Consider the following 113,265-nt stretch of genomic DNA (forward strand, 5'->3'; position numbering starts at 1 on the left):
CGCCATGGCGATAATCCTTACGTTATGCCTTCATCATTGACGAAGGCATCAGTTCACAATTTTTAAACCGTGGCCTTATTTGCCACGAGCTTCAATAACGGCCTGAGCGACGTTGTTCGGCGCATCATCGTACTTCAGGAACTCCATGGAGTAAGAAGCACGGCCTTTGGTCAGAGAACGCAACTGGGTCGCGTATCCGAACATTTCAGACAGCGGAACTTCAGCGTGAATCTGAACGCCAGTAGCGTTAGATTCCTGACCTTTGAGCATACCACGACGACGGCTCAGGTCACCGATGACGTCACCGGTGTTCTCTTCCGGCGTTTCTACTTCTACCTTCATGATAGGCTCAAGCAGAACGGGCTGCGCTTTCTTAAAGCCATCTTTGAAGGCGATAGAAGCGGCCAGTTTAAACGCCAGCTCAGAGGAGTCAACGTCATGGTAAGAACCGAAGTGCAGACGCACGCCCAGATCAACTACCGGGTAACCCGCCAGCGGACCAGATTTCAGCTGCTCCTGGATGCCTTTGTCAACCGCAGGGATGTATTCGCCAGGAATCACACCACCTTTGATATCGTTGACAAATTCGTAGCCTTTCGGGTTTGAACCCGGCTCCAGCGGGTACATGTCGATAACAACATGACCATACTGACCGCGACCACCAGACTGCTTAGCGTGTTTACCTTCGATATCGGTAACTTTAGAGCGAATCGCTTCGCGGTAAGCAACCTGAGGTTTACCCACGTTCGCTTCAACGTTGAATTCACGCTTCATGCGGTCAACGATGATGTCGAGGTGCAGCTCACCCATACCGGCGATGATGGTCTGGTTAGACTCTTCGTCAGTCCATACGCGGAATGACGGGTCTTCTTTCGCCAGACGACCCAGAGCCAGACCCATTTTTTCCTGGTCAGCTTTGGTTTTCGGCTCAACGGCGATAGAAATTACCGGCTCCGGGAACTCCATGCGCTCAAGGATGATGACGTTATCCGGGTCACACAGGGTGTCACCGGTGGTCACATCTTTCAGGCCAATCGCCGCTGCGATGTCGCCCGCACGAACTTCTTTAATCTCTTCACGCTTGTTAGCGTGCATCTGAACGATACGGCCCAGACGCTCACGGTTTGACTTAACCGGGTTAAATACAGTGTCACCCGTGTTAACCACGCCAGAATAAACGCGGAAGAAGGTCAGGTTGCCCACGAACGGGTCGTTGGCAATTTTGAATGCCAGCGCCGCAAACGGTTCTTTATCGTCAGAATGACGCACAGCCGGCGTGTCTTTACCGTCGTCCAGCATACCGTTGATCGCGGTAACGTCAGTCGGTGCTGGCAGGTATTCAACTACCGCATCCAGCATCGCCTGCACACCTTTGTTCTTGAATGCAGAACCACAGGTTACCAGGATGATTTCGTTGCGCAGTACGCGCTGACGCAGAGCGGTTTTGATCTCTTCTTCGCTCAGCTCTTCGCCGCTGAAGAATTTCTCCATCAGCTCTTCAGAAGCTTCTGCTGCTGCTTCGATCAGCTTGCCGCGCCACTCTTCAGCCAGTTCCTGCATGTCGGCCGGGATATCTTCGTAAACGAAGGTCACGCCCTGGTCGGCATCGTTCCAGTTGATGGCTTTCATTTTCACCAAATCAACAACACCGGTGAATTTTTCTTCAGCGCCAATAGCCAGCTGAAGCGGAACCGGGTTTGCACCCAGACGCGCTTCCATCTGACCAACAACTTTCAGGAAGTTAGCACCCATGCGGTCCATTTTGTTAACGAACGCAATGCGTGGAACTTTATATTTATTAGCCTGGCGCCATACGGTCTCAGACTGTGGCTGAACACCACCAACTGCACAGTAAACCATTACTGCACCATCAAGCACACGCATTGAACGCTCAACTTCGATGGTGAAGTCAACGTGTCCAGGGGTGTCGATGATATTGATGTGGTGTGGCTCAAACTGCTTAGCCATACCTGACCAGAAACAGGTGGTCGCTGCAGACGTGATGGTAATACCACGTTCCTGCTCTTGCTCCATCCAGTCCATGGTTGCGGCGCCGTCGTGCACTTCACCGATTTTGTGGTTTACACCGGTGTAGAACAGAACGCGTTCGGTAGTAGTAGTCTTACCGGCGTCGATGTGAGCACTGATACCGATGTTACGATAGCGCTCAATGGGTGTTTTACGAGCCATTTGATTCCTCTGATTCTCGGACGTTCAAAGTTAGTCGACCCCAGCGGGTTGGCTTTTTGAGCGCCCGCTGGTTTAACAACAACTACGTGGTGATTACCAGCGGTAGTGTGCGAACGCCTTGTTGGCTTCAGCCATACGGTGAACGTCTTCACGTTTCTTAACTGCAGTACCTTTGTTTTCTGCAGCGTCAGAAAGTTCGTTCGCCAGGCGGAGAGCCATAGATTTATCACCGCGTTTACGAGCAGCTTCTACGATCCAACGCATTGCCAGAGCATTACGACGAACCGGACGGACTTCTACTGGTACCTGATAGGTAGAACCACCAACGCGACGTGACTTAACTTCGACAGTCGGACGTACGTTTTCGAGGGCTACTTCAAAGGCTTCCAGCTCGTTTTTACCAGAACGCTGAGCCAGGGTCTCAAGCGCAGTATAAACGATTGATTCAGCAGTAGATTTTTTACCATCTACCATCAGGATATTTACAAATTTGGCCAGCAGCTCTGATCCGAACTTAGGATCCGGCAGGATTTTACGCTGACCAATGACGCGACGACGTGGCATGGAAATACTCCGTTGTTAATTCAGGATTGTCCAAAACTCTACGAGTTTAGTTTGACATTTAAGTTAAAACGTTTGGCCTTACTTAACGGAGAACCATTAAGCCTTTGGCTTCTTCACGCCGTACTTGGAGCGAGCCTGCTTACGGTCTTTAACACCTGAGCAGTCCAGCGCGCCACGAACGGTGTGGTAACGCACACCTGGCAGGTCTTTAACACGACCGCCACGGATCAGGATCACGGAGTGTTCCTGCAGGTTATGACCTTCACCGCCGATATAGGAGGTAACTTCAAAACCGTTAGTCAGACGAACACGGCAAACTTTACGCAGTGCGGAGTTCGGTTTTTTCGGAGTGGTGGTGTACACACGGGTACAAACGCCACGTTTTTGCGGGCAAGCTTCCAGCGCAGGCACGTTGCTCTTTGCAACTTTGCGTACGCGTGGTTTGCGAACCAGCTGGTTAACTGTTGCCATTAAATAGCTCCTGGATTTGCTTTTGCTTCGTAAACACGTAATAAATCGCCCCGTATAACTACGAGGAGGCAGAATTTTAGGGCTGAGCCCATAGGGTGTCAAGAAATAACCAGGCTTTACGCATTACCAGGTCATTTGCTGCCGATGTTTTTCAGTGAGCGTGACGAAACCAGTATAGTCCACCGGTCTTATTTTGGCTGAAATTTGACCAGAAAGACCGCGGGCGATCACGTCCTCCGTCAGCACCCAGAGCGTTGCGGACGATGTCAGCAAGCGGCTTAACGCGCTGCTGCCTTCCAGCGCGCCCAGCACGCCATCCTGCAGCAGCAGCAAATCATCCTCCGCCGTCAGCAGGAGCAGCAGCGTGTCGAGGTCGCTGTACCAGGGTGAATGCATCAGGGTGTGTAACATAGCGCGCTCTTAAAAAGTGATGATGCGATCGTAGGTCGCCAGCTGCCGCCGCAGCGCCGCCGCATCCAGAATGCCGACATCCATAACGCGCGCGTCCTCTTCCGCCAGGCCGCGTTCGCGCAGCGCTTCACGGCTGATATAGCACTGCTCGATATCATACAGCGCCAGCACGCCAAACGTGGCGGCATGATTGCGCGCGAGGATCTTCTCTGGCTGCTGGTCAGGCATAAGCTGCAGAACGCCGTCGCCGATAAAGAACAGCCCTATCGACTCGCTCAGCGCGCCGGTGGCGAGCGCGGCGTCGAGTCCCTCGCGGCCCGCGCTGCTGCCGTGCGGCGCGCGGGTAAAGACAAAAGCGACGCGGTTCATTAAAACTGCACCAGACGATCGCAGCCGAGCGCGGCTTCCGCCAGCGCGCCCAGGCCGCTAAGTTCAAATCCTGGCTGCAGATTGCTGCCCACCAGCTGCAGCCGCTCCGCCTCCTGCGCGTCGGTGATGCCGCGGCGTAGCGCGGCGGCCACGCAGATATTCAGCGCCACGCCCTGCTCCTGATGCAGGGCTAGCCAGGCGCGCACAATATCCGCTTCATCGCTGGCCGGCGCGGTAAGCTCATTGGCGTTCAGCACGCCCTCGCGATAGAAGAAGACGCTCTGCAGCTGATGACCCGCGGCCAGCAGCGCGCGGGCGAACAGCAAAGCGCTGCTCGCCTGCTGTGTACCGTAGGCCGGGCCGGTCACCAACAGGGTATAGCGCATTAGCGCTCCTGCCCCTGGAAATCGCCGTTCTTGAACTGGCGAATATAGAGATAGACGGTGTGCTTAGAGATATTGAGGCGATCCGCGACCTGGTTGATCGCGTCTTTGATATCGAAGATGCCCTTCTCATAGAGATTCAGCACGATCTGACGATTCTTGGCGTTATTAGAGACATTGCGATCGGCGCTCACCTCTTCGATGGTGAACTCCAGCGTTTGCGTCACCAGATCTTCCACCGAGCTGGCGAAGTTCACGTTCGAATCGACCTGATGCATCTCCGGCGGCATAAAGGTCGACATAATCTGCGAGAAGGGCACATCAAGGTTCATGTTAATGCACAACAGCCCAATGACGCGCTGCTGTCGGTTACGTATCGCGATGGTGACCGACTTCATCAGCACGCCGCTTTTGGCGCGGGTGAAATAGGCGCGCGAAACGTTGCTGTCCGCACCATGCATGTCGTGCAGCATGCGCAGCGCCAGATCGGTAATCGGCGAGCCCACTTTACGGCCGGTATGCTCGCCGTTGGCGATGCGTACCGCCGAACATTTCAGATCTTCCAGCGAATGCAGCACGATTTCGCAGTGCGAACCAATCAGCATGGCCAGGCCGTCGACCACCGCCTCATAGGACCGGAGGATATCGTAGTCCGTCTGCTCGAAGGGACGCTGCTCCAGTAAATCGAAGTCGCTCAGTTCGCCGGGATTGAATGGATTTGACATCGAAGACATTACCCTAAATGGCTGGAGCCTGTCTCAGCGCAGCGGGCAGACTCTTTTTATTGGGAAAGTTATGCAGAGGATAGTCTGGCAAATGTCGCACGCTTATGCCAGAGCTTTGTCACAGGCGGGAAATTAAACCGCCGCCCGAAGGCGGCGGCAGACAGATTATTGAGATTTTTTCGCGTCGGCGGCTGGCGCCTGCGCTTTCTCATCTGCTTTAGGTGCTGGCTTGATGTCGAGCAGTTCAACATCGAACACCAGCGTCGAGTTGGCCGGAATGCCCGGCACGCCGTTTTTGCCGTAGGCGAGCTGTGGCGGGATCACCAGCTTGATTTTGCCGCCTTTCTTCACGTGCTTCAGGCCTTCGGTCCAGCCCGGAATCACGCCGTCGAGACGGAAAGAGAGCGGCTCGCCGCGCGTATAGGAGTTATCAAACTCGGTGCCGTCAATCAGGGTGCCTTTGTAGTTCACGACCACGGTATCGCTGTCTTTCGGCACGTCACCGCTGCCTTCTTTCTCTACTTTATAGAGCAGGCCAGATTCGGTTTTCTTCACGCCGCTCTCTTTGGCAAATTTGTCGGCAAAAGCGGTGCCTTTATCGGCGTTCTCTTTCGCATCTTTTTCCATCTTCGCCTGCGCAGCGCCTTTCACGCGGCCTTCAAAAGCCTGCAGGGTCTGCTCAATCTCTTGATCGGAGAGTTTGCTCTTGCCACCAAACGCATCCTGAACGCCAGCGATCAGCTGATCTTTATCCAGCTTGATGCCCAGTTTCTCCTGTTCCTTCAGGGAGTTGTCCATGTAGCGACCCAGCGAGGCGCCCAGAGCATAGGCTGATTGCTGGTCTTCATTTTTGAAGGCCGCATTTTTCGGTGCCTGCGGTGCCGCATCGCTCGCAGCAGGCGCTGCGGTCGCTTCGGCTGCCATGGCCAGCGGCGCGTTCAGCGCGATGGCCATGGTGGTGGCTAACATTGTGACTTTAAACAGTGATTTCATCCTTTCTCCAAAACCGAAGCGTCTCACCTCGGGAATTATTGCGGACTAAAGCTCCACACTATAACTGTACGCGGCAGCGGCGAACACTCCCGCAGCGTAATTACCCGGTTCTCCTCCGACCTTTTTTGCATCAGGAAGTTTCATCAGAGATGATGCTGCTAAGGCGTTATTCAACCCTTTACAGGCGAGGCGGCAAAGAAATCGGGTGATTCTTACGGGGGAAGCCGTAGAATCAGCGCCTGATGCGAGATTTGCAGCGTCGGACTATAAGGAGAGCTCATGCAACAATCAGAGTGGGAACAACGGCTTGAAGCGCTGGAAAGCAAACTGGCCTTTCAGGAGCTGACCATCGATCAGCTTAATCAGACGGTGGTGCAGCATGAGCTGGAAATGGCGAAAATGCGCGAGCAGCAGCGTCTGCTGCTGGATAAGCTGAAAGCGGCCGCACCCTCGATGGTGGCTTCGCAGTCAGAAGAGACGCCGCCTCCGCATTATTGATCTGTCCGGAATGGGTGAGCAGCGATGCCGCTTGCTCACCCATTCTTCGATCGCAAAGGCAAAAAAAAGCCACCTGCGAAGGTGGCCTTTGAAATCGGGGTGGCTTAGTGGCTGCAGCCGCAACCGCCGTGGCTGCCGCAGCCGCCGTTGCCGTGATCGTGACCATGGCCATGATCGTGGTCATGGTCGTGACCGTGCTCGCCGTGAACGTGGCCGTGCGCCAGCTCTTCCGGGGTCGCTTCGCGGATCGCGACGACTTCCACGTTGAAGTTCAGGTTCTGACCCGCCAGCATGTGGTTGCCATCAACCACGACGTGCTCATCTTCCACTTCGGTGATTTCGACCGGAACCGGACCCTGATCGGTTTCCGCCAGGAAGCGCATGCCAACCTGCAGTTCGTCAACGCCCATAAAGACGTCTTTCGGTACGCGCTGCACCAGATTATCGTCATACTGGCCGTATGCATCGTTAGCCGGAATATGCACGTCAAACTTGTCGCCGACATCGTGATTTTCCAGCGCTTTTTCCAGACCAGAAATCAGGGAACCATGACCGTGCAGATAGTCTAACGGCGCACTTACCGGCGACTCGTCAACCAACACACCATCTTCTGTACGTACCTGATAGGCCAGGCTCACCACCAGGTCTTTTGCTACTTTCATGATATCTCCTAACCGTTGAGAACTAAGATCCCGTCTCATTGGTCTATTCTTACGTGCAATAACACCAACCAGAAAGGTTCGGGGCTGAGATCGCCTCTTACGCGACGCGATTAACCTCAGCGTTAGTGGCGCCGATTGTATCGGAATTCAATCCCGCTGTAAGTTTAAGCGTAAAAAAAGCTGCGCCATTTCGCTACTCGGGATGGAAAATACCGATCACTTGCTCCTGGCTGCGAACCTGATCGCGAACCTGCTTATCCGCCTCGCGCATCTGGTGTCCGCACTTTACGCACTCCACGACGTCAACGTTGTTTTCTCGCCACATCGCCAGCGTGTCTTTTTCCTGACAGTGCGGGCAAACCGCACCGGCAATAAATCGTTTACGCATAATCGTTAACCTGTTTGCTGTTACTGATCTTCATCCCAGTCGTCAATCTGTCGTCTCTCATGCTGCATCTCGCGCTGGAAAATATCCTCCAGCTCGCGCCGCGCCTCGCGCACGCGGGAGATCTGGGCGTTATCGGTGTGATTCGGCATCAGCTCGCGCAGCATACGCATATCGAGACGGCGGAAGTGCAGCTGCGCGCGCTGTGCCTGGTGCGGATGCATACCGACCGAAATCAGCGCTTTGCGTCCCAGCTCCAGCGCGCTGGAGAAGGTTTCACGCGAGAACTGCGTAACGCCCGCCTGCAGCAGCTCGTGCGCCTCGACGCGTCCGCGCGCTCGTGCCACGATCTCCAGCTGCGGAAAGTGCTGCTGACAGAGATGCACGATGGCCATGGTATCTTCCGGCTCGTTGCAGGTGATGACGATCGACTGCGCGCTGGCCGCACCGGCGGCGCGCAGCAGCTCCAGCTCGGTGGCATCGCCATAGTAAACCTTGTAGCCATATTTGCGCATCAGGCTGACCGCGCTGATGTCGCGCTCCAGCACCGTAATCCTTTTATTATTGGCCATCAGCAGGCGGCCCACCACCTGCCCCATTCGGCCGAAGCCCACCACGATCACCTGCGGCTGGTCATCCTCCACGAACGGCTTTTCGCCATCTTCGTCCACTTCATTAAAGCGCCGCGCCAGCAGCTTATCGATCGCCTGCATCAGCAGCGGTGTGGTCATCATCGACAGCGTGACCGTCACCAGCAGTAATGGCAGCTGATCGCCAGCGAACAGGCGCGCCGACGAGGCGGCGGAAAAGAGCACAAAGGCGAATTCGCCGCCCTGGCTCAGCACGCCGGCGAACTGCTGACGCTCCGAGCTGCGCAGGCCGTAGACCCGCGCCAGCACATAGAGCACCAGCGTCTTCACCGTGACCAGAATCAGTACGCCGAGCAGGATCGCCAGAATATGGGTATAGAGCACGCCAAGGTTAAGCGCCATGCCGACGGAGATAAAGAACAGCCCAAGCAGCAGCCCTTTAAAGGGATCGATGGCGACTTCCAGTTCGTGGCGGTACTCGCTTTCCGCCAGCAGGATGCCGGCGATAAAGGTACCCAGCGCCATCGACAGTCCGAGTGCATCCATGAACAACGCCGAGCCCAGCACCAGCAGCAGCGCGGCGGCGGTAAAGACCTCACGCACGCCGGAGGCGGCGATAAAGCGGAAAATCGGCCGCAGCAGGTAGCGTCCACCCACCAGCATGCCAGCGAAGGCCAGCACCTTCATGCCAATCTTCATCCAGTCGATATTGCCACTGTCGCTGCCCGCCAGCAGCGGCACCAGCGCCAGCGCCGGGATCACCGCCAGGTCCTGGAACAGCAGCACCGAAAAGCCGAGCTGCCCAGCTTCGCTGCGGTTCATGCCTTTGTCTCGCATCAGCTGCAGCGCCATCGCAGTCGAGGACATCGCGAGGCCGATACCGCCAATCACCGCGGCCTGCCAGCTAAAGTCGCTCAGCCACAGCAGCACGCCGAGGATGCCCGCGGAGATCAGCACCTGCGCCGCGCCGACGCCGAAAATCGAACGCCGTAACGCCCAGAGCTTCGAGGGATTCAGCTCCAGCCCGATAATAAACATCAGGAACACTACGCCCAGCTCCGAGAAGTGCAGGATCTCCTCGACGTCGCTGATAAAGCCCAGTCCCCAGGGGCCGATAGCGATACCGGCCACCAGATAGCCCAGCACTGCGCCAATGCCGAGACGCGCGGCAATCGGCACGATCAGCACCGCCGCCACCAGATAGATCACGCCTGCGGTCAGCAGCGTTTGTCCTTCCATCAGAGACCTCCGTTGGGCAGCGGCGCGGCGAGCCATTCGCCATAGGCGCGGGCAAAGTGGCTCATCACCTCTTTCGGCTGTCGCCGCGCCCAGTAAAGGATCATCGGCGTCATCCAGTGCATGCGGCACATCTGCGCGGTAAGTTCGAACGGACGCATAATGTCTGACATGGAATAGCGGTTAAGGCCGCTCTGCTGATAGGCCGCCTCTGGCTCGCCGGTGGTGATGACGCTGCGCCAGTATTTGCCTTCCAGCGCATTGCCGTCGACACCGTTAGCGAAGCCGCGCGACAGCACGCGATCCAGCCACTCTTTCAGCAGCGCGGGGCAGCTATAGGTATAAAGCGGATGCTGGAAAACGATCACCTGATGTTCGCGCAGTAGCTGCTGTTCATAGTGAATATCGATAAAAAAATCAGGATAGTGGGCGTACAGATCGTGTACGGTGACGTTCTCCTGTTTCTGGGCCGACTGCAGCAGGACCCGATTCGCTATCGACTCCTGCGTTTCCGGATGGGCATAAAGCAGCAAAACTTTTGCTGGCTGCGACATAGTTATCCTCTTCCAAAGCGTCGTCATAGCGGCGCTTTTCCGCTACCATGCACGACGCGACACCCTCTAATTATGTGGTGGGTAAATTAACATATTCTGACGATACGGCGCTTATGATTGTCTTTTCTTCTCTGCAAATCCGCCGCGGCGTCCGCGTGCTGCTCGATAACGCTTCCGCTACCATCAATCCCGGCCAGAAAGTCGGCCTGGTGGGTAAAAACGGCTGTGGCAAATCGACCCTGCTGGCGCTGTTGAAAGGCGAGATCGCCAGCGACGCGGGCGGCGTGACCTTTCCCGGCAACTGGGCGCTGGCCTGGGTTAACCAGGAGACCCCGGCGCTGAGCAAACCGGCGCTGGAATACGTTATCGACGGCGATCGCGAATATCGCGAGCTTGAGGCGCAGCTGGCGGAGGCCAACCAGCGCAACGACGGCAACGCCATCGCGCTGCTGCACGGCAAGCTGGACGCCATTCAGGCGTGGAGCATTCACGCCCGCGCCTCAAGCCTGCTGCACGGCCTCGGCTTTAGCCAGGAGCAGCTGAACCGTCCGGTGAGCGACTTCTCCGGCGGCTGGCGTATGCGCCTTAACCTTGCGCAGGCGCTGGTCTGCCGTTCAGATCTGCTGCTGCTCGACGAACCCACTAACCACCTCGATCTCGACGCGGTGATCTGGCTGGAGCGCTGGCTAAAAAGCTACGAAGGCACGCTGATCCTGATCTCGCACGACCGCGACTTCCTCGATCCGGTGGTGGATAAAATCATCCATATCGAGCAGGAAAGTCTCTACGAATACACCGGCAACTACAGCTCGTTTGAACGTCAGCGCGTCGCCAAACTGGCGCAGCAGCAGGCGCTGTTTGAAAGCCAGCAGGAGAAAGTGGCGCATCTGCAAAGCTATATCGACCGCTTCCGCGCCAAGGCCTCAAAAGCGAAGCAGGCGCAGAGCCGCATCAAGATGCTGGAACGCATGGAGATGATTGCGCCGGCGCACGTCGACAACCCTTTCAGCTTCAGCTTCCGCGCGCCGGAAAGTTTGCCGAACCCGTTGCTGAAGATGGAGAAAGTCACCGCAGGCTACGGCGAGCGCATTATTCTCGACGCTATCAAGCTCAATCTTGTGCCGGGCTCGCGCATCGGCCTGCTGGGCCGCAACGGCGCAGGCAAATCGACGCTGATTAAGCTGCTGGCGGGTGAACTGACCCCGCTCGACGGCGAGGTCGGGCTGGCGAAAGGCATTAAGCTGGGCTACTTCGCGCAGCATCAGCTGGAGTATTTGCGCAGCGACGAGTCACCGCTGCAGCATCTGGCGCGCATTGCGCCGAAGGTGCTGGAGCAGCAGCTGCGCGACTATCTCGGCGGCTTCGGCTTCCAGGGCGACAAGGTCAGCGAAGTGACAGCGCGCTTCTCCGGCGGCGAAAAGGCGCGGCTGGTGCTGGCGCTGATCGTCTGGCAGCGCCCTAACCTGCTGCTGCTCGACGAGCCAACCAACCACCTCGATCTCGATATGCGCCAGGCGCTGACCGAAGCCTTGATCGATTTCGAAGGCGCGCTGGTGGTGGTCTCGCACGATCGTCATCTGCTGCGCGCCACCACCGACGATCTTTACCTGGTGCATGACGGCAAGGTCGATATCTTCCCGGGCGATCTGGAGGATTACCAGCAATGGCTGAGCGACCTGCAGAAGCAGCAGGCGCAGGCGGACGCCGCGCCGAAGCAGGACAACGGCAACAGCGCGCATGCGCGTAAAGATCAGAAGCGTCGTGAGGCTGAGCTGCGCGCGCAGACGCAGCCGCTGCGCAAAGCGATCGAGAAGCTGGAGAAGCAGATGGCGAAATGGCAGACCCAGCTCACCGAAGCGGAAGCTCAGCTTGCTGACGGCGACATCTACGATCCATCCCGCAAGGCGGATCTCACCGCGGCGCTGCAGCGTCAGGCAGAGAGCAAAGCGGCGCTGGAAGAGGTCGAGATGGCGTGGCTGGATGCTCAGGAGCAGCTGGAGGCGATGCTCGCCTCCTGATTTTTCGCTTTTCGCTTTTCACGGACTTAAAACGATCGTACCGGAGCGAGACAAGGCGCCAGCCGCGCCATAAGCGGAGCATACTGACGTATGTGAGCATTATGGCGCGGCGCAGCAACGCGGTCGCAGCCCGGTACGGACGTTTTAATGTAAGAGCGCGGCGCGGCGCGGCAACACGGTCGCAGCCCGGTACGGACGTTTTAATGTAAGCAGTACGGACGTTTTAAAAGGGCTGATCCCCCAGCACCGTCGCCCGGTGCATAACGCGCCTTGCCGGATAATAATCCGCATTCGCATAGTGCTGCGTCACACGGTTATCCCAGATCGCCACGTCGTTCGGCTGCCAGCGCCAGCGCACCTGAAACTCCGGCTTCGTCGCATGCGCATAGAGCAGCGCCAGCACAGCCTGGCTCTCTTTCTCGCTCAGCTCGACAATCCGCGTGGTAAATCCCTCATTCACAAACAGCGCCTTGCGCTCGCTCACCGGATGGGTGCGCACCACCGGATGCTGCACCGGCGGATGTTTCGCTACCGCCTCCTGCCAGCGCTGATGCTCCTCTTCGGTTCGACGATATTTATACTCCTGGAACGATTTTCTGAAGTCATGCTCCGCATGCAGCCCCTCCAGCAGCGTCTTAATCGGGGCGGAAAGGGCTTCATAGGCTGCGATGCCGCTTGCCCACAGGGTATCGCCGCCTGACTCAGGCAGCAGCTTCGACGCCAGAATCGCCACCGCCGGCGGCGTGCTGATAAAGGTCACGTCGGTGTGCCAGTTGTCATTGTCCGGCGGATTATCCCGATGGGTATCCAGCACGATAATCTCCTCTACCCCGTCGGCGTGCGGATAAACCGGATGGATATGCAGGTCGCCGAAGCGCGCCGCCAGCGCGCGCTGCTGGTGCGGCGTAACCGGCTGGTCGCGCAGAAACAGCACCTGATGGCGCAGCAGCGCATGATAGAGCTGTTCAAACTGGGCGTCGCTGAGCGGCCGGGTTAAATCGAGATTCGCCACCTGTGCGCCGATGTAGGGGCCGAGCGCGGTGATAGTCAGCTTTTCGTTCATGAATGTTCTCCATTCCAGGGCGTCAGATGACGCTGCAGGGCGCGCAGCCCGAGTTCTAAGGTAAAGGCAATCAGCGCGATAACCGCGATGCCCGCCAGCACGACGTCGGTCGCCAGAAATTCGCCAGCGGACTGCACCATAAAGCCGAGCCCGCGCGTTGCGGCGATCAGCTCCGCCGCCACCAGCGTCGACCAGCCGACGCCGAGGCCGATGCGCAGGCCGGTCAGGATCTCCGGCAGCGCGCCAGGCAGGATCACCCAGCGCAGTAGCTGCCAGCGGCTGGCGCCCAGTGACTGGGCGGCGCGGATGCGCACCTGCTGGGTATTGCGCACCCCCGCCAGGGTTGAGAGCGTCACCGGCGCAAAAATTGCCAGATAGATCAACAGGATTTTGGAGGTTTCGCCGATACCGAACCAGATCACAATCAGCGGCAGACAGGCAAGCGGCGGCACGGGGCGGTAGAGCTCAATCAGCGGATCAAGCAGGCCGCGCACCACCGGACTCAGACCCATTGCGATGCCGACCGGAATGCCGATGGCCGCCGCGGCGAACAGGGCGACCAGCATGCGCGTCAGGCTGGCGGCGAGGTGCTGCCACAGCGTGGCGTCCATAAAGCCCTGCGGGCTGGCGATCAGCAGCAGCTTGCTCAATACCTGCTGCGGCGCAGGCAGGAACAGCGGACTAATCAGCCCCAGCGCCGTGATGCTCCACCAGATCAGCAGCAGCAGCGCCAGGCTCAGCAGGCTCAGGCTGAACGAGCGGGAAAAAGGCCAGCGCAGACGGCGACGCGCCGCCGTCGTTTTGTCGTTGATCACCGCGCTCATGCAAAGGCCTCCCGCTGCTCGAACACCCGACTCAGCACATATTCGCGCTGCGCAATAAAAGCGGGATCGGATTTGATGGCGCGGCAGGGTTCGCCAGCGGCGAAACGCTGGCCAAAGTTAAGCTTCAGGCGCTCCACGATGCGGCCCGGCCCTGGCGAAAGCAGCAGCAGTTCGCTGGCGAGAAACACCGCCTCTTCAATATCGTGCGTGATAAGAAAAATTTGCTTGCCGCTGTCGCGCCACAGCGTCAGCAGCAGGGTCTGCATCTGTTCGCGGGTAAAGGCGTCCAGTGCGCCGAAAGGCTCGTCGAGCAGCAGCAGCTGGGGATCCGCCGCCAGCGCGCGGGCGATGCCGACGCGCTGACGCTGACCGCCGGAGAGCTGCCAGATGGGACGGTTCTCCGCCCCTTCCAGTCCGACCTGCTTAATCAGCCGCCGCGCGATGGCGTTGCGCTCGCCGCGCGCCATGCCCGCAAGCTGCAAGCCGAATGCGACATTGTCCAGCACGTTGCGCCACGGCAGCAGCCCTTCGTGCTGAAACACCACGCCGCGCTCCGCGCCTGGCCCGCTGATGGCTTTCCCCTCCAGCGTGATGCTGCCGGACTCGACCGGTAAAAAGCCGGCGATCAGGTTCAGCAGCGTGGTTTTGCCGCAGCCCGACGGGCCAAGCGCCACCAGCAGTTCGCCTTTATCCAGCTGCAGGTTGATATCCTGCAGCGCGGGTCGTCCGTCATAACGCGCGTTGAGGTGAGCGATGCGCAGCATGGGGTTCTCCTTACTGTTTTGCCAGCGGCTCGACAAAGCGGGTGGTGACGAAATCGCTGTAGTCGGCGCTCGCCTGCGGCACTTTGCCCTGATCCTTCAGGAATTTCGCCGTATCGACGATCGCCTGATTAACCGGTTTGCCCAGCTGTTCCACCTGCTGCTGCGCCGTGAGGTAGGTGTTGCCTTTCACCAGATCCGCTACCTGCGCTTCCGGCACGCCGCTCAGGCGCGACAGCTTGCTCAGGTTATCCGGCTGCTTCAGCCATCTATCCGGGTTGTCGATGTAAGGTTTCTGCGCCTCAAGGGCGCTGCGGGCAAAGGCGGTCACGACCTCAGGATGCGCCTTCGCGAAATCTTTGCGCACCACCCAGACGTCGAGCGTCGGCGACCCCCACTGCCCCACCTGGGAAGAGTCGGTCAGCACCTTGCCATCCTTCTCCAGCTGGTTGACGGCGGGTGCCCAGACGTAGGCGCCGTCGATGTCGCCGCGCTGCCAGGCGGCGATAATCGCGGGCGGCTGAAGGTTCACCAGCTTTACCTCGGTCGGCTTGATGCCCCAGTGTTTCAGCGCCGCCAGCAGGCTGTAGTGGGTGGTGGAAATAAAGGGCACGGCGATGCGCTTGCCAATAAGATCTTTCGGGCCGCTGATGCTTTTTTTCACCACCAGCGCTTCGGAGTTGCCGAGCTGGGACGCCAGTAAAAAGGCCTCGATCGGCAGCTGCTGGGTGGCGGCCACCGCCAATGGGCTGGAGCCGATATTGCCGATCTGCACATCGCCCGACGCCAGCGCGCGCAGCACGCCCGCTCCGCTGTCGAACTTACGCCAGTCGACGGTCGCGCCGCTCTCTTTGGCGAAGGTGTTATCCGCCTGCGCGACTTTTGCCGGTTCGGCGGAGGTCTGATACGCCACCGTCACGTTGACGGCCTGCGCCTGAAAGACCAGCAGCGAAAGCGCTGCGGCCAGAATCGTTAAGGGTTTTTTTACTGCCATGGGGTCGCACTCCGCCGGGATTTGATGATGGGCGCAGTGTCGCCAGCGGCGATGATTTCATAAAGGAATTAAAAATTATTCTTAATAAACAGATGTTCTTAGGTCATGATCGGTAAAGCTGATGCAAAATCTGACAATAGATGCGCCATTATTCAGACAAAATGGCAGGCGCTCACATTGCCGCTGTGCTATTGATAGGGCTCTACGGTAAACCGATAAAAAAAGGGTTGCGGCAACATATCCATCGAGAAGGTCGCGCTGCTGGCGGGCGTATCAAAAGCAACGGTATCCCGCGTGCTTAACGCGCATCCAGGGGTAAAAGCGGATACGCGCGATCGGGTGCTGGCGGCGATCTCCGCCAGCGACTATCAGCCCAATTTGCTGGCGCGCCAGCTGCGCACCGCCCAGAGCCATATGCTGCTGGTGCTGATCTCCGATATTACCAATCCTTTCTGCTCGCGCGTGGTGCAGGGTATCGAAGCGGAAGCGGAGGCGCAGGGCTACCATATTCTGCTCTGCAACTCCGCCTCACAGCTGCGGCGCGAATCTGCCTGGCTCGGCCTGCTAAGCGGCAAAGTGGTGGATGGCGTCATCACCATGGATGCGGCATCCGGGTTGCAGGATATTGCCGCCCTTATCGGCGACGCGCCCTGGGTGCAGTGCGCAGAATACGATCCCGCTATACCGGCCTCATCCGTCGCTATCGACAACCGCCATGCGGCGCAGGAGACGGTACGCTATCTGGCAGGCAAAGGCCGCCGCCGTATCGGGCTGGTAAACAGCGATATGCGTTACCTCTATTCACACCAGCGGGAGGCGGGCTATCGTGCAGGTCTGGATCAGCTGGCGCTGCCGTGGCGCGGCGTCGCTTATGCAAAGGAAATTTCATGCGAGGCGGGCAGCCAGGCGCTGCGTCAGCTTTTGCAGCAGCCCGAACCGCCGGATGCGGTGCTGGCGGTATCGGACGTGCTGGCGGTAGGCGTGGTGCACGCCGCGCGGGAGGCGGGTCTGCGCGTGCCGGAAGATCTCGCCGTCGTCGGCTTTGACGGCATCCCCTTCACCAGCAGCCTCAACCCGCCGCTGACCACCGTCGAACAGCCGATGTATCAGTTAGGCGCGCGCAGCGTGCAGCTTTTGCTGCAGCGCATTCGTCGTCCGGCGTCGCCCGTCGTGCGCGAAGTGCTGCCCTGGACGCGCGTTGAGCGCGCCTCCAGCTAGCTCAGCGCCAGATCAGCAACACGCAGGCGGCGGTCAGCAGGCCCATTGCCAGGTTAAAAAGGGTCCAGGCGCGGCGGCTGCGCAGGATGCGGCCGATCATCGCGCCGAAGCCGATCCAGATAATGCCCGCCACCAGGTTAACCAGGAACATACCAAAGCTGATGGCCGTCACCGAGTGCAGATAGGCGGAGCCGGCAAGGCTGAAGCTGGCGATCGCCCCCAGCGCCATCAGCCAGGCTTTTGGATTGATCAGCTGCAGCAGGCCGCCCTGCCAGAACGGCATCGGTTTTGGCGGTGCGTCGCCGGTTTCCAGCTCTTCATAGGCGGCGGTGGCGATTTTCCACGCCAGCCAGAGCAGATAAAGACTACCGGCAATCTTCAGGATAAGGTGTAGCGCGGGATAGAGCAGGATCAGGCTGCCGACGCCGAACGCCACCATTAGCAGCATCAGCTGCATGCCGATCATAATGCCGATCATGAGCGGCACCGTGCGCCAGAAGCCGAAATTGGCGCCTGACGCGGTGAGTAACATATTATTAGGCCCTGGCGTGATAGCAGCGACCCAGAGAAAACCCAACATTGAGAAAAACAGGCTCAGTTCCATGAACGGGCGCTCCTTACCCCCAGATTCGCAACAAGCCTAACGAAGCTAACAGTGTGATATGAATCAGACAAGTGCTGGCGATATGAATTTTCCTCCTGAGGCAGCGGCGAGCTTTATGCCGCCGCGCGCCCTGCGCAATCCGCATCTGCAGACGGTGCTGCCGCGTCTGGTGCGCCGTCGCCTGCTGCTACGTCCGCACTGGCAGCGCCTCGACCTGCCGGACGGCGACTTCGTCGATCTCGCCTGGAGCGAAGAGCCGCAGCAGGCGAGCCATAAGCCGCGCGTGGTGCTGTTTCACGGCCTTGAAGGCAACTTCCATAGTCCTTACGCTCACGGGCTGATGCACGCCTGCCAGCGTCAGGGCTGGCTCGGCGTGGTGATGCACTTTCGCGGCTGCAGCGGCGAGCCGAATCGCCTGCATCGCATCTATCACTCCGGCGAAACCGAAGACGCCGCCTTTTTTCTGCGCTGGCTGAAAACGCGCTGGGGCGATGTGCCAACCGCTGCGGTGGGCGTCTCGCTCGGCGGCAATATGCTGGGCTGCCTGCTCGGCAGGCTGGGCGACGCCGCGCCGCTCGACGCCGGGGTCATCGTCTCGGCGCCGCTGCTGCTGGAGCCGTGCAGCCTGAAGCTGGAACAGGGCTTTTCACGCTTTTATCAGCGCTATCTGCTCGATCAGCTGAAAAAGAACGCCGAGCGCAAGCTGCGCGCCTGGCCGGGCACGCTGCCGGTGGATCTGCCGCAGCTCAGGGCGCTGCGTCGCCTGCGCGACTTTGACGACGCCATTACCGCCCGCGCCCACGGCTTTCTTGACGCGGGCGACTACTACCGTCGCGCTAGCGCTATGCCGCTGCTGAAAAATGTGCGCAAACCCTTGCTGATCATCCACGCGAAAGACGATCCTTTTATGACTGACGAGGTGATCCCACAGCCGGATCGGCTCTCAGCCAGTACGACCTATCAACTCACGCCCTATGGCGGACACGTTGGCTTTGTCGGCGGCACGCTGCGTCAACCGCAGATGTGGCTTGAGCAGCGTGTGCCGCAGTGGCTTACACAGTGGCTCTCATCATGATTATTCCCTGGCAACAGCTCGATCCCGATACCCTGACCAACCTGATTGAAGCCTTTGTGCTGCGCGAAGGCACCGACTATGGCGAGCAGGAGCGCAGCCTGGCGCAAAAGGTGGCGGACGTGCGCCGCCAGCTGGAGCGCGGCGACGTGGTGCTGGTCTGGTCGGAACTGCATGAAACCATCAACATCATGCCGCGCAGCGAATTCCGCGGCTGATGCGCCAACGCGCTTTTCGTGTTAACAATGCTCATCGCCCGACTTCACAGGGAGTTTTTCCATGTCAGCACGACACCCGATTATTGCGGTAACCGGCTCCAGCGGTGCCGGCACCACCACCACCAGCCTGGCGTTTCGTAAAATTTTCCAGCAGCTCAATCTGCACGCCGCCGAGCTGGAGGGCGACAGCTTCCACCGCTATACGCGGCCGGAAATGGATATGGCTATCCGCAAGGCGCGTGATTTAGGACGTCACGTTAGCTATTTCGGCCCGGAAGCCAACGACTTTGGCCTGCTTGAACAGACCTTTATCGACTACGGCAATACGGGCAAAGGCCAGTCGCGCAAATATCTGCACACCTACGACGAAGCGGTGCCCTGGAATCAGGTGCCGGGCACGTTTACGCCGTGGCAGCCGCTGCCGGACAATACCGACGTGCTGTTTTACGAAGGGCTACACGGCGGCGTGGTGACGCAGCAGCATAATGTGGCGGAAAAGGTCGATCTGCTGGTGGGTGTGGTGCCGATCGTCAACCTGGAGTGGATCCAGAAGCTGGTGCGCGACACCAGCGAGCGCGGCCACTCGCGCGAGGCGGTGATGGACTCGGTGGTGCGCTCAATGGAGGATTACATTAACTTCATTACGCCGCAGTTTTCGCGCACCCATCTTAACTTCCAGCGCGTCCCGACCGTGGATACCTCCAATCCGTTCGCCGCGCGCGAAATCCCGTCGCTGGACGAGAGCTTCGTGGTCATTCACTTTCGCGGGCTGGAGAATATCGACTTCCCTTACCTGCTGGCGATGCTGCAGGGCTCGTTTATTTCGCATATCAATACGCTGGTGGTGCCGGGCGGCAAGATGGGGCTGGCGATGGAGCTGATTATGGCGCCGCTGGTGCAGCGGCTGATGGAAGGCAAACAGATCGCCTGACCAAACAATGAGTAGACGGCTCATAAGCGTAAAACGCGGGCGAGATGGGCAGAAGAGCAAAGCGTCCCGCGACAGGGATGTCGCGGGCCGAGCGAGCATGGATGCCTTGAGCGACGTTGCGATCGGCCCCTCTCACCCGCGTGAGCACCTTGCCAAAAAGTTTACGTTTTACAGCGCGACCACTTCGTAGCTGTGGGTCATCTCTACGCCCTTGCCCAGCATTAACGCCACCGAACAGTACTTCTCCGCCGAGAGATCCACCGCGCGCGCCACCGCTTTATCGCTCAGCGCCTTGCCGGTCACCACGAAATGCAGATTGATATGGGTAAACAGGCGCGGCGCCTCTTCACGACGCTCCGAGGTCAGTTTCACCTCGCAGTCCACCACATCGTTACGGCCTTTTTGCAAAATAGAGACCACGTCGATGGCGCTGCAGCCGCCCGCGGCCATCAGCACCATCTCCATCGGACTGGGCGCTTTATCGCCCGAGTTGCCGTCCATCAGGATCTGATGCCCTGACGACGACTCACCGAGAAAGGTTAATCCTTCGACCCACTTCACTCTTGCCTGCATGTTTCCACCTCAAGAATAGCCCGTTTGCCGCCAGAGTACGCGTTCGCCTGACAAACAGCAATCCAGAGTAATCCCCCCTCTGCTGAAGCGAGACAACAGAAGACAGTCGGCAAAAGCTGTGCTACAAACAGTGCTGAAAATAGTTCGTTCTGTTAAGGACGAAGACGGGACACATCAAGCGCCTGGCGCAAAATAAGGCCCGAATAATCTCCTTCAGGAGAAACGCTTGAAGCTTTCATCGCCTGGCAGGGATTAATCCCCCCGCGTTTTGGGCACGATTACAATAGAGGATAATAGCGAATGGTTCTCGGCAAACCGCAAACAGACCCTACACTCGAATGGTTCCTGTCCCATTGCCATATTCACAAATATCCATCCAAAAGTACGCTGATTCATCAGGGTGAGAAGGCTGAAACCCTCTACTACATCGTGAAAGGTTCCGTTGCGGTGCTGATCAAAGATGAAGAGGGCAAAGAGATGATCCTCTCTTACCTGAATCAGGGTGATTTTATCGGTGAACTTGGCCTGTTTGAAGAAGGTCAGGAGCGCAGCGCCTGGGTACGTGCGAAAACCGCGTGCGAAGTAGCGGAAATTTCCTACAAGAAATTCCGCCAGCTTATCCAGGTGAATCCGGATATTTTAATGCGTCTCTCTTCGCAGATGGCTCGCCGTCTGCAGGTTACATCGGAAAAAGTGGGCAATTTAGCTTTCCTCGACGTGACCGGACGTATTGCACAAACCCTGCTTAACCTGGCGAAGCAGCCAGACGCCATGACGCATCCCGACGGCATGCAAATCAAAATTACTCGTCAGGAAATTGGCCAAATCGTTGGTTGCTCGCGCGAAACCGTGGGCCGCATTTTGAAAATGTTGGAAGACCAGAATCTGATTTCCGCACACGGCAAAACCATTGTCGTTTACGGCACCCGCTGATTTCCTCTCATACACGGCGTGATGTCACCGTTACGCCGCTACTGCTTTTAGTGAAGTGATGTGGCGCCGAATCATCTATCACCCCGAAGTTAACTATGCCCTGCGGCAGACGCTGGTGCTCTGCATTCCGGTGGCGCTCGGCTGGTTATTCGGCGATCTGCAAAAAGGGCTGCTCTTCTCTCTGGTTCCCGCCTGCTGCAACGTCGCGGGCCTGGATACGCCCCATAAACGCTTCTTCAAACGTCTCATCGTCGGCGGCTCGCTGTTCGCGCTCGGCAGCTTTCTGATCCAGCTTTTAACCCTGAAAGGGGTGCCGCTGCCTGCGGTGCTCTTTGCCCTGCCGCTGCTGCTGGGCGTCACCGGCGAAATCAGCCCGCTGCACGGCCGTCTACTCTCCGGCACGCTGGTGGCGGCCATCTTTACCCTGAGCCTGATTGGCCGCATGCCAATCTATGTGCCACCGCTGCTCTATATCGGCGGCACGCTCTGGTACGGACTCTTTAACTGGTTCTGGTTCTGGCTCTGGAAAGAGCAGCCGATGCGCGAAACCCTGAGCCTGATCTACCGCGAGCTGGCGGACTACTGCGACGCGAAATATACCCTGCTGACCCAGCTTACCGACCCGGAAAAGGCGCTGCCGCCGCTGCTGGCGCGCCAGCAGAAAGCGGTCGATCTGATCAATACCTGTTATCAGCAGATGCATATGCTCTCCGCCAGCCGCGACAATAGCCACAAGCGGCTGACGCGCGCGTTTCAGGTGGCGCTCGACCTGCAGGAGCATATCTCCGTCAGCCTGCATCAGCCGGAAGAGGTGCAGAAGCTGGTGGAGCGCAGCCATGCGGAAGCGGTGATCCGCTGGAACGCCAAAATCATCTCGGCGCGGCTGCGCGCGCTGGCCGACGCCATTCTTTATCATCAGTTGCCGAGTCGTTTCGATATGGAGAAGCCGCTCGGCGCGCTGGAGAAGATCGCCCGTCAGCATCCCGACAATCCCGTGGGCCACTTCTGCTACTACCACTTCAGCCGCATCGCGCGCGTGCTGCGCACGCAAAAACCGCTCTATCAGCGTGACCTGATGACCGATCGCCAGCGCCGCCTGCCGCTGCTGCCCGCGCTGCGCAGCTATCTTTCGCTGAAGTCCGCCGCGCTGCGCACCGCGGCGCGCTTCGCCGTGATGCTGATGTTCGGCAGCGCGCTGGCGCTGCTGTTCGATATTCCCAAACCCTACTGGATCCTGATGACCATTATGTTCGTCAGCCAGAACGGCTACAGCGCCACGCGGGTGCGCATCCAGCACCGGGCGCTGGGTACCTTTGCCGGCCTGGCGATCGCCGCCGCCTCGCTGCGTTTCGCGGTGCCGGAATCGCTGGTGCTGCTGTTTATGCTGATAGTGACGCTGGTGAGTTATCTGGTGACGCGTAAATATTACGGCTGGTCGATGATCGGCTTTACCGTGACGGCGGTTTATTCGCTGCAGCTATTGTCGCTGAACGGCGCGCAGTTCTTGCTGCCGCGTCTGATGGACACGCTAATGGGCTGCCTGATCGCCTTCGGCGGTATGCTGTGGCTGTGGCCGCAGTGGCAGAGCGGGCTGCTGCGTCAAAACGCCCACGACGCGCTGGAAACCTATCAGGATGCGCTGCGGCTGCTGCTGGGGCCGGAGCAGGAGGCGAAGAAGCTGGCCTGGCAGCGCATGCAGGTCAATCAGGCGCATAACGCGCTCTTCAACTCGCTCAACCAAGCGATGCAGGAGCCGGGCTTCAACGCCCAGTACCTGAAAGATATGCGCCTGTGGGTGACGCACAGCCAGTTTATCGTCGAGCATATCAACGCCATGACCATCCTCGCCCGCGAGCACACCATGCTGACGCCGGACCTGGCGCAGCGCTATCTGCAGTCGTGTGAAGTGGCGCTGCAGCGCTGCCAGCAGCGGCTGGAGTATGACGGACCGGGATCGCAAACTAACGTGATGGCGGGCGTAGAGAACCTGGATGAAGGGCCGACGACGATTCTGGAGCAGCATGTGAAGCGCATTCTGGAGCATCTTAACGTGATGCATACCATCTCGTCGCTGGCGTGGAGCCAGCGGCCGCACCATGGCCGCTGGCTCATCAGACATTTGCGGAAAGGATAGTCAGGCGGTCAGCGCGCGTTCTACCGCACGGGCGAAGCGCGCCATGCCCTCTTCGATATCGGTGGGCTCAATCACCAGCGACGGCGCGAAACGGATCACGTCGGTGCCCGCCACCAGCACCATCACGCCTTCCGCCGCGGCGGCGTTAAGGATGTCGCGCGCCTTACCGGCGTGCTGCGGCTTTAGCGCCGCGCCGATCAGCAGCCCTTTGCCGCGAATCTCCGAAAAGAGATCCCGCTTCGCGTCGAGCGCCTTTAGCGCGGCGACGAACTGCTCGCGACGCGCCTGAACGCCTTCCAGCACCTCCGGCGTATTGATCACGTCCAGCGCCGCTTCCGCAACCGCGCAGGCGAGTGGATTGCCGCCATAGGTGGTGCCGTGTACGCCCGGCGACATGGTTGAGGCGATCTCGTGAGTGGTCAGCATGGCGCTGACCGGGAAACCGCCGCCCAGCGCTTTGGCGGTGGTAAGAATATCCGGCGTCACGCCGTAGTGCTCACAGGCGAAGAGCTTGCCGCTGCGCCCCATGCCGCTCTGCACCTCGTCCAGCACCAGCAGCGCCTGATGCTTATCGCACAGCGCGCGCAGCCCCTGCATAAACTCTGGCGTCGCGGGCATTACGCCGCCCTCGCCCTGAATCGGCTCGACCACGATGGCGCAGGTATGATCGTCAATAACCGCTTTTACCGCCTCAAGATCGTTGAAAGGAACGTGCACGATATCCGCCGGTTTTGGCCCAAAGCCGTCAGAATATTTCGGCTGTCCGCCGACGGAAACGGTAAACAGCGTGCGGCCGTGAAACGCGTTGTGGAAAGCGATGATTTTACTTTTGAACGGGCTGTGGCGCTGGCAGGCGTAGTAGCGCGCCAGCTTGAAAGCGGCCTCGTTCGCTTCCGCGCCGGAGTTGGCGAAGAAGACGCGATCGGCGAAGGTAGCGGCGATGAGCTTGCTGGCAAGGCGCAGCGCTGGCTCGTTGGTAAAGACGTTGCTCAGATGCCACAGGGTTTCGCCCTGGGTTTTCAGCGCCTCGACCAGCGCCGGATGACAGTGGCCCAGCGCCGTGACGGCGATGCCGCCGGAGAAGTCGATATACTCTTTGCCCTGCTGATCCCAGACGCGGCTGCCCTTGCCTTTGACCGGCACGAACTGCGCAGGTGCATAAACAGGCAAAATGACGTTATCGAACGTTTCCCGCGTTACCGCAATTTTCTCCGCTGCCATCGACGACCACCTTTGATTATTTATTGAGCCACAGTGAAATAATAATCATAAAATATGCATAATAAATCATCTGAAGGCAAACATAACTTCAGGATTCAAGAAAATTACGCAGCAGCTGGTGCCCCTGCTCGCTCAGAATGCTTTCCGGATGAAACTGCACCCCTTCCAGCGCCATTTCACGGTGGCGAAAGCCCATAATCTCATCCGGTTCGCCCTCTCTCAGGCTCCAGGCGGTGATCTCGAACGCGTCAGGCAGTGAGTCCCACGCCACGATCAGAGAGTGGTAGCGCGTCACGGTCAGGGGATGGTTAAGGTTGCGGAACACACCGCGCTGGTTGTGGGCAATCGCAGAGGTTTTGCCGTGCATCGCCTGGCGGGCGCGCACGATGCTTGCGCCATAGGCCTGGGCGATCGCCTGATGGCCCAGGCAGACGCCGAGCACCGGAATGCGCCCGGCAAAGTGGCGGATCGCCGCCATCGAAATGCCTGACTCGTCGGGCGTACAGGGCCCTGGCGAAATCACCAGATGCGACAGCGGCAGCGCCGCCATCTCTTCCAGCGTGATGGCGTCGTTGCGTACTACGCGCACCTGCGCGCCAAGCTCGCAGAAGTATTGATAAAGATTCCAGGTAAAGGAATCATAGTTGTCGATAAGCAGCAGCATAGTCCGTCCTGACTGAGAAAACCGCTGCTATTCTACGCGTTTTACAGGCTGGCGCGACTCACGACGCGGGCAAAGAGCGCCTCCAGCGGCGCCAGATCGCCGTCTGCACCCGCCTGACTGGCCTGGTGCCACTCTGCTGGCTCAACCTTCTGCCAGTCGAGAAAATAGCCGGCGTGCAGCGCCAGCTGCTCGAAGAAGATGCGCTGGGTACGGCCGTTGCCTGCGCGGAACGGATGCAGCATCGCGATTTCGCAGTAGTAGTGCGCGATACGCGCCGCAAAATCCGCCTCTTCCAGATTGCGCAGTCCCTCTTCCTCTTCCAGCGCGTCCATCAGCGCATTGCCCTCTTTTTCGATGTACTCGAAGTGGCAAAACGGCGTGTCGTCGCGCCAGATATCAATAGTGCGCAGCTCGCCCGCCCAGGCGTAGACATCCTGGAACAGCGTGCGGTGAATATGGCGCAGGAAAGGCAGGCCGATGGTGGCCGGTCCTAGTTCAAGCGTGGCGAGGCGCGCGGCGCTGAACGCCAGCTCCGCCTTGCGCAGTTGCGCGGCGTCGTGAATATCCAGACGGTTTTTTAGCACATCGTCGTTCTGCCACAGATAGGGATCGCGGGCAACGCTGCTATTCGGCACCATACTGCCTCCTCAGCGAATCGAGTCGCGCTTCGGCCGCGTTAGCCTGTTCGTAAGCGCTGGCAGGCTCCGCCAGGGTTAAGCCATCCAGCCGACAGCTGGCCTGATAGCTGGCGATGCGTCGCTGCTGCCAGAGCGTATTTTTCTGTTTATCGGTGAGTTTGTTTGCCATGCCGCCTCCTGCTCAGGGTTGTCCACACTCTCGAAGCTGAGTATAGGAGCAAATTTTCCCTTTGCCGGAGACGGGCAAGGCGAGGCCGCCAGGGGATGGCGGCGCTAAAGGTCAGGGCAAGACTTTGGCGGAAAGGATAACTACAGGTTTTACCGGCACATTTTGATAAGGGCCGACATCTTTAGTCGGGACCTGGGCGATTTTATCCGCCACGTCCATTCCTTTCACAATTTTACCAAAAACCGCATAGCCGAAGTCGCGTTGGCCGTGGTCAAGGAAAGCGTTATCGGCGACATTCAGAAAGAACTGGCTGGTAGCGCTGTCTTTATCGGCGGTGCGCGCCATAGAGATGGTGCCGCGCAGGTTGCGCAGGCCGTTATCCGCTTCGTTTTTGATTGGCGCATTGGTCTGTTTCTGCTGCATATCAGCGGTAAAGCCGCCGCCCTGCACCATAAAGCCCGGTATTACGCGGTGAAAAATCGTATTGTTGTAAAAACCGCTGTTGACGTAGTCGACGAAGTTTTTCACCGAAACCGGCGCTTTTTGATTATTGAGTTCGAGTTCGATATTACCGGCGGACGTGGTGAACAGGACGTGCGTATCGCCCTTAGCAGCCAGCGCCGAGGCGGAAACGGATGAGAGCGCAAACAGGGCGACCGCCGCTGTAAGAGTACGTTTAAGCATGAATGAGTCCTTACCTTGGAGAGCAGCTTTTAACGACACTGATTGTAAAGAGCATAAAATACAAGAGCTAGCCTTTTACCGTTATTTACGCACGGGTTGCTCAAGCTGGCACTCTCGCCTGCGCAAACGTTTACGTGACGCAAATCACATTATGAATGAAATATGAAAACTGATTTTCAGTCTTTATTTATTAAGATCACAGTTCCGTTTACACTTTCTGACAGTTTTACGCCGCCCTCTCTGTTTTCCACAGGTTCAAAACATGACAAATCGTAATCGTATCGGGCTTACCTGGATAAGCTTTTTCTCGTACGTGCTGACCGGCGCGCTGGTGATCGTCACCGGCATGGTCATGGGCGACATCGCGAAGGATTTTCAGCTGCCGATTGAGAGCATGGGAAATACCTTTACCTTCCTTAACGCTGGCATTCTGGTCTCGGTCTTTCTGAACGCCTGGCTGATGGTTATCGTGCCGCTGAAGCGCCAGCTGATTTTCGGCTTTATTCTGATGGTGCTGGCGGTGCTGGGCCTGATGACCAGCCGCGATCTCTCTGTCTTCTCGCTCTGCATGTTTGTGCTGGGCGTCGTCAGCGGCATCACCATGTCGATCGGCACCTTCCTGATCACCCATCTGTATGAAGGCCGTCAGCGCGGTTCGCGTCTACTGTTCACCGACTCCTTCTTCAGCATGGCCGGCACGCTCTTTCCAGTGCTGGCTGGCATCCTGCTGGCGCGCGCGCTGCCATGGTATTGGGTCTATGTCTGCATCGGGATTATCTACGTCGCCATTTTCATTCTGACGCTGTGCGTCGAGTTCCCGGTGCTGCGCAAACCGGAAAACAGCCCGACGGTGGAGAAAGAGAAATGGGGCGTCGGCGTGCTGTTTCTCGCCGTGGCCGCGCTCTGCTACATCCTGGGCCAGCTCGGTTTTATCTCCTGGGTGCCGGAGTACGCCACCAAAACCATGGGCATGGATATCGCCAGCGCGGGCCAGCTGGTCGGCAACTTCTGGACCGCCTATATGGTCGGCATGTGGGTCTTTAGCTTCCTGCTGCGCTTCTTCGATCTGCAACGCATCCTGATGGTGCTGGCCGGTCTGGCGACGCTGCTGATGTACTGGTTCGTCAGCACCACAGACGCCAGCATGCTGCGCTGGGTGATCATGATCCTGGGCTTCAGCTCCAGCGCCATCTACACAACCATTATTACGCTCGGCTCGCTGCAGACCAGAGTCTCCTCGCCGAAGCTGGTGAACTTTATTCTCACCTGCGGCACGGTCGGCACCATGTTGACCTTCGTGGTGACCAGCCCGATTGTGAAGCAAGGCGGCGTCCATGCCGCGCTGCTGACGGCGAACGGTCTCTACGCCGTGGTGTTCGTGATGTGCGTGCTGCTGGGCTTTGTCACCCGACATCGCCAGCATGGCCACATGATGCACTGATGAAGAGGGCGGCGCAGGCCGCCCTTTTTTTAGTAAATCGAATAACTTACAAAAAATGCTTCATAAACAGCAACACACCTCAAAATAGGTATACGGAAAGGCGCTTGATGTATATCAATATGGGCTAAAAACGGCGCGCTATTGTAGCCTCAATTCCCGCAATTTTGAGGCAAGCATGAGCAAGCACAATGTCGTCGTTATCGGTAACGGCATGGTTGGGCATCGCTTTATTGAGGAGCTAATCGACAAAGCCGGCCCCGGCCAGTTTGCATTAACCGTCTTCTGTGAAGAGCCCCGCGTCGCCTATGACCGCGTTCACCTTTCCGCCTACTTCTCTCACCATACCGCCGAAGAACTCTCTCTGGTTCGCGAAGGCTACTATGAAAAACATCAGGTCAACCTGCTGCTGGGCGAGCGCGCCATCACCATCAACCGCGAAGAGAAGCTGATCCACTCCAATACCGGCCGCGCGGTGAGCTACGACACGCTGATTTTCGCCACGGGATCCTACCCCTGGATCCCGCCGATCAAAGGCGCGGAAGGCGCCGACTGCTTCGTCTATCGCACCATCGAAGATCTCAACGCTATTGAAGCCTGTGCGCGCCGCAGCAAACGCGGCGCGGTAATCGGCGGCGGCCTGCTCGGCCTGGAAGCCGCTGGCGCGCTGAAAAATCTTGGCGTGGAAACCCACGTGATCGAGTTCGCGCCGGTGCTGATGGCGGAGCAGCTTGACGTCCAGGGTGGCGAGCAGCTGCGTCGTAAAATCGAAGAGATGGGCGTGCAGGTGCACACCAGCAAAAATACCCGTCAGATCGTGCACCACGCCGCGGGCGGCAAAACGCTGGCGTTCGCCGACGACACCGCGCTCGACGTGGACTTTATCGTCTTCTCCACCGGCATTCGTCCGCAGGACAAGCTGGCGAAGCAGTGCGGTCTGGCGCTCGGCCAGCGCGGCGGCATCGCCGTGGACGACCGCTGCCGCACCAGCGATCCGGCGATCTACGCCATCGGCGAATGCGCCGCCTGGCAGGACCGCGTCTTCGGCCTGGTGGCGCCCGGCTATAAAATGGCGCAGGTGGCGAGCGACGCCTTAACCGGCCGCGACAGCGCCTTCCAGGGCGCCGACATGAGCGCCAAACTCAAGCTGCTCGGCGTGGACGTCGGCGGCATCGGCGACGCGCGTGGCCGTACGCCGGGCGCGCGCAGCTACGTCTGGCTGGATGAGAGCCGTTCCATCTACAAACGCCTGATCGTCAGCAAAGATAACAAAACCCTGCTTGGCGCGGTGCTGGTAGGCGATACCAGCGATTACGGCAATCTGCTGCAGCTGGTGCTCAATGCCATCCCGCTGCCCGAAAATCCAGAAGGTCTGATCCTGCCTGCGGGCTGCGGCGAAAAACCCGTAATGGGGGTCGATTCGCTGCCGGATAGCGCGCAGATCTGCTCCTGCTTCGACGTCAGCAAAGGCGACATCATCAAAGCGGTCCAGGGCGGCTGCCATACCGTCGCCGCGCTGAAGAGCGAAACCCGCGCCGGTACCGGCTGCGGCGGCTGCATTCCGCTAGTGACGCAGGTGCTGAACGCCGAGCTGAGCCGTCAGGGCATCGAGGTTAACAATCATCTCTGCGCTCACTTCCCCTACTCGCGTCAGGAGCTCTATCACCTGATCCGCGTCGAGGAGATTAAAACCTTCGACGCGCTGCTGGCGAAATACGGCACCGGCTACGGCTGCGAAGTCTGCAAACCCACGGTGGCGTCGCTGTTGGCGTCGTGCTGGAACGACTTCGTGCTGGCGCCGCAGCATACGCCGCTGCAGGACAGCAACGATCTCTTCCTCGGCAATATTCAGAAAGACGGCACCTACTCCGTGATCCCGCGTTCGCCCGGCGGCGAAATCACGCCGCAGGGTCTGAAGGTGATTGGCGAGATCGCCGAACGCTACAACCTCTATACCAAGATCACCGGTTCGCAGCGCATCGGCCTGTTCGGCGCGCAGAAAGACGATCTGCCCGCTATCTGGTCGCAGCTTATCGCCGCGGGCTTTGAAACCGGCCAGGCCTATGCCAAAGCGCTGCGCATGGCGAAAACCTGCGTCGGCAGCGCCTGGTGCCGCTACGGTGTTGGCGACAGCCTCGGCTTCGGCATCGCGCTGGAGAATCGCTACAAAGGCATCCGCACGCCGCACAAAATGAAGTTCGGCGTCTCGGGCTGCACGCGCGAATGCGCCGAGGCGCAGGGCAAAGATGTCGGCATTATCGCCACGGAAAAAGGCTGGAACCTTTACGTCTGCGGCAACGGCGGCATGAAGCCGCGCCACGCCGATCTGCTGGCGGCCGACCTCGATAGCGATACGCTGATCGCCTACCTTGACCGCTTTATGATGTTCTACATCCGCACCGGCGATCGGCTGCAGCGCACCTCGCTGTGGCTGGAGAGCATGGAGGGCGGTATCGGCTATCTGCGCAGCGTGATCGTTGACGACAAGCTGGGCATCAACAGCAAGCTGGAGACGGAACTGAGCGAATTGCGCGCCCAGGCGCGGTGTGAATGGAAAGAAGCGGTAGGCGATCCCGCACAGCAGGCGCGCTTCGCGCACTTTATCAACGCGCCGCTGCGCGACCCCAACGTGCAGATGGTGGCCGAACGCAGTCAGCATCGTCCGGCGCGGCCGGAAGAGCGCATCGCCGTCACCCTGATCGAGGAGAGCGAAGTATGAGCCAGTGGACGCCCGTCTGCGATCTGCAGCAAATTTTGCCCGCTACCGGCGTATGCGCGCTGGTAAATAACCAACAAATCGCCATTTTTCGGCCGCGCGACGATGGCGAGCTGTTCGCCATCAGCAATATCGATCCCTTTGCCCAGGCCAGCGTGCTGTCGCGTGGCATTATCGCCGAGCATGAGGACAGCCTCTGGGTGGCCAGTCCCCTGAAGAAACAGCGTTTTCGCCTCAGCGACGGCTGCTGTATGGAGGATGCGTCGCGCTCGGTCGCCGCTTATCCCGTTCGCGTCAACGCGGGCAAGGTCGAGGTTTGCGCCTGATCCTCTTCTCGCCCTGATGTATGCTACGCCGCCGACGCCCCGCGCGTCGGCGCCCTGCCCCTCTTCTCGCTTTCAGGATGCGCTATGGACTACTTTCCCCTTTTTTGTCGCCTGCAGGGCAAACGCTGTCTGCTGGTAGGCGGCGGCGACGTCGCCGAACGCAAAGCGCGGCTGCTGCTGGCCGCCGGCGCCGATCTGCATGTCGGCGCACTGCACTTTTCCCCAGCGTTCCAGCAGTGGGCCGAGCGCGGCGAGCTGATGCTGATGCCGGGGGCATTCAACGACGCCTGGCTGGATGCGTGCTGGCTGGTGGTCGCCGCTACCGATGATGACGCCGTGAATCAGCAGGTGGCGCAGGCTGCTGACGCGCGCCGTATTTTCTGTAATCTGGTGGACGCGCCGGAGCAGGCCAGCGCCATTATGCCGTCGATTATCGACCGTTCGCCGCTGATGGTGGCGGTCTCCTCCGGCGGCTGCGCACCGGTGCTGGCCCGCCTGCTGCGCGAAAAAATCGAGGCGATGCTGCCGCAGCACCTCGGCCAGCTGGCGTCGCTGGCGGGCACGCTGCGCGCGCGCGTTAAGCAGCGTTTCGCCTCGATGGCGCAGCGACGCTTTTTCTGGGAGCGCTTTTTCACCAGCGATCGGCTGGCGCAGACGCTGGCCAACGGCGAAGGCGCGCGCGCGGAGCAGCTGGTCGACGGGTTATTCAGCGAGGCGCTGCCCGCTCGGGGCGAGGTGACGCTGGTCGGTGCCGGGCCGGGCGACGCGGGGCTGCTGACGCTGAAAGGACTGCAGCGGATCCAGCAGGCGGACGTCATTGTCTACGACCGGCTGGTCTCCGAGGAGATCCTTAACCTGGTGCGCCGCGACGCGGAGCGCATTTTCGTCGGCAAGCGCGCCGGACACCACTGCGTGCCGCAGGCGCAGATTAATCAGCTGCTGCTGGAGCAGGCGCAGCGCGGCAGGCGCGTCGTGCGGCTAAAGGGCGGCGATCCCTTTATTTTCGGCCGCGGCGGCGAGGAGCTGGAGGCGCTGGCAGCGCATCATATTCCGTTCAGCGTGGTGCCAGGCATCACGGCGGCGTCAGGCTGCTCGGCCTACAGCGGCATTCCGCTGACGCATCGCGATCATGCCCAGAGCGTGCGGCTGGTGACCGGCCATCTGCAGCAGAAGAGTTCGCTGGAGTGGGAGAAGCTGGCCGCTGAGCAGCAGACGCTGGTGTTCTATATGGGGCTGTCACAGGCGCCGCATATTCAGCAGCAGCTGATGCGTCACGGCATGCGCGGGGATATGCCAGCGGCGCTGATTGAGAACGGCACCAGCACGCGACAGCGCGTGGTGACCGGCACGCTGGATCGGCTCAGCGAGCTGGCGCAGCAGGTCGAGAGTCCGTCGCTGATGATTATCGGCAGCGTGGTGTCGCTGCGCGATCGGCTGCGCTGGTTTTAGGCTGGCTGCGGAAAGCAGAAATAAAAACGGCGGGTTCAAACCCGCCGTTCATGTCAGTCCCCTTCGCTACCGTTTCAGGGCGCGGCAACAAAGCCGATCGCTTCATACACCTTCTTCAGCGTCTCCTGCGCACGCTCACGCGCTCTCTGCGCGCCGTCGCGCATCACCTGCTCGAGGAAGGCTTCGTCGTTGCGATAGCGGTTGTAGCGCTCCTGAAGCTCGGTGAGCATGCCCGATACCGCATCCGCCACCGCGCCTTTCAGGTGGCCATACATCTTGCCTTCGAACTCCGCTTCCAGCTCGGCGATGGTTTTGCCGGTAACGCCGGAAAGGATATCCAGCAGGTTCGAGACGCCCGCTTTCTCTTTGACGTCGTAACGCACCACCGGCGGCTCTTCGGAGTCGGTCACGGCGCGCTTGATCTTCTTCACCACCGACTTCGGATCTTCCAGCAGGCCGATAACGTTATTGCGGTTATCGTCCGACTTAGACATCTTGCGCGTCGGCTCCAGCAGCGACATCACGCGCGCGCCCGATTTTGGAATAAACGGCTCAGGCACGCGGAAAATATCGCCGTAGAGCGCGTTAAAGCGCTGCGCGATATCGCGGCTTAGCTCAAGGTGCTGCTTCTGATCTTCGCCTACCGGCACCTGATTGGTCTGGTAGAGCAGAATATCTGCTGCCATCAGCACCGGATAATCGAACAGGCCTGCGTTAATATTCTCTTCATAGCGCGCCGACTTATCTTTGAACTGCGTCATGCGGCTCAGCTCGCCGAAATAGGCGTAACAGTTCAGCACCCAGCTCAGCTGAGCATGTTCCGGCACGTGCGACTGCACGAAGATCGTGCTCTTGCTGGGATCGATGCCGCAGGCGAGATAGAGCGCCAGCGTATCCAGCGTCGCCTTGCGCAGCGCCGCCGGATCCTGACGAACGGTGATAGCGTGCAGATCGACGATGCAGTAAATGCAGTGGAAATCGTCCTGCATCTGCACCCACTGACGCAGCGCACCCATATAGTTGCCAATGGTAAGTTCGCCGGACGGCTGTGCGCCGCTGAAAACAATGGGTTTGCTCATACTTGTGTCCTGATTAGTGCAGCCCGAGGAGGGGCAAAAGTTCATCAAAAGAGTCGAGGGTCAGGTCAGGCTTGCTGTCGGCGATCGGTTCGCCGTAGTTGTAGCCGTAGGTCATGGCGACATTGGGTACGCCAGCGGCCTGCGCCGCCTGAATATCATTGCGTGAATCGCCGACGAACAGCAGCTGATTCGGCAGCACGCCGAAGCGGCCCAGCACCAGAAAAATCGCGGCCGGATGCGGTTTCTTCACGATAACGTCATCGCCGCCGACAACCAGCGTAAACGCCTCGGCGATGCCGAGCGATTCCAGCAGCGGCGCGACGAACGGCGTCGGTTTGTTGGTGACGATCGCCAGCGGCAGCCCTTTGGCATGCAGCGCCAGCAGCGTCTCTTTTACCTGCGGAAACAGCGTGCTGCCCGCCTCTACCGTCGCGGCGTAGTGTTTGTCGAACAGGGCGCGCGCGTCGCGCTGTTGATCGGGCTGCGGCTCCCGACCCAGCGCCCAGGTCAGCGCGCGCGACATCATCACGTCTGCGCCGTTGCCAATCCAGGTCGAGGCACGCTCCACGCCTGCCGGCGGCAGCTGCAAATCAGCCAGCGCAAGGTCAATCGCCTGCGACAGGCCGGGCGCGCTGTGCACCAGGGTTCCGTCGAGATCGAACGCCAGCGCGCGTATATCAGTGAAATGAGCCATTAACCTTCTCCAGTTCGTGACGCATTTCATCAATCACTTTCTTGTAGTCGGGATGGCCGAAAATCGCCGAACCGGCGACGAACATATCGGCACCGGCGGCGGCAATCTGCGCGATGTTGTCAATTTTGACGCCGCCGTCCACTTCCAGACGAATGTTGTAGCCGCCGTGATCGATGCGCCTGCGCGCTTCGCGCAGCTTATCGAGCGTGCCGGGAATAAAGGACTGGCCGCCGAAGCCCGGATTGACCGACATAATCAAAATCACGTCGAGCTTATCCATCACATAATCGAGATAGCTCAGCGGCGTTGCCGGATTGAATACCAGGCCCGCTTTGCAGCCGTGCTCTTTGATCAGCTGCAGCGTGCGGTCAACGTGCTCGCTCGCTTCGGGATGAAAGGTGATATAGCTGGCGCCGGCTTTGGCGAAGTCCGGGATCAGCGCATCGACCGGCTTAACCATCAGATGCACATCAATCGGCGCGGTAATGCCGTAGTCGCGCAGCGCTTTCAACACCATCGGCCCCATTGTCAGATTGGGAACGTAGTGATTGTCCATCACGTCGAAATGCACCACGTCGCCGCCGGCGGCTAACGCTTTTGCGGTATCTTCACCCAGGCGGGCAAAATCCGCCGACAGGATTGAAGGGGCCAGCAAATATTGTTTCATCCGATTCTCCCAATGTTGTGCGCCAGCCTTGCGGCTGACGTAATGCCTGGTCGCGGACGAAACAGACTAGCAGTAAAGTGCCAGCAGTTCGTCAACCTGTGTGCGACCCGTTATGCTTCGGCTGATAGAACGCCGCGCTTTCACCACGTGTAATACTGCATCCTGATACCAGAGACGCGTCAGAGCGGTATCGTGATTAGAGATCAGAACCGGTATGCGGCTCTCAACCGCCAGTCGTGACGCCAGCTCCGCCAGATGCTGCTGCTCGCGCATACTAAAGCTGTTGGTATGATAAGCCGTAAAATTGGCCGTTGCCGACAGCGGCGCGTAGGGCGGATCGCAATAGACCACCGAACCCGCCTGCGCATTGGTCAGGGTAACATCGTACGATTCGCAGACAAAGGTCGCCTTTTGCGCGCGCTCGGCGAACCACAGCAGTTCCGCTTCTGGAAAATAAGGTTTGCGATAGCGGCCGAAAGGCACATTGAACTCGCCGCGCAGATTATAGCGACATAAGCCGTTGTAGCCGTGACGGTTGAGATAGAGAAACAGCAACGCGCGCTCGTAGGGGTCGCGGCTGGCGTTAAAGGCGATGCGGCGCTGGTAGTAGCACTCCGACGTATTGCCTTCCGGCGAAAAAAGTCGACGCGCATCCTCAATAAAGGCCGCGCTGCGGTGCTTAACAATGTTGTAGAGATTGATCAGGTCGCTGTTGATATCCGCCAGATGGTAGCGCTCATAGTCGGTGTTAAGAAACACCGAACCCGCGCCGACAAAAGGCTCAATCAGACAGTCGCCTTGCGGCAGATGGCGACGGATATCCTCCATCAGAGGATATTTGCCTCCTGCCCATTTCAGGAAAGCGCGATTTTTCTTCATGCTGTCGTGGTTATACATCTTATTGTGGAGCTGTGGCGGACCGACAGCAGAACGGCGCTTATCAACGGGGCCGGCTTAACCGGCCCCACATAGTTTACTGGCTGGCTTCTTTCTTAACCTGACTTACGGGCTTCACCCAGGGGTTCTGCGCGCGAACTTCTGCGGGCAGCGAGGCAACGGCGCGTCGGGCATCCGCCGAGGTGGCGTAAGAGCCGCTCACCAGCACGTACCACGGCTGGCCGTTGCGAGTGGTTTTATAGACGTGATAGCCGCTGAGATTCTGTTTCTTTGCCCAGGCGTTCAGGCTCTCCGCGCGCGAGGCGCCGCTCAGCTGCAGCGTGTAGTTGCCGCCTGGCACCGATTTCGCTGTCGCGCCGTTGCCGGTCGTGCTGCCGCCGCCTGTCGCACCGTTAAAAGCAGGACGCGCTGGCGTGGTATGGGTGCGGCTTTCGCTGGCCGTCGGACGGCTGGCGGTCGACGATTTATGTGCCGGTTCGCGCGACGTGTGCGTCGCGGGACGCTGCGTGGTCGGGCGCGTCGCCGCAGGCGCGCTAATGCTGCCGTTGCCGGCGCTGCCGCTGACGGTTGCAGGCGCGGTCGGCAGCGAACTGCCGCCTTGTGCGGCGCTGTCGACCTGCTGCTGCTGATTGGTCAGCGCGCTGTTGAGATCGCCAGGCAGGGTGACGCGCTGCTGACTGGCGGGCGCTTCTACCGGCGCCGCCTGGGTCGGTGTAGAGGAGACTGGGGGCATAGAGACGTCGCGCGATGTCGTGCTATCGGTCGGCGCGCTGTTTGCGGTCGCGCCTTCAGCCGGCGCCGTCTGGCCGCCGCTCATTGGCGTCGAGCCGGAAAGATCGATGCTTTTTTCGCCGCTGCTACCGCCGGATGCCGGCGCGTTAGCCGCCTCTTTGCCTGCCGCCGGTTTGCTCTCGTCCGGGCCTTTCAGTGCCGATCCAATGCCGAGCACCAACAGCAGCAGCACCAGAATGCCGATACCCATCATCATATGCTGGCGCGAAACCGGCACTTTAGGGGCGGAAGCCGTCTTACGCGGGCGCGAGGGACGGCGGTCGCTGGCGTCAGGTTTTAACTCGTCTTCCGGTTTAAACTCATCCATTTTGCCTCCTCCGTAAAGCGGCATTCGGCCATGCGCACCCCGCGCGCCGCGTCACCACTTAACTGCTTATGTTCAGGGTTTCTGACAGTCGTTAATCGCAGCCAGCACCATATCATGCGCCACGCCGCCACGCACTTCGGAGCGGCCTAACGCCAGCGGCAGCACCAGCCGCAGCTCGCCTGCCAGCACCTTTTTGTCGCGCAGCATATGCGGCAGATACGCTTCCGCCGTCATGCTTTCCGGGCCGTGCACCGGCAGACCCGCGCGCTGCAGCAGTGTGATAATCCGCTGCGTGTCGGCCTCGCTGAACTGGCCCAGACGCTGCGCCGTGCGCGCCGCCATGACCATGCCCGCCGCGACCGCTTCGCCGTGCAGCCAGTTGCCGTAGCCCATATGCGCTTCGATAGCGTGGCCGAAGGTATGCCCCAAGTTCAGCAGCGCGCGCTGACCATGTTCGTGCTCGTCGGCCGCGACAACCTCCGCTTTAAGCTCGCAGCAGCGGCGAATGCACCAGGCAGTCGCCTGTTCATCCAGCGCCAGCAGCGCATCGAGATTTTGCTCCAGCCAGCTAAAGAACTCGCCGTCCAGAATGATGCCGTATTTGATCACTTCCGCCAGACCTGAAGCAAGCTCGCGCGGCGGCAGCGTGCGCAGACAGTCGGTATCGATCACCACCGAAGCAGGCTGGTAGAAGGCGCCGATCATGTTTTTGCCTAACGGATGGTTGACGGCCGTTTTGCCGCCAACCGAAGAATCGACCTGCGACAGCAGCGTGGTGGGCACCTGAATAAAGCGCACGCCGCGCTGATAGCTGGCGGCCGCAAAGCCGGTAAGATCGCCGATCACGCCGCCACCCAGCGCGATAAGCGTGGTGTCGCGACCGTGCGGCTTTTGTAGCAACGCGGTAAAGACATCATCCATCACGGCCAGCGTTTTGTACTGCTCGCCGTCGGGTAGAATCACCTGGTCCACTTTAACGCCTGCGGCCGTTAGCCGCGCCGAAAGCCGATCAAGATAGAGCGGCTCCAGCGTCTGGTTGGTGACCAGCATTGCATTATCGCCCGCTTTTAGCGGCCAAAAAGAAGCCGGATCCTTGAACAGTCCGGCGGCAATGGTGATGGGATAGCTACGCTCTCCCAGTGAGACGGTGATCTTCTCCATGATGCTCGATACCTGTTACTGAGCCTTTCGGCGTTAGATCAGTTTTTTTCCAACATGTGGATAATCTGGTTGGCCACCACTTTCGCACTTTGATCGTCAGTACGAATGGTGATATCCGCGATCTCTTCATAGAGCGGGTTGCGCTCGCCCGCCAGCGCTTCAAGCACTTCACGCGGCGGCGAATCAACCTGCAGCAGCGGACGCTTTTTATCGCGTTGCGTGCGTGCCAGCTGTTTCTCGATGGTGGTTTCAAGATAGACCACGACGCCGCGGGCGGAGAGACGATTGCGTGTTTCTCGAGATTTGACGGAACCGCCGCCGGTCGCCAGGACAATGCCCTGCTTTTCGGTCAGCTCGTTAATGATTTTTTCTTCGCGGTCACGAAATCCAGCTTCGCCCTCGACGTCAAATACCCAGCCCACATCCGCTCCGGTACGTCGCTCAATTTCCTGATCGGAATCGAAAAATTCCATATTGAGTTGCTGAGCTAACTGACGACCAATAGTGCTTTTGCCGGCACCCATCGGCCCAACCAGAAAGATATTGCGTTTCTCTGCCATTTTGTCGGTATTACTAAGAATTCGTTGATGATACCCCGCGTTCAGCGATATCGCTGGCGGGACAGGAACTGAGACCTCATGAGCGTTAGCAAGAGTCAGACGAAAAATTATCTCAACACTCAAGGGCGTTTGGCAACCGAATAAATCGCCCTCCGGCATTCCCCTCGCGGGGCCGGTGTGCGATATGCGAAACGATGCGCATTAGCGCTGCGCTTTTTACGCGCCGCCTACAGAAGAGATATCTGACCCTGACGGATACGCGCCGTCGGGACGGTTACAGCGTTCTAAAAATCGCTAAACCTTGTAAGCTAATTCCTGTCCTGCGTCAACGCAGTTGGCACTGGGGAGCGCATTTTCCGGTTTATCCGGCGGAAAGCGCTGCTTCCCTGACCAATCGCGGCGTAATGAAGATGACCAGCTCGCGTTTTTTATTTTCCGCGGTCTGATGGCGAAACAGCGCGCCCAGCAGCGGGATTTGACCCAGCACCGGCACGCGACTTTCGCCCTGGCTGCGCTGCTGCTGAAAAATGCCGCCCAGCGCCAGCGTTTCGCCATCTTTCAGCGTGACCTGGGTTTCCATCTCCTGCTTATCAATAGAGAGGACGCTGCTGTCGCCGCTCTGCACCACGCGGCCCGGCACGTTCTGGCTGATGCGGATTTTTAACTGGATACGCCCGTTGCCCAGCACATTGGGCGTGACCTCCATGCCCAGCACCGCCTCTTTAAATTCGATCGTGGTTGCGCCACTGTTACCCGCCGACACCTCATAGGGAATTTCGCTGCCCTGTTTGATCATCGCTTTTTGCTGGTGCGAGGTGAAGAGACGCGGGCTGGCGATAATCTCGACCTGGTTCTCCTGCTCCAGCGCGCTGAGTTCCAGATCGAGCAGCCGACCGCCGACCCGCGCCAGCGTCACGCCTGCGGTGATCCCCGGCGAACTGACCGCCAGCGGAATCGCCAGCCGGGGATTGCGCAGCGCGTCGGTTACGGCGTCCGCTCCTGCTGGCAGGTTCCAGTTCACGCCGAGCTCCCGCAGCGTCTCTTCGCTGATGGTGACGATATGCGCCGCCAGCTCTACCTGTTCGAGCGGCACATCCAGCGCCCGCAGCCAGCGTTCGGCATCGCTGAGCGCCGCTGGCGTATCGCGCAGCAGCAGCGCGTTGGCGCGCGCGTCGAGGGTGACGCTGCCGCGCGGCGTCATCAGCGCCTGCCGCTCGCCCTGAAAGCTGCGGTAAACCTCCGTCGCACTGGCGTAGCGCAGCGTGACGGCGCGCAGCGCCAGCGGCTCCTGCTGCGCGCTGACCGCCTGCGCCTGCTGCTCTTTTAGCTGGCGCCAGCTGTCAGGGTAAACCAGCAGCACATTCTCCTCTTCCACCACGGTAAGCTCTGCCAGCCGCGTCACCAGCGACAGCGCCTGCCGCCAGGGCAGGTCGTCGAGGCGCAGCGACAGCCGGCCCTCCACGCCTGGCGCGATTAACAGATTCACATGCTGATAATCCGCCAGCGCCTGCAGAATACGCTCGACCGGCGCGTCGTCGAAGTTGAGGCTGAGCCGCTGGCCCTCTCTATCGTCGTTGAGATTGTCAGTGGCCTGGACGGGCGCGAGCCAAAGGCTCGCCAGCAGTAAGAGTGTCATCCTGAGCATGGGCGCTTCCTATAAGAGAAAGAGTGACGAACTGCGGCGCACAGCCGCTGCCTGCGGTGAGCGTCAGGCTGCGAGGCGCCATCGCGCTTAGTCGCCAGCCTGGCAGCGGAAGGCGCTCCGCTGCCGCGATTTTGATGATCTCCCCCTGTGGGGAGGTCAGCCAGGCACGCAGGCGCGGCGCACGCCCCAGCACCCCCTGCAGCCGCCAGCCGGTTAGCGCGGCTGGCGGCTCACACCGGATCTCCGGCGGCGGCTGAAACGGATCGCGCGGCGCGGCATAAAGCGTGGCCGCCGCCAGCCAGAGCAGCAGCCACTTAGCGCGCATCGTCGCTCTCCAGCCAGAGCGTTGCCTGCACCTTTCCCTGCCGCGCCTCCAGCAGAAAACGTGTCGGAAACGAGACGGTGGTGCGCGCCAGCTCGGCAAACAGCGGCAGGAACTGCTCCCACGCCAGCAGCAGCGTCAGGGTGCGCGGCTCTGTTTCGGGCTGCCATGCCAGCAGCTGGCTGCCGCGCGCCGCCAGAACGGCGTCAAGCGGCACGGCGCGGAAGGACGTCTCAGACTGACGCGCGCTATCGGCCAGCTGCGCGCGCAGCAACGCCTCATCAGGCAGCGCATTAAGCTGCGCCTGCTGCTGCTGATACTTCTGCTCAAGCCGGGCAATATCGGCGCGCAGCGCCTGTTGCGCTAACTGCTGCGGCCGCAAAAGCAGTAGCCAGAGCGCCAGCGTCGCTGCGGCAAAGCACGCCGCTACTATGCCGATCTGTTGGCGCAGCGGCAGATGCAGCCAGCGCTCCAGCGCGCTATTCATCCGCCATCTCCTCAAGATGCGCGTACAGCGTAAAGCGATAGACGCCGTTCGGCTGGCGCTCAACGTTGCCCTGCCGCACCCTGGCGACGAGCGCCGCCTCGTCAAGACGCCGCCGCAGTTCGCCTATCGCCCGCACCTCCTGCGCGCGCCCCTCAATGCGCAGCTGCGTCGGCATTTTCTCTACGCGCTCCAGCCAGACCGGCTGCGGCAAAAGCAGCGGCAGCGCCTGCCAGAACCGGTGCCAGCGCATCAGGTCGTCGACGTGACGCTGCGCGCGCCGCCACGTTGCCTGCTGCACCGCCAGCTGCTGCTGCAGTTCGCGCCGCTGGCTAATCCGCTGCGCCATCGCCGTCAGCGCGTGATGCGTCTCGCTCTGGGCGCTGAGCAGATGCTGGCTGACGCGCTCAAGACGCCATCGCGCGAATGCCGCCGTCAGCGTCAGCGCCAGCAGCAGCGTCGCCGTCAGCGCCAGCACGGCGCGCCGCTGGCGGCGCAGACGCGCATACCGCCACGGCAGCATATTCACCGCGATCATCAGCTATCCTCTGGACGCAGCGCCAGCCCGGCGGCAATGCAAAACGCCGCTTCCTGCTGGGGCAGCGGCGGCTGGCGATAAGTGAACAGGCTAAACGGTGAAAAAGAGAAGAAGGCCTTGGGCAGCAGACAGGGCGACGGCGCGCAGCCGAACAGCGCGCTGGCCTGCGGGAAACAGCGCTGCCTCACCTCCTCGGGCGCGGTCTCTATACTGGCGCTGCCGACCACGTTCTCGCTGGCGCGGCTGTACCAGAGCCACTGCGCGTCGTGACCGATCAGCAGCGCGGCGTCATCATTCAGGCCTGCGGCGCGCGCCGCGAGCGCCAGCGCATGGGTCGTGAGCTCAAAAACCGCTGGTCGCAGCGCGCTCTGCCGCAGCGGCGTCAGCCATCGGGTGATGACCTCTTGCCGGGCGGCGGTCACGTAAAGCTGGCGGTCCGCTTCGCTGGCGCGATAGTCGAGCGCCAGCGCTTCCGGCTCGACCGGAAAGAGCCGCTGCGCCGCCGCCGTTACGTAACGTCCCAGCGCAGGCTCCTGCAGATGCTGGCTCGGTAGCGCCAGCGGCCGCTGCAGCACCAGCTGCGCAGGCAGACCGACGCGCAGCGAATAGCGCTGCGGCAGCTGCTTTTGCAACGTGCGCAGCGCCACCTGTAATTCAGGCGAAGATTGCAGCACGCCGTTTCTTAACGTATCTTGCGGCAGCCCTTGCTGCCACCAGCGGCACAGCTGCCAGCCGCCGCGCCGGCGCTGTATAGCGAGAGCGCAGAGCTGCGTATTCTGAATATCCAGTCCGACTTGCCATGTCTGAAAAGCCATGCGCGCGATCTCCTTATCTACAGGGGTAAAAGGACATATCAAAGCGTCTGGCTTGCCTTTATACTACCGCGCGGTTGTTTATAAACTGCCCAAACGACAACAGATGGGAAACTCCAGGTGAAGTTCGTAAAGTATTTATTAATCCTTGCAGTGTGTTGCATCTTGCTGGGAGCTGGCTCGATTTATGGTTTGTACAAATATATAGAGCCGCAGCTCCCCGACGTTAACACGCTGAAAGATGTGCGCCTGCAGACGCCCATGCAGGTCTACAGCGCGGATGGTGAACTGATCGCCCAGTACGGCGAGAAGCGTCGTATTCCGCTGACGCTGCAGCAGATGCCACCCGAGCTGATCAAAGCCTTTATCGCTACGGAAGACAGTCGTTTCTATGAGCATCACGGCGTCGATCCGGTGGGCATTTTCCGCGCCGCCAGCATCGCGCTGATGTCCGGCCATGCTTCTCAGGGCGCGAGCACCATTACGCAGCAGCTGGCGCGTAACTTCTTCCTGAGCCCTGAGCGCACGCTGATGCGCAAGATCAAGGAGGCATTTCTCGCCATTCGCATTGAGCAGCTGCTGAATAAAGATGAGATCCTCGAGCTCTACCTGAACAAGATTTATCTCGGCTATCGCGCCTATGGCGTCGGCGCCGCCGCACAGGTTTACTTCGGCAAGCCGGTAGACCAGCTTTCGCTGAGCGAAACGGCGATGATCGCCGGTCTGCCGAAAGCCCCCTCTACCTTTAACCCGCTCTACTCCCACAGCCGCGCGCTGGCGCGTCGCAATGTCGTGCTGTCGCGCATGCTGGATCAGGGCTACATCACCCAGCAGCAGTACGATGAAGCGCGCAGCGCGCCGCTGGAAGCGAGCTATCACGGCCCGGAAATCGCCTTCTCGTCACCCTATCTGAGTGAAATGGTGCGCCAGGAGATGGTGAAGCGCTACGGCGACGGCGCCTACAACGACGGCTACAAGGTCTATACCACCGTGACGCGTCGTCTCCAGCAGGCGGCGCAGGAGGCGGTACGCAACAACGTGCTGGCCTACGATATGCGTCACGGCTACCGCGGGCCGACCAGCGTGCTGTGGAAAGTGGGCGAGCCCGCCTGGAGTCAGGAGCAGATCCTGAAAGCGCTGAAGCCGCTGCCGGTTTACGGGCCTTTGTTGCCTGCCGTTGTTACGCAGGCCAGCAGCGACGAGGCGACCGCGATGCTGAAAGATGGCACCAGCGTCTCGCTGGGCCTCGCTGGCGTACGCTGGGCGCGCGCGTTCAAGTCAGATACCGTACAGGGCCCAACGCCGAGAAGCGTGACGCAGGTAGTACAGACGGGTCAGCAGATTTGGGTGCGTAAAGTCGGTGACGGCTGGTGGCTGGCGCAGGTGCCGGACGTCAACTCCGCACTGGTGTCGCTCGATCCGCAGACCGGCGCGGTGCGCGCGCTGGTCGGCGGCTTCGACTTTAATCAGAGCATGTTCAACCGCGCCACCCAGGCGCTGCGTCAGGTCGGCTCGAACATCAAGCCGTTCCTCTACACCGCGGCGATGGACCGCGGTCTGACGCTGGCCTCGATCCTGAACGACGTGCCGATTTCGCGCTGGGATGCGGGCGCGGGCGCCGACTGGCGACCGAAAAACTCGCCGCCTACCTATGATGGTCCAATTCGTCTGCGTCAGGGATTAGGTCAGTCGAAAAACGTGGTGATGGTGCGCGCCATGCGTGCCATGGGCGTCGATTACGCGGCAGAATATCTGCAGCGCTTCGGCTTCCCGGCGCAGAATATCGTGCATACCGAATCGCTGGCGCTCGGCGCAGCGTCGTTTACGCCGATGCAGGTGGCGCGCGGCTACTCCGTGATGGCGAACGGCGGCTTTTTGGTCGACCCGTACTTCATCAGCAAGATCGAGAACGAGCAAGGCGGCGTTATTTTCGAAGCGAAACCGCGCATCGCCTGCCCACAGTGCAATCTGCCGGTGATTTACGGCGAAACCCGCAAGGCGCTGGCGCTGAACGAGGAGAGCGTAGAAAACGTCGCGACTTCCGATCAGAACCAGAACCAGCCAGCGCCGCAGCCCGCGCTGGAGCAGGTTCCTGCTCAGCCGCAGCCCGATGGACAGGAGTATGCGCCGCATGTGATCAACACGCCGCTGTCGTTCCTGATCAAGAGCGCGCTCAACTCCAATATCTTTGGCGAACCGGGCTGGATGGGCACCGGCTGGCGTGCGTCGCGCGATCTGAAGCGCAACGATATCGGCGGTAAAACCGGCACCACCAACAGTTCGAAGGACGCCTGGTTCTCCGGCTACGGTCCTGGCGTAGTGACCTCGGTGTGGATCGGCTTTGACGACGCGCGCCGCGATTTGGGCCGCAGCACGCTGTCGGGCGCGATTCCAGACCAGATTTCCGGTTATGAAGGCGGCGCGAAAAGCGCGCAGCCGGCATGGGATGACTATATGAAGAGCGCGCTGGACGGGGTGCCGGAGCAGCCGCTGACGCCGCCCGACGGCATCGTCACGGTGACCATCGACCGCAGCACCGGCAAGCTGGCCAACGGCGGCGGCAATACGCGCCAGGAGTACTTTATCAACGGCACGCAGCCGACGGAATACTCGGTGCACGACGTCGGCACTACCATTATGGATAACGGCGAGAGCCACGAGCTGTTTTAAGCCCTGCCGTAAGTACAAAAAAGGCCGACATCGCTGTCGGCCTTTTTATTTTGGAATGTGCTAACGCGGGTGAGATGGCCCGATCGCAAAGACGCAAAAAGCGGCATCCCTGCCAGCTCGTCCCGCGACATCCCTGTCGCGGGACGCTTTGCTCTTCGGTCCATCTCACCCGCTTGCGAGCTTTAGAGCTGTCTGTAAAAGTCAAAGCCCTGCCAGTTTCAGGCAATGTCGTACCCGTTAGTAACGCAGTCGCCCCTGCTGCACCAGCCACTCGCGCACCAGGAAGAGCGCGCTGACGTTGCGCGCCTCGCGGAAATCGGGCTCCTGCAGCAGCGCCAGCAGGTTCTCCAGCGGCCAGCGATGCTCGATAAGCGGCTCCGGCTCGTCGCCCTCCAGCCGTTCAGGATAAAGCCCTTCCGCCACCACGATATTCATCTTGCTGGAGAAGTAGGAAGGCGCCATGGTCAGCTTGCTGAGAAACTCCAGCTTCTCCGCGCCGAAGCCGACCTCTTCTTTTAGTTCACGGTTTGCCGCCTCGAAAACGGTCTCGCCGGGATCGATCAATCCTTTAGGAAAGCCCAGCTCATAGCTCTCCAGCCCAACCGCGTACTCCTGAATCAGCACAACCTCATTATCGATAATCGGAACAATCATCACCGCTTCGCGCTCAGAGGGCTTCATGCGCTCGTAAACGCGGTGCGCGCCGTTGCTAAAAGCGAGATCGACGGATTCAACGGTAAACAGCCGCGAGCGCGCCACGGTTTCCACTTTGAGGATGTCGGGTTTCTTTAACGGGTTCTTCATATCAGCCTCAGACGTTCAACGCCGCGCGGTGCGGTAAAAAATTTAGCTTACCTGACCACAGCCGTTTGTGCGACAGCGAGTTTAGCGCTGGCCGCGGACGCCGCGCCCAGTCAGGCCTTCTCAGATGCGGCTGCGCCAGTTAACGCTTTTGCAATAAGTCAACGCCACGCGGTAAAATTCAGAAAAGACCGATGTTTAATTCAGATTCTGCCGGTTAACATTCGGACAAGGCATGCTGCATTAACTTCTAATTTAATGATTTTGCGCGTTATTTCCTCTGGCATTTAGCTTGTCAGAACAGTTTATTCCCGCCAAAATTGTCTTAAATAACAGTTCTATCTGGGAGCATTAGTCCAAAGTGAAGGCAGGATTTTGGCTGCATTGAACAACGCATGAGCACAATCCTTATTGTACTGGTCATCGTGCTGGTCTGCTCAGGTCTGGCAGGTATCGGCTTTTGGTACGCTATGCGGCATCGTCCGCCATTGGCGAAACCGCTGCCCTTTATTAGCCCGCCCTGCCGCAAACTCACCGACGACGAACGTCGCGCGGTGGAAAAATACGTCGCCTCGCTTGCGAAGCAGTCGCGCCCTGCCGTACCCGGCGAAAAACATCCCTTTTTTGACAATCTGACGCTCACCGCGCAGAGCAACAACGTTTACCCCGTCACGCGCGCTATCACCCGCTACGGCCTGTCGACCGATGATGCCCACAAATGGCGCTACTACCTTGACGAAGTGGAAGTGCATCTGCCGCCACACTGGGAACAGTATATAACCGATGAGAATTACGTTGAGCTGATCCGTACCCAGACGATTCCGCTGGTGATCTCGCTTAACGGCCACTCGCTGGTCAACTATGGCACCGACCAGCCGTCGCTGCCGGCGCTGGTCCATCCCGGCTCGACCAACGCCTCGATACGCAAAGAAGAGAGCGAAAACGTCGAGCTGCTGCAGGTGCGCAAAGAGACGCTGGAAGAGTATCAGCTGACGCGGCCGGACGGCACGCGCGAGGCGGTGACCATCACCTTCGCCTTTCTGCTCTTTTTTATCTGCCTGCTGGTACCCGCCGCGCTGATGGGATGGCTGGCGCTGCTGGGCTGCGCCATGATCGGTGCCAGCGTCTGGTCACTGTTTCACATTCCCGCGCAAAAGCGCATGCGTGACATACACTGCCTGCGCGGCGCGCCCAAGCGCTGGGGCCTGTTCGGCGAGTCGAACCAGGAGCAGAGCAATATCACGCTGGGCATTATCGATCTCGCCTATCCGCCGCACTGGCTACCCTATGTGGCGCACGATCTCGGCCAGACCACCGATGTCGAAATCTACCTCAACCGCCAGGTGGTGCGTCAGGGCCGCTTTTTATCGCTGCAGGACGAAGTACGTAACTTTCCTATCCAGCGCTGGCGCAAAAACGTTGTGCTGTCCTGCGGCTCGCTGTTGGTGATGGCGCTGCTGATTAGCTGGATCCCGCTCAGCATGCCAATCAAGCTGAGCCTGGCCTGGATCAAGGGCACCGAGAGCCTTGAGGTGAACGAGGTAGACAAGCTGGCGGCGCAGCCGCTGCACGTCGGCGATATTTTGAAAGTGAACGGCACCGGCATGTGCGCCGTTCCCGATAACTACCAGAGCAACCGCAGCTACGCCTATATGCCGTTCGACTGTTCGGCCGTCTACTGGAACAACGCCTCGCCGCTGCCCCAGCCGCAGTCCGATATCATCGATAAAGCCTCGGCGCTGCTGGAGGCGACCACGCGCCAGCTGCATCCGGAAACCAATACCGATCCCAAGCTCAACCCGCAGCTCGCCTCGGCGATTCAAAAATCGGGCATGATCCTGCTGGACGATTTTGCCGACCTGGTGCTGAAAACGCTGGATCTCTGTAGCCAGCAGCAGGACTGCGTGCGGCTCAAAAACGCGCTGGTGAATCTCGGCAACGCCAAAGACTGGGATACGCTGGTGCGCCGCGCCGACTCCGGGCAGCTGAACGGCATGAACGTGCTGCTGCGGCCGGTCAGCGCCGAAGCGCTGGAAAACCTGGTCAATACCGCGACCTCCAGCTTCTTCTACCGCGAGACGCGCCGCGCCGCCGAAAACCTCAACAGCCCGCCGCCGGGCGGATTCCTTATCGTTAGCGACGAAGGGCGCCAGCTGGTGAATCAGCCGCAGCCGACGGTCTCGCTGTTCGATCTTGATGCGCCATCGCAATGGCGCGAACTACAGCGCCTCTCCGGCATGCTGCTGCACACGCCATTCAGCGCCAGCGGCATTATCACCGGCCTGTCGGTAGACGCCAACGGTACGCGCCATATCGCGCTGCACAACGAGCCGGATGCGATGGCGATGTGGCGCTACCTCGGCACCACCCTGCTACTGGCGGTGCTGCTGACCTGCGCGCTGGTAAACGCCTTACTTGCACTACGCCGTATCCATCGCAACCGTCAGCGCATGGCGAATATCCAGCAGTACTACGACAAGTGCTTCAACCATAATCTCAGCACCATGCAGAGCGTGCGCTCGATGTTCTGACGCCGCGACGCCGCCCGGCCCGTTCCGCCAGCGCCCTGCCCTCTCCCGCCTCTTTCTGTGCTACCCTGTCGCCCGCTTTTTATCGGAGAACCTGCCTGATGACGCTGAACTGGGCGCAAATCGATACCGTGCTGCTGGATATGGACGGCACGCTGCTGGACCTGGCGTTCGACCGCCATTTTTGGCTGGAGCATGTGCCGCTAACGCTGAGCGAAACGCGCGGCATTACACTGGCGGAGGCAGAGGCGCTGATCGCCGGAAAGTACCAGGCGGTGGCGCATACGCTAAACTGGTATTGTCTGGACTACTGGGCGGCGGAGCTGGCGCTGGATATTCGCGCCATGACCTATGCGAAGCGTAGCCTGGCGGCGATGCGCGAAGATACGGTGCCCTTTTTGCAGGCGCTGCGTCGGGCAGGAAAACGCACCATTCTGCTGACCAACGCCCATCCCTATAACCTGGATATCAAACTGGCGCAGACCGGCCTTGCGCCGCACCTTGATTTATTACTTTCCACCCATACCTTTGGGTATCCGAAAGAGGACCCGCGCTTGTGGCAGGCGGTGGAGCAGCATACCGGATTTGATCGTCCGCGAACGCTGTTTATTGATGACAACGAGACCATTCTCGACGCGGCGAAAAGCTGGGGCATCGGCTGGTGTTTAGGCGTCAGCAACCCCGACTCCGGGCGTCCCGATCAGGTCTTCCAGCGTCACGCGGCGGTCCGCGACTATCGCACCCTGTGCAGCGCGCTGGCGTAAACGGGAGCAGCAATGAAAGAGAAAAGCAGCGAAGGCGTGCGCCTCGACAAATGGCTCTGGGCGGCGCGCTTCTACAAAACGCGCTCGCTGGCGCGCGACATGATTGAAGGCGGCAAAGTGCACTACAACGGCCAGCGCAGCAAGCCGAGCAAGCTGGTCGAGATCGAGGCGGAGCTGACGCTGCGCCAGGGCAACGACGAGCGCACCGTGATCGTCACCGCGCTGAGCGATAAGCGCGGTCCGGCCGAGGTGGCGCAGCAGCTCTACAGCGAAACCGCCGCCAGTATTGAAAAACGGGAAAAGGTGGCGCTGGCGCGTAAAATGAACGCGCTCACCATGCCGCATCCCGATCGCCGCCCCGATAAAAAAGAGCGCCGCGATTTGATGAAATTTAAATTAACGGGCGACGACCAGGCCTAGCCCCAACGAGAGAAAATTTATGTCTGTACAAGATCAACTGCATCGTTACCTGTTTGAGAATGTGGCCGTGCGCGGCGAGCTGGTGAATGTCAGCCACACCTGGCAGGAAATCATCAAAAACCATGACTATCCGGCTCCGGTGCAGATGCTGCTCGGCGAGCTGCTGGTCGCGACCAGCCTGCTGACCGCCACGCTGAAATTCGACGGCGACATCACGGTGCAGCTGCAGGGCGACGGCCCGCTCTCGCTGGCGGTCATCAACGGCAATAACCGTCAGGAGCTGCGCGGCGTCGCGCGCGTGAAGGGCGAGATTCCAGCGGACGCCACCCTGAAAAGCATGGTCGGCACCGGCTATCTGGCGATCACCATTTCGCCAGAGAAAGGCGAGCGCTATCAGGGCGTGGTAGGCCTGGAAGGCGAAACGCTGGCCGCCTGCCTGGAAGACTATTTTATGCGCTCCGAGCAGCTGCCGACCCGCCTGTTTATTCGCACCAATGAAAAAGGCGCCGCGGGCATTCTGCTGCAGGTGCTGCCGGCGCAGGATACCCAGACCGAAGACTTCAACCACCTGGCAACGCTGACCGAAACCGTGAAGAGCGAGGAGCTGATCGACCTGCCGGCGACCGACGTCCTGTGGCGCCTCTATCATCAGGAAGAGGCGACGGTATTTGACCCGCAGCCGGTAAGCTTTAAGTGCACCTGCTCGCGCGAACGCTGCGGCGAAGTGCTGAAAACCCTGCCTCAGCACGAGGTCGACGAGATCATCGAAGAGGATGGCCAGGTCGATATGCACTGCGACTACTGCGGCACGCACTACGTCTACGACGCGGTCGATATTGCGGCGATCCGCAAAGGCGGCGCGGAAGGCGAAAACAGCGACAGCATCCACTGATTTATCTCCGGGCGGCCTCGCCGCCCTTTTCCCTCCCCGCGATATCCCCTTAATTTACAAAGTAAAATAACTCTTTTTCGCTAACTTTAGTTTCAAAAGCGGCACTTTTTACTGCTTAACGCGCTCTGGTTCGCATTTCTGACGGACAACGCTTTTTCCATCGGCTCAGAAGAGTACACTGCGCGCGATCGTGCATCCGCCCAGCAGCACGCAGACGGCTTGCGCGGCACCTATAACTATTCGCCTGTGCAGTACCAAAACGATTTAAGGAGCAGTCACATGCGCGTTACCGGCCTGACCTCGCAAGATCTTGCCGCTTTGGGCATCGAGGGCACCACCGAAGTGGTCCACAACCCCGATTTCGATACGCTGTTTACCGAAGAACTCCGTCCCGAGCTGGAAGGTTATGCGCGCGGCACCCTGACGCAAAGCGGCGCGGTGGCGGTCGATACCGGCATTTTTACCGGTCGCTCGCCCAAGGATAAATATATTGTCCGCGACGACACCACCCGCGACACGCTGTGGTGGAACGATCAAGGAACAGGCAAAAACGACAACCAGCCGCTCTCCCAGGAGACCTGGCAGCAGCTAAAAGCCTGCGTAACCGAGCAGCTTTCCGGCAAGCGCCTGTTTGTGGTCGACGCGTTCTGCGGCGCTAACGCCGATTCACGCCTCAGCGTGCGCTTCGTCACCGAAGTGGCCTGGCAGGCGCATTTCGTCAAAAACATGTTTATTCAGCCGAGCGAAAGCGAGCTGGCCGCCTTTAAGCCTGACTTTGTGGTGCTGAACGGGGCGAAATGCACCAACCCCAACTGGCAGGCGCAGGGGCTGCATTCGGAAAACTTTGTGGCGTTCAACCTGGCCGAAGGGATGCAGCTGATCGGCGGCACCTGGTACGGCGGCGAGATGAAGAAAGGGCTGTTCGCGGTGATGAACTACCTGCTGCCGCTGCGCGGCATCGCCTCGATGCACTGCTCGGCCAACGTTGGCAAAGCGGGCGACGTGGCGGTGTTCTTCGGTCTCTCCGGCACCGGCAAAACCACGCTTTCCACCGATCCGGAACGCCAGCTGATTGGCGACGACGAGCACGGCTGGGACGACGACGGCGTTTTCAACTTCGAAGGTGGCTGCTACGCCAAAACCATCAAACTCTCTGAGCAGGCCGAGCCGGAAATCTACCGCGCTATCCGTCGCAATGCGCTGCTGGAGAACGTCGTGGTGCGTGAAGACGGCAGCGTCGATTATGACGACGACAGCAAGACCGAAAACACCCGCGTCTCCTACCCGATCGATCATATCGACAATATCGTCCGTCCGGTGTCGAAAGCGGGCCACGCGAAGAAAGTGATTTTCCTGACCGCTGACGCCTTCGGCGTGCTGCCGCCGGTGTCGCGCCTGACGCCTGAGCAGACGCAGTATCACTTCCTCTCAGGCTTTACCGCCAAGCTGGCGGGCACCGAACGCGGCGTGACCGCGCCGACCCCGACCTTCTCTGCCTGCTTCGGCGCCGCGTTCCTGACGCTGCACCCGACGCAGTATGCCGAGGTGCTGGTGAAGCGCATGCAGGCCGCGGGCGCGCAGGCGTATCTGGTCAATACCGGCTGGAACGGCAGCGGCAAACGTATTTCGCTGAAGGATACGCGCGCCATTATCAATGCGATTCTGGCGGGTGAACTGGACGACGCCGAAACCGAGACGCTGCCGGTGTTTAACCTGCAGGTGCCGAAGGCGCTGGGGCAGCTCGACGCCGCCACGCTCGATCCGCGCAGCAGCTGGGAAAGCGACGAGAAGTGGCTGGGAGCGGCGCGCGATCTGGCGCAGCGCTTCATCACCAATTTCGAGAAGTATACCGACAACGCGGCGGGCGCCGCGCTGGTTAAAGCTGGTCCTGTACTGTAAGCCTTCGGGCGCGGCGATCGCCGCGCCCGCTTGCTGTTCAGCTCTGCGCCGCGCCGTTACTGCTCGGCGCACTCTGCTCTATAAGCGGCAGCCAGGCGCGAATGCGCAGTCCACCGCGCTCGCTCTCGCCAATCTCCAGCGAGCCCTGATGCGCATCGATAATGCGCTGCACAATCGCCAGCCCAAGGCCGGTGCCGCTGGTGCTGCGCGCGCTGTCGCCGCGTACAAAGGGCTGTAGCAGATGCGTCAGCTGTTCTGGCTTGATGCCCGGACCGTCATCCTCGACCTGAAACCACGCGCGATGCAGTTCGCGCCCGCTGCTCACTTTGATCCAGCCGTTGCCGTAGCGCGCCGCGTTCACCACCAGGTTCGCCACCGCACGCTTGATCGACAGCGGATTGATATCCAGCATCAGCTCTTCCGGCATGACGGCGTTCTCAATCTCGCGCTCGTAGCCGCTTTCGGCCGCCACCACTTCGCCCAGCACGCTATTGAGATCGGCGCGCTCGGTCTGCATCTCCTGGCCGGTGCGCAGATAGTCGATAAACTGCTCAATGATGGCGTTGCACTCTTCGATATCTTTATTGATCGACTCGGCAAGGTAGCCATCCTCTTCGCCCATCATCTCGGTGGCCAGACGAATGCGCGTCAGCGGCGTGCGCAGATCGTGGCTAACGCCCGCCATCAGCAGCGTGCGGTCGTCCGCCAGCTGCTTCACCCCAGCGGCCATCTGGTTAAAGGCGCGCGTCACCGAACGCACCTCCGAGGCGCCATACTCGCGCAGCGGCGGTGGAATGATGCCCTTGCCGACCTGCAGCGCCGCGTGCTCCAGATCCACCAGCGGCCGGTTCTGAATGCGGATAAACAGCCAGGCGCCGCCAATCGCCAGCAGCATAATCGCCAGCGTGTAGCGGAACAGCGGCGAGAAGTCGCCCTGATGAATTTCCGTCAGCGGCACGCGCACCCAGATATCAGGCGACAGCCAGGTTTTCAGCCAGACCACCGGCGAGTTTTTATTCACCTCGACGCGCACGTCGGTCGGCCCGCCAAGCTGCTGGCCCATCTGCTCGCTCAGGAACTCATAGTGCTGCGCCCAGCGCAACCCGCTCTCTTCGGCTGCCGCGTTGGTATAAAGCGAAATCCCCAGCTCGCGGTAGATCTCACGGCGAAACGCGGGCGGCACTTCCAGCTGCGTGCCATCTTCCAGCTGCAGCCGGTCGGTCATCAACATGCGCACTTCATACGCCAGCACCTTGTTGAACTGCTGCAGGCTGGGAAGAATGGCGAAGTTGAGCACCACCAGATAGGTCGTTACCAGACTGACGAACAGCAGGGTCACGATCAACAGCAGGGTGCGGGCAAACGAGCTGCGAGGCGAGAAGCGCAGTCGCCTCATGCTTTAGAACCGTCCGGCACGAATACGTAGCCCAGGCCCCAGACCGTCTGGATATAGCGTGGATGCGCCGGGTCCTCTTCCACCATGCGGCGCAGGCGCGAGATCTGCACGTCGATGGAGCGCTCCATTGCGCTGTATTCGCGTCCGCGCGCCAGGTTCATCAGCTTGTCGCGCGACAGCGGTTCGCGCGGGTGGCTGACCAGCGCCTTCAGCACGGCGAACTCGCCGCTGGTGAGCGGCATCGGCTCATCTTCGCGGAACATCTCGCGCGTGCCGAGGTTCAGCTTGAACTTGCCGAAGGCGATCACCGCCTCTTCCTGCGAAGGGGCGCCCGGCAGCTCGTTGGCCTGACGACGCAGCACGGCGCGAATGCGCGCCAAAAGCTCGCGTGGGTTGAACGGCTTAGGAATATAGTCGTCGGCGCCGATCTCCAGCCCAACGATACGATCGACCTCTTCGCCCTTCGCCGTCACCATAATGATCGGCATCGGATTGCTCTGGCTGCGCAGACGACGGCAAATCGACAGGCCGTCTTCGCCCGGAAGCATCAGATCCAGCACCATCAGGTGAAAGGATTCACGGGTCAGCAGACGATCCATCTGCTCGGCGTTGGCGACGCTGCGCACCTGAAAGCCCTGCTCGGTGAGATAGCGTTCCAGCAGCGCACGCAAACGCATATCGTCATCAACGACCAGAATTTTGTAGTTCTCTTGCATTTTCTACTCCCAAAGGCGCCATTGCCTGAGCCGATATTGTTAAAAAAAGTTGTCTGTCTGTGACAGTCATTAATGGTTTATATTCTAGCCGAAATTGTTACAAAGCATATTAAACAGGAGCTTATCTTTAATTTTATCGCTCTCTTCTGGGCAAAAGCACATTCTTAAGCGGTGTTTGATACCGTTACGGCAAATCTGAAAGTCAGACGTTTTTTCTTGTCACTGGCGGCCGCAAAATGACGGCCAGGATGAATCAAACTTGCAGATCAACCAGTTAACGCACAATTTGACTTTAGCGCCATTCGCCGCCTGACATAGCGGCCACAATTGCAGCCAGCCCAGCTGAGCGACAGCATAAAATATCCTCTTTTGCGCGCCGCGCCGCAGGCTTCTCTCGGATTTGCGCTATTTTTTTCTTCATTCAGGCCATTTAAAAATAAAGCCTCATAAATCAATCAGTAAAGCTACCTTTCCGCTTTATGTGAATTGCACCACACTGCTTTCACTCGCTTCACTACAGGGAAAGCAATAATGAAAAAAACGTTGTTAGTGCTGGGTGCGCTGGCCACCCTCGTTCTGAATCCGGCGTTTGCGGCGACCGCAACTGGCGAAGCTGCTGGCGCGCAGGCGTCGACCACCGCGCAGGGCAACTCTAACGCTATCGGCGTCGGCGCCGTGGCTGCGCTGCTGGGCGTAGCGCTGGCGACCGCTGGCGGCGGCGACAAAGGCACCTCCTCTTCCACCACCACCTCAACCGTGGCGGGAAAATAACGATTTAGGCCATTTTCTCTTTCTGTACCTGCCCCTTTCGCCACCGGGGAACGACACAAAGGGTTTTCACCGTTGAAAACCTGTTCCCCGACTCTTTTTTGCCGCGCCTGCTTTGCTTTACACTGCCTGCTTTTCCGCTTCTGAGTCGCTACGCATGAAAACCCGACTGATCACCCGTGAAGGCTTTGACAAGCTGAAGGCCGAGCTCGACTATCTCTGGCGCGAAGAGCGTCCTGAAGTGACGAAGAAAGTAACCTGGGCCGCCAGCCTCGGCGATCGCAGCGAAAACGCCGACTACCAGTACAACAAAAAACGCCTGCGCGAAATCGATCGCCGCGTACGTTATCTGACAAAAAGCCTCGAGTCGCTGCGCATCGTCGACTATTCGCCGCAGCAGGACGGCAAGGTCTTCTTCGGCGCCTGGGTAGAGGTAGAGAATGACGAGGGCGAGGTCAAACGCTTTCGCATAGTCGGCTACGACGAGATTTTCGGCCGCAAAGACTACATCTCCATCGACTCGCCGATGGCGCGCGCCCTGCTGAAAAAAGAGCCGGGCGACGCCGTGACGGTAGAGACGCCGCTGGGTCCCGCGCTCTGGTACGTCAATGAAATTTCCTATCCTGACGCCTGATTCAGAATATCGCTGAAAGCCGGCTCCATCGCTGGCAATTTCACTTTCCAGTCCGTATAACTGTCCCGTGATTTTTAACCCTGTAAGCAAGACAGAATCGATGATGAAAGATCTCAGCCACATTATTGCCAGTGAGCTGCAGGCGCGTGCGGAGCAAGTTGAAGCCGCCGTGCGTCTGCTGGACGAAGGGAACACCGTGCCGTTTATCGCACGCTATCGTAAAGAGGTGACCGGCGGTCTGGACGACACCCAACTGCGCCAGCTGGAGACGCGTCTCGGCTACCTGCGCGAACTGGAAGATCGCCGCCAGTCGATTCTGAAATCCATTAACGATCAAGGCAAACTCACCGACGAACTCGCCAGCGCCATTAATGCCACGCTGAGCAAAACCGAACTCGAAGACCTCTACCTGCCCTATAAAGTCAAGCGCCGCACCCGCGGCCAGATCGCCATTGAAGCCGGTCTGGAGCCGCTGGCCGATAGCCTGTGGCAGGATGCGTCGCAGGATCCCGAACAGCTGGCTGCGCAGTATGTCGATGCCGATAAAGGCGTCGCCGACGTGCGCGCCGCGCTGGACGGCGCGCGCTATATCCTGATGGAGCGCTTCGCCGAAGACGCCGCGCTGCTGGCGAAGGTGCGCGACTACCTGTGGAAAAACGCGCATCTGGTGTCGCGCGTGGTGGAAGGCAAAGAGCAGGAAGGGGCGAAATTCCGCGACTACTTCGATCACCACGAGGCGCTGCACAGCGTGCCGTCGCACCGTGCGCTGGCGATGCTGCGCGGCCGTAACGAGGGCGTGCTGCAGCTCTCCCTGAATGCCGATCCGCAGTTCGACGAGCCGCCGCGCGAAAGCTACGGCGAAACGCTGATCGCCGAGCATCTCAACCTGCGCCTCAACGGCGCACCGGCCGACGCCTGGCGCAAGGCGGTGGTGAGCTGGACCTGGCGCATCAAGGTGATGGTGCACCTGGAGACGGAGCTGATGGGCACGGTGCGCGAGCGCGCCGAAGACGAAGCGATCAACGTATTCGCCCGCAACCTGCACGATCTGCTGATGGCGGCGCCGGCGGGCATGCGCGCCACCATGGGCCTCGATCCCGGCCTGCGCACCGGCGTGAAGGTTGCGGTGGTGGACGCCACCGGCAAGCTGGTCGCGACCGATACCATCTATCCACATACCGGCCAGGCGGCGAAAGCCGCTACCGTGGTCGCCGCGCTCTGCGCAAAACACCAGGTCGAACTGGTGGCGATCGGCAACGGCACCGCCTCGCGCGAGACCGAACGCTTTTTCCTCGACGTGCAGAAACAGTATCCGCACGTGACAGCACAGAAAGTGATCGTCAGCGAAGCGGGCGCGTCGGTCTATTCCGCCTCGGAGCTGGCGGCGCTGGAGTTTCCGAACCTCGACGTCTCGCTGCGCGGCGCGGTCTCTATCGCACGACGCCTGCAGGATCCGCTGGCGGAGCTGGTGAAAATCGATCCGAAATCGATCGGCGTCGGCCAGTATCAGCACGACGTCAGTCAGAGCCAGCTGGCGAAGAAGCTGGACGCGGTGGTGGAAGACTGCGTAAACGCCGTCGGCGTCGATCTCAATACCGCCTCGGTGCCGCTGCTGACGCGCGTCGCCGGTCTGACGCGCATGATGGCGCAGAATATTGTGAGCTGGCGCGACGAAAACGGCCGCTTCCAGAATCGCCAGCAGCTGCTCAAGGTGAGCCGTCTCGGCCCCAAAGCCTTTGAACAGTGCGCGGGCTTCCTGCGCATTAACCACGGCGACAATCCGCTCGACGCCTCGACGGTACACCCGGAGGCCTACCCGGTGGTGGAGCGCATCCTGGCGGCGACCGAGCAGGCGTTACAGGAGCTCATGGGCAACCCTGCCAGCCTGCGCAACGTTAAGGCGGTCGACTTTACCGATGACCGCTTCGGCCTGCCGACCGTCACCGACATTATCAAAGAGCTGGAAAAACCGGGCCGCGACCCGCGTCCTGAGTTTAAAACCGCGCAGTTCGCCGAAGGGGTTGAAACCCTTAACGATCTGCTGCCGGGCATGGTGCTGGAGGGCGCGGTGACCAACGTCACCAACTTCGGCGCCTTTGTCGATATCGGCGTGCATCAGGATGGTCTGGTGCATATCTCCTCGCTGTCGGACAAGTTTGTCGAGGATCCGCATCAGGTGGTGAAGGCGGGCGATATCGTGAAGGTGAAAGTGCTGGAGGTCGACCTGCCGCGCAAACGTATCGCGCTCACCATGCGTCTGGATGAGCAGCCGGGCGAGGGCAACGCGCGCAGCAGCGCCCGCAGCGCCCGCAGCGCGCCGCGCGACGGTGCACGTCCGGCCAGCGGCGCGAAGCCGCGCGCGCGTCAGAACAGCCAGCCCGCAGGCAACAGCGCGATGGGCGATGCGCTGGCGGCGGCGTTCGGTAAAAAACGCTAAACCCTGCGCGCGCCCGACCGATTCCGGGTCGGGCGCGCGTAGCCTGCTCTGTAAAGTTGAAAATCCCTCTCTTAACGCTACGCTGAAAACACGCCTGCATAAAAAACAACCCGGGACGTGGCACCCAATTCGCGATGGAAACGATCACAGCGCTGCTCGATAAAATCTATGCCGATACCTTTCCTCAGGCGGCGCGTGCGCGTCTGCTGAGCCATATCGCCGCCGCGCGCGACGCGATTAAGCTGCCGCGCAAGGCGCACTGGGATGAACAGGACGTGGTGCTGATCACTTATGCCGATCAGTTTCGCGAAGCGGAGGTGCCGACGCTGCAAAGCTTCTCCCGCTTTTACCAGCAGCATCTGCAGTCCACCTTTCCGCTGGTGCATCTGCTGCCCTTTTTCCCCTACTCATCCGACGACGGCTTTTCCGTCATCGATTACCATCAGGTCAACCCGCTGTGCGGCGACTGGCCGGATGTCGCCAGGCTGCATCAGGAAACGCGCCTGATGTTCGACTTCGTCTGCAACCATATGTCGGCGCACAGCGCCTGGTTCAAGCACTATCTGGCATGCGATCCCGGCTGGGACGACTTCTTTATCAGCATGCCCCCCGCCACCGATCTCAGCGGCGTGACGCGGCCGCGCACCTCGCCGCTGCTGACGCCGTTCGAGATGGCGAACGGCGAAATGCGCTTTATCTGGACCACCTTCAGCGCCGATCAGATCGATCTTAACTTCGGCAACCCCGAGGTGCTGATCCGCATGGTAGAGGTGCTGCTCGACTACCTGCAAAAAGGGGCGGACTATGTGCGCCTCGACGCCGTCGGCTATATGTGGAAAACGCCCGGCACGCGCTGCATCCATCTGGAAAAAACCCATTTGCTGGTGAAGCTGTTCCGCGCCATTGCCGACCTGGTCGCGCCCGGCACGGTGATCATCACGGAAACCAACGTGCCGCATAAAGACAACGTCAGTTATTTCGGCGACGGGCATGACGAAGCGCAGATGGTCTATCAGTTTTCCCTGCCGCCACTGGTGCTGCACGCTATCCATTCCGGTTCCGGACGCGCGCTGCGCCAGTGGGCGGGCGCGCTGGAGCACGGCAACGGCACCACCACCTTCTTTAACTTTCTCGCGTCGCACGACGGCATCGGGCTCAATCCGGCGCGCGGCATTCTCTCCGAGGTGGAGATTATGGCGCTGGTGCGCGATCTGGCGCTGGAAGGCGCGCTGGTCTCCTATAAAAACAATCCCGACGGCACCACCAGCCCCTATGAGATCAACGTTACCTATCTCGACGCCCTCAATCATCAGAACGACGATGACGACACGCGCCTGCGCCGCTTTCTGCTGGCGCACGCAATCCTGCTCGCCTTCCCCGGCGTGCCCGCTATCTATATTCAGAGCATCCTCGGCTCGCGCAACGACTACGAAGGGGTAAAAGCCGCGGGCCACAACCGCGCCATCAACCGCCAGAAATTCGACCTGAAGATGATTGAGGCGGCGCTGGCAGACGGCGACAGCCTGCGCCATGCCATCTATACCCACCTCAGCAGGCTCATCCAGCTGCGCACGCGCCAGCCCGCTTTTCATCCCGATAACCCGATGAGGCTCTACGACAGCGACAACGCGCTACTGGTGATGAGGCGTCACGATGCGCAGCAGGAGGATGGCGGCCTGCTGTGCGTGTTTAATCTGAGCGCAAAAACGGTGGAGATGACGCTGCCGGAAGCGCGCCTTTTTCAGGATGTGATTACGGATAAGAAAATTGATGGCACCCAGCCACTTACGCTGGATGCCTGGCAGTTTGTCTGGCTGCGTAGCTGATTACTTATAAACTTCCGCGGTGGCGCTGAATTTGCCGTGTTCACGGCCCGCGATCACCAGGAAGTATTTGCCTCCTTTTTCATCAGCCTGCTTAGAAAGCTCGCGTTTGGCGTCCATCGGCGAGGTGGTTTCCGCCGTGGTATTCACCGTACCGATCTTCTGGAGATTCATTTTTTTCACTTCTTCTTTGGTCACTTCCTTGGCCGCAACCGCCGAAAACGACACTGGGCCCATTACCATTGAAGCGACAACCCATTTCATCACCTTCATTACAGTACCCCTCATTTATTTCCGTTATGTGAGATGTAAGCAGACGCTGGATGCGTCAGGCGAGATGGAACGGCATCATCCTCTCCCTGGACAATTCACATCATTAAGCGGCCATGCCTACCCGAAAAGTATTGTCGCTGATAAAAAAATTGCCAGCCTTGTGCCCGGTTTAGCGGCAAAACTTCTGTCTGAAATCAAGAATATGCTGGCAGAAGGCGTCCGGATGCGAAATAAAGGGCGCGTGCGCGGCTTTTTCCATCACTATGGAAGGCGAAGCGGGCAGCGCGGCGTCGAGCAACGAGGCGACACGACGCGGTACCAGACCGTCCAGCGCGCCATAGAGACGAAGAAAGGGTACCGCAAGCTGCGGCAGTCGATCGCGCAGGTCGACCTCGCGCAGGATCGCCAGCCCGCCGTCCAGCACCGCCACGGGCGGCATCGGCTGCGCCAGCACCACCTCTTTCAAGCGGCGCGCGTCCTGCCGCGCGCTGTCGGTGCCCAGCGTCTGCAGCGCCAGGAAGCGCTCGACGGTGCGCTGGAAATCGCTGTTAAGCTGCGCGCGAAAGGTTGCCAGGGTCTCTGGCTTGATGCCTGGCCACGCCTCGCCAGCGGTAAAACAGGGCGAAGAGGCGACGCTTATCACGCCTGCTATCCTCTGCGGCGCCAGCAGCGCCAGCTCGGTCGCCACCAGCCCGCCCAGCGACCAGCCCAGCAGCAGCGCGCGCGGCGGCAAATGCGGCAGCAGCCGCTGCGCCATCTCCGCCAGCGAAAGCGCGCCAAACCCCTGACTGCGTCCATAGCCCGGCAGATCGACCAGGTGCAGGCGAAAATGAGGGCTGAGTCGCGGCACGATGCTTTGCCACACTTCGGCGTTCAGGCCCCATCCGTGCAGCAGCACAAGCTCGACATTCCCTTCTCCGCAGGTGTGCCAGTAGAGCGAGGTCATCAGTTACTATCCCGTAAAAAATTAAGGAGGTGGCTATGCTACCAATGCCCGCCCTCTGTTGGCTATGCCATCTGCCGCTGCACATCGCGGTGCATGGATTATGCAGCGTCTGCCTGCGCGCGCTGCCGCCGCTGCCAGTGCTCTGTCCGCGCTGCGGCCTCCCGGCCGGATCGCCCCGCGTTGCCTGCGGCCGCTGTCAGCGCTCGCCGCCCGCCTGGCAGGCGCTGGTCTGCGTCAGCGGCTACCAGCCGCCGCTGCGCCGCTGGGTGCATCAGCTGAAGTTTTCCCGCATAACCGCACTCAGGGTGATGCTGGCGCGTCTGCTTTTGCTAAGCTGGCTGAACGCTCGCCGCACGCGCGGGCTGGTACGCCCCGATTTGCTGCTCTGCGTGCCGCTGCATAAAAGTCGTGCCTGCCGACGCGGCTACAACCAGGCGGCGCTGCTGGCGCAGCCGCTGGCGCACTGGCTGGGCTGCGAATTCCGCGACGGCATCCGCCGCAGGCGACGCGGCGCGCTGCAGCACCGGCTGCGCGCCTCGCAGCGTCGCAGCAACGTGCGTGGCGCCTTCCGCCTTGAAATGGCCGTGCGCGGGCGCCATATCGCACTCATAGACGATGTGGTGACAACGGGCCATACCGTGGGAGAGATCGGCCGCATTTTGCTGGCGCACGGCGCGGCCAGCGTACAAATCTGGTGCCTGTGCCGTACCTTGTAGAGCGTCGGTGATGGGCGTATTATAACCAACTAAATTAGTCAACTATTGAGCAATTGCCATGATCCGAATTACAGACTCTGCCCAGGAGCACTTCGCTAAACTGCTGTCAAAACAGGAAGATGGCACCCAGATTCGCGTATTCGTCATTAACCCGGGTACGCCAACCGCCGAGTGCGGCGTCTCTTACTGCCCGCCGGATGCGGTAGAAGCGACCGACACGGAGCTGAAGTTCGAGAAGCTTTCAGCCTACGTTGACGAACTGAGCGCCCCTTACCTCGAAGACGCCGAAATCGACTTCGTTACCGACAATCTCGGTTCGCAGCTGACGCTAAAAGCGCCGAACGCCAAAATGCGCAAAGTCTCCGATGATGCGCCACTGGCGGAGCGCGTTGAGTATCTGCTTCAGGCGCAGATCAACCCGCAGCTGGCCGGTCACGGCGGTCGCGTGTCGCTGATGGAGATTACCGACGACGGTTTCGCCATCCTGCAGTTCGGCGGCGGCTGTAACGGCTGCTCCATGATCGACGTCACCCTGAAGGACGGCATCGAGAAAGAGCTGCTGGCCGCTTTCCCGGAGCTGAAAGGCGTGCGCGATATCACCGAGCACCAGCGCGGCGAGCACTCCTACTATTAATCGCCCGGCGCGCGACAGTGAGCGACTGTCGCGCGCCGTTCGCTACTCCCCTTTACGCGTCTGACTCACCGCCTTCAATAGCTTTATCACCGCTTTATCCGTAAAGATCGCCTCCAGCGGCTGCGCCAGCTTGCGTCGCCAGTTAGGATATTGATCAACGGTGCCCGGCACGTTTACCGGTGTGGTCATGCCTGTCCAGTCTTCGGGCTGCAGCCCCAGTAGTGCGCTGCCGGTTGCCGCGAGAAATTTATGCATCGCCAGATTAAGCGCGGGCGTCATCGCCAGCTTGTCCGCCTGACGTGCGCTGCGCGCCGGCATTGCGCCCGCCTGATGCAGCGCATCCAGTAGCGCCTGTTTCTGTTTCGCGCGCTGCTCATGCAGCGATTTCAGCACCGCTTTGCTGGGATAGAGCTTGAGCTTTTCGCCTAACGCGAAGTCGCCTGCGTCCCAGAAGCCGGCCAGCGTCGGCAGATCGTGCGTGCTGGCGCTGGCGATTGACTGACGCGGATAGTCGCCGGGCAGGCGATAACTGCCGTCGCGCTGCTGCTCGAACCACATCACCTTCCATGAGAAAACGCCGCTGGCGCGCAGCAGGCCGACGATTTCCGGCGGCACCGTGCCGAGATCTTCGCCGATAACCATGCAGCGATGCCGCTGGCTCTCCAGCGCCAGAATGCCCAGCAGGTCATGCACCGGGTAGCTGACATAGGCGCCTTTATCGGCCGTCTCCCCTTTTGGCACCCACCATAGCCGCAGCAGCGCCATCACGTGGTCAATGCGCAGCGCGCCGCAGTCGCGCATATTGGCGCGCAGCATGTCGATAAAAGGCTGATAGCCGCGCGCGCGCATCACGTGCGGATCCATGGGCGGCAGGCCCCAGTTCTGTCCCAGCGGTCCGAGGCGATCCGGCGGCGCGCCAACCGACGCCTCCAGCCGGTAGAGCTCAGGATCGTGCCAGGTCTCCGCGCTACCTTCCGCCACGCCCACCGCCAGATCGCGATAGAGCCCCACCGTCATCTTCAGCGCCTGGCTGCGCGCCCAGCACTGCGCAAACTGGGTTTGCGCCAGCCACTGCAGCCACTGCCAGAAGGCGATCTCTTCTTCATGCGTTTCGCACCAGCGCTGCACGTCAGGCGTCTGGCTGTTGCGCCAGCTTTCCGGCCAGGCGGGCCAGCCCCAGGCGTCTGCATCTTCGGCGCTCCGCTCCGCCTGCAGGCCGTCGTACGCCGCCTGATAGCGCAGGCTGTCGCCGCCGTCGCGCACAAACGTGGCGAACGCCTGCCGCGGCGCCTCATCTTCTGCGCGCAGGCTGAACTGCGCCCAGGCGTGACGCAATGCGGCGAGCTTTAGCGCCATCACCGTCGCGTAATCGACAAACTCGCTCTCGCGCGCTTTTGCCAGCGCGCGCTGCGTTTTCGCCGCTTTCCACCACTTTTGCGCCGCCGCGCTCTGCTGGAAATCCTCCAGCTGCGCCACGCTGATATAGATAATGTTCAGCCAGCGGCGAGACGAGGGACTGTAAGGACTGGCGAAATCGGGCGTCGCGGGATAGAGCGCGTGCAGCGGATTGAGCCCGACAAAGTCACCGCCCTGCTGCGCCACCTGCTCCAGAAGCTGCTGCAGATCGCCAAAATCGCCGATGCCCCAGTTATCGGCGGATCGCACGGTATAGAGCTGCACCAGCGCTCCCCAGCGCTTCTCACCGTTGCGCAGCGGCACAGGTAGCCAGCAGCGGCGCGGCGTCAGAATGATGCGTGTCTGCCACTCTTTTTTGCCTTTGCTCAGCGTCAGCTGGTGATAGCCGTGCCCGAGCGGCGACGGCAGCATAAAAGGCTCGCCTGCCTCCAGTTCGCCGCTAAACTCGCGGCCCTTTTCGCTGCGCAGGCGCCACTGATAGCGGCCGCGTCCTTCCGGGTTAAGCTGGCGCGTTGTGCCGCCGCTAAAGACCTGCACCGGGGGCAACGGCGCGCCCTTCTCTTTTCTGGCGTCGCCCATGACCGCCAGCAGCGCCGTTTTAGTTTCGTCGCTGATGGCTTCCGGTTCGCCTTTGGCGTTGGTGTAGGTGAGGGATATTCCGGCGGCGACTGCCGCGCGATCCAGTGCGCTCTCTTTCATGCTCTCCCCTTAGCGTCTTGATGCAAAGCCGTTGAGTTGCGGTGTGATAACGGTTTGCCCACAGGCAAACTGAGCATTAAGTAAAGACGGCAGTGGGGAAAAAATCGACAGGAAACAAAGAAAAAGGCGGGTTTTGAAATCAGCGAGCGCTATAGCCTTAGTTAAGGCGATACCGCTCGCGACAGCTTAAAGATTAACGGTGCTCACTCAGCAGAGTTCGAGTTGAACCTCGTGCTGTTCGATCACCTTCATAATGCTGGCGGGCGGCTGCTTGTCGGTATAGAGCTGGTCGATAAGCCCCATATTGCCGAGATTGACCATCGCATTGCGGCCGAACTTAGAATGGTCGACCACCAGCATCACGCAGCGTGAATTTTCGATAATGGCGCGCTTGGTGCGCACCTCGTGATAGTCAAACTCCAGCAGCGACCCGTCCATATCAATGCCGCTGATGCCGAGAATGCCGTAATCGAGGCGGAACTGAGAGATAAAGTCGAGCGTCGCTTCGCCCATAATGCCGCCGTCGCGCGTGCGCACCTCGCCGCCGGCGATGATCAGTCGAAAATCGGGCTTGCTCATCAGCAGCGTCGCCACATTGATATTGTTGGTCACCACGCGCAAGTTTTTATGATTCAGCAGCGCATAGGCCACCGCTTCTGGCGTGGTGCCGATATCGATAAATAAGGTTGCGCCGTCTGGAATTTCACTGGCGACGCGTTCGGCGATGCGCGCTTTCTCCGCCGACCACATCATCTTACGCTCCTGCCAGGCGGTATTTTCAGAGCTGGAAGGCAGCGCCGCGCCGCCGTGATGACGCTGAATTTTATTCTGATCGGCGAGGTCGTTAAGATCGCGGCGGATGGTTTGCGGGCTTACCTCAAAATGTTCTACCAGCTCTTCGGTACTGACATATCCCTGACGCCGGACCAGATCGATAATGGCGTCATGACGTTGCGTCTGCTTCACATTACTCTCCTGTTTTCTTTTTTTATCCGGCGCTAACGGCGCCGCACTGCACGGGTATCGACAAACGCCATCGCCAGCCCGACCAGCAGACCGGCGACGTGAGCGCCATTGGCAATAGCGAGCCCGAACGCGCCATACCAGCCGATCACCAGCCACACGATAGCAAAACCAATCAGTCCGCGTTCCAGATAGACGCCGCTCTCAGGGTCACGCTCGCCGCGCAGCCAGCAGTAGCCCATCAGCGCATACACCACGCCCGACAAACCGCCAAACCAGATGCCGCTGAATTTCGCCTGTACGAAGCCACTGAGCAGCGCCGAAATCAGCATAATCACAAACAGCTTGCCGCTGCCGAGCCGCTTCTCTACCGCGCCGCCGAGATACCACCACCACATCAGGTTAAACAGGATATGCAGCAGTGAAAAGTGGAGCAGCGCATGGCTGAACCAGCGCCAGACCTGAAAATACTGGCCTGGGCCATCCGGCCAGCTCAGCCACAGCAGCACCCTTTGATCGCCAAAGATCTGCATCAGGATAAACACTGCGATACAGGCGAAAAGCACGGTCATGGTAAGCGGGCCAGCGCGATCGCGAATATTGCCCCACAGATTGCTGCGCTCGTAGCGCAGGCCACTTTTGGTGTCGCCGGTATGCCAGCTGGCGGCCTGATAGCGAGGGTGGTCCGGCTGGCGCACAAACTGCTGAAGTTCGTTTTCGACCATTTCAAGTCGGCTCTCGTCATCGAGCAGAATGACGTAGTGACCATCCTGCTCAATGCGCAGCGCGACGCCGCGCGTCGCCATATAGTCGACGAACGCCTGCGCCATGCGCGGGTTAGTAAACTGGGTAATGCGCACCATTAATCACTCTCCTTGTTCATCGGGCGCGGCTCACTCGCCGCCGGCGACAACCTGGGTCGGAAACGCGGCGCGCCAGGCGTCGAAGCCGCCGTCGATGCTGTAGGCGGCGCTGAAGCCCTGGCTCAGCAGATACTGTGCGGCGCCTTTGCTGCTGTTGCCGTGGTAGCACATCACCAGTACCGGCAGCTCCCGGCTGGCGCTGGCCAGAAAGTCGTTGAGGTTGCCGTTGCTCAGGTGCAGCGCGTTTTCCGCATGGCCGAGCGCAAAGCTCTGCGGATCGCGGATATCGACCAGCTGCGCGCCTTGCGCCAGATGCTCGCTGGCCTGCTGAACGTTAATGCATTCGAAGGTTTCCATGATTCTCTCGTTAGGACGACACAATTAGCGCCTAGTGTAACCCGATAAGCAGCCTCAATAACCTGACAAAGCATCCGGGTTTGTATTTATTTCTCAGCAGGAATGTTAGCTATATCACGCAAAAATGTTTTTAGCGCGTTAAACACTGGCATCAATGTTGGTTTGCGACTATGATTATGCTCGAAAACGAACATTAATGAACTATTCCGAACATCGGAGGAGATGACGTGGAAACCAAAGACCTGATCGTGATCGGCGGCGGCATCAACGGTGCCGGCATTGCAGCAGACGCTGCAGGACGCGGCCTGTCAGTGCTGATGCTGGAGGCGCGGGACCTGGCTTGCGCGACCTCTTCCGCCAGTTCAAAGCTGATTCACGGCGGCCTGCGCTACCTCGAACACTATGAATTCCGTCTGGTCAGTGAAGCGCTGGCCGAACGTGAAGTGCTGCTGAAGATGGCGCCGCATATCGCTTTCCCGATGCGCTTTCGTCTGCCGCACCGCCCGCATCTGCGCCCGGCATGGATGATTCGCGCTGGCCTGTTTTTATATGACCATCTGGGCAAGCGCACCAGCCTGCCGGGGAGCAAAAGCCTGCGTTTTGGCGCGGATTCAGCCCTCAAGCCGGAGATTACGCGCGGATTCGAATATTCTGACTGCTGGGTAGATGATGCTCGCCTGGTGGTATTGAACGCGCAGGAAGTGGTAAAGCGCGGCGGCGACGTGCGCACTCGCACTCGCGTAACGCGCGCCTGGCGTGAAAACAACCTGTGGACGGTGGAAGCGGAAGATGTCGACAGCGGCAAAACCTATACCTGGCGCGCCAAAGCGCTGGTGAACGCGGCGGGCCCGTGGGTGAAACAGCTGTTTGACGACGGCCTGAAGCTGAAATCGCCTTACGGCATTCGCCTGATCAAAGGCAGCCATATCGTGGTGCCGCGCGTACACAACGAGAAGCAGTCATACATCCTGCAGAACGAAGATAACCGTATCGTGTTTGTTATTCCCTGGATGGATGACTTCTCGATTATCGGCACCACTGACGTCGAGTACAAAGGCGATCCGAAGAACGTCAAAATTGACGACAGCGAGATCGACTATCTGCTCAAAATCTACAACAGCCACTTTAAAAAGCAGCTGGTGCGTGACGATGTGGTCTGGAGTTATTCTGGCGTGCGCCCGCTGTGCGATGACGAATCCGATTCGCCGCAGGCGATCACCCGCGACTACACGCTGGACGTGCGCGACGACAACGGCCAGGCGCCGCTGCTGTCGGTGTTTGGCGGTAAGCTGACCACCTACCGCAAGCTGGCAGAGCATGCGCTGGAGAAGCTGGTGAAGTATTTCCCCAACGCCGGTCCGGCATGGACGAAAAACTGCGTGCTGCCGGGCGGCGATATCGCCGGTACGCGTGAAGATTACGCCGCCAGCCTGCGTCGTCGTTATCCGTTTATTACCGAAGGCATGGCGCGTCACTTCGCCCGCACCTACGGCAGCAGCACCGAGACGCTGCTTGACGGCGCGACGCGCATTGAGGATCTGGGTGAGAACTTCGGCCACGACTTTTATGAAGCCGAGCTGCGCTATCTGGTGCAGAACGAGTGGGTGCGCGAGCTGGATGACGCTATCTGGCGCCGCACCAAGCAAGGCATGTGGCTGAACGAGGCGCAGCAGGCGCGCGTAGCAGAGTGGCTGGCGACGCACAGTCAGAAGCCCAGCCTGTCGCTGGCGAGCTAAATAAGTTTAACGGGGCCTCGGCCCCGTTTTTTTTTGCCTGCTGCGCAGGCGGGGCGCTCAGCGGGGTCCGCCCGCCAGGCGGCTCAGGTTCGCTGCGCGAACTTGCTCTGAGCGGGTTCCGCCCGCCAGGCGGGTTAGCCTGCTGCGCAGGCGGGGCGCTCAGCGGGGTCCGCCCGCCAGGCGGCTCAGGTTCGCTGCGCGAACTTGCTCTGAGCGGGTTCCGCCCGCCAGGCGGGTTAGCCTGCTGCGCAGGCAGGGCGCTGAGCGGGTTCCGCCCGCCAGACGGCTCATGTTCGCTGCGCGAACTTGCTCTGAGCGGGTTCCGCCCGCCAGACTGCAGGGAGTTTCAGCCGCTCCGCTGCTGGCGTGCGTGTTAAGGGGCTCGCCAGCCCCTTAACAATCCCCGCTTCCGGCAGCCTCCACGCCGCGCTGCGCGCGGTGCCTTCGTTGCTTACGTCGGCCGCACGGACCCGTCGGGACAGGCCGTCCTGGCCTGGCCCTCCCTCTCGCCGACCTCCTGTCGGCTCGTCCTGGCCGCCGTGCGCGCCTCAGCGTGTCGGATGCCTCTGACTGCCCCGCCTGTGGTTTCCTTATTTTTTTATTAACGACTGCGTCGTCTGAGCACATGATTCATGCTTTCAGCGACAAAGTTGCGCCTTTAAGAATCAGAACGTGCAGCAGGGGTTTTGGGGGCCATCGCAGCCGCTGAGCGGAGGAAGGATTTCAGGATGAGGCGACAGGAGGTCGCCGAAAGCGCGGGCCAGGCCAGGACGGCCTGTCCTGCGCGGTCCGTCAGAAATCCTGCCGGAGCGAAGGGACCCGCGCAGCGGGCGGGTGAGCTGGCCCGGGGCGCGGGTGCAGGGCCGGCGCCCACCGGCCCTGCTCGGTCGCCCGCTGCGGGCGAAATGAAACTGTCCGCCTGTCAGGCGAACGAAACCCGCGCCGCAGCCAGGCAAACAAAACCCGCACCGCAGCCAGGCAAACAAAACCCGCACCGCCGCCAGGCGAATTAACCTGCGCAGCAGGCAGCCCCGCCTTCGGGCGGAAGCCCGCTCAAAGCCTCACAGGCTTAATATGCCAAATCTCATCCGCATACTCCTGGATGGTTCGGTCAGAAGAGAAATACCCCATATTGGCGATATTCAGCGCCGCGCGGCGCTGCCACTCTTCCGGCTTGCGATAGAGCTCATCCACCTCATCCTGGGTATCCACATAGCTGCGGTAATCTGCCAGCAGCTGATAGTGGTCGCCAAAGTTCACCAGCGAATCGAACAGATTGCGATAGCGGCCGGGATCCTGCGGACTAAAAACGCCGGAGGCGATCTGCGTCAGCACCTGATGCAGCTCAGCATCCTCTTCGTAATATTTACGCGGGTTGTAGCCGCCGCTGCGCAGCGCTTCTACCTGCGGCGTAGTATTGCCAAAAATAAAAATATTCTCCTCGCCGACATGCTCCAGCATCTCGACGTTTGCGCCGTCCAGCGTACCGATGGTCAGCGCGCCATTGAGTGCGAACTTCATATTGCTGGTGCCAGATGCCTCGGTGCCTGCCGTGGAGATCTGTTCAGAAAGATCCGCCGCCGGAATGATGATCTGCGCCAGGCTGACGCTGTAGTTCGGAATAAACACCACCTTCAGCTTGTTCTTCACCTGCGGATCGTTGTTGATCACGTTCGCTACGTCGTTGATCAGGTGAATAATATGCTTAGCGGTGGTGTAGGCCGATGCCGCTTTGCCTGCGAAGATATTGACGCGCGGCACCCAGTCGCGGCCGGGATCGGCTTTGATGCGGTTATAGCGCGTAATCACATGCAGCACATTCAGCAGCTGACGCTTATATTCATGGATGCGTTTGATCTGCACGTCGAACAGCGCGTGCGGGTCCAGCACGATATCCATGTTTTTCGCCACCCAGTCCGCCAGTCGTCGCTTGTTGTCGAACTTGGCATCAGCCACCTTCTCGATAAACGCCGGATAGTCGATCTGCTGGTTGAGCTCGGCAAGCTGACTAAGATCGGTGCGCCAGGTGCGGCCAATCTCTTCGTCCAGCAGCTCCGACAGCGCCGGGTTGGCCAGCGCCAGCCAGCGACGCGGCGTCACGCCGTTGGTCTTGTTGCAGAACCGACCAGGAAACAGACGCGCGAAATCCGCGAACAGCGACTGCACCATCAGGTTGGAGTGGAGTTCGGAGACGCCGTTGACTTTGTAGCTTACCACTACCGCCAGCCACGCCATGCGAATGCGGCGCCCGTTATTCTCGTCAATGATCGAGATGCGCGACAACAGATCCCAGTCGTCCGGGTAGTACTCCTGAATGGTCTTCAGGAAGTAGTCGTTAATCTCGAAAATAATGCCGAGATGGCGTGGCAGGATCTTGCCGATCATCTCCACCGGCCAGGTTTCCAGCGCCTCGCTCATCAGCGTATGGTTGGTATAAGAGAAAACCTGGCAGGTCACTTCGAACGCATCGTCCCAGGTGAATTTGTGCTCGTCGATTAACACACGCATCAGCTCCGGGATCGCCAGCACCGGGTGGGTGTCGTTAAGGTGGATAGCGATCTTGTCCGCCAGATTGGACCAGGTTTTATGCATCTGCCAGTGGCGGTTGAGGATATCCTGCACCGTGGCGGAGACCAGGAAGTACTCCTGACGCAGACGGAGCTCGCGTCCCGAATAGGTGGAATCGTCGGGATAGAGCACGCGCGAGACGTTTTCCGAATGGTTTTTATCCTCTACCGCGGCAAAGTAGTCCCCCTGGTTGAATTTGCCCAGGTTGATTGCGTTACTCGCCTGCGCGCCCCACAGGCGCAGCGTATTCGTGGCGTCGGTGTCGAAGCCGGGGATGATTTGATCGTACGCCATGGCGACAATCTCTTCGGTTTCCAGCCAGCTAACCTTCGCGCCTTCATGCTGGATGCGGCCGCCAAAGCGGACTTTGTAGCGCGTGTTGTAGCGCTGGAACTCCCAGGGATTGCCATATTCCAGCCAGTAATCGGGCGACTCTTTCTGCTCGCCGTCGATGATATTTTGACGGAACATGCCGTAATCGTAACGGATGCCGTACCCGCGTCCCGGCAGGCCCAGCGTAGCGAGTGAATCGAGAAAACAGGCAGCCAGGCGTCCGAGGCCGCCGTTGCCAAGGCCGGGATCGTTCTCTTCTTCCATCAGGTCGGCCAGATTTAATCCCATCTCGTCCAGCGCCTGATTGAGATCGTCATAAATGCCCATCGCCATCAATGCGTTGCCTAACGTCCGGCCCAGCAGAAACTCCATCGACAGGTAGTAGACCTGACGGACATCCTGCGACAGCTGCGCGCGGCTGGAGCGCAGCCAGCGCTCCACCATGCGGTCGCGCACCGCCAGCAGCGAGGCGTTGAGCCAGTCATGCTGGTTCGCCACGGAGGGATCCTTGCCGATGGTGAACATCAGCTTATAGGCAATCGAGTGTTTCAGCGCTTCGACCGTTAGTGTCGGCGACGTATAGGTGAAAGGAGCATTCATATCAGTTATCCCAGTCTCTGATTACAGCAAACGTTGGTAAAGATCGCGGTAGGCCTGCGCGGCCACTTGCCAACTGAAATCCATTCCCATCGCCTGTCGCTGAACGTAACGCCAGAGAGAAGGCCGCGACCACAAGACAAAAGCACGCCGAATCGCCCGCAGCAGCGACCAGGCGTTGCTGTCTTCAAAACTGAATCCGCTAGCGATGCCGTCGGCCAGGTTCTCCAGCGAGCTGTCGTTAACCGTATCGGCCAGGCCGCCCGTGCGGCGCACCAGCGGCAGCGTGCCATATTTCAGGCCGTAGAGCTGCGTCAGACCGCAGGGCTCAAAGCGGCTCGGCACCATAATGACGTCCGCGCCGCCGACGATGCGGTGCGAGAAGGCCTCGTGATAGCCAATCTGCACGCCGACGCTGCCGGGATGCTCCGCCGCAGCGGCGAGAAAGCCCTGCTGCAGCTCGGCGTCACCCTGTCCGAGCAGCACCAGCTGACCGCCCTGCGCCAGCAGGCCAGGCAGCGCCTCCAGCACCAGGTCCAGCCCTTTTTGCCGCGTCAGACGGCTGATGACGGCGAAAACAGGGACGCTGTCGTCGACCTTCAGCCCCATGGCGATTTGCAGCTGCCGTTTGTTCTCGGCCTTGGCTTCCAGCGTGTCGCGGTTATAGCGCGCGCTGAGCAGCAGGTCGTGCGCCGGATCCCAGATGCCGGGATCGACACCGTTCAGAATGCCGCTGAGACGCCCTTCGCGCAGCCGCTGCTCCAGCAGCGACTCCATGCCATAGCCGAACTCCGGGCGCGTAATCTCATGCGCGTAGGTCGGGCTGACGGCAGTGACGTGATCGGCGTAAAAGAGGCCCGCTTTCAGGTAGGAAATCTGCCCATAGAACTCCAGCCCGTGCATGGCGAAGAAATCTCTCGGCAGCTGGATTTCGTCCAGATGGCGCGCGTTGAACAGCCCCTGATAGGCCAGGTTGTGGACGGTAAACACCGACTTTGCCGGACGTCCGCGCGCCTCCAGATAGGCGCAGGTCAGACCCGCATGCCAGTCGTGCGCATGAACGATATCGGGCCGCCAGTAAGCGTCCAGCCCGCTGGCGATTTCACACCCCATCCAGCCCAGCAGCGCGAAGCGCAGATAGTTATCTACATAGGCGAACTGCGACGTATCGTGATACGGGCTGCCGGGTCGATCGTAGAGCGACGGCACGTCGATCAGATAGATGCCGACGCCGTTGAAATGACCAAACAGCAACCGCGTTGGACCGGCGAAAGTCTGCAGCTCGGCCACCACCTCCGTTTCGGGGATCCCTTTAAGCAGATCGGGAAAAGCGGGCAGCAACACCCGCGTGTCCGTACCATCCGCAATCTGCGCCTGCGGCAATGCCCCAACAACATCAGCCAACCCGCCGGTTTTTAGCAGCGGAAAAAGTTCTGAACAGACATGTAAAACCTGCATCCTCGGCCTCTTAATAAGTGATCGGGCGCGATCCTCGCGTCGATTATATGGTGCTTTTTATCGTTGACGGCTACGCGCTGGCCAGCCTGGCAAGCATGGCGCGTGTGACCAGAACGATCCCCTCTTCTGAACGGTAAAACCGACGACTGTCCTCGTCAGGTTTCTCTCCTATCACCATGCCTTCTGGCAGCACGCAGGCGCGGTCAATCACACAACGACGCAGGCGGCAGGATCGTCCCACCACCACGTCCGGCAGCAGTACGGCGGAATCGATATTGCAAAACGAGTTAACGCGCACGCGTGGAAACAGTACCGAGTTCACCACGACCGAGCCGGAGATGATAGTGCCGCCAGAAATCAGCGAATTCATCGTCATGCCATGGCTGCCCGAACGGTCCTGCACGAACTTAGCGGGCGGCAGCGGCTCCATATGGGTGCGGATCGGCCAGGTATGGTCATACATATCCAGCTCCGGCGTCACCGACGCGAGATCAAGGTTTGCGCGCCAGTAAGCTTCCAGCGTCCCTACATCACGCCAGTAGGGCGTCGAACTTTCATCCTGCTGTACGCAGGAGAGCGTAAACGAATGGGCATACCCTTCGCCGCTCGCCACCACTTTCGGCAGAATATCCTTGCCGAAGTCGTGGTTAGAATTAGGCGCCTGCAAATCTTCTTCCAGCAGCTGATAGAGATAATCGGCGTTAAAGACGTAAATCCCCATACTGGCCAGCGCCTGCGTATCGTCGCCGGGCATGGCGGGCGGCTGCGGCGGCTTCTCTACAAAGTCGATCACTTTATTGTTTTCATCCACGGCCATCACGCCAAAGGCGGTCGCTTCATGCAGCGGCACCGGCAGGCAGGCGATGGTGCACTTCGCGTTAGCATCGACGTGGTCGAGCAGCATGCGCGAATAGTCCATTTTATAAATATGATCCCCGGCCAGAATCACGATGTACTGCGCCTGATAACGGCGAATAATGTCAAGGTTCTGGGTCACGGCGTCTGCGGTACCGCGATACCAGTGTTCAGTGGACGTGCGCTGCTGCGCCGGCAGCAAATCCACAAATTCGTTCATCTCTTCGTTGAAGATAGACCAGCCGCGCTGAACGTGCTGCGTTAGCGTGTGCGACTGGTACTGCGTTATCACGCCGATGCGGCGGATACCTGAGTTAATGCAGTTTGAAAGCGCAAAGTCGATGATGCGAAACTTGCCGCCGAAATGCACCGCTGGCTTAGCGCGTTTGGCGGTCAGGTCTTTCAGGCGCGTACCTCTTCCCCCGGCGAGGATCAGCGCAACCGTCTGTGTAGGGAGCTGGCGGGCCAGCATCAGGTGATCGGTTCTGTCTAACTTAACCATGTCTGACTCCTTATGATTGCTTCTGGAACACGCACACGCCGTGTGCGGGACCATGCCAGACAGTCGACAAAATGGGGTTGTCATCCCCGGCGAAAGGAGGAACGGCACGCCATTCTCCGTCTGGTAAGGCGATGTCACTCACCGAATCCGTGGCGTTTATTGTTATTAACCAGCGGCCGGAGAGCAGAATCTGCATTCTGTGCGCCTTCTGCTCCCACTCCTCTCGCTGCAGTGGTCTGCCGCTGGCATTGAACCACTGCACATTGCCGTCGCCCTCTTGCCACCAGCGATCGGCGGTTAACGCCGGGATCTGCTGACGCAAACGGATAAGGGCGGCGGTAAAATCCACCAGGCTGCTCTCTTCTTCCTGCCAGTCAAGCCAGGTCAGGATGTTGTCCTGACAGTAGGCGTTGTTGTTGCCGTGCTGGCTGTGCCCGCGCTCGTCGCCAGCAAGCAGCATCGGCGTGCCCTGCGCCAGCAGCAGCGACGCCAGCAGCGCATGCGTGCTCAGGCGACGGCGTTCAATTACGTCGAAGCTGGCGCGCAGCCCTTCTACGCCGTGGTTGTCGCTAAAATTGCTGCTGCTGCCGTCGCGGTTATCCTCGCCGTTGGCCTGGTTATGCTTATGGTTAAAGCTCACCACGTCGCGCAGCGTAAAGCCGTCGTGCGCGGTGATCAGGTTAACCGCGGCGTGCGGCAGGCGGCCGTCGCGCTGGAACAGATCGCTGGAGGCGGCAAAGCGGCGCGCGAACGCGCCGTTGCTGACGTCGCGATGCAGCCAGAAGCGCCGTATATCGTCGCGAAAATGGTCGTTCCACTCGGCGAACAGCGACGGAAAGTTGCCGACCTGATAGCCGCCTGGCCCAATATCCCAGGGTTCAGCGATCAGCTTGACCTGCGAGAGCAGCGGGCAGGCTTTAATCGCCTCGAACAGCGGCGCGTGCGCTGAAAAATCGGGCGTGCGCCCCAGCACCGGCGCCAGATCGAAGCGAAAACCGTCGACGTGGCAGACGCGCACCCAGTAGCGCAGCGCCTCCAGCGCCCGGTTCATCACCTCAGGATCGCTGAGATTCAGGGTATTGCCGCAGCCGGTCCAGTTTTCATATTCGCCCTGCGGGCTCAGCCAGTAGTAGCTGGCGTTATCGACGCCGCGCTGCGACAGCGTCGGGCCGATCTCCTCCAGCTCGGCGGTGTGGTTGAACACCACGTCCAGCAGCACTTCGATGCCCGCCGCGTGCAGGTCTTTCACCGCCTGCTGAAACTCCTGCAGAGGCGACGCGCCCTCCTGACCTGAGGCGTAGCGCGGATCGACGGCCCAGAGCGCAAAGGGGTTGTAGCCCCAGTAGTTGCTTAAGCCGAGGCGCTGCAGGCGCGGCTCGCTGGCAAAATGGGCCACCGGCAGCAGCTCCAGCGCGGTGACGCCGAGATGGCGCAGGTAATTCACCATAACAGGATGGCCGAGGGCGGCGTAAGTCCCGCGCAGCGATTCCGGAATTTCCGGATGCCGCTGCGTCAGCCCACGCACGTGCGCCTCGTAAATAACCGTGTTGCCCCAGGGCGTGCGCGGGGCGATATCGCCTTCCCAGTCGAACTCCTCCGCCACGACCAGCGATTTAGGCGCCACGGCGGCGCTGTCCTGCTCGTCAGGCTGCGCAATGCCGCCGTAGAGACGCGGGTCGTCTGTTACCTCGCCCTCCACCGCGCGGGCGCAGGGATCGACCAGCAGCTTGGCGGGATTAAAGCGGTGCCCGCGCTCTGGTGCCCAGGGGCCGTGAACGCGAAAGCCGTAGCGCTGGCCCGGTTTGAGCGCGGCAACATAGCCGTGCCAGATATCGCCGGTACGCGCCGGAAGATCGTAGCGTCGCTCTTTGCCCTGGTCGAACAGGCAAAGCTCAACGCGCGCGGCATGCCGGGAGAAGAGCGTAAAGTTTACGCCCTTGCCGTCGTAACTGGCGCCTGGCGGCTCAGCACGTCCCGGAAGCAGCGTCATTCCGCCTCCTTCACCAGCCAGATTGTCGCCAGGGGCGGCAGCGTCAGCGACAGCGACTGCGGTCGGTTGTGGCTGGCGATCTCATCGGTATGCACCACCGGATTGCGCGTATCGCTGCCGTGATAGCTGTGCTGGTCGGTGTTGATCACTTCGCGCCAGTTCCCCGCCTGATTCACGCCGAAGCGATAGTTGTGGCGCGGCACCGGCGTAAAGTTGCTGGCGACAATAATCTCGTTGCCGTCGCGGTCGCGGCGCACAAAGACGAAGACCGAATTTTCGCGATCGTCGACCACCAGCCACTCAAAGCCGGCCGGGTCGAAATCGAGCTGATGCATCGGCGCATAGTGCCGATAGGTGTGGTTAAGGTCGCGCACCAGTCGCTGCACGCCGTGGTGCCAGTTATCGGCACCCTCCAGCAGATGCCAGTCAAGGCTGACGTCGTGATTCCACTCTTTGCCCTGCGCGAACTCGCCGCCCATAAACATCAGTTTTTTGCCGGGGAAGGCCCACATCCAGCCGTAGTAGGCGCGCAGGTTGGCGAACTTCTGCCAGGGGTCGCCCGGCATACGATCAAGCAGCGACTTCTTGCCGTGCACCACTTCGTCGTGCGAGAGCGGCAGCACGAAGTTTTCGGTGTAGTTGTACATCATGCCGAAGCTCATCAGGTCGTGATGATGGCTGCGGTAGACCGGATCGAGCTTCATGTAGTCCAGGGTGTCGTGCATCCAGCCCAGGTTCCACTTATACCAGAAGCCGAGGCCGCCCGATTCTGGCGGGCGCGACACGCCGTCGAAATCGGTGGACTCTTCGGCGATGGTGACGGTGCCTGGCGCGGCGCGTCCCAGCGTGCGGTTGGTGTAGCGCAGGAAGGCGATAGCTTCGAGATTCTCGCGGCCGCCGTAGTGGTTCGGCACCCACTCGCCCTCGGCGCGGCTGTAGTCGCGGTAGATCATCGAGGCCACGGCATCGACGCGCAAACCATCGATGCCGCAGCGCTCCAGCCAGTAGAGCGCGTTGCCCGCCAGGTAGTTGCTCACTTCGCGGCGGCCAAAGTTGTAGATCAGGGTATTCCAGTCCTGATGATAGCCTTCACGCGGATCGCTGTGCTCGTAGAGCTCGGTGCCGTCGAACTTCGCCAGACCGAAATCATCGCTGGGGAAGTGGCCCGGCACCCAGTCGAGCAGCACGTTCAGGCCCGCTTCGTGCGCGGCGTTGATGAAATAGAGGAATTCATCGCGCGTGCCGAAACGGCGCGTCGGCGCATACATGCCGAGCGGCTGATAGCCCCAGCTGCCGTCGAAGGGGTGTTCATTGATCGGCAGCAGCTCGATATGGGTGAAGCCCATCTCTTTAACATAGGGCAACAGCTGCTCCGCCAGCTCTTTGTAGCTGAGCCAGAAGTTGTTCTCGGTGTGGCGGCGCCATGAGCCGAGATGCACCTCATAAACAGATATTGGCGCGTCAAACGCGTTGCGCGCCTTACGCTCTTCGGCCATCTCGACCTTCGGCGGCAGGCCGCAGATCATCGAGGCGGTTTGCGGCCGCATCTGCGCCTCAAAGGCGTAAGGGTCCGCTTTAATACGCAGCTGGCCGCTGTTATCGACGATTTCAAATTTATAGAGCTGGCCGTTATAGGCGCCCGGCACAAACAGCTCCCAGATGCCCATTTCGCGGCGGAAGCGCATGGGATGGCGGCGGCCATCCCAGAAGTTAAAATCGCCGACCACCGAGACGCGCTGCGCGTTAGGCGCCCAGACGCTAAAGCGCGTGCCGTGCACGTCGTCAATCACCGCACCGTGCGCGCCCAGGGTTTCGTAGGGGCGCAAATGGGTGCCTTCCGCCAGCAGCCAGGCGTCCATCTCCTGCAGCAGCGGCCCGAAGCGATAGGCGTCGTCGATGAGATTCTGCTGCCCGTGCCAGTTCACCGCCAGCTGATAGCGAAACATATTCTTGCGGCGCGGCACCACCGCGCTGAAAAAGCCGCGCGGATCGAGACATTTCAACTGGGCGACTTTGCGCCCGGTGTTGGTTTCAATTACCCATACTTCCGAAGCGTCGGGCAGCAGCGCCCTGACTTCCAGCCCGTTGGCTGTCTGGTGCATCCCCAGCAAAGCGAAGGGATCGGCGTAATTCCCCGCAAACAGGGCGTTGATCGCCAGGCGATCGGGAAGCTCTGACATGACTTTCTTCCTGTGATTATGTGGCAGGCGAAATGAACGCGGCTATGCCACGCATCAGGTGCGCTGCTCTTCATTGAGCCATGCGTACAACGGCAGAGAAAGGAAACCGCTCCGTGGTAAATAACTTTGCCGTGTACAACAACTATTCAGTGCGAAATGCAAAACAGTCAACAACCGGCACATCATTGTTAAATCATAGCTTGGGCTTGCAGGTTGCCAGCCCGGAAAGCGAAAAATTATTGGCGGGGAGGTAAAAAAGGGAAGCCGATCACTTACAGACGGTAAGTTGTTTGACTTATTTCAGAATAATCAGGCAAAAGGCCGGGAAGATCCCGGCCTCGCTTAGTTTTTTCTGTTAGTCGACCAGCAGTCGCAGCATGCGGCGCAGCGGCTCGGCGGCGCCCCACAGTAGCTGATCGCCCACGGTAAAGGCGGAGAGATACTCCGGGCCCATATTGAGCTTGCGCAGGCGGCCGACCGGCGTGGTCAGCGTGCCGGTCACCGCCGCAGGCGTCAACTCACGCATGGTCAGCTCGCGGTCGTTAGGCACCACTTTCACCCACTCGTTGTGGGACGCCAGCAGCTGTTCGATTTCCGCCAGCGGCACATCTTTTTTCAGCTTCAGGGTAAACGCCTGGCTGTGGCAGCGCAGTGCGCCGACGCGCACGCAGAGGCCGTCGACCGGAATCGTTTTTTGCGTGCCGAGGATCTTGTTGGTTTCCGCCTGGCCCTTCCACTCTTCGCGGCTCTGGCCATTGTCGAGCTGCTTGTCGATCCACGGGATCAGGCTGCCGGCCAGCGGCACGCCGAAATTATCGGTCGGCAGCGTGCCGGAGCGGGTCAGATCGGTGACGCTGCGTTCGATGTCGAGAATGGCAGACGCCGGATCCTGCAGCGAAGTGGCGACGTGGTTATGCAGCATGCCCATCTGGGTCAGCAGTTCGCGCATATGGCGCGCGCCGCCGCCGGATGCCGCCTGGTAGGTGGCGACAGAGGCCCACTCCACCAGATCCTGAGCAAACAGGCCGCCCAGCGACATCAGCATCAGGCTGACGGTGCAGTTGCCGCCAACAAAGGTGTTGATGCCTTTGTCGAGGCCCTGACGAATCACCTGGTGGTTCACCGGATCGAGAATAATGATGGCGTCGTCTTTCATGCGCAGCGTTGAGGCCGCGTCAATCCAGTAGCCCTGCCAGCCGCTGGCGCGCAGCTTCGGGTAGACTTCACTGGTATAGTCGCCGCCCTGACAGGTAATAATGATATCCAGCGCCTTGAGCGCTTCGATATCAAAGGCATCCTGCAGCGCACCGGTGGACTTGCCGCCAAACGTCGGCGCAGCCTGTCCCAGCTGCGAAGTGGAGAAGAAGACCGGATTAATAACGTCAAAATCGCGCTCTTCGCTCATGCGCGACATCAGCACAGAGCCGACCATACCGCGCCAACCAATAAAACCTACATTCTTCATTTTCTGTCCATCTCAGTCAGCGATAGCGGCCGACCTGCTTACCGAAGGGAAGAACGGAATGGGTTTTCACTCCGCTCTGCGTCATAAATGGATTTACCTGTGACCAACAACTCTACAAAATGCAGCTTTTCTGGCAAGTGAATTAATTCGATTGTGCCAACTTTTTCAGCAGCGTGGCTAATAACCTCGCGTCGGGATGAAAGGAATAACCACAAAAATGACTGAAATGATCTCTGCGACCATTTTACTGCTGCTCATCATGGATCCGCTGGGCAACCTGCCGATTTTTATGTCGGTGCTCAGGCATCTGGAGCCAAAGCGGCGGCGCGTGGTGCTGATCCGCGAAATGCTGATCGCGCTGGTGCTGATGCTGCTGTTTCTCTTTGCGGGCGAACGCATTCTGACGTTTCTTAATCTGCGCACCGAAACCGTCTCGATTTCTGGCGGCATCATCCTGTTTCTTATCGCCATCCGCATGATTTTCCCATCGGGCGAAAGCAGCACCAGCGGCCTGCCCGCGGGCGAAGAGCCCTTTCTGGTGCCGCTGGCGATCCCGCTGGTCGCCGGCCCGTCACTGCTCGCCACGTTAATGCTGCTGTCGCATCAGTATCCTAATCAGATGGGGCATCTGGTCGGCGCGCTGCTGATCGCGTGGGGCGTTACGGTAACGATCCTGCTGCTGTCGGGGCTGTTTTTACGCCTGCTGGGCGACAAGGGCGTCAACGCGTTAGAGCGTCTGATGGGGCTAATTTTGATTATGCTGGCGACGCAGATGTTCCTGGACGGCATCCGCGTCTATCTGAAATTATGATGTAGCGCAAAGCGCGGGCGGATTAACAGGCCTGTTCTTTGTGTGGTTTTGTCTTGATTAACTTTCAGCTTCGTATTCTTGCGCGGCTACGAATGACTTCATACCAGGACAACACCATGAAAAACAACCCACCCGCCCAGCCTTCGCGCCGCGCTATTTTGAAAAAGACGCTGGCGGTTTCCGCGCTGTCGGTGACCGGCGTCGGCACGCTGGCGCTGCCAACCCTCTCTTTCGCCGCTTCGCTCAGCAAAGAGCAGCGCGACGCCATGACGCCGGATGCGGTCATCGCCCATTTCAAACAGGGCAACCTGCGCTTTCGTGAAAACCGCCCGGTAAAGCATGACTACCTGGCGCAGAAGCGCAACAGCATTGCCGGACAGTATCCGGCGGCGGTGATCCTGAGCTGCATCGATTCGCGCGCGCCCGCTGAGATTGTGCTGGACGCCGGTATCGGCGAAACCTTCAACGCGCGCGTCGCCGGTAATATCAGCAACCGCGATATGCTCGGCAGCATGGAATTCGCCTGCGCCGTTGCTGGCGCGAAGGTGGTGCTGGTGATGGGACATACGCGCTGCGGTGCGGTGCGGGGTGCGATCGATAACGCGGAGCTGGGCAACCTGACCGGCCTGCTGGAGGAGATTAAGCCGGCCATTGAGAAAACCGTCTACAGCGGCGAGCGTAGCGGCAGCAACGACGCGTTCGTCGACGCCGTAGCGCGGAAAAACGTTGAGCTGACCCTCGACAGCATTCGTAATAACAGTCCGGTGCTGAAGCAGCTGGAAGAGCAGAAAAAAATCAAAATTGTCGGCAGCATGTACCACCTGGCGGGCGGCAAAGTTGAGTTTTTCGAGGCGTAAGCGAGAAGCCGTCACGCAGGCGTGACGGCGTTGATTTTACGACAGCAGCTGGAAGGCGATCATGCCGACAAGGGCGCCGACGGTGCCGAGGATGGTCTCCATCAGCGTCCAGGTCTTCAGGGTTTCGCCTTCGGTGGCGCCGGTAAAGCGGCCGAACAGCCAGAAGCCCGCATCATTAACGTGGCTGATGATGATGGAGCCGCCGCCGATGCAGACAGAGAGCGCCGCCAGCTGCGCGCCGCTGTAGTGCAGCGGCTCGATAACCGGCATCACCAGCCCGACCGTGGTGAGGCAGGCAACCGTGGCCGACCCCTGGATGACGCGCACCGCGCCGGACAGGATAAAGCAGGCCAGCGCGACGGGGAGCCCCGCGCCGGTCAGCGCATGGCCCAGCACCGGGCCGACGCCAGAATCGACCAGCACCTGCTTGAACACCCCGCCCGCGCCGATCACCAGCAGAATAATGCCCGCAGGCTGCAGCGCGCTGCCGCACACCTGCATCACCTTCTCTTTATCCATGCCCTGGCGGTAAGCCAGCCCGTAAATCGCCACCAGACAGGCGATAAGGATCGCCGTAAAGGGATGGCCGATAAACTCCAGCCACTCATACAGCGAGGAGCCCTGCTCGGTAAAGCGCGCGCCGATGGTTTTCAGCCCCACCAGCATCAGCGGAAACAGGATCAGCGCCAGGCTGAAGCCAAACGACGGCAGCTTCGCCGCGTCAACGTCCGGCTGGTGATCTTCTGGCGGCGCGCTAAAGGTCACGTGACGCGCAATCAGCGAACCGAACAGCGGACCGGCGATCAGCATGCCGGGAATAGCGGCGCACAGGCCGAGCAGGATCATCCAGCCGAAGTCGGCGTGCATCTGCGAGGCGAGCAGCATCGGCGCCGGGCCCGGCAGCAGAAAGGCCGCCGACGCCGCCACGCCGGCAAACAGCGGGATCACCAGCTTCACCAGGTTATCGTGGGTGCGGCGCGCCACGGCGAAGGCGATGCTGATCAACAGCACCACCGCCACCTCGAAGAAGAGCGGCAGCGCACAGATCAGGCCGGCGATACCCATCGCGTAGTGGGCGCGGCTTTCGCCAAAGGTTTTCAGCATACGGATGGCAATCTGATCCACCGCGCCCGTCTCATGCAGAATTTTGCCGAACATCGCGCCCAGCGCGACGACGATAGCGAGGAAGCCCAGCGTACCGCCCATGCCTTTCTGCATGGTGTCCGCGATCTTGTCCAGCGGCATGCCGGAGCAGAGGCCTGCGCCGATCGACACCAGCATCAGCGCGACGAAGGCGTGCATACGCGCTTTCATCACCAAAAAAAGCAGCAGCAGGACAGAGCCTGCTGCGGTTAAAACCAGTGTTGCGGTACTCATGACTAACCCTTGTTGATGGCTTTCCCGATAGCCGCAACCGTAGCCGCAACAACGTCGTCAACTGAATGATTGATATCAACCGCCAGTACGTCCGGCTCGTCTGCGCCGGGCTCTTCCAGCGTGGCGAACTGCGTTACCAGCATCTGCGGTTTAAAGAAATGGCCTTTGCGCGCCTTCAGACGCGATTCGATGGTGTCGAAATCGCCCTTGAGGTAGATAAAGCGCAGGTTATCGTTGCCCTGGCGCAGAATATCGCGGTAACGCTTTTTCAGCGCGGAACAGACGATAATAGAGATCGCCTGGGTACGCTGCATGGCGAACGCGGCGTCGTTGAGCGCCTGTAGCCACGGCTGACGATCGTTGTCATCCAGCGGATGGCCGTCGGCCATCTTTAAAATATTGGCGCGCGGATGAAGAAAATCGCCGTCGAGAAAGGCGGTATTGAGCTGGTGGGAGACCTGGTTAGCGACAACGGACTTTCCGCTGCCTGAAACGCCCATCAGAATAAAGACGTGATGCGACGAGGATTGAGTAGTCATTTTTCTGCTCCGGCAGGTAAATTCGCCAATGTTACCGATAACAATGCTGGTTGCCATTGTGTGAAGCCCACTACAGGCTGGCAACCCTGTTTAGCCGAAAAAGCACGAAAGTGTGAACTGACTCATAAAAATGCCCGATTCAGATGCTGCCGCCTTCGCTGATGTCGAAGCCGATATCCAGCGGCGCGGAAACGCTGAAATCGCCGCTGATACGCGCCAGCAGCATGGCGGCCGCTTCGCGTCCCATGCGTTCGCGCGGCGTCAGGACGGTCGCCAGCTGCGGCGTCACAACCTGACTAATATCATGGCCGTGAAAGCCAGCGATCGCCATTTGCGACGGGACTTTTAATCCCTGACGCTGGCATTCGAACATCGCGCCGACCGCCAGGTCGTCATTGGTACAGAACAGGCTGTCGGTTTGCGGATAGCGACGCTGCGCCTCGCACAGCAGCATCCCGCCTGCGCTGAAGGAAGAAGCCTCTTCCATCATTACGCTGCGCGGCTCCAGCCCCGCTTCGCGCATCGCTTTTTCGTAGCCCTGCTGCTTCTGCAGGGTACGCTCATCAAGACGCGCGCCCAGGTAAACCGTATGGCGATGCCCTTTGCGCAGGATAGCGTGCGTCATCTGCCGCGCCGCCTCAACGTTATCGAAGCCCACCGCCATATCGAGGCACGGCGAAACGCTGTCCATCATCTCAATTACTGGAATGCCCGCCACTTCCAGCATGCGCAGCGTCGCGGGCGTATGGGTACGCTCGGTGAGAATGACGCCGTCGATGTTCCAGCCCAGCAGCGAACGCAGCTGCAGCTCCTCTTTTTGCGGGCTGTAGCCGAAGTGAGCAACCAGCGTCTGATAGCCCGCCTCATCGGTCACCGCTTCAATGCCGCGCAGCACGTCGGCGAACACCTGGTTGGTCAGCGAGGGGAGCAGCACGCCGATGGCGCGGCTGGTGGCGTTGGAGAGCATATCCGGCGCGCGGTTGGGGATATAGCCCAACTCATCAAGCGCGACGGCAATCTTGTCGCGCAGCGCCGCGGAAACCTGCTCAGGATTGCGCAGATAGCGGCTGACGGTCATTTTCGTTACGCCGACACGATCGGCAACGTCCTGTAATACCGGTCTTTTTTTCTTCATCGTATGCGCCCAGGGTCACAATTACGACGAGTCTATCACTATTCAGCGGGAGAATTGTAAACCGGGCGCGACTGTGCGCGCCCCGTCACCGCTTAAACCGGCGGCAGATCGAACAGCAGCACTTCGGCGTCGCTGCTGGCTTCAATCGTCAGGCTCGCCTCATCCCAGACGGCAAACGCGTCGCTGGTGCGGGCAGTTTCGCCGTTAACGCGGATCTCGCCTTTGACCACCTGCACCCAGACGCGGCGGCCGGTTTCGATAGCGACCTCATCTTTTTCGCCCGCGCTGAAGACCCAGCGCGACAGCGTCATATCCTGATAGACCTTAAGCGATCCTTCACGGGCGTCCGGCGTCAGCACAAACTGACGTCCTTTTACGTCCGGGAAGCGGCGCTGGGCGTAACGCGGTTCGATGCCGGTACGCTCTGGAATAATCCAGATCTGGTAAAGATGCAGCGGGTCGCTGCTGCTGGCGTTGTATTCAGAGTGGCGCACGCCGGTGCCCGCGCTCATGATCTGAAATTCGCCCGCCGGAATCTGCTCTTTATTCCCCATGCTGTCCTGATGCTCGACGGTGCCGGAGAGCACATAGGTCAGGATCTCCATATCTTTGTGCGGGTGCGTGCCGAAGCCCTGTCCGGCCGCGACGATATCTTCGTTAATGACGCGCAGCGCTGAAAAGCCCATAAAATTTGCGTCGTGATAGCTGGCGAAAGAGAAGGTGTGCCAGCTTTCCAGCCAGCCGTGATTCACGTGGCCGCGTTCGTCTGCTTTGCGTAGGTAGATCATGTTCAGTTCTCCTCAATGTTTTAGAACAGTCTGAACCTGAGGCGAACCTATTGATAGCTGAAAAACTTCACGCCTCTGTTCAAAAAAGGTGAAAAAGCGCCTCACGCATGATGAGCAGAGCTGAATAATGCGGCAGGTAAAAAAAAGCCAGCACCCGAGCTGGCTAAGTCATACTGGAAGCAATGTGAGCAATGTCGTGCTTTCCGGTTTGTCTAAGGACGCCCCGAGAACGCATCGCAATAATAATCATTATCATTCGCGTCTGTAAAGCCTTTTGTGATCTTTTCTGTTGATTATTAATAAGATTTCCTTGATGTTTGAAAGGGTTTTCCCGTCAACGCAAGGAGAAGGATGATGAGCGAGATTGTGGTGCGACACGTTACGCCTGAAGATGCTGCCGCCTTAATGCATATTTACAGCCAGCCGGACACCATGGCGAATACGTTACATCTGCCGCTGCCTTCGCTGCAAAAATGGCAGCAGCGGCTAAGCAACCTCTCTCCAGCGGGACATTCGCTGGTCGCCTGCATTGAAGGAAAAGTGGTTGGCCAGCTGACGCTGGAGGTTCTTGCGCCTGCGCGCCGTCGCCACTGCGCCACGCTGGGCATGGGCGTCGATGAAGCGTATCGCAACCGCGGCGTCGGCAAAGCGCTGCTCGGCGCGGCGGTCGATCTTTGCGATAACTGGCTGCAGGTGACGCGCATGGAGCTAACGGTATTCGCCGACAATCCCGCCGCTATTGCCCTCTACCGCCATTTTGGCTTTGAAGTGGAAGGCACGGCGAAGGCTTTTGCTATGCGACAGGGCGAGATGATCGATACGCACTATATGGCGCGGCTGAAATAGCAAACGGGGCCAGCCTGGCCCCGAAATGTTAATATCCCGCGCTCAAATCCCCTGGCGTACGCGGATCCGATGCGCCATAAAGCGTGCCGTCCGGCCCAATCATAATGCTCTGCGTGCTGCCCATCGCTGGCAATACCTTCACATGCTGCCCCTTATTCTCCAGCAGGCGCAGCGTGTCCGGGCTGAACCCCTTCTCAACGCGCAGCTGATCCGGCAGCCACTGATGGTGGAAGCGCGGCGCATTGGTCGCCTCTGCGACGTTCATCCCGAAATCGACGCTGTTTACCACCATTTGCAGCACGGTGGTAATAATGCGGCTACCGCCCGGACTGCCGGTCACCAACCAGGTTTTGCCCCCTTTCGCCACGATAGTCGGCGACATTGAGGAGAGCGGACGCTTGGCGGGCTGTACCGCATTCGCTTCACCGCCGACCAGTCCGTAGACATTCGGCGTGCCCGGCTTGGCGGAGAAATCATCCATCTCGTTGTTCAGCAGGATGCCGCTGTTGCCTGCGACGATGCCGCTGCCGAAATTGGTGTTCAGGGTATAGGTTACCGCGACCGCCGTGCCCTGCTTGTCGACGACCGAAAAGTGCGTGGTCTGGTTGCTCTCATAGGGCTCCAGCTTGCCGGGCTTAATCTCGCTCGACGGACGCGCTTTCGTCACGTCAATCTGCTGTGCGATCGACTTCGCGTAGGCTTTGCTGGTGAGCGCCTGCCACGGCACTTTGACAAAATCGGGATCGCCAAGGTACTCCGAGCGGTCGGCATAGGCGTATTTTTCCGCTTCGGCGATCACCTGCATCGCGTCGGCACTGCCAAAGCCCATTTTCGCCAGATCGAAGTTTTCCAGAATATTCAGGATCTGCACGATATGGATCCCGCCGGATGAGGGGGGCGGCATGGAAAAGACCTCATAGCCGCGATAGGTGCCGCTGATTGGTTTACGCTCGACGGCGCGGTAGGCCGCCAGGTCCGCTTTGCCGATCAGGCCGCCGTGCTGCGCCATCTCGCTGGCGATCTCGTCGGCGATTTCGCCTTTATAGAAAGCGTCCGGCCCCTGCTGCGCAATCAGCTGCAGGCTGTGGGCGAGATTCTTCTGCACCAGGCGATCGCCCTTCTGCCACGGCGTGCCGTCGGGCTTAAAGAAAATCGCCTTGCTGTTGGGATGCGCCAGCAGCACTTCCTTGCCGTAGGTTTTCAGATCGTCCGCCAGCGCGTCGTTGACCACATAGCCTTCGCGCGCCAGTTTAATCGCTGGCGCCAGCAGCGTGCTGAGCGGCAGCGTGCCATATTTTTGCGCCGCCAGCGCAAAACCCGCCACGCTACCGGGCGTGCCCGAGGCGAGATGCGAGGTGAGCGACAGCTTGCTGTCAGCGTTGCCCTGTTTATCGAGGAACATATCGCGCGAGGCGCGGCCCGGCGCCATTTCGCGGAAGTCGATAGAGGTGGCGCGGCCGGATGCGGTGCGCAGCAGCATAAAGCCGCCGCCGCCCAGGTTGCCCGCCTGCGGATGCGTCACCGCCAGCGCGAAGCCGACGGCGACGGCGGCATCCACCGCGTTGCCGCCCTGGCGCAGAATATCCACGCCAACCTGCGTCGCCAGCGCATCCACCGAGGCGACCATGCCGTTCTGCGCCCTGACGGGATGAAAGGTATCATCCTCAACGCCATAAGAGACGGGCGGCGCGCTGGCGGGCGCGGCGGCGTCAGCGGCGCTGACCACCGTTAAACTCATTATTACCGCCCAGCCAAGCTGGCGTATATTTCCTCGCATCATCATCCACCCTTTTCAGTTGTTTACATTTGTTATTACGCAGGCAAGTGTTTACATATACAGCAAAAAAATAACATCTAAGTCAAATTCGGTGCGTTCCTGGGGGAGAAGTTTGTGAGGTTGCTAAACTTAAAGAAGTTGCGGCCGGGCGCATCAGACGATGGCGAGGCCGCCTTGACGGAGGAAGTCACATGAAAAAATGGTTAATCGTCTTTGCCGCGCTGCTGCCACTCAGCAGCATGGCCAATATGCTGAACAACACGAATCAGCCTAATCAGCCGGGCTACAACCCAAGCCAGCAGCGCATGCAGACGCAGATGCAGATCCGGCAGCAGCAGCAGCAGAACAAACTGCAGCAGGATCAGCAGCAGCAGACGCAGCAGATACAGCGCAAAATGCAGGAACAGCGCAGCAGCGCCCAGCAGCGCGTTATCAACACGCAGCCGGGTCAGCAGCAGAACCGTAATTAACGAAAGTCGGGGCCGATAATGTCGATGCGATCGGTACAGATGGCGTCGACGCCCCATTTCAGCAGGGTACGCGCCCGATCCGGGTCGTTTACCGTGTAGACGAGAATATGCAGGCCGGCGGCCTTCAGCGTCGCGACGCGTTCGGCGTCGAGCAGTTTATGGTTAAGGTGAATCGAGACGCACGCCAGCGCAGCGGTTTTGCTTTGCCACGCCTCATCCCACTCATCAAGCAGCAGGCCGCGCGGCAGATCCGGCTCCGCCTGCATCGCCGCCTCCAGCGCCACGTAAGAGAACGACGACAGCAGCGGCGCGGTCATCTCCTGCCACAGCGTTTTCGCCGCATGGGCGATGGCGCGACCGGTTTCCGCCTCGCTGCCGGTAGTCGGTTTGATTTCGATATTCGCCATCATGCCGTACCGGCGACAGCACGCCGCCACGTCGGGAAGCCGCGCCAGCGGTTCGCCGTCGAACGCCTTGCCGAACCAGCCGCCCGCATCGAGCTGCGCCAGTTTTTCCCACGGCAGCTCACCCGCGACGCCCCAGCCGCTGCTGGTGCGATCCAGCGTGTCGTCGTGCAGCAGAAAAATCTGCTTATCCTGCGACAGTTTCGCGTCGAACTCGATCATGGTATGGCCCCACTTCGCGCCGACGTCGATCGCCGCCAGGGTATTTTCCGGGGCCAGTTTGCCGCCGCCGCGATGGGCGACGATATGAGGATAGGGCCAGTTGTATGTGCTCATTCCAGACGCTTTCCGGTCGTTGAATCGAAATAGTGTAACGCATCCGACGGCAGATGCAGCCACAGCGTGCTGCCCGCCTGCGGGCGTTCGCTGTGCGGCAGACGCACCACCAGCGGCGTCTCGCCGATGCGCCCGTGCGCCAGGTTGTCCGCGCCGAGCAGCTCCAGCGTCTCGACGCGCAGCGGAATGCCCTCGCGCTCGCGCGGGCTGATGCGCACATGTTCGGGACGGATGCCGAGCGTCACGGCACGATTCGCCCACTTCGCCTTGATCTCGCCGAGCGGCAGAGAGTAGGAGTGGTCGATATTGAAGCGCGTGCCGTTGCTGCCGATCTGGCCGTCAATCAGGTTCATCGCCGGCGCGCCGATAAAGGAAGCGACGAACTGGCTGGCGGGACGCTCGTAAATCTCTACCGGCGTGCCGATCTGCTCGACAAAGCCCTTGTTCAATACCATCACGCGCTGCGCCAGCGTCATCGCTTCGACCTGATCGTGCGTGACGTAAAGGCTGGTGGTTTGCAGGCGACGGTGCAGCTGCTGCAGCTCCAGTCGCATCTGCACACGCAGCCGCGCGTCCAGGTTGGAGAGCGGCTCGTCGAACAGAAACACCGAGGGCTCGCGTACGATGGCGCGGCCCATCGCCACGCGCTGGCGCTGGCCGCCGGAAAGCTCGCGTGGACGGCGGCTCAGCAGCTGATCCAGCTCCAGGCTGCGCGCCGCTTCCAGCACGCGCAGGCGGATATGTTCTTTGCTCATGCCGCGGATCTTCAGCCCATAGGCCATATTCTCCTCGACCGTCATATGCGGATAGAGCGCGTAGTTCTGAAACACCATCGCGATGCCGCGATCTTTCGGCTCCAGCTGGGTGACGCGTCTGTCATCGATATAGATATCGCCGGAGGTGACGCGCTCCAGCCCGGCCACCATGCGCAGCAGCGTCGATTTTCCGCAGCCGGAGGGACCGACCATCACCATAAATTCGCCATCGTTGACGGTGACGTTGAGCGGCTGAATGATTTGATTCTTGCCGTCGTAGGACTTGGTTACCGCCTGAAGGGTTACGCCTGCCATGCTTATTTCTCGCTCTCGACCAGGCCACGCACGAACGCGCGCTGCATGACCAGCACCACCACTACCGGTGGGATCAGGGTTAATAACATTGCCGCCATCACTTCGTTCCACTGCGTCGGCGATCCGCTGGTGGAGATCATACTTTTGATCCCCGCCACTGCGGTGCTGAGCGAGGCGTCGTTGACGATCAGCAGCGGCCAGAGATACTGGTTCCAGCCGTAGATAAAGGTGATGACGAACAGCGCCGCGAGGTTGGTTTTCGACAGCGGCAGCACGATGTCCCAGAAGAAGCGCAGCGCGCTGGCGCCGTCGATGCGCGCCGCCTCGATCAGCTCATCCGGCAGCGACATAAAGAACTGGCGGAACAGAAATGTCGCCGTGGCCGATGCCATCAGCGGCAGCGTCAGGCCGCTGTAGCTGTCGAGCATATTGAGATCGGCGATCACCTGCACGGTAGGGAAAATACGCACCTCGACCGGCAGCATCAGCGTAATGAAGATCAGCCAGAAAAAGAGCGTGCGCAGCGGAAAGCGAAACCAGACCAGCGCAAAGGCGGAGAGCATCGACACCGTAATTTTGCCGACGGTAATACCGAACGCCATAATCAGGCTGTTGAGCAGCATCAGGCTAAACGCCGGGCCGCTGCCGTTAACCCCCTGGGTCCAGATGCGCGAGACGTTCTCCCACAGGTGGGTGCCAGGTATGAGGGTCATCGGCACCTGATAGACCGCCTCGTTATCCAGCGTGGCGGCAACGAAGGCGACGTAGAGCGGAAAAAGAATGGTGAGCACGCCCAGCACCAGCAGCGTGTGGCTGAAGATATCCAGCCCGCGACGGTTTTCAATCATTGGTACTGCACCTTACGCTCAACGAAGCGGAACTGAATCACGGTCAGGCCGATCACCAGCAGCATCAGCACCACCGACTGCGCCGCCGATGAAGAGAGATCCAGTCCGGTAAAGCCTTCGCGATAGATTTTGTAGATCAGCGTGGTGGTGGCCTGCACCGGCCCGCCGCCGGTCGCGGCGTCGATAACCGGAAAGGTATCGAAGAAGGCGTAGATCAGGTTTACCACCAGCAGGAAAAAGCTCACCGGCGTAATCAGCGGCAGCGACAGATTGAAGAAGCGGCGCACCGGCCCGGCGCCGTCGATCGCCGCGGCTTCCACCAGCGATTTTGGAATCGACTGCAGCGCGGCGAAAAAGAAGAGAAAGTTGTAGCTCATTTGCTGCCAAATCGAGGCGACGACAATCAGGAACATCGCCTGACCGCTGTTCTGCGCGTAATTCCAGCTGTAGCCGATCTGATTCAGGAAGTGGCTAATCAGGCCGAGACCGGGATTGAACAGAAACATCCACATCACCGCCGCAACCACCGGCGCCACCGCGTAGGGCAGCAGCAGCAGCGTCTGGTAGAGCTTGCGCAGCCGGATAACATAATCCACCAGCGCCGCCAGCAGCAGCGACAGCACCATGCCGCACACCGTGACCAGCGTGCTGAACACGATGGTGGTCCAGAAGGCGTCGAGATAGTAGCTGTCCTGAAACAGGCGCCTGAAATTGTCCAGGCCGACAAAGGTGCTGGAGAGGCCGAAGGGATCGAGGTTTTGCAGCGAATACCACAGCGCTTCGCCTGCGGGCCAGAGGAAAAAGATAGCGGTAATCAGCAGCTGCGGCAGCACCAGCAGATAGGGCAACAGACTGGTGCGAAACACCGGGCGAGATGAAGACATAGCGTACTCTGTCTGAGAAAGAGAACAGGGCCAGCAGCGCCGGCCCTTTTAACGTCACAGGTTACTTCACCTGCTGTTCAAAGCGGCGCAGCAGTTCATTGCCGCGTTTCACCGCGCTATCCAGCGCGGCCTGCGGCGTCTGCTTGCCGGTCCAGACGCCTTCCAGCTCTTCGTCAACGATGGTGCGAATCTGCGGCATATTGCCCAGGCGCATACCTTTGGTGAACGGCAGCGGATCTTTGTTCAGCATCTGACGTGTTGCGATATCCGCGCCAGGGTTCTTGTCGTAGAAGCCCTGCTGCTTGCTCAGCTCGTAGGCGGCGGTGGTAATCGGCAGGTAGCCGGTTTTCTGATGCCATTCAGCGGCGATTTCCGGCTGCGCGAGGAACTGCATAAATTCCGCGACGCCCTTGTAGGTGTTGGCGTCTTTGCCTTTCATCACCCACAGGCTGGCACCGCCGATAATGGCGTTCTGCGGCGCGTTCGGCACCGTATCGTCATAGGGCATCATGCCGACGCCGAAGTTAAATTTGGCGTAGTGTTTGATATCCGCCAGCGAACCTGAAGAGGCGGTGGTGATGCCGCAGTCGCCGTTATAGAACTTGGCGGTGGATTCGTCTTTACGGCCGAAGTAGGTGAAGTCGCCTTTCTTGTTCATCTCCTCCAGCATCTGGATATGACGCACCTGCACCGGCTTGTTGAACTCCAGCACCGCATCGGTGCCGTCGAAGCCGTTGTTTTTGCTGGCGACCGGCAAGGCGTGCCAGGCACTGAAGTTTTCGATCTGGATCCAGCCCTGCCAGCCGCTGGCGTAGCCGCAGCTCATGCCTGCCTTACGCAGCGCGTCGGCATCTTTCGCCAGCGCCTGCCAGGTTTTCGGTGGCTGATCCGGGTTCAGGCCCGCTTTTTTAAAGGCGTCTTTGTTGTAGTAGAGCACCGGCGTGGAGCTGTTGAACGGCTGAGAGATCAGATGGCCGCTGGCGTCGCTGTAGTAGCCCGCCACGGTCGGCACAAACTGTTTTTCATCGAAGGGAATGCCCGCGTCCTGGAAGACCTGATGCACCGGCACGATCGCCTTCGACGCCATCATGGTGGCGGTGCCGACTTCATAAACCTGCAAAATGGCCGGCGCTTTGCCGGTACGCACCGCTGCGATGCCTGCCGCGAGGCTCTGCTCGTAGTTGCCTTTATAGGTCGGCACGATTTTATAGTCGGGATGCGCCTGGTTGAAACGTTGCGCCAGCGAGTCGACCTCTTTGCCTAACTCGCCCTCCATTGAGTGCCAGAAAGGAATTTCAGTGGCGGCCAGCGCGTTGCCGCTGATGGCCAGGCCCAGAACCGCACTCATCAGGCTTTTTTTATAAGTAAAGACAGACATAGAGTTTTCCTGTGCAGGTAGGTACGCGCGATATCACGCATTTTTTGTTCGCGAAGTAACATGACACGGGAAAATGACGGATTAATAACAGCGAGATGACAGCCGGATGACGGCCAGATGAAGGAGGTTTTATCTAAATTGTGTTATCGCACCACAGCCAAAGGCCGTCGGCGGCGCAGCCAGTTCGGCGCCGGACAGCGCGCAGCCACCGGAGCGTACACATAGTACGTGAGGATGGCGAGCACTGCCCCTGTCGAAATGGCAAGTAAGCCAGGCCTTATCTAACGCCAAAGGCCGTCGGCGGCGCAGCCAGTTCGGCACCGGCCAGCGCGCAGCATCCGGAGCGTACTAAAGTACGTGAGGAATGCGAGCACTGCCCGCTGTCGAAATGGCAAGTAAGCCAGGCCTTATCCAACGCCAAAGGCCGTCGGCGGCGCAGCCAGTTCGGCAAGGGCCAGCGCGCAGCATCCGGAGCGTACTAAAGTACGTGAGGAATGCGAGCACTGCTCGCTGTCGAAATGGCAAGTAAGCCAGGCCTAGGCACCAAGGTAAGCGCTGCGGACGGCTTCGTTGGAGAGCAGAGCTTCCCCCGTATCTTCCAGCACCACGTGCCCGTTCTCCAGCACATAGCCGCGATCCGCCAGCTTCAGCGCCTGGTTAGCGTTCTGCTCCACCAGAAAGATAGTCATCCCCTCTTTGCGCAGCTGCTCGATGGTATCGAAGATCTGCTGGATAATAATCGGCGCCAGCCCCAGGGAGGGCTCGTCCAGCAGCAGCAGACGCGGCTGGCTCATCAGCGCGCGGCCGATCGCCAGCATCTGCTGCTCGCCGCCGGACATGGTGCCCGCGCGCTGGATTTTACGCTCCGCCAGACGCGGAAAGAGCGCATAAACGCGCGCGATGCGCGTCTGATACTCCTGACGGCTGGCGAAAAAGCCGCCCATCGCCAGGTTCTCCTCTACCGTCATGCGCGAAAACACCCGACGTCCTTCCGGCACGATGGCGATCGCCTCGCGCATGATGCGCGCGGTTTGCCAGTCGGTAATGGTTTTGCCATCGAAGGTAATGCTGCCCTGGGTGGCGCGCGGCTCGCCGCACAGCGTGCCGAGCAGCGTGGTTTTCCCCGCGCCATTGGCGCCGATCAGCGTGACGATTTCGCCCTGACTAATATGCAGGCTGACGTTATGCAGCGCCTGGATCTTGCCGTAGTGCGCGCTAACGTTGTTAACGGATAACATTGGATTTGCCATGTTACGCCTCTCCTAAATAGGCTCGGATCACATCCGGATTATTACGCACCTCTTCCGGCGTGCCGTTGGCCAGCGGCGTACCCTGGTTCACCACATAGATTCGGTCGGAAATGCCCATCACCAGCTTCATATCATGTTCTATCAGCAAGACGGACACCTTGTGCTCAGCGCGCAGTTCGGCGATCAGCTCATCCAGCTCGTGCGTCTCTTTCGGATTCAGCCCGGCCGCCGGTTCGTCCAGCATCAGGATCTCCGGACGCGTCACCATGCAGCGCGCAATCTCCAGACGGCGCTGCTGACCGTAGGCCAGATTGCCCGCCTGGCGGTTGGCCAGATCGAGCAGCCCGATACGCTCCAGCCAGGTGGCGGCGCGATCCAGCACCTCGCTCTCGCCGCGACGAAACGCCGGGGTTTTGAACAGGCCTGAAAAGAGGCTGCTTTTCAGATGCTGGTGCTGCGCGACCAGCAGGTTCTCGATGACCGTCATCTCACGGAACAGGCGAACGTGCTGAAAAGTGCGCACCACGCCCATGCGGGCAATCTGCTGGCCGGGCAGGCCCTCCAGATGCTGCTCGCGCAGCTTAATGGTGCCGCCGGTCGGCTTGTAGAAGCCGGTCAGGCAGTTGAAGACGGTGGTCTTTCCCGCGCCGTTGGGACCGATCAGCGAGACGATCTCCTGCGGGCGCAGCTCCAGCGCCACGTTATTGACCGCCAGCAGGCCGCCGAAGCGCATCATCAGGCCTTCAACGGCTAATAAAGGCTGACTCATGCCTGCTCTCCTTGTTTCTGCTTCAGTTTCAGGTGCGGACGCTTCATCGGCAGCAGCCCCTGCGGACGCCAGATCATCATCAGCACCATCAGGCCGCCCAGCACCAGCATGCTGTATTCGTTCAGATCGCGCATCAGCTCGCGCGACACCACCAGCAGGATAGCGGCGAGGATCACGGCGAACTGCGAGCCCATGCCGCCCAGCACCACAATCGCCAGCACGAAGGCGGATTCGACAAAGGTAAAGGACTCCGGGCTGACAAAGCCCTGGCGTGCGGCGAACAGCGTGCCGGCGAAGCCGGCGAACGCGGCGCTAATGGTAAAGGCGGTCAGCTTGATGCGCGTCGGGCTGAGGCCGAGCGAGCGACAGGCGATCTCATCTTCGCGCAGCGCTTCCCACGCGCGGCCCAGCGGCATGCGCAGCAGGCGGTTAATCACGAACAGCGTCAGCGCCACCAGCAGCAGCGCCACCAGATAGAGGAAAATCACGCGGTCGCTGGGGTCATATTTCAGGCCGAAAAATTCGTGGAAGGTGCTCCAGCCGCCCTCGGAGACTTTACGGCCGAACTCGAGGCCAAACAGCGACGGCTTAGGGATCTGCGCGATGCCGTTGGGGCCGCCGGTCAGCGCAGTGTTGTTCAGCAGCAAAATGCGCACGATTTCGCCGAAGCCGAGCGTGACGATCGCCAGATAGTCGCCGCGCAGGCGCAGCACCGGAAAGCCCAACAGCAGCCCGAACAGCGCCGAGACGATGCCCGCCAGCGGCAGACACTCCCAGAAGCCGAGGCCGAAGTAGTGATTCAGCAGCGCGAAGGTGTAGGCGCCGATAGCGTAGAAGCCGCCGTAACCAAGCACCAGTAAACCTGACAGGCCGACCACCACGTTGAGTCCGAGGCCGAGCATCACGTAGATCAGCGTCAGCGTGGCGATGTCCACCGCACCGCGCGAGACGAAAAAGGGCCAGGCGACCGCGACGACGATCAGCGCCAGCATAAACAGCTTCTGCTTCGGCGTGGAGCCGTCGATGCCGGGCAGCACCAGCGCCGGACCGGAGATCTTTTTCAGGCCGCGCTGCCAGAACGGGCGCAGCAGCTGAAAGAGAAAGACCACGCCGCAGCCGACGAAAATCCAGTTCCAGCGCACGTCGCCAGCGCTCTGCACCACCAGACGCGTGCCGTCGAGGCCGAGACGCATGCCCATAAAAAAGCTGGCCAGCACCAGCAGCATCAGGGAGGAGAGCAGCGCATTGATAAAGGAAGATTTCATACTTTCTCGACCTCCGGGCGGCCCAGAATGCCGGTCGGCATCACCAGCAGCACCACGATCAGCAGCGCAAAAGAGACCACGTCTTTATATTCGGTGCTGAGATAGGCAGAAGTCAGCGCTTCGGCGATGCCGAGCACCAGGCCGCCAATCATCGCGCCGGGAATGCTGCCGATACCGCCCAGCACCGCGGCGGTAAAGGCCTTCATGCCGGCCATGAAGCCGATAAAGGGGTTAATTGAGCCGTAGAACTGGCCGAGCAGCACGCCCGCCACCGCCGCCATCGCCGCGCCAATCACGAAGGTGAGCGAAATCACGCGGTCGGTATTGATGCCGAGCAGGCTCGCCATTTTCAGATCTTCGGCGCAGGCGCGGCAGGCGCGGCCCATACGCGAATAGCGAATAAACAGCGTCAGCGCCAGCATCGCCAGGAAGGTCACCAGCCAGATGACGATCTGCATGGTGGAGACGGTGGCGGCAAAGCCGTTGCTCTCGCCCAGCGTCCACTGGCCGGTAATCAGGCTCGGCAGCGCGAGGTCGCGCGAGCCCTGCGTCAGGCTGACGTAGTTTTGCAGGAAGATCGACATACCGATGGCGGAGATCAGCGCGATCAGGCGCTTCGACGATCGCACCGGCTTATAGGCGACGCGCTCGATGCTCCAGCCGTAGGCGCTGGAGATCAGGATCGCCATCACGAAGCCGGCGGCAATCATCAGCCAGCCGGTGTCGATGCCCATCATCATCAGGGCGGCAATCACGATAAAGGAGACATAGCTGCCGATCATATAGACCTCGCCGTGGGCGAAGTTGATCATGCCGATGATGCCGTAAACCATGGTGTAACCGATGGCGATCAGCGCATAGGTGCTGCCGAGGGTGACCCCGTTAAGCATCTGCTGTGTGAAATAAAGAAACTGCTCGGACATAGTGAAGACCTGCATGAGAACGGGAAAATCCCCTGCCGACGCGGCAAGGGATTGGTCTGTCGATGAAACATTACTTAACTGCGGTTGAGGAACCGTCTTTGTGCCATTTGAATACGCCGAACTCGAAGCCTTTCAGATCGCCTTTCTGATCCCAGCTCAGGTTGCCCATCACTGTCGGCACCGGCTCGCCGCCCTTCAGGTTTTTCGCAATCTCTTCCGGCTCGTCGCTCTTGCTGCGCTCAATGCCAGCCGCCAGCGACTGGATCGCCGCATAGGTAGTCCAGACGAACGGACCGGTCGGATCCTTGCGGTTCTGCGCGCTGTTGGTCTTGATAGCATCGACAATCGCCTTGTTCTCCGGCAGCTGGTCATAGCGCTTCGGCAGCGTTACATAGATGCCTTCCGAGGCGTCGCCCGCGATATTGGAGAGCGAGGCGTTGCCCACGCCTTCCGGTCCCATAAAGCCGGCGTTCAGGCCAGCCGCTTTCGCCTGGCGCAGAATCTGGCCCATTTCCGGGTAGTAACCGCCGTAGTAAACGAAGTCGACGTTCTCTTTCTTCAGGCGCGCGATCAGCGTAGAGAAGTCTTTATCACCCGCGGTAATGCCTTCAAACAGCACCACGTTGCCGCCTTTCGCCTTCAGGGTTTTCTGAACCGATTCCGCCAGGCCCTGGCCGTACTGCTGCTTGTCATGCACCACGGCGATACGTTTAGGCTTGATTTGGTCGAGAATATAGTTTGCCGCGGTCGGCCCCTGATCGGAGTCCAGGCCGGTGGTGCGCATAATGGTTTCGTAACCGCGGGCGGTCAGCTCCGGCGCGGTAGCGGCCGGGGTAATCATCAGCACGCCTTCGTCGTTATAGATGTCGGACGCAGGCTGAGTAGAAGAGGAGCAAAGATGGCCGATAACGTACTTAATGCCGTCGTTGACGACCTTGTTCGCCACCGCCACCGCCTGTTTCGGGTCGCAGGCGTCGTCATACTCCACGCCCACCAGCTTATTGCCGTTTACGCCGCCTTTGGCGTTGATATCCTTAATCGCCTGCGCGGCGCCGGTGAACTGCATATCGCCATACTGCGCGACCGGGCCGGTTACGGCACCGACGATAGCGATTTTGATGTCGTCAGCCAGAGCGGCGTGGCTCATCGCCAGCGCAACGCAACCCGCCAGTAATGCGCGGCCTTTACTCATTTTCATGCGGACTTCCCCATCTTGTTGTGTCTGTGATTTGTGGTTTGCTTTTGCTACCGGATAAAGCTGAAAAATGATGTTTATGAATGATTTAGCGAACTTTTCCGGTATTTTTTGGTAATAAGGCTTTATTTTTCAGGTTATTAAACAGGAAGTTTCTTCTGTAAATCAACTGACACATTGGGAAATAGCCAGCCGAAACAGCATAATCATCTGGTTGTTATGCAGGCTCATCCGCTATTTCTCCAGCGCGTTATGCTGGCTTTTACGCCGCTTATTGTTCTTTATCTCCTCTATCCTGGCATCCAGACCATCTTTTGACCTGTTTTCAACTTAAAAAAGTGACGGCGCTCTGACTGTCTAAATTCGCTACACTATGCCCTTTCGACTAGTACAGGTGTTTGTTATGAAACTCACTATTCTGCGCCTGACCACGCTGAGCGCGCAGGACCGCATCGACCTTGCGAAAATCTGGCCAGATGAGGAGATCGCTGCGCTGGAGGGCAGCCTGAACGAAAATGTTCGCCTTTATGCCGCCCGTTTTAATGCGCGGCTGCTGGGTGCCTTAAAGCTGACGCTCGTGGGAACCCAGGGGACTATTTCACAGCTGGAGGTGCGCGAGGTGACGCGCCGTCGCGGCGTAGGGCGTTATCTGTTGGAAGAGACGCTTGCACAAAATGGCTCGGTCTCAAGCTGGTGGGTGGCGGACAAAGGCAGCGCGAATCAGGGCGAGCGCGCGGCGTTTATGCAGGCCTGCGGTTTTCGCGCGCAGGCGGATGGCTGGGTGAAATAGCGGGCAAAAAAAAGGGCGACTCGCGTCGCCCGTTTTTGCCGTTCCGTTATGCCTCAATTGCCATGCGGAGTTTTTTCATGGCATTTTTTTCCAGCTGCCGTACGCGTTCGGCCGAAACGCCGTAGCGATCTGCCAGTTCCTGCAGCGTGGTTTTGTTATCTTCATCCAGCCAGCGGGCGCGGATGATATGTTGGCTACGCTCGTCGAGGCCCTGCATCGCATCGCTCAGCTTGTCTGCCGCGTGCGATTCCCAGTTATCCTCTTCGATGCCGTCGGCGAAGTCTGAGGTTTTATCCTGCAGATAGAGCACCGGCGCCATCGCTTTGCCTTCGCCGCTCTCGTCGTCGGCGGATATATCGAAGGTCATATCCTGCGCAGCCATACGCGATTCCATTTCACGCACGTCTTTGCTGCTTACGCCCAGTTCACGCGCCACCATCTCGACTTCATCCTGATTGAACCAGCCCAGACGCTGCTTGGTTTTACGCAGGTTAAAGAACAGCTTGCGCTGCGCTTTCGTGGTAGCGACCTTCACGATACGCCAGTTGCGCAGCACGTATTCGTGAATCTCGGCTTTAATCCAGTGCACGGCGAAAGAGACCAGACGCACGCCCACTTCAGGATTAAAGCGACGCACCGCCTTCATCAGGCCGATGTTCCCTTCCTGAATCAGGTCCGCCTGAGGCAGGCCGTAACCGGAGTAATTACGAGCGATATGAACTACAAAGCGCAGGTGAGACAGGATCAGCGTTTTAGCCGCATCCAGATCGCCCTGGTAATGCAGCCGTTCAGCCAGCGCTTTTTCCTCTTCTGCCGACAGCATCGGCCAGACGTTGGCGGCCCGAACATAAGATTCCAGGTTGCCAAGAGGAGCAATAGCTAAAGTTTGCATTTCTTTGGTCATTCAAACCCTCACAATGGTTATTAAGTTGCTGCGTCTTCCCTTTGAGCAGACGTTACCTTAAGTCAACGCCGGGGAAAATCCGAAAGCAATGTGTGCTACTTAGAGTAGCCAAGTTATCCACAAGTTCAATTATAGCAGTGAATATTTTACACACAGATGACGAGGCGGGAAGAGAGGGAGGTTCCTCTGCGCCCGGATCGTCGGCAGCAGAGGAACATTATACCAAAAAAACGTTGCAGGCGGTTACTGGGGCGTAAAACGACGTAAATGTTGCACCGTCGCCAGCCAGGCGGCGATCCAGCCGATGATCGCGGCGATCAGCAGTAGCAGCACCCCTTCGTCCCACGAGAAGCCTTCCAGTGAGAAGGTGGTGCCAAACACCTGCGCTACCTGCGCCACCACCGACTGCAGACGCAGCACCAGCACCTCAGAGAGGATCAGCGACAGCACCGCCCCGCTTAAGCCAAGCAGCGCGCCGCCGTAGAGGAACGGGCGCAGAATAAAGCCGTCGGTGGCACCAATCAGCTTCTGTACGTTAATGGTATCGCGCCGCGCGAAGATGCTAAGCCGCACGCTGTTGCCGATCACCAGGAACACCGCGACAATCATCAAAATGCCGATCATCGACGCGACCTGGCCCACCAGCCCGGTCAGCGCCGCCAGTCGGGCAAACCAGCTGTCGTCCATGCGTACTTCGTCGACGCCCTGCACTTTCGCGACGCTGTCGCGCAGGTTCTGCATGGTGTCGGCATTCTGGAAGTTAAGCTTCGGCGTAATAATCGCCACCGCCGGCAGCGGATTCTGCTCCAGCATATCCATCGCGCCACCAAAGCCCGACCAGTTGCGGAACTCGTTCAGCGCCTCTTCTCGCGTCAGGTAGTTGACGTTATCCACGCCGTCGACCTGCTTGAGCTGCGCCACCACGTTTTCCGCGGCGGTATCGTCCAGCGTTTTCGACAGATAAACCGTCAGCTGCGGCGCGGGATACCACTGCGTCGCCGCCTGGCTGACGTTTTTCCACACCATATAGCAGACGCTGGGCAGCGTCAGCGAGATGGCGATCACCATCACCGTCAGCAGCGTCGCCAGCGGCTGGCGATACATATCTGACAGAGTGCCGCGCCACGCGTAGCGCCACTGTTCCTGCCAGCCGCCCTTCAGCGCTTTGCTTTTAGACGGCGCTTTCGCTTTAGGCGCAGCGGGGCGCTTGTTGCGTTTATTGACCATCGTGGCCTCCATGCAGGCGTCCCTGATTGAGCGTCATGACGCGATAGCGTCGCCGCGCGATCAGCCCGCTGTCGTGCGTCGCCATCAGTACGGTGACGCCTACGCGGTTAAACTCTTCGAACAGACGCAGGATATCTTCCGACAGCGCGTCGTCCAGGTTGCCGGTCGGTTCGTCCGCCAGCAGCACGGCGGGCTTGTTCACCACGGCGCGCGCAATGCCGACACGCTGCTGTTCGCCGCCGGAGAGCTGAATCGGAAAGCTTTTCGCTTTATCAAGCAGGCCAACTTTATCCAGCGCCGCTGAGACGCGGCGGCGAATATCTTCGCCGCTGGCGCCGGAAATAATCAGCGGGATGGCGACATTGTCGTAAACCGAACGATCCATCAGCAGGTGGTGATCCTGAAAGATCATGCCGATCTGGCGACGGAGGAACGGCACCTCGCTGTGGCGCAGCCGTGAAATATCGTGACCGCTGAACCAGATTTGGCCCGCGCTCGGCCGCTCGATGCCACAAATCAGCTTCAGCAGGGTACTCTTACCGGCGCCGGAATGGCCGGTCAGGAACGCCATTTCGCCCGGCCGCAGATGAAAATCGACCCCCTGCAGCGCCTGACGCCCGCCGAGATATGCCTTACTGACCTCTTCAAAGCGAATCATCCCAATTAGTCCTCTCGGGCAAACAGTGCCTCAATAAAATCTTCGGCCTTGAAGGGCCGTAAATCTTCTATGCCTTCCCCGACGCCGATATAGCGAATCGGGATGCCGAACTGATCGGCCACCGAGAAGATCACGCCGCCTTTCGCCGTACCGTCCAGCTTGGTCAGGGTAATACCGCTCAGGCCGACCGCTTCATGGAAGAGTTTCGCCTGGCTGATGGCGTTCTGGCCGGTGCTGGCGTCGAGGGTCAGCATCACTTCGTGCGGCGCCTCCTCGTCCAGTTTTTTCATCACGCGGGTGATTTTCTTCAGCTCTTCCATCAGGTGCGATTTGTTCTGCAGACGACCAGCGGTATCGGCGATCAGTACGTCAACGCCGCGCGCTTTCGCCGCCTGAATGGCGTCGAAGATCACCGAGGCGGAATCCGCGCCGGTATGCTGCGCCACCACCGGAATATGATTGCGTTCGCCCCACACCTGCAGCTGCTCCACGGCCGCCGCGCGGAAAGTATCGCCCGCCGCCAGCATGACCGATTTGCCCTGCGCCTGATACTGGCGCGCCAGCTTGCCGATGGTTGTGGTTTTGCCGACGCCGTTGACGCCGACCATCAGGATCACAAACGGCCCTTTGCCGCTGACGTCGAGCGGCGCGTCTACTTTCGCCAGAATGCCCGCCATTTCCGCTTTCAGCAGGCCGTAGAGCGCTTCCGCGTCGCGCAGCTGTTTGCGGTTCGCCTGCTGCGTCAGGTTAGTGATAATGCGGCGCGTGGTCTCGACGCCGACGTCGGCGATCAGCAGCTGCTCTTCCAGCTCTTCAAACAGCTCATCGTCGATTTTTTTGCCGCGGAACAGGCTGATAAAGCCGGAGCCGAGGTTCTGGCGCGTTTTGACCAGGCTGCGCTTCAGACGCGCGAAGAATCCCTCTTTGGTGGGACGTTCCTGCTCCTGGGAGAGAATTGGCGCAGCGGCGAGCGGCAGATCGCTGACGGTGTCCTGCACCGCTTCGTCGGCAACCGTTGCCTCAGCCTCTTCTTCGGCGATGATCTCTTCCGCCACGTCATCCTGCGGCGCTTCTGCCAGCGCCAGCGCCGCCAGCGCTTCATCATCCAGCGGCTGCTCTTCTTCTGGCAGCGTTTCCGGCAAGAGCTCGTCTGCGACAGGCGTTGGCGCCAGCTCCGGCTCCTCTTCGGGAACGATCTCCTCCAGCGGCGCGATAATTTCCGCGTCCTGTGCTTTCTGGACGACCGCTTCCGCTTCTGGCTCTGGGGCAACGCGCTCTTCCTCGGCCTGCGCAGGTGCTTCGCGCTGCGCCTCGGCGACCTGTTCGGTCAGCTCGACGGTATGCGCCGCCTCGGTTTCCGCCTGCGCCAGCGCAGGCTCATCAGGCTGCTGCTCAGACGCTTCAGCAGGCTGTTGTGTCTCTTCTTCTTTGCCAAATCCCAGCCAGGAAAAAAAGCCACGTTTTTTCTCTTTTGCCATTGTGTGACGACACTCCTCGATGGCTTAATCCCGGTCGCTCGCTGTTCCCAGGGGATAAAAATTAGCTCTGGTTTTTACCGCCGAAAGGGCGAAAAACAGCAGAATTATGTATGACTTCAGCAACTCACTAGTCTAACACTTTCCAGCCAGCGCACCACAGCACCCTTTTTTACCGTTTCTTCTCACTCGTTCGCCCGTTAAACTACGCAACAAATTATGACGAGTTGTGAGCAAGATGAGTAAAACCCCTCGTAGCACAGGCGCTGCCGGACAAATCCGCATCAACGGCGGTCAGTGGCGCGGACGCAAACTGCCGGTGCCCGACAGCGCCGGACTGCGCCCCACCACCGATCGCGTTCGTGAAACCCTGTTTAACTGGCTGGCGCCGGTGCTGCAGCAGGCGCGCTGCCTTGACTGTTTTGCCGGTAGCGGCGCGCTCGGCCTGGAGGCGCTGTCGCGCTTTGCGGGTTCGGTGACGCTGCTGGAGCTGGAACGTCCGGTGGCGCAGCAGCTGGAGAAAAATGTAAACACCCTGCGCGCCAGCGACGCGCAGGTGATCAACGTCAATACCCTCAACTGGCTGGCCGCCTCCGGCGAGCCATACGACGTGGTATTCGTCGATCCGCCGTTCCGTAAAGGGCTGCTGGAGCAGACGCTGCAGCTGCTGGAACAGAATGGCTGGCTGGCGGACGAGGCGATGATTTATGTTGAGAGCGAAGTCGAGCACGGCGCGCCGCCGGTGCCCGCTAGCTGGGCACTGCATCGCGAGAAGATCGCCGGACAAGTGGCGTATCGTTTATATCACCGACAACAAGAGACATCCGATGTTGCTTAATTTAGGCCGCCTGTTAATGCTGTGCGTCTGGGCTTTTTTACTTTTTAACCTGGTCGATCCCTACCCTAAACCGCTGCGCTATTTTATCCACGTCGCGCTGTTCTTTATGATCCTGATGCACGGGCTGCAGCTGACGCTGCTGCGCGCCACCCAGCCGAAGGATGCGCCGCCAATTGATCGCTGGACGCAAACCAAAATCTTTCTGTTCGGCGTGTTTGAACTGCTGGCGTGGCAGAAGGCCAATTTTCCGAAGAAGAAGTGAAACAGCGGACTGAACAGCTTACAACGTCTGCAAGCGGGTGAGACGAACCGAAGAGCAAAGCGTCCCGCGACAGGGACAAAAGCGCCGGGAGCGCTTTTGAACAACGTGTAACGTTGGCCCGGTGACGGGCGCGCCTCAGGGATGAGGTGCGTACTCGCGCGGGCCGAGCTGGCAAGGATGCCGCTTTTGCGTCTTTGCGATCGATTCGTCTTACCCGCGCTGGGCACTTTATCAAAATTCGCAGTTTTACTGCGCCGGCGTAAAGCTGACGAAACGCGATCCCTGCATCTTCAGCTCGCCCTTCGCGCCGGTATCCATCTGGTTGTAGTCGCGCTCGCCCACAATCGCCTTAATATCGCTGGCGCCGTTCAGGGGATGGAACCAGGCTTCGTAGCGCATCTCTTCCCCTGCAATCACTTCGCGCTGGCGCGAGCGCCGGTTGGGCGACGGGTACTCCCGCTTGGTCTTGACCTTCACCATTAGCGTGCGCACCGGCGAGGCGTCGTTCACCGCCGCCTCGCGCCGCTGCTTGATAAACTGGCGCGTCGCCAGCACGGCGATAACGGCCAGTACGATAAAAAAGAGTAGCGGTGGTTTGCTCATGGTTTTTTCTCGTCTCGTTAAGCTCTGGAAAGCAGTGCGGGTGAAGCATACAACCAGAGTTGCCTGATTGTCACATTGCGAGGCCGTAACCTAAACTGAGATCGACTTATTGGGAATTTTCACCATCTGATGGACAGGTTGTCCTTAAGGGAGCAGCAATGCTTTGGTCATTTCTTGCCGTACTCTTCTCCGGTTGGCTCTATGTTGACGCATCCTATCGCGGCCCGCAGTGGCAGCGCTGGCTCTTCAAACCTATTACGCTGTTGCTGATGGTGGGCTGGGCCTGGCAGGCGCCGGTGCTGAAACCGACCGATTACCTGATTATCGCCGGACTGCTCGCGACGCTGGTCGGCGACGCGCTGCTGCTGCTGCCGCGCCAGCAGATGCTCTACGCGCTGGGGGCCTTCTTCCTCTCTCACCTGCTGTACACCATCAGCTTCGCCGCCGGCATGACGATGACCTTTTACTGGCCGATTCCGCTGACGCTGCTGATTATTGGCGCCATCACTATCGCGACCATCTGGAACCGCCTGGAGACGCTGCGCTGGCCGATCTGCACGCTGATCGGCATGACGCTGGTCATGACCTGGATGGCCGCCGAGCAGTATCTCTTCCGTCCCACCGACGACAGCTTCACGCTGGTAGTAGGCGCAAGCCTGCTGCTGCTGGCCAATATCGTCTGGTTCGTCAGCCACTATCGCCGCCGTTTTCGCGCCGACAGCGCTATCGTCGCCGCCTGTTACTTTGCCGGGCACTTTATGATTGTCCGCTCGCTGTGGCTTATCTGATGTAAAACCGGCCTTGACTCTGGAGTCGACTCCAGAGTGTAGGATGCAGTAGCGGGCGGGATCGCCCGTCCGCTACTGGAGGTTTTATGCAGCAACATCATCACGAACACGCCTGCGGCTGCGGCCGCTCTTGCCACACGCATTCCGCCACTAAACCGCTGTGCGCCCTGCCTGGCGCGGCGTCTGCACGCCTGAACATCCGCGCCGCTTCACCTGTTCAGCCAGCCTGCGGGGGCGGTTGCTGCGAGGCGGACGGCAGCCCTGGCGAGGAGAGACATGCCGGCGACAGCGACGAAGAGAGCGACAGGCAAGGCGGCTGGCGCTTTAGCTGGCGCGTCAGCGGCATGGACTGCCCCAGCTGCGCCCGTACCATTGAAACTGCCGTTGCCCAGCTGCCGCAGGTGCGGCAAACGCGCGTTGTATTCGCCAGTGAAAAGCTGCTGGTTGAGGCCAGTGCCGATGTCTCCGCCGCCGTAGAACAGACCGTTAAGCGCGCCGGATTTACCCTGGCCAGCGAGGCAACCGCTCCACCCGCCGCCTCCCGCTGGCGCGATAACCGCGCCATCATCGTGCTCGCTCTCCTGATGCTCGCCAGCTTTACGCTAAGCCAGTTTGCGCCGCGCTGGGGTGACGGGCTGTTTATCCTTACGACGCTGACTGGCCTGTGGCCGGTGGCGCGCAGCGCATGGCGACGCGCCCGCATTGGCTCGCCCTTTACTATCGAAACGCTAATGAGCGTGGCTGCCGCCGGGGCGTTGCTGATCGGTGCCCATGCCGAAGCGGCGATGGTGCTGCTGCTGTTCCTGCTGGGCGAACGCCTGGAAGCTTTTGCCGCCGCGCGCGCGCGCAGCGGCGTGACGCAGCTGATGGCGCTACGCCCGGAAAACGCCACGCGCCTTAACGGCGACAGGCGGGAGAGCGTGGCGCTGGCGGCGCTGCGCCCTGGCGACGTTATCGAAGTGGCGGCAGGCGGACGCCTGCCGGTAGACGGCCGCCTGCTGAGCGACGAGGCGAACCTGGATGAAAGCGCACTCACCGGCGAATCGCTGCCGGTCACGCGTGAAAAAGGGGATGCGCTGCTGGCGGGCGCCACCAGCGTCGATCGCCTGATTCAGCTAGAGGTAACCTCTGAACCGGGTGCCAGCGCCATCGACCGTATTCTGACCCTGATTGAAGAGGCGGAGAGCCACCGCGCGCCGGTCGAGCGCTTTATCGATCGCTTCAGCCGTCTCTATACCCCGCTGATTATGCTGCTGGCCGCGCTGGTGATGGTGGTGCCGCCGCTGCTCGGCTTTGGCGGCTGGCTGCCGTGGATCTACAAAGGTCTGACGCTGCTGCTGATCGGCTGTCCCTGCGCGCTGGTGATCGCGACGCCCGCTGCGATAACCTCCGGCCTCGCCGCCGCCGCGCGTCAGGGGGCACTGATTAAGGGCGGCGCGGCGCTGGAGCGCCTCAGCCAGATACGCGCCATCGCCTTCGACAAAACCGGCACCCTGACGCAGGGCAAACCGCAGGTTACCGGCGTACTCCGCTTCACCTCCGCCTCGCAGGATGAGCTGCTGGCGCTAGCGGCCGCGGTGGAACAGGGCTCGACGCATCCGCTGGCCGCGGCGATTGTCGCGGCCGCCAGCGAGCGACAGCTGACCCTGCCCTCGGCCAGCCAGCAGATGACGCTGGCTGGCAGCGGCATCGCCGCGCAGGTCGAGGGCGCGCAGATCGCGCTGCTGTCCCCCGGCCGCGTCGACGCCTTGAGCGCCGCGCAGCGCACGCAGATCCTGCAGCAGGAAGAACAGGGGCAAACGCTGGTGGCGATCCTGCGCGACGGCGAACCGCTGGGCGCGCTGGCGCTGCGCGACAACCTGCGCGCCGACGCACGCGACGCCCTGGCTGAGCTGAAAAGAATGGGCATTGAGAGCCTGATGCTCACCGGCGACAACCCGCGTGCGGCAGCGGCGATCGCTGGCGAACTCGGCATCGACTTTCGCGCTGGCCTGCTGCCTGGCGACAAGGTCGACGCCATTCGCGCGCTGAGTCAGCAGCGCCCGCTGGCAATGGTCGGCGACGGCATAAACGATGCGCCCGCGATGAAGGCGGCCACAATCGGCATCGCCATGGGAAGCGGCAGCGATATTGCGCTGGAGACCGCCGACGCCGCGCTGACGCGCGATGCGTTGCCGCTGCTGCCGTCACTGGTGGCGCTTGCGCAGCGCACGCGTGCCACGCTGCGGCAAAATATCGCCATTGCGCTGGGGCTGAAGGCGCTGTTTCTGGTCACTACGCTGCTGGGCCTGACCGGTCTCTGGCTGGCGGTGGTCGCCGACTCCGGTGCAACGGCGCTGGTGACCGCTAACGCGCTGCGGCTGCTGCGCGCGCGTCGCAGGTAGCGGGCGCGACGATCAGGCGCCGAGGCCCTTCTGGATCAGGTAGTGATAAGGCAGGGTGTCGGTCTGCTGCGCCAGCAGGCGATGCTCCATAAAGCGGCAGAAGCCGGGAATGTCGCGCGTGGTGGCCGGATCGTCGGCGATAATCAGCAGCGTTTCTCCATCCTGCATGGTGCGGACCGTTTTGCGCACCATCATTACCGGCTCCGGGCAGCGCAGGCCCAGGGCATCCAGCTGATGATCGGCGTGGGAGAAGTTGTCGCTCATAAATCACTCGGTTCTAAACAGGGGGCGCTCATTTTAACGCGGCGCCCCGCAGACGCAAGACGAGAACGATTGCGTTAAAATTAACCATTGCGTAAATAGCACAACGCGGTAAGATGCCGCGGTTTTTTAACGTTGACACCGTCGCGCGGGCTCAGCTTTGCGCGGCAATGGGTTCCCTCACCCCAATATGAAAAAGGTCCACTATGATCGCATTTTCTCTGCGTCAGCGTCAGCACGCGCTGATCTGGCTCTCTCTGTTTCATCTGCTGGTGATTATCTCCAGCAACTATCTGGTGCAGCTGCCGGTATCCATTTTCGGCTTCCATACCACCTGGGGCGCATTCAGCTTTCCGTTTATTTTTCTGGCGACCGACCTGACCGTGCGCATTTTCGGCGCGCCGCTGGCACGCCGCATTATCCTCGCGGTGATGATCCCGGCGCTGTTTGTCTCCTATCTGGTCTCCAGCCTGTTTTACCAGGGCCAGTGGCAGGGCCTGGCGGCACTGCATAACGTTAACCTGTTCGTGGCGCGCATCGCCTGCGCCAGCTTTATGGCCTATGCGCTGGGTCAGATCCTCGACGTTCACGTCTTTAACCGCCTGCGCCAGCTGCCGCAGTGGTGGGTGGCGCCTGCTGCTGCCATGTTCCTCGGCAATATCAGCGATACGCTCGCCTTCTTCTTTATCGCCTTTTATAAGAGCACGGACCCGTTTATGGCCGCGCACTGGGTTGAGATCGCGCTGGTGGACTACAGCTTTAAAGTGCTGATCTGCCTGGTCTTCTTCCTGCCCGCCTACGGCGTGCTGCTCAATGCGATGCTGAAACGTCTGGCGGAGCGCTCGCAGCGCCCGCAGGTAAATTTCGGCTAACCGGCGATAGAGCCTTTCGCAATGACCCGCTAAGATCTTCTGACAATCGGGCGGTTGCTTTTGCCGCCTGATTCGAGTTGTATGAACGCCTTACTGGAATCAAATAAAGGGATTCAGATGCGAAACTTAGTGAAATATGCGGGTATTGGCTTACTGGTGCTGGGCCTGGCGGCCTGCGATCAGAAGAAAGATGACGCCACCGGCAGCAACGGCACCAGCGCCAGCCAGTCGGCGCAGAACGTCACGCTGATGGATGGCAAGCTGAGCTTCTCGCTGCCGGCAGGCATGTCGGACAAGAGCGGCAAACTGGGCAACCAGACGACCAATATGCACGTTTACGCCGATGAAACCGGCGCGCGCGCCGTGATTGTTATCGCAGGCGAGGCCACCAACGAAGGGCTGGATGTGCTGGCGCAGCGTCTGGAACAGCAGCAGCGCAACCGCGATCCGCAGCTTCAGGTGGTGTCCGACAAAGCGATTACCCTGAAAGATCAGCCTGCACAGCGTCTGGACAGCGTGGTCTCCGCCAATAACCAGACCTCATGGTCCTCAGTGATTCTGGCGAAGGTCGACGGCAAACTGCTGACGCTGCAGATTACGCTGCCAGGTGATAACCAGCAGCAGGCGCAGAGCGATGCGGACAGCATCGTTAAGAGCATCACGCTGAAATAAGCTATTGAAATGAAAACGACGGGCTTGTTCCCGTCGTTGAGGTGAGCTGCATTGTGCTGACGCGTGAGGGATAAACCGATCGCAAAGTCGCTTATGCATCCATGCTCGCTCGGCCCGCGCCTTCCCTGGCGCGGGACGCTTTGCTCTTCGGTTTATGCCTCCCGCTTTTTAAGCTTTAGAGCCGTCTGTATAAAAAGCCCGCGACTAACCGCGCGCAGCGCGCCAGTAGCCGATCAGCCGCAGATAGTTGCCCTTCACCTTCTCCACCAGCGCCGCATCATCCAGCTCGCCCTGCAGCCACTGGCGCGACGGCTGGCCGAAAATAGTGCGCCCGACCGCAAAGCCTTTCACCCAGGGCGCCTGCGCCGCCGCGGCGAAACCCGCCTTCAGCTGCTCTTCTGGTGCATCAAGTCCCAGCAGCAAAATGCCGCGACAGTAGGGATCCTGCTGCTCGATCAGGCCGCTAATCGCCTGCCAGCTCTCCGCCGACAGCGGCGGGAGCTTCCACCAGTCGGGCTTAATGCCCAGCTGATAAAAGTGGCTAAGCATGGTGAGGTAGTGGGCTTCGTCACGATCGGGATTGCTCTCTGGCAGAATCACCTCAAGCAGCAGTTCATGTCCGCTCTTGTTGCAGCCTTTCCAGACGTCCAGCACCAGCTCGTCCTGCTCTTTGCGCATCTCGGCGCTGTCGTGCGGATGGTAGAACACCAGACATTTCACTACGTGCTCGGCGGGCCAGTCGATCAGCTGCGAGCCGATATTGCCATGTTCCAGCCGCAGCGGCCGCGAACTGGGCAGCTCAATGGGACGGCCGATCCACCAGCCTCTGCCGGTAATGGCGTTCAGCGCTTTCTGCCCGTAAGTGGTATCAGCCAGGATGCCGCTCTTGCTCTCCAGGCCCGCCTCAGACGCCGCCTCTTCAGCCGCCTTCAGCAACAGCACCTTCAACGCCGGGATCTTGCTCTCATCGACGCCCGCCTCGTGCGCCATATCGGCCAGCTGTTTGCGATGGTCGAAGGCGAAAACGTTCAGCTCTGGCCACTGCTGCTTGCGCGTGGTCACGCGATGCAGATGGTTAAGACGGGGATCGAGATCGGGGCGTTTCACCTCGCGGTCGCGGTTGAGAAAATCGTCCAGTTCCGCTTTGGTCGGCATCGCCGGCGCGCAGCCGTGACGCGATACCACCAGCGCACCGCAGGCGTTAGCGTAGCGACACGCCTGCTCCCAGCCCTCGTCATTAAGCCAGCCGCGCAGCAGCCCGGACATAAAGGCGTCGCCCGCACCCAGCACGTTGAGAACCTCGACCCGCACGCCGCTGTGCAGGCGCGTCTGCTCCCAGCTGTCGGGGATGTCGCCCTCGAACACCACGCAGCCCAGCGGACCACGCTTGCACACCAGCGTCGCCTGCGTCGCCTGGCGCACGCTTTTTAGCGCCGCCAGCGTATCGGTGCTGCCGCCCGCGATATGGAACTCCTCTTCTGTGCCGACAATCAGGTCGAAATAGTGCAGCACTTCCTGCAGCTGGCGCGTCACCTGCTGCGACTCGATAAAACGCGTTTCGCCGTCGCCGAGCGAGGTAAGCCCCCACAATACCGGGCGATAATCGATATCGAGCGCGGTGCGCAGGCCGTTGCGCTTCGCAATATCGAGCGCTTTCAGCACCGCGGCGCGCG

The 113,265-nt window shown here is 60.0% G+C and carries 108 protein-coding genes (1 of these 108 only partly in view); 36 read left to right on the forward strand and 72 right to left on the reverse strand.

Annotated elements, in window-relative coordinates:
• Positions 1-75: 75 nt before the first annotated feature.
• The 8 genes from fusA to fkpA all read right to left on the reverse strand — a co-directional run bounded on the left by fusA (position 76) and on the right by fkpA (position 6,106).
• A complete protein-coding gene (gene fusA / locus Q9R34_RS08670) occupies positions 76-2,190 on the reverse strand; it encodes an elongation factor G (RefSeq protein ID WP_434124869.1) in 2,115 nt (704 codons plus the stop codon).
• Positions 2,191-2,283: 93 nt separating this feature from the next.
• Positions 2,284-2,754 (reverse strand): 30S ribosomal protein S7, encoded by a 471-nt coding sequence (gene rpsG, locus Q9R34_RS08675; protein ID WP_013510774.1) that lies wholly within the window; start codon positions 2,752-2,754, stop codon positions 2,284-2,286.
• A gap of 96 nt (positions 2,755-2,850) precedes the next feature.
• Positions 2,851-3,225 carry a 30S ribosomal protein S12 gene (rpsL, locus tag Q9R34_RS08680; RefSeq protein WP_003852912.1) on the reverse strand — a complete coding sequence of 125 codons (375 nt, stop codon included), beginning with the start codon at positions 3,223-3,225 and terminating at the stop codon, positions 2,851-2,853.
• 123 nt (positions 3,226-3,348) lie between these two features.
• A complete protein-coding gene (tusB, locus tag Q9R34_RS08685; protein ID WP_485893135.1) occupies positions 3,349-3,636 on the reverse strand; it encodes a sulfurtransferase complex subunit TusB in 288 nt (95 codons plus the stop codon).
• 9 nt (positions 3,637-3,645) lie between these two features.
• Complete coding sequence (tusC, locus tag Q9R34_RS08690; protein WP_485893136.1) at positions 3,646-4,005, reverse strand: sulfurtransferase complex subunit TusC; 360 nt, start codon at positions 4,003-4,005, stop codon at positions 3,646-3,648.
• A complete protein-coding gene (gene tusD, locus Q9R34_RS08695; RefSeq protein ID WP_434124866.1) occupies positions 4,005-4,391 on the reverse strand; it encodes a sulfurtransferase complex subunit TusD in 387 nt (128 codons plus the stop codon). Before tusD ends, tusC begins: the two co-directional genes overlap by 1 nt.
• On the reverse strand, positions 4,391-5,113 hold the full coding sequence (locus tag Q9R34_RS08700; RefSeq protein WP_033752999.1) for a helix-turn-helix transcriptional regulator: 723 nt from the start codon (positions 5,111-5,113) through the stop codon (positions 4,391-4,393). The genes tusD and Q9R34_RS08700 overlap by 1 nt, the downstream gene beginning before the upstream one ends.
• A 165-nt stretch (positions 5,114-5,278) precedes the next feature.
• Positions 5,279-6,106: an FKBP-type peptidyl-prolyl cis-trans isomerase gene (gene fkpA / locus Q9R34_RS08705; RefSeq protein WP_434124865.1), complete on the reverse strand. Its 828-nt coding sequence runs from the start codon at positions 6,104-6,106 to the stop codon at positions 5,279-5,281.
• Between the two features lie 279 nt (positions 6,107-6,385).
• Between fkpA and Q9R34_RS08710 the strand changes: the two genes are divergently transcribed.
• A complete protein-coding gene (locus Q9R34_RS08710; RefSeq protein ID WP_033753004.1) occupies positions 6,386-6,604 on the forward strand; it encodes a SlyX family protein in 219 nt (72 codons plus the stop codon).
• Positions 6,605-6,708: 104 nt separating this feature from the next.
• Here Q9R34_RS08710 and slyD read toward each other — a convergent pair whose 3' ends face one another.
• The 4 genes from slyD to kefG all read right to left on the reverse strand — a co-directional run bounded on the left by slyD (position 6,709) and on the right by kefG (position 10,031).
• Positions 6,709-7,266, reverse strand: a complete 558-nt coding sequence (gene slyD, locus Q9R34_RS08715; protein ID WP_485893137.1) for a peptidylprolyl isomerase — start codon at positions 7,264-7,266, stop codon at positions 6,709-6,711.
• Between the two features lie 193 nt (positions 7,267-7,459).
• Positions 7,460-7,654: a YheV family putative zinc ribbon protein gene (locus tag Q9R34_RS08720; RefSeq protein ID WP_033753007.1), complete on the reverse strand. Its 195-nt coding sequence runs from the start codon at positions 7,652-7,654 to the stop codon at positions 7,460-7,462.
• Positions 7,655-7,674: 20 nt separating this feature from the next.
• A complete protein-coding gene (gene kefB / locus Q9R34_RS08725; RefSeq protein WP_485893138.1) occupies positions 7,675-9,480 on the reverse strand; it encodes a glutathione-regulated potassium-efflux system protein KefB in 1,806 nt (601 codons plus the stop codon).
• Positions 9,480-10,031, reverse strand: coding sequence for a glutathione-regulated potassium-efflux system ancillary protein KefG (gene kefG, locus Q9R34_RS08730; RefSeq protein WP_033792557.1), 552 nt, complete (start codon positions 10,029-10,031; stop codon positions 9,480-9,482). The genes kefB and kefG overlap by 1 nt, the downstream gene beginning before the upstream one ends.
• Positions 10,032-10,144: 113 nt before the next feature.
• Here kefG and Q9R34_RS08735 point away from each other — a divergent pair, with 113 nt between their 5' ends.
• Positions 10,145-12,049: an ABC transporter ATP-binding protein gene (locus Q9R34_RS08735; RefSeq protein WP_485893139.1), complete on the forward strand. Its 1,905-nt coding sequence runs from the start codon at positions 10,145-10,147 to the stop codon at positions 12,047-12,049.
• Positions 12,050-12,272: 223 nt separating this feature from the next.
• Here the strand turns inward: Q9R34_RS08735 and tauD are convergent, their stop codons facing one another.
• Genes tauD through tauA form a run of 4 tightly spaced genes read right to left on the reverse strand, consistent with a single transcriptional unit; the run spans position 12,273 to position 15,691 of the window.
• Entirely contained in the window at positions 12,273-13,112 is an 840-nt protein-coding gene (gene tauD / locus Q9R34_RS08740) for a taurine dioxygenase (RefSeq protein WP_434124862.1), read from the reverse strand.
• Positions 13,109-13,936 (reverse strand): taurine ABC transporter permease TauC, encoded by an 828-nt coding sequence (gene tauC, locus Q9R34_RS08745; RefSeq protein ID WP_485893140.1) that lies wholly within the window; start codon positions 13,934-13,936, stop codon positions 13,109-13,111. The genes tauD and tauC overlap by 4 nt, the downstream gene beginning before the upstream one ends.
• Complete coding sequence (gene tauB, locus Q9R34_RS08750; RefSeq protein ID WP_485893141.1) at positions 13,933-14,700, reverse strand: taurine ABC transporter ATP-binding subunit; 768 nt, start codon at positions 14,698-14,700, stop codon at positions 13,933-13,935. Before tauB ends, tauC begins: the two co-directional genes overlap by 4 nt.
• A 10-nt stretch (positions 14,701-14,710) precedes the next feature.
• Positions 14,711-15,691: a taurine ABC transporter substrate-binding protein gene (gene tauA, locus Q9R34_RS08755; protein WP_485893142.1), complete on the reverse strand. Its 981-nt coding sequence runs from the start codon at positions 15,689-15,691 to the stop codon at positions 14,711-14,713.
• 237 nt (positions 15,692-15,928) lie between these two features.
• On the opposite strand from tauA, the gene Q9R34_RS08760 reads away from it, so the two are divergent.
• A complete protein-coding gene (locus Q9R34_RS08760; protein WP_485893311.1) occupies positions 15,929-16,909 on the forward strand; it encodes a LacI family DNA-binding transcriptional regulator in 981 nt (326 codons plus the stop codon).
• Position 16,910: 1 nt separating this feature from the next.
• Here the strand turns inward: Q9R34_RS08760 and Q9R34_RS08765 are convergent, their stop codons facing one another.
• Positions 16,911-17,513 (reverse strand): LysE family translocator, encoded by a 603-nt coding sequence (locus Q9R34_RS08765; protein WP_434124858.1) that lies wholly within the window; start codon positions 17,511-17,513, stop codon positions 16,911-16,913.
• Positions 17,514-17,571: 58 nt separating this feature from the next.
• Between Q9R34_RS08765 and Q9R34_RS08770 the strand changes: the two genes are divergently transcribed.
• The 3 genes from Q9R34_RS08770 to Q9R34_RS08780 all read left to right on the forward strand — a co-directional run bounded on the left by Q9R34_RS08770 (position 17,572) and on the right by Q9R34_RS08780 (position 19,734).
• Positions 17,572-18,588, forward strand: coding sequence for a hydrolase (locus Q9R34_RS08770; protein WP_485893143.1), 1,017 nt, complete (start codon positions 17,572-17,574; stop codon positions 18,586-18,588).
• A complete protein-coding gene (locus tag Q9R34_RS08775; protein WP_033753035.1) occupies positions 18,585-18,803 on the forward strand; it encodes a YheU family protein in 219 nt (72 codons plus the stop codon). Before Q9R34_RS08770 ends, Q9R34_RS08775 begins: the two co-directional genes overlap by 4 nt.
• Positions 18,804-18,864: 61 nt before the next feature.
• Entirely contained in the window at positions 18,865-19,734 is an 870-nt protein-coding gene (locus tag Q9R34_RS08780) for a phosphoribulokinase (RefSeq protein ID WP_434124856.1), read from the forward strand.
• A gap of 168 nt (positions 19,735-19,902) precedes the next feature.
• On the opposite strand, the gene Q9R34_RS08785 is transcribed toward Q9R34_RS08780, so the two are convergent.
• On the reverse strand, positions 19,903-20,307 hold the full coding sequence (locus Q9R34_RS08785) for an OsmC family protein (RefSeq protein WP_081136613.1): 405 nt from the start codon (positions 20,305-20,307) through the stop codon (positions 19,903-19,905).
• 300 nt (positions 20,308-20,607) lie between these two features.
• On the opposite strand from Q9R34_RS08785, the gene crp reads away from it, so the two are divergent.
• Both crp and Q9R34_RS08795 read left to right on the forward strand, forming a co-directional pair.
• Positions 20,608-21,240: a cAMP-activated global transcriptional regulator CRP gene (gene crp / locus Q9R34_RS08790; RefSeq protein ID WP_000242758.1), complete on the forward strand. Its 633-nt coding sequence runs from the start codon at positions 20,608-20,610 to the stop codon at positions 21,238-21,240.
• 58 nt (positions 21,241-21,298) lie between these two features.
• Complete coding sequence (locus tag Q9R34_RS08795; protein WP_485893144.1) at positions 21,299-23,374, forward strand: YccS/YhfK family putative transporter; 2,076 nt, start codon at positions 21,299-21,301, stop codon at positions 23,372-23,374.
• Here the strand turns inward: Q9R34_RS08795 and argD are convergent, their stop codons facing one another.
• From argD to ppiA, 5 genes are all read right to left on the reverse strand, one after another.
• The gene (argD, locus tag Q9R34_RS08800; protein WP_434124854.1) at positions 23,375-24,595 is read right to left on the reverse strand and encodes a bifunctional acetylornithine/succinyldiaminopimelate transaminase; all 1,221 of its coding nucleotides are present in this window, start codon (positions 24,593-24,595) and stop codon (positions 23,375-23,377) included.
• Positions 24,596-24,683: 88 nt separating this feature from the next.
• Positions 24,684-25,259, reverse strand: coding sequence for an aminodeoxychorismate synthase component II (locus Q9R34_RS08805; RefSeq protein WP_434124853.1), 576 nt, complete (start codon positions 25,257-25,259; stop codon positions 24,684-24,686).
• A gap of 41 nt (positions 25,260-25,300) precedes the next feature.
• Positions 25,301-25,897 carry a putative adenosine monophosphate-protein transferase Fic gene (locus tag Q9R34_RS08810; protein WP_485893145.1) on the reverse strand — a complete coding sequence of 199 codons (597 nt, stop codon included), beginning with the start codon at positions 25,895-25,897 and terminating at the stop codon, positions 25,301-25,303.
• A complete protein-coding gene (locus tag Q9R34_RS08815; RefSeq protein ID WP_434124851.1) occupies positions 25,884-26,066 on the reverse strand; it encodes a YhfG family protein in 183 nt (60 codons plus the stop codon). The genes Q9R34_RS08810 and Q9R34_RS08815 overlap by 14 nt, the downstream gene beginning before the upstream one ends.
• Positions 26,067-26,177: 111 nt before the next feature.
• Entirely contained in the window at positions 26,178-26,750 is a 573-nt protein-coding gene (gene ppiA, locus Q9R34_RS08820) for a peptidylprolyl isomerase A (protein ID WP_048781616.1), read from the reverse strand.
• 262 nt (positions 26,751-27,012) lie between these two features.
• On the opposite strand from ppiA, the gene tsgA reads away from it, so the two are divergent.
• From tsgA to cysG, 4 genes are all read left to right on the forward strand, one after another.
• On the forward strand, positions 27,013-28,191 hold the full coding sequence (tsgA, locus tag Q9R34_RS08825) for an MFS transporter TsgA (RefSeq protein WP_485893146.1): 1,179 nt from the start codon (positions 27,013-27,015) through the stop codon (positions 28,189-28,191).
• A 175-nt stretch (positions 28,192-28,366) separates the two neighbouring features.
• Entirely contained in the window at positions 28,367-30,907 is a 2,541-nt protein-coding gene (gene nirB / locus Q9R34_RS08830; RefSeq protein ID WP_485893147.1) for a nitrite reductase large subunit NirB, read from the forward strand.
• Complete coding sequence (gene nirD, locus Q9R34_RS08835) at positions 30,904-31,230, forward strand: nitrite reductase small subunit NirD (protein ID WP_485893148.1); 327 nt, start codon at positions 30,904-30,906, stop codon at positions 31,228-31,230. The genes nirB and nirD overlap by 4 nt, the downstream gene beginning before the upstream one ends.
• Positions 31,231-31,314: 84 nt before the next feature.
• Positions 31,315-32,679: a siroheme synthase CysG gene (gene cysG / locus Q9R34_RS08840; RefSeq protein ID WP_485893149.1), complete on the forward strand. Its 1,365-nt coding sequence runs from the start codon at positions 31,315-31,317 to the stop codon at positions 32,677-32,679.
• A 74-nt stretch (positions 32,680-32,753) separates the two neighbouring features.
• Here the strand turns inward: cysG and trpS are convergent, their stop codons facing one another.
• The 12 genes from trpS to pilM all read right to left on the reverse strand — a co-directional run bounded on the left by trpS (position 32,754) and on the right by pilM (position 42,640).
• Positions 32,754-33,758 (reverse strand): tryptophan--tRNA ligase, encoded by a 1,005-nt coding sequence (trpS, locus tag Q9R34_RS08845; RefSeq protein WP_485893150.1) that lies wholly within the window; start codon positions 33,756-33,758, stop codon positions 32,754-32,756.
• Positions 33,759-33,771: 13 nt separating this feature from the next.
• Positions 33,772-34,452, reverse strand: coding sequence for a phosphoglycolate phosphatase (locus Q9R34_RS08850; RefSeq protein WP_434124846.1), 681 nt, complete (start codon positions 34,450-34,452; stop codon positions 33,772-33,774).
• Positions 34,436-35,119: a ribulose-phosphate 3-epimerase gene (gene rpe, locus Q9R34_RS08855; protein ID WP_033753082.1), complete on the reverse strand. Its 684-nt coding sequence runs from the start codon at positions 35,117-35,119 to the stop codon at positions 34,436-34,438. Before rpe ends, Q9R34_RS08850 begins: the two co-directional genes overlap by 17 nt.
• 66 nt (positions 35,120-35,185) lie before the next feature.
• Positions 35,186-35,998 (reverse strand): adenine-specific DNA-methyltransferase, encoded by an 813-nt coding sequence (gene dam, locus Q9R34_RS08860; RefSeq protein ID WP_434124845.1) that lies wholly within the window; start codon positions 35,996-35,998, stop codon positions 35,186-35,188.
• A gap of 94 nt (positions 35,999-36,092) precedes the next feature.
• Positions 36,093-37,115, reverse strand: a complete 1,023-nt coding sequence (locus Q9R34_RS08865) for an SPOR domain-containing protein (RefSeq protein ID WP_485893151.1) — start codon at positions 37,113-37,115, stop codon at positions 36,093-36,095.
• A gap of 72 nt (positions 37,116-37,187) precedes the next feature.
• Positions 37,188-38,276: a 3-dehydroquinate synthase gene (gene aroB, locus Q9R34_RS08870; RefSeq protein WP_485893152.1), complete on the reverse strand. Its 1,089-nt coding sequence runs from the start codon at positions 38,274-38,276 to the stop codon at positions 37,188-37,190.
• 38 nt (positions 38,277-38,314) lie between these two features.
• A complete protein-coding gene (gene aroK / locus Q9R34_RS08875) occupies positions 38,315-38,836 on the reverse strand; it encodes a shikimate kinase AroK (RefSeq protein ID WP_485893313.1) in 522 nt (173 codons plus the stop codon).
• 361 nt (positions 38,837-39,197) lie between these two features.
• On the reverse strand, positions 39,198-40,481 hold the full coding sequence (gene hofQ / locus Q9R34_RS08880; protein WP_434124842.1) for a DNA uptake porin HofQ: 1,284 nt from the start codon (positions 40,479-40,481) through the stop codon (positions 39,198-39,200).
• Positions 40,420-40,806: a HofP DNA utilization family protein gene (locus Q9R34_RS08885; protein ID WP_485893153.1), complete on the reverse strand. Its 387-nt coding sequence runs from the start codon at positions 40,804-40,806 to the stop codon at positions 40,420-40,422. Before Q9R34_RS08885 ends, hofQ begins: the two co-directional genes overlap by 62 nt.
• Positions 40,796-41,290, reverse strand: a complete 495-nt coding sequence (locus Q9R34_RS08890) for a HofO family protein (RefSeq protein ID WP_434124840.1) — start codon at positions 41,288-41,290, stop codon at positions 40,796-40,798. Before Q9R34_RS08890 ends, Q9R34_RS08885 begins: the two co-directional genes overlap by 11 nt.
• Positions 41,283-41,825 (reverse strand): PilN domain-containing protein, encoded by a 543-nt coding sequence (locus Q9R34_RS08895; RefSeq protein ID WP_485893154.1) that lies wholly within the window; start codon positions 41,823-41,825, stop codon positions 41,283-41,285. The genes Q9R34_RS08890 and Q9R34_RS08895 overlap by 8 nt, the downstream gene beginning before the upstream one ends.
• Positions 41,825-42,640: a pilus assembly protein PilM gene (gene pilM / locus Q9R34_RS08900; protein WP_485893155.1), complete on the reverse strand. Its 816-nt coding sequence runs from the start codon at positions 42,638-42,640 to the stop codon at positions 41,825-41,827. Before pilM ends, Q9R34_RS08895 begins: the two co-directional genes overlap by 1 nt.
• A gap of 117 nt (positions 42,641-42,757) precedes the next feature.
• Between pilM and mrcA the strand changes: the two genes are divergently transcribed.
• On the forward strand, positions 42,758-45,307 hold the full coding sequence (gene mrcA / locus Q9R34_RS08905) for a peptidoglycan glycosyltransferase/peptidoglycan DD-transpeptidase MrcA (RefSeq protein ID WP_485893156.1): 2,550 nt from the start codon (positions 42,758-42,760) through the stop codon (positions 45,305-45,307).
• Positions 45,308-45,544: 237 nt separating this feature from the next.
• Here mrcA and nudE read toward each other — a convergent pair whose 3' ends face one another.
• Entirely contained in the window at positions 45,545-46,111 is a 567-nt protein-coding gene (nudE, locus tag Q9R34_RS08910; protein WP_434124836.1) for an ADP compounds hydrolase NudE, read from the reverse strand.
• A gap of 392 nt (positions 46,112-46,503) precedes the next feature.
• Here nudE and Q9R34_RS08915 point away from each other — a divergent pair, with 392 nt between their 5' ends.
• From Q9R34_RS08915 to pckA, 5 genes are all read left to right on the forward strand, one after another.
• On the forward strand, positions 46,504-48,639 hold the full coding sequence (locus Q9R34_RS08915) for an intracellular growth attenuator family protein (RefSeq protein ID WP_485893157.1): 2,136 nt from the start codon (positions 46,504-46,506) through the stop codon (positions 48,637-48,639).
• Positions 48,640-48,737: 98 nt separating this feature from the next.
• Positions 48,738-49,400 carry a GMP/IMP nucleotidase gene (gene yrfG, locus Q9R34_RS08920; protein WP_033792598.1) on the forward strand — a complete coding sequence of 221 codons (663 nt, stop codon included), beginning with the start codon at positions 48,738-48,740 and terminating at the stop codon, positions 49,398-49,400.
• 12 nt (positions 49,401-49,412) lie between these two features.
• The gene (hslR, locus tag Q9R34_RS08925; protein ID WP_434124834.1) at positions 49,413-49,820 is read left to right on the forward strand and encodes a ribosome-associated heat shock protein Hsp15; all 408 of its coding nucleotides are present in this window, start codon (positions 49,413-49,415) and stop codon (positions 49,818-49,820) included.
• A gap of 19 nt (positions 49,821-49,839) precedes the next feature.
• Entirely contained in the window at positions 49,840-50,712 is an 873-nt protein-coding gene (gene hslO / locus Q9R34_RS08930; protein ID WP_485893158.1) for an Hsp33 family molecular chaperone HslO, read from the forward strand.
• A gap of 279 nt (positions 50,713-50,991) precedes the next feature.
• Positions 50,992-52,611, forward strand: a complete 1,620-nt coding sequence (gene pckA, locus Q9R34_RS08935) for a phosphoenolpyruvate carboxykinase (ATP) (RefSeq protein WP_485893159.1) — start codon at positions 50,992-50,994, stop codon at positions 52,609-52,611.
• Positions 52,612-52,648: 37 nt separating this feature from the next.
• Here pckA and envZ read toward each other — a convergent pair whose 3' ends face one another.
• Positions 52,649-54,007 (reverse strand): two-component system sensor histidine kinase EnvZ, encoded by a 1,359-nt coding sequence (gene envZ, locus Q9R34_RS08940; protein ID WP_434124832.1) that lies wholly within the window; start codon positions 54,005-54,007, stop codon positions 52,649-52,651.
• Positions 54,004-54,723 (reverse strand): osmolarity response regulator transcription factor OmpR, encoded by a 720-nt coding sequence (ompR, locus tag Q9R34_RS08945; RefSeq protein ID WP_001157751.1) that lies wholly within the window; start codon positions 54,721-54,723, stop codon positions 54,004-54,006. Before ompR ends, envZ begins: the two co-directional genes overlap by 4 nt.
• Positions 54,724-55,254: 531 nt before the next feature.
• Here ompR and yjbE point away from each other — a divergent pair.
• The 4 genes from yjbE to Q9R34_RS08965 all read left to right on the forward strand — a co-directional run bounded on the left by yjbE (position 55,255) and on the right by Q9R34_RS08965 (position 60,388).
• Entirely contained in the window at positions 55,255-55,494 is a 240-nt protein-coding gene (gene yjbE, locus Q9R34_RS08950) for an exopolysaccharide production protein YjbE (RefSeq protein WP_434124831.1), read from the forward strand.
• 154 nt (positions 55,495-55,648) lie between these two features.
• Positions 55,649-56,125, forward strand: a complete 477-nt coding sequence (greB, locus tag Q9R34_RS08955; RefSeq protein ID WP_048781651.1) for a transcription elongation factor GreB — start codon at positions 55,649-55,651, stop codon at positions 56,123-56,125.
• A 100-nt stretch (positions 56,126-56,225) separates the two neighbouring features.
• On the forward strand, positions 56,226-58,562 hold the full coding sequence (locus Q9R34_RS08960) for a Tex family protein (RefSeq protein ID WP_485893160.1): 2,337 nt from the start codon (positions 56,226-56,228) through the stop codon (positions 58,560-58,562).
• Positions 58,563-58,696: 134 nt separating this feature from the next.
• The gene (locus tag Q9R34_RS08965) at positions 58,697-60,388 is read left to right on the forward strand and encodes an alpha-amylase family glycosyl hydrolase (RefSeq protein WP_485893161.1); all 1,692 of its coding nucleotides are present in this window, start codon (positions 58,697-58,699) and stop codon (positions 60,386-60,388) included.
• Here the strand turns inward: Q9R34_RS08965 and Q9R34_RS08970 are convergent, their stop codons facing one another.
• Positions 60,389-60,658 (reverse strand): YdgH/BhsA/McbA-like domain containing protein, encoded by a 270-nt coding sequence (locus Q9R34_RS08970; RefSeq protein WP_485893162.1) that lies wholly within the window; start codon positions 60,656-60,658, stop codon positions 60,389-60,391. It abuts the gene before it with no gap.
• Between the two features lie 169 nt (positions 60,659-60,827).
• Entirely contained in the window at positions 60,828-61,604 is a 777-nt protein-coding gene (bioH, locus tag Q9R34_RS08975; protein WP_485893163.1) for a pimeloyl-ACP methyl ester esterase BioH, read from the reverse strand.
• Positions 61,605-61,639: 35 nt separating this feature from the next.
• On the opposite strand from bioH, the gene gntX reads away from it, so the two are divergent.
• Entirely contained in the window at positions 61,640-62,320 is a 681-nt protein-coding gene (gene gntX / locus Q9R34_RS08980; RefSeq protein ID WP_434124827.1) for a DNA utilization protein GntX, read from the forward strand.
• A gap of 58 nt (positions 62,321-62,378) precedes the next feature.
• A complete protein-coding gene (gene nfuA, locus Q9R34_RS08985) occupies positions 62,379-62,954 on the forward strand; it encodes a Fe-S biogenesis protein NfuA (protein ID WP_485893164.1) in 576 nt (191 codons plus the stop codon).
• 42 nt (positions 62,955-62,996) lie between these two features.
• Here nfuA and malQ read toward each other — a convergent pair whose 3' ends face one another.
• From malQ to glpE, 4 genes are all read right to left on the reverse strand, one after another.
• Complete coding sequence (gene malQ / locus Q9R34_RS08990; RefSeq protein ID WP_485893165.1) at positions 62,997-65,069, reverse strand: 4-alpha-glucanotransferase; 2,073 nt, start codon at positions 65,067-65,069, stop codon at positions 62,997-62,999.
• 207 nt (positions 65,070-65,276) lie between these two features.
• Positions 65,277-66,035 carry a DeoR/GlpR family transcriptional regulator gene (locus Q9R34_RS08995; protein WP_434124824.1) on the reverse strand — a complete coding sequence of 253 codons (759 nt, stop codon included), beginning with the start codon at positions 66,033-66,035 and terminating at the stop codon, positions 65,277-65,279.
• A gap of 32 nt (positions 66,036-66,067) precedes the next feature.
• The gene (gene glpG, locus Q9R34_RS09000; RefSeq protein ID WP_485893315.1) at positions 66,068-66,892 is read right to left on the reverse strand and encodes a rhomboid family intramembrane serine protease GlpG; all 825 of its coding nucleotides are present in this window, start codon (positions 66,890-66,892) and stop codon (positions 66,068-66,070) included.
• A 33-nt stretch (positions 66,893-66,925) separates the two neighbouring features.
• The gene (gene glpE / locus Q9R34_RS09005; protein WP_216492936.1) at positions 66,926-67,252 is read right to left on the reverse strand and encodes a thiosulfate sulfurtransferase GlpE; all 327 of its coding nucleotides are present in this window, start codon (positions 67,250-67,252) and stop codon (positions 66,926-66,928) included.
• A 227-nt stretch (positions 67,253-67,479) separates the two neighbouring features.
• Here glpE and glpD point away from each other — a divergent pair, with 227 nt between their 5' ends.
• On the forward strand, positions 67,480-68,988 hold the full coding sequence (gene glpD, locus Q9R34_RS09010; protein ID WP_434124823.1) for a glycerol-3-phosphate dehydrogenase: 1,509 nt from the start codon (positions 67,480-67,482) through the stop codon (positions 68,986-68,988).
• A 1,053-nt stretch (positions 68,989-70,041) separates the two neighbouring features.
• Here the strand turns inward: glpD and glgP are convergent.
• The 6 genes from glgP to asd form a co-directional block, all read right to left on the reverse strand.
• Positions 70,042-72,489, reverse strand: a complete 2,448-nt coding sequence (gene glgP / locus Q9R34_RS09015) for a glycogen phosphorylase (RefSeq protein WP_485893166.1) — start codon at positions 72,487-72,489, stop codon at positions 70,042-70,044.
• A gap of 21 nt (positions 72,490-72,510) precedes the next feature.
• Complete coding sequence (gene glgA / locus Q9R34_RS09020; RefSeq protein ID WP_434124821.1) at positions 72,511-73,944, reverse strand: glycogen synthase GlgA; 1,434 nt, start codon at positions 73,942-73,944, stop codon at positions 72,511-72,513.
• A 70-nt stretch (positions 73,945-74,014) separates the two neighbouring features.
• Positions 74,015-75,301, reverse strand: coding sequence for a glucose-1-phosphate adenylyltransferase (glgC, locus tag Q9R34_RS09025; protein ID WP_485893167.1), 1,287 nt, complete (start codon positions 75,299-75,301; stop codon positions 74,015-74,017).
• A gap of 10 nt (positions 75,302-75,311) precedes the next feature.
• On the reverse strand, positions 75,312-77,291 hold the full coding sequence (glgX, locus tag Q9R34_RS09030; RefSeq protein WP_485893168.1) for a glycogen debranching protein GlgX: 1,980 nt from the start codon (positions 77,289-77,291) through the stop codon (positions 75,312-75,314).
• On the reverse strand, positions 77,288-79,471 hold the full coding sequence (glgB, locus tag Q9R34_RS09035; protein WP_485893169.1) for a 1,4-alpha-glucan branching enzyme: 2,184 nt from the start codon (positions 79,469-79,471) through the stop codon (positions 77,288-77,290). Before glgB ends, glgX begins: the two co-directional genes overlap by 4 nt.
• A gap of 355 nt (positions 79,472-79,826) precedes the next feature.
• Positions 79,827-80,936, reverse strand: coding sequence for an aspartate-semialdehyde dehydrogenase (asd, locus tag Q9R34_RS09040; RefSeq protein WP_485893170.1), 1,110 nt, complete (start codon positions 80,934-80,936; stop codon positions 79,827-79,829).
• 217 nt (positions 80,937-81,153) lie between these two features.
• Here asd and Q9R34_RS09045 point away from each other — a divergent pair, with 217 nt between their 5' ends.
• Positions 81,154-81,747 carry a YhgN family NAAT transporter gene (locus Q9R34_RS09045; RefSeq protein ID WP_434124816.1) on the forward strand — a complete coding sequence of 198 codons (594 nt, stop codon included), beginning with the start codon at positions 81,154-81,156 and terminating at the stop codon, positions 81,745-81,747.
• 116 nt (positions 81,748-81,863) lie between these two features.
• Positions 81,864-82,604: a carbonic anhydrase gene (locus Q9R34_RS09050; protein WP_485893171.1), complete on the forward strand. Its 741-nt coding sequence runs from the start codon at positions 81,864-81,866 to the stop codon at positions 82,602-82,604.
• A gap of 36 nt (positions 82,605-82,640) precedes the next feature.
• Here the strand turns inward: Q9R34_RS09050 and gntU are convergent, their stop codons facing one another.
• From gntU to Q9R34_RS09070, 4 genes are all read right to left on the reverse strand, one after another.
• A complete protein-coding gene (gene gntU / locus Q9R34_RS09055; RefSeq protein WP_485893172.1) occupies positions 82,641-83,981 on the reverse strand; it encodes a gluconate transporter in 1,341 nt (446 codons plus the stop codon).
• Positions 83,982-83,983: 2 nt separating this feature from the next.
• A complete protein-coding gene (gntK, locus tag Q9R34_RS09060) occupies positions 83,984-84,520 on the reverse strand; it encodes a gluconokinase (protein WP_434124813.1) in 537 nt (178 codons plus the stop codon).
• A 139-nt stretch (positions 84,521-84,659) separates the two neighbouring features.
• On the reverse strand, positions 84,660-85,655 hold the full coding sequence (gene gntR / locus Q9R34_RS09065; RefSeq protein ID WP_485893173.1) for a gluconate operon transcriptional repressor GntR: 996 nt from the start codon (positions 85,653-85,655) through the stop codon (positions 84,660-84,662).
• A gap of 92 nt (positions 85,656-85,747) precedes the next feature.
• Entirely contained in the window at positions 85,748-86,443 is a 696-nt protein-coding gene (locus tag Q9R34_RS09070; RefSeq protein ID WP_485893174.1) for a pirin family protein, read from the reverse strand.
• 354 nt (positions 86,444-86,797) lie between these two features.
• On the opposite strand from Q9R34_RS09070, the gene Q9R34_RS09075 reads away from it, so the two are divergent.
• On the forward strand, positions 86,798-87,289 hold the full coding sequence (locus tag Q9R34_RS09075; RefSeq protein WP_434124870.1) for a GNAT family N-acetyltransferase: 492 nt from the start codon (positions 86,798-86,800) through the stop codon (positions 87,287-87,289).
• Between the two features lie 28 nt (positions 87,290-87,317).
• On the opposite strand, the gene ggt is transcribed toward Q9R34_RS09075, so the two are convergent.
• Positions 87,318-89,072 carry a gamma-glutamyltransferase gene (ggt, locus tag Q9R34_RS09080; protein WP_485893175.1) on the reverse strand — a complete coding sequence of 585 codons (1,755 nt, stop codon included), beginning with the start codon at positions 89,070-89,072 and terminating at the stop codon, positions 87,318-87,320.
• A gap of 185 nt (positions 89,073-89,257) precedes the next feature.
• On the opposite strand from ggt, the gene Q9R34_RS09085 reads away from it, so the two are divergent.
• Positions 89,258-89,536: a DUF2756 domain-containing protein gene (locus Q9R34_RS09085; RefSeq protein ID WP_485893176.1), complete on the forward strand. Its 279-nt coding sequence runs from the start codon at positions 89,258-89,260 to the stop codon at positions 89,534-89,536.
• Here the strand turns inward: Q9R34_RS09085 and ugpQ are convergent.
• The 10 genes from ugpQ to Q9R34_RS09135 all read right to left on the reverse strand — a co-directional run bounded on the left by ugpQ (position 89,533) and on the right by Q9R34_RS09135 (position 99,861).
• Complete coding sequence (ugpQ, locus tag Q9R34_RS09090; protein ID WP_485893177.1) at positions 89,533-90,276, reverse strand: glycerophosphodiester phosphodiesterase; 744 nt, start codon at positions 90,274-90,276, stop codon at positions 89,533-89,535. The two genes, Q9R34_RS09085 and ugpQ, sit on opposite strands and share 4 nt — an antisense overlap.
• Positions 90,273-91,346, reverse strand: a complete 1,074-nt coding sequence (locus tag Q9R34_RS09095; protein ID WP_485893178.1) for a sn-glycerol-3-phosphate import ATP-binding protein UgpC — start codon at positions 91,344-91,346, stop codon at positions 90,273-90,275. Before Q9R34_RS09095 ends, ugpQ begins: the two co-directional genes overlap by 4 nt.
• A gap of 2 nt (positions 91,347-91,348) precedes the next feature.
• Entirely contained in the window at positions 91,349-92,194 is an 846-nt protein-coding gene (ugpE, locus tag Q9R34_RS09100) for a sn-glycerol-3-phosphate ABC transporter permease UgpE (RefSeq protein WP_434124806.1), read from the reverse strand.
• Positions 92,191-93,078 carry a sn-glycerol-3-phosphate ABC transporter permease UgpA gene (ugpA, locus tag Q9R34_RS09105; protein ID WP_485893179.1) on the reverse strand — a complete coding sequence of 296 codons (888 nt, stop codon included), beginning with the start codon at positions 93,076-93,078 and terminating at the stop codon, positions 92,191-92,193. Before ugpA ends, ugpE begins: the two co-directional genes overlap by 4 nt.
• A gap of 61 nt (positions 93,079-93,139) precedes the next feature.
• On the reverse strand, positions 93,140-94,456 hold the full coding sequence (gene ugpB / locus Q9R34_RS09110) for a sn-glycerol-3-phosphate ABC transporter substrate-binding protein UgpB (RefSeq protein ID WP_434124804.1): 1,317 nt from the start codon (positions 94,454-94,456) through the stop codon (positions 93,140-93,142).
• A 536-nt stretch (positions 94,457-94,992) separates the two neighbouring features.
• The gene (gene livF, locus Q9R34_RS09115) at positions 94,993-95,706 is read right to left on the reverse strand and encodes a high-affinity branched-chain amino acid ABC transporter ATP-binding protein LivF (RefSeq protein WP_485893180.1); all 714 of its coding nucleotides are present in this window, start codon (positions 95,704-95,706) and stop codon (positions 94,993-94,995) included.
• A 1-nt stretch (position 95,707) separates the two neighbouring features.
• The gene (gene livG, locus Q9R34_RS09120; RefSeq protein ID WP_485893181.1) at positions 95,708-96,475 is read right to left on the reverse strand and encodes a high-affinity branched-chain amino acid ABC transporter ATP-binding protein LivG; all 768 of its coding nucleotides are present in this window, start codon (positions 96,473-96,475) and stop codon (positions 95,708-95,710) included.
• Entirely contained in the window at positions 96,472-97,740 is a 1,269-nt protein-coding gene (locus Q9R34_RS09125; RefSeq protein WP_434124801.1) for a high-affinity branched-chain amino acid ABC transporter permease LivM, read from the reverse strand. The genes livG and Q9R34_RS09125 overlap by 4 nt, the downstream gene beginning before the upstream one ends.
• Positions 97,737-98,663 carry a high-affinity branched-chain amino acid ABC transporter permease LivH gene (livH, locus tag Q9R34_RS09130; RefSeq protein WP_434124800.1) on the reverse strand — a complete coding sequence of 309 codons (927 nt, stop codon included), beginning with the start codon at positions 98,661-98,663 and terminating at the stop codon, positions 97,737-97,739. Before livH ends, Q9R34_RS09125 begins: the two co-directional genes overlap by 4 nt.
• Before the next feature lie 70 nt (positions 98,664-98,733).
• Positions 98,734-99,861 (reverse strand): branched-chain amino acid ABC transporter substrate-binding protein, encoded by a 1,128-nt coding sequence (locus Q9R34_RS09135; protein WP_434124799.1) that lies wholly within the window; start codon positions 99,859-99,861, stop codon positions 98,734-98,736.
• 400 nt (positions 99,862-100,261) lie between these two features.
• Between Q9R34_RS09135 and panM the strand changes: the two genes are divergently transcribed.
• Complete coding sequence (gene panM, locus Q9R34_RS09140) at positions 100,262-100,648, forward strand: aspartate 1-decarboxylase autocleavage activator PanM (protein ID WP_485893182.1); 387 nt, start codon at positions 100,262-100,264, stop codon at positions 100,646-100,648.
• A 46-nt stretch (positions 100,649-100,694) separates the two neighbouring features.
• On the opposite strand, the gene rpoH is transcribed toward panM, so the two are convergent.
• From rpoH to ftsY, 4 genes are all read right to left on the reverse strand, one after another.
• Entirely contained in the window at positions 100,695-101,552 is an 858-nt protein-coding gene (gene rpoH, locus Q9R34_RS09145; RefSeq protein WP_485893183.1) for an RNA polymerase sigma factor RpoH, read from the reverse strand.
• Positions 101,553-101,795: 243 nt separating this feature from the next.
• Positions 101,796-102,779, reverse strand: a complete 984-nt coding sequence (gene ftsX, locus Q9R34_RS09150) for a permease-like cell division protein FtsX (protein ID WP_485893184.1) — start codon at positions 102,777-102,779, stop codon at positions 101,796-101,798.
• Complete coding sequence (ftsE, locus tag Q9R34_RS09155) at positions 102,769-103,437, reverse strand: cell division ATP-binding protein FtsE (protein WP_123800667.1); 669 nt, start codon at positions 103,435-103,437, stop codon at positions 102,769-102,771. Before ftsE ends, ftsX begins: the two co-directional genes overlap by 11 nt.
• A 5-nt stretch (positions 103,438-103,442) precedes the next feature.
• On the reverse strand, positions 103,443-104,915 hold the full coding sequence (ftsY, locus tag Q9R34_RS09160; RefSeq protein ID WP_434124796.1) for a signal recognition particle-docking protein FtsY: 1,473 nt from the start codon (positions 104,913-104,915) through the stop codon (positions 103,443-103,445).
• Positions 104,916-105,150: 235 nt separating this feature from the next.
• On the opposite strand from ftsY, the gene rsmD reads away from it, so the two are divergent.
• Complete coding sequence (gene rsmD / locus Q9R34_RS09165) at positions 105,151-105,750, forward strand: 16S rRNA (guanine(966)-N(2))-methyltransferase (RefSeq protein ID WP_485893185.1); 600 nt, start codon at positions 105,151-105,153, stop codon at positions 105,748-105,750.
• A complete protein-coding gene (locus Q9R34_RS09170; RefSeq protein WP_033753227.1) occupies positions 105,740-106,012 on the forward strand; it encodes a DUF1145 family protein in 273 nt (90 codons plus the stop codon). The genes rsmD and Q9R34_RS09170 overlap by 11 nt, the downstream gene beginning before the upstream one ends.
• Before the next feature lie 246 nt (positions 106,013-106,258).
• Here Q9R34_RS09170 and Q9R34_RS09175 read toward each other — a convergent pair whose 3' ends face one another.
• Complete coding sequence (locus Q9R34_RS09175) at positions 106,259-106,615, reverse strand: DUF2500 domain-containing protein (RefSeq protein WP_216492955.1); 357 nt, start codon at positions 106,613-106,615, stop codon at positions 106,259-106,261.
• A 158-nt stretch (positions 106,616-106,773) separates the two neighbouring features.
• Between Q9R34_RS09175 and Q9R34_RS09180 the strand changes: the two genes are divergently transcribed.
• Complete coding sequence (locus Q9R34_RS09180; RefSeq protein WP_485893186.1) at positions 106,774-107,403, forward strand: lysoplasmalogenase; 630 nt, start codon at positions 106,774-106,776, stop codon at positions 107,401-107,403.
• An 86-nt stretch (positions 107,404-107,489) separates the two neighbouring features.
• Positions 107,490-109,787, forward strand: a complete 2,298-nt coding sequence (locus Q9R34_RS09185) for a zinc/cadmium/mercury/lead-transporting ATPase (protein WP_485893187.1) — start codon at positions 107,490-107,492, stop codon at positions 109,785-109,787.
• A gap of 12 nt (positions 109,788-109,799) precedes the next feature.
• On the opposite strand, the gene tusA is transcribed toward Q9R34_RS09185, so the two are convergent.
• On the reverse strand, positions 109,800-110,051 hold the full coding sequence (gene tusA, locus Q9R34_RS09190; RefSeq protein WP_033753239.1) for a sulfurtransferase TusA: 252 nt from the start codon (positions 110,049-110,051) through the stop codon (positions 109,800-109,802).
• A gap of 203 nt (positions 110,052-110,254) precedes the next feature.
• On the opposite strand from tusA, the gene Q9R34_RS09195 reads away from it, so the two are divergent.
• Together Q9R34_RS09195 and Q9R34_RS09200 are read left to right on the forward strand one after the other, a co-directional pair.
• Positions 110,255-110,920, forward strand: coding sequence for a 7-cyano-7-deazaguanine/7-aminomethyl-7-deazaguanine transporter (locus Q9R34_RS09195; protein ID WP_485893188.1), 666 nt, complete (start codon positions 110,255-110,257; stop codon positions 110,918-110,920).
• A gap of 117 nt (positions 110,921-111,037) precedes the next feature.
• Positions 111,038-111,592, forward strand: a complete 555-nt coding sequence (locus Q9R34_RS09200; RefSeq protein WP_485893189.1) for a DcrB family lipoprotein — start codon at positions 111,038-111,040, stop codon at positions 111,590-111,592.
• 204 nt (positions 111,593-111,796) lie between these two features.
• On the opposite strand, the gene Q9R34_RS09205 is transcribed toward Q9R34_RS09200, so the two are convergent.
• Positions 111,797-113,265, reverse strand: the 3' portion of a protein-coding gene (locus Q9R34_RS09205; RefSeq protein ID WP_485893190.1) for a bifunctional 5-dehydro-2-deoxygluconokinase/5-dehydro-2-deoxyphosphogluconate aldolase. 445 nt of this gene lie beyond the right edge of the window; only the last 1,469 of its 1,914 coding nucleotides appear in the window; its start codon lies off the right edge, out of view — the gene reads right to left on this strand; the stop codon is at positions 111,797-111,799.

Source organism: Enterobacter sp. BRE11, from assembly GCF_031844285.1.
Lineage (GTDB): Bacteria > Pseudomonadota > Gammaproteobacteria > Enterobacterales > Enterobacteriaceae > Pantoea.

Bases quoted from the DNA above. Each gene is read 5' to 3' on its own strand.
- fusA (WP_434124869.1), bottom strand. From the start codon at position 2,190: ATGGCTCGTAAAACACCCATTGAGCGCTATCGTAACATCGGTATCAGT.
- rpsG (WP_013510774.1), bottom strand. From the start codon at position 2,754: ATGCCACGTCGTCGCGTCATTGGTCAGCGTAAAATCCTGCCGGATCCT.
- rpsL (WP_003852912.1), bottom strand. From the start codon at position 3,225: ATGGCAACAGTTAACCAGCTGGTTCGCAAACCACGCGTACGCAAAGTT.
- tusB (WP_485893135.1), bottom strand. From the start codon at position 3,636: ATGTTACACACCCTGATGCATTCACCCTGGTACAGCGACCTCGACACG.
- tusC (WP_485893136.1), bottom strand. From the start codon at position 4,005: ATGAACCGCGTCGCTTTTGTCTTTACCCGCGCGCCGCACGGCAGCAGC.
- tusD (WP_434124866.1), bottom strand. From the start codon at position 4,391: ATGCGCTATACCCTGTTGGTGACCGGCCCGGCCTACGGTACACAGCAG.
- Q9R34_RS08700 (WP_033752999.1), bottom strand. From the start codon at position 5,113: ATGTCAAATCCATTCAATCCCGGCGAACTGAGCGACTTCGATTTACTG.
- fkpA (WP_434124865.1), bottom strand. From the start codon at position 6,106: ATGAAATCACTGTTTAAAGTCACAATGTTAGCCACCACCATGGCCATC.
- Q9R34_RS08710 (WP_033753004.1), top strand. From the start codon at position 6,386: ATGCAACAATCAGAGTGGGAACAACGGCTTGAAGCGCTGGAAAGCAAA.
- slyD (WP_485893137.1), bottom strand. From the start codon at position 7,266: ATGAAAGTAGCAAAAGACCTGGTGGTGAGCCTGGCCTATCAGGTACGT.
- Q9R34_RS08720 (WP_033753007.1), bottom strand. From the start codon at position 7,654: ATGCGTAAACGATTTATTGCCGGTGCGGTTTGCCCGCACTGTCAGGAA.
- kefB (WP_485893138.1), bottom strand. From the start codon at position 9,480: ATGGAAGGACAAACGCTGCTGACCGCAGGCGTGATCTATCTGGTGGCG.
- kefG (WP_033792557.1), bottom strand. From the start codon at position 10,031: ATGTCGCAGCCAGCAAAAGTTTTGCTGCTTTATGCCCATCCGGAAACG.
- Q9R34_RS08735 (WP_485893139.1), top strand. From the start codon at position 10,145: ATGATTGTCTTTTCTTCTCTGCAAATCCGCCGCGGCGTCCGCGTGCTG.
- tauD (WP_434124862.1), bottom strand. From the start codon at position 13,112: ATGAACGAAAAGCTGACTATCACCGCGCTCGGCCCCTACATCGGCGCA.
- tauC (WP_485893140.1), bottom strand. From the start codon at position 13,936: ATGAGCGCGGTGATCAACGACAAAACGACGGCGGCGCGTCGCCGTCTG.
- tauB (WP_485893141.1), bottom strand. From the start codon at position 14,700: ATGCTGCGCATCGCTCACCTCAACGCGCGTTATGACGGACGACCCGCG.
- tauA (WP_485893142.1), bottom strand. From the start codon at position 15,691: ATGGCAGTAAAAAAACCCTTAACGATTCTGGCCGCAGCGCTTTCGCTG.
- Q9R34_RS08765 (WP_434124858.1), bottom strand. From the start codon at position 17,513: ATGGAACTGAGCCTGTTTTTCTCAATGTTGGGTTTTCTCTGGGTCGCT.
- Q9R34_RS08770 (WP_485893143.1), top strand. From the start codon at position 17,572: ATGAATCAGACAAGTGCTGGCGATATGAATTTTCCTCCTGAGGCAGCG.
- Q9R34_RS08775 (WP_033753035.1), top strand. From the start codon at position 18,585: ATGATTATTCCCTGGCAACAGCTCGATCCCGATACCCTGACCAACCTG.
- Q9R34_RS08780 (WP_434124856.1), top strand. From the start codon at position 18,865: ATGTCAGCACGACACCCGATTATTGCGGTAACCGGCTCCAGCGGTGCC.
- Q9R34_RS08785 (WP_081136613.1), bottom strand. From the start codon at position 20,307: ATGCAGGCAAGAGTGAAGTGGGTCGAAGGATTAACCTTTCTCGGTGAG.
- crp (WP_000242758.1), top strand. From the start codon at position 20,608: ATGGTTCTCGGCAAACCGCAAACAGACCCTACACTCGAATGGTTCCTG.
- Q9R34_RS08795 (WP_485893144.1), top strand. From the start codon at position 21,299: ATGTGGCGCCGAATCATCTATCACCCCGAAGTTAACTATGCCCTGCGG.
- argD (WP_434124854.1), bottom strand. From the start codon at position 24,595: ATGGCAGCGGAGAAAATTGCGGTAACGCGGGAAACGTTCGATAACGTC.
- Q9R34_RS08805 (WP_434124853.1), bottom strand. From the start codon at position 25,259: ATGCTGCTGCTTATCGACAACTATGATTCCTTTACCTGGAATCTTTAT.
- Q9R34_RS08810 (WP_485893145.1), bottom strand. From the start codon at position 25,897: ATGGTGCCGAATAGCAGCGTTGCCCGCGATCCCTATCTGTGGCAGAAC.
- Q9R34_RS08815 (WP_434124851.1), bottom strand. From the start codon at position 26,066: ATGGCAAACAAACTCACCGATAAACAGAAAAATACGCTCTGGCAGCAG.
- ppiA (WP_048781616.1), bottom strand. From the start codon at position 26,750: ATGCTTAAACGTACTCTTACAGCGGCGGTCGCCCTGTTTGCGCTCTCA.
- tsgA (WP_485893146.1), top strand. From the start codon at position 27,013: ATGACAAATCGTAATCGTATCGGGCTTACCTGGATAAGCTTTTTCTCG.
- nirB (WP_485893147.1), top strand. From the start codon at position 28,367: ATGAGCAAGCACAATGTCGTCGTTATCGGTAACGGCATGGTTGGGCAT.
- nirD (WP_485893148.1), top strand. From the start codon at position 30,904: ATGAGCCAGTGGACGCCCGTCTGCGATCTGCAGCAAATTTTGCCCGCT.
- cysG (WP_485893149.1), top strand. From the start codon at position 31,315: ATGGACTACTTTCCCCTTTTTTGTCGCCTGCAGGGCAAACGCTGTCTG.
- trpS (WP_485893150.1), bottom strand. From the start codon at position 33,758: ATGAGCAAACCCATTGTTTTCAGCGGCGCACAGCCGTCCGGCGAACTT.
- Q9R34_RS08850 (WP_434124846.1), bottom strand. From the start codon at position 34,452: ATGGCTCATTTCACTGATATACGCGCGCTGGCGTTCGATCTCGACGGA.
- rpe (WP_033753082.1), bottom strand. From the start codon at position 35,119: ATGAAACAATATTTGCTGGCCCCTTCAATCCTGTCGGCGGATTTTGCC.
- dam (WP_434124845.1), bottom strand. From the start codon at position 35,998: ATGAAGAAAAATCGCGCTTTCCTGAAATGGGCAGGAGGCAAATATCCT.
- Q9R34_RS08865 (WP_485893151.1), bottom strand. From the start codon at position 37,115: ATGGATGAGTTTAAACCGGAAGACGAGTTAAAACCTGACGCCAGCGAC.
- aroB (WP_485893152.1), bottom strand. From the start codon at position 38,276: ATGGAGAAGATCACCGTCTCACTGGGAGAGCGTAGCTATCCCATCACC.
- aroK (WP_485893313.1), bottom strand. From the start codon at position 38,836: ATGGCAGAGAAACGCAATATCTTTCTGGTTGGGCCGATGGGTGCCGGC.
- hofQ (WP_434124842.1), bottom strand. From the start codon at position 40,481: ATGCTCAGGATGACACTCTTACTGCTGGCGAGCCTTTGGCTCGCGCCC.
- Q9R34_RS08885 (WP_485893153.1), bottom strand. From the start codon at position 40,806: ATGCGCGCTAAGTGGCTGCTGCTCTGGCTGGCGGCGGCCACGCTTTAT.
- Q9R34_RS08890 (WP_434124840.1), bottom strand. From the start codon at position 41,290: ATGAATAGCGCGCTGGAGCGCTGGCTGCATCTGCCGCTGCGCCAACAG.
- Q9R34_RS08895 (WP_485893154.1), bottom strand. From the start codon at position 41,825: ATGATCGCGGTGAATATGCTGCCGTGGCGGTATGCGCGTCTGCGCCGC.
- pilM (WP_485893155.1), bottom strand. From the start codon at position 42,640: ATGGCTTTTCAGACATGGCAAGTCGGACTGGATATTCAGAATACGCAG.
- nudE (WP_434124836.1), bottom strand. From the start codon at position 46,111: ATGAAGAACCCGTTAAAGAAACCCGACATCCTCAAAGTGGAAACCGTG.
- Q9R34_RS08915 (WP_485893157.1), top strand. From the start codon at position 46,504: ATGAGCACAATCCTTATTGTACTGGTCATCGTGCTGGTCTGCTCAGGT.
- yrfG (WP_033792598.1), top strand. From the start codon at position 48,738: ATGACGCTGAACTGGGCGCAAATCGATACCGTGCTGCTGGATATGGAC.
- hslR (WP_434124834.1), top strand. From the start codon at position 49,413: ATGAAAGAGAAAAGCAGCGAAGGCGTGCGCCTCGACAAATGGCTCTGG.
- hslO (WP_485893158.1), top strand. From the start codon at position 49,840: ATGTCTGTACAAGATCAACTGCATCGTTACCTGTTTGAGAATGTGGCC.
- pckA (WP_485893159.1), top strand. From the start codon at position 50,992: ATGCGCGTTACCGGCCTGACCTCGCAAGATCTTGCCGCTTTGGGCATC.
- envZ (WP_434124832.1), bottom strand. From the start codon at position 54,007: ATGAGGCGACTGCGCTTCTCGCCTCGCAGCTCGTTTGCCCGCACCCTG.
- ompR (WP_001157751.1), bottom strand. From the start codon at position 54,723: ATGCAAGAGAACTACAAAATTCTGGTCGTTGATGACGATATGCGTTTG.
- yjbE (WP_434124831.1), top strand. From the start codon at position 55,255: ATGAAAAAAACGTTGTTAGTGCTGGGTGCGCTGGCCACCCTCGTTCTG.
- greB (WP_048781651.1), top strand. From the start codon at position 55,649: ATGAAAACCCGACTGATCACCCGTGAAGGCTTTGACAAGCTGAAGGCC.
- Q9R34_RS08960 (WP_485893160.1), top strand. From the start codon at position 56,226: ATGATGAAAGATCTCAGCCACATTATTGCCAGTGAGCTGCAGGCGCGT.
- Q9R34_RS08965 (WP_485893161.1), top strand. From the start codon at position 58,697: ATGGAAACGATCACAGCGCTGCTCGATAAAATCTATGCCGATACCTTT.
- Q9R34_RS08970 (WP_485893162.1), bottom strand. From the start codon at position 60,658: ATGAAGGTGATGAAATGGGTTGTCGCTTCAATGGTAATGGGCCCAGTG.
- bioH (WP_485893163.1), bottom strand. From the start codon at position 61,604: ATGACCTCGCTCTACTGGCACACCTGCGGAGAAGGGAATGTCGAGCTT.
- gntX (WP_434124827.1), top strand. From the start codon at position 61,640: ATGCTACCAATGCCCGCCCTCTGTTGGCTATGCCATCTGCCGCTGCAC.
- nfuA (WP_485893164.1), top strand. From the start codon at position 62,379: ATGATCCGAATTACAGACTCTGCCCAGGAGCACTTCGCTAAACTGCTG.
- malQ (WP_485893165.1), bottom strand. From the start codon at position 65,069: ATGAAAGAGAGCGCACTGGATCGCGCGGCAGTCGCCGCCGGAATATCC.
- glpE (WP_216492936.1), bottom strand. From the start codon at position 67,252: ATGGAAACCTTCGAATGCATTAACGTTCAGCAGGCCAGCGAGCATCTG.
- glgP (WP_485893166.1), bottom strand. From the start codon at position 72,489: ATGAATGCTCCTTTCACCTATACGTCGCCGACACTAACGGTCGAAGCG.
- glgA (WP_434124821.1), bottom strand. From the start codon at position 73,944: ATGCAGGTTTTACATGTCTGTTCAGAACTTTTTCCGCTGCTAAAAACC.
- glgC (WP_485893167.1), bottom strand. From the start codon at position 75,301: ATGGTTAAGTTAGACAGAACCGATCACCTGATGCTGGCCCGCCAGCTC.
- glgX (WP_485893168.1), bottom strand. From the start codon at position 77,291: ATGACGCTGCTTCCGGGACGTGCTGAGCCGCCAGGCGCCAGTTACGAC.
- glgB (WP_485893169.1), bottom strand. From the start codon at position 79,471: ATGTCAGAGCTTCCCGATCGCCTGGCGATCAACGCCCTGTTTGCGGGG.
- asd (WP_485893170.1), bottom strand. From the start codon at position 80,936: ATGAAGAATGTAGGTTTTATTGGTTGGCGCGGTATGGTCGGCTCTGTG.
- Q9R34_RS09045 (WP_434124816.1), top strand. From the start codon at position 81,154: ATGACTGAAATGATCTCTGCGACCATTTTACTGCTGCTCATCATGGAT.
- Q9R34_RS09050 (WP_485893171.1), top strand. From the start codon at position 81,864: ATGAAAAACAACCCACCCGCCCAGCCTTCGCGCCGCGCTATTTTGAAA.
- gntU (WP_485893172.1), bottom strand. From the start codon at position 83,981: ATGAGTACCGCAACACTGGTTTTAACCGCAGCAGGCTCTGTCCTGCTG.
- gntK (WP_434124813.1), bottom strand. From the start codon at position 84,520: ATGACTACTCAATCCTCGTCGCATCACGTCTTTATTCTGATGGGCGTT.
- gntR (WP_485893173.1), bottom strand. From the start codon at position 85,655: ATGAAGAAAAAAAGACCGGTATTACAGGACGTTGCCGATCGTGTCGGC.
- Q9R34_RS09070 (WP_485893174.1), bottom strand. From the start codon at position 86,443: ATGATCTACCTACGCAAAGCAGACGAACGCGGCCACGTGAATCACGGC.
- Q9R34_RS09075 (WP_434124870.1), top strand. From the start codon at position 86,798: ATGAGCGAGATTGTGGTGCGACACGTTACGCCTGAAGATGCTGCCGCC.
- ggt (WP_485893175.1), bottom strand. From the start codon at position 89,072: ATGATGATGCGAGGAAATATACGCCAGCTTGGCTGGGCGGTAATAATG.
- Q9R34_RS09085 (WP_485893176.1), top strand. From the start codon at position 89,258: ATGAAAAAATGGTTAATCGTCTTTGCCGCGCTGCTGCCACTCAGCAGC.
- ugpQ (WP_485893177.1), bottom strand. From the start codon at position 90,276: ATGAGCACATACAACTGGCCCTATCCTCATATCGTCGCCCATCGCGGC.
- Q9R34_RS09095 (WP_485893178.1), bottom strand. From the start codon at position 91,346: ATGGCAGGCGTAACCCTTCAGGCGGTAACCAAGTCCTACGACGGCAAG.
- ugpE (WP_434124806.1), bottom strand. From the start codon at position 92,194: ATGATTGAAAACCGTCGCGGGCTGGATATCTTCAGCCACACGCTGCTG.
- ugpA (WP_485893179.1), bottom strand. From the start codon at position 93,078: ATGTCTTCATCTCGCCCGGTGTTTCGCACCAGTCTGTTGCCCTATCTG.
- ugpB (WP_434124804.1), bottom strand. From the start codon at position 94,456: ATGTCTGTCTTTACTTATAAAAAAAGCCTGATGAGTGCGGTTCTGGGC.
- livF (WP_485893180.1), bottom strand. From the start codon at position 95,706: ATGGCAAATCCAATGTTATCCGTTAACAACGTTAGCGCGCACTACGGC.
- livG (WP_485893181.1), bottom strand. From the start codon at position 96,475: ATGAGTCAGCCTTTATTAGCCGTTGAAGGCCTGATGATGCGCTTCGGC.
- Q9R34_RS09125 (WP_434124801.1), bottom strand. From the start codon at position 97,740: ATGAAATCTTCCTTTATCAATGCGCTGCTCTCCTCCCTGATGCTGCTG.
- livH (WP_434124800.1), bottom strand. From the start codon at position 98,663: ATGTCCGAGCAGTTTCTTTATTTCACACAGCAGATGCTTAACGGGGTC.
- Q9R34_RS09135 (WP_434124799.1), bottom strand. From the start codon at position 99,861: ATGAAAATGAGTAAAGGCCGCGCATTACTGGCGGGTTGCGTTGCGCTG.
- panM (WP_485893182.1), top strand. From the start codon at position 100,262: ATGAAACTCACTATTCTGCGCCTGACCACGCTGAGCGCGCAGGACCGC.
- rpoH (WP_485893183.1), bottom strand. From the start codon at position 101,552: ATGACCAAAGAAATGCAAACTTTAGCTATTGCTCCTCTTGGCAACCTG.
- ftsX (WP_485893184.1), bottom strand. From the start codon at position 102,779: ATGGTCAATAAACGCAACAAGCGCCCCGCTGCGCCTAAAGCGAAAGCG.
- ftsE (WP_123800667.1), bottom strand. From the start codon at position 103,437: ATGATTCGCTTTGAAGAGGTCAGTAAGGCATATCTCGGCGGGCGTCAG.
- ftsY (WP_434124796.1), bottom strand. From the start codon at position 104,915: ATGGCAAAAGAGAAAAAACGTGGCTTTTTTTCCTGGCTGGGATTTGGC.
- rsmD (WP_485893185.1), top strand. From the start codon at position 105,151: ATGAGTAAAACCCCTCGTAGCACAGGCGCTGCCGGACAAATCCGCATC.
- Q9R34_RS09170 (WP_033753227.1), top strand. From the start codon at position 105,740: ATGTTGCTTAATTTAGGCCGCCTGTTAATGCTGTGCGTCTGGGCTTTT.
- Q9R34_RS09175 (WP_216492955.1), bottom strand. From the start codon at position 106,615: ATGAGCAAACCACCGCTACTCTTTTTTATCGTACTGGCCGTTATCGCC.
- Q9R34_RS09180 (WP_485893186.1), top strand. From the start codon at position 106,774: ATGCTTTGGTCATTTCTTGCCGTACTCTTCTCCGGTTGGCTCTATGTT.
- Q9R34_RS09185 (WP_485893187.1), top strand. From the start codon at position 107,490: ATGCAGCAACATCATCACGAACACGCCTGCGGCTGCGGCCGCTCTTGC.
- tusA (WP_033753239.1), bottom strand. From the start codon at position 110,051: ATGAGCGACAACTTCTCCCACGCCGATCATCAGCTGGATGCCCTGGGC.
- Q9R34_RS09195 (WP_485893188.1), top strand. From the start codon at position 110,255: ATGATCGCATTTTCTCTGCGTCAGCGTCAGCACGCGCTGATCTGGCTC.
- Q9R34_RS09200 (WP_485893189.1), top strand. From the start codon at position 111,038: ATGCGAAACTTAGTGAAATATGCGGGTATTGGCTTACTGGTGCTGGGC.